Origin of the sequence: Janthinobacterium sp. SUN118, assembly GCF_030397695.1 — a bacterium.
Lineage (GTDB): Bacteria > Pseudomonadota > Gammaproteobacteria > Burkholderiales > Burkholderiaceae_D > Janthinobacterium.
The window spans coordinates 2,698,058-2,807,587 of record NZ_JAPUBV010000001.1; the positions used below are offsets into that span (position 1 = coordinate 2,698,058).

Sequence of the window (109,530 nt, forward strand, 5' to 3'; positions counted from 1 at the left end):
GGACTGGGACCACTCGACTCGCCTCGAGCTGATCATCTGGGGCGCGCCCCTGCTGATCATCATCGTGCTGGGCCTGCTGACCTGGATCAGCACCCACACCCTCGATCCCTATCGTCCGCTGAGCCGTATCGACGCCAACCGTCCGATTCCTGCCAGCCACAAGCCGATGATCGTCGAAGTCGTGGCGCTGGACTGGAAATGGCTGTTCATCTACCCTGAGCAAGGCATCGCTTCGGTCAATGAGCTGTACGCGCCCGTCGACCGCCCGATCCGCTTCAAGATCACCGCCTCGTCCGTCATGAACTCGTTCTTCATCCCCGCACTGGCAGGTCAGATCTACGCCATGCCGGGCATGGAAACGCAGTTGAATGCCGTCATCAACAAGCCAGGCGTGTATAAAGGCTTTTCCGCCAACTACAGCGGTGCCGGTTTCTCGGGCATGCGCTTCAAGTTCCATGGCGTGAACGATGCGGACTTCGACAAATGGGTGGAATCGGCACGTGCCGGTGGCGGCGCGCTGAACCGCGACGACTACCTGACGCTGGCCCAGCCGAGCGAGCGCGATCCCGTGCGCCGCTACAGCGCTGTACCTAGCGATCTGTACAAGGCAATTTTGAACCGCACCATCGTTTCCGACGCCCTGTGCGTGACGCCGGTCGAGCCATACAAACTGGCGGTGGCAAATAGCCCGGTAGCGGCCGTAACGGCAGTAGTCGCTAGCGATGCAGTGCTTGAAAAGGGCGTTCAAGCCAAGTAACGACTGCATGAATCCCGCAGCGCATAAGTACTTAGCGCTGCAGATACTGGCGCCGCTTGCCTGGCGCCTCCCTTTTTTCTCTGAGAGTAACAATGCTAGACCATATTGATCTGACGAAGCTTATATTCGGCCGTCTGACTTGGGATGCAATTCCATTTCACGAACCTATCCTGCTGGTGACCTTTGCCATGGTTGCCCTGGGCGGTATCGCACTCGTTGCGGCACTGACGTATTTCCGCGTCTGGGGTACCCTGTGGCGCGACTGGATCACCAGTATCGACCATAAAAAAATCGGTATCATGTACATGATCCTGGGCCTCGTCATGCTGCTGCGCGGTTTTGCCGACGCGCTCATGATGCGTACCCAGCAGGCCGTCGCCTTTGGCGACAATGCCGGCTTCCTGCCACCGCATCACTACGACCAGATCTTCACCGCCCACGGCGTGATCATGATCTTCTTCGTCGCGATGCCTTTCGTGACGGGTCTGATGAACTACGTGGTGCCGCTGCAAATCGGCGCGCGCGACGTGGCTTTCCCTTTCCTCAACAACTTCAGCTTCTGGATGACCACCATGGGCGCCGCCCTGGTCATGGCTTCGCTGTTCGTCGGCGAATTCGCCCGCACGGGCTGGCTGGCGTATCCACCGCTGTCGGGCATCGTCGGCAGTCCGGACGTGGGGGTAGACTATTACATCTGGTCCCTGCAGATTGCCGGGGTCGGGACGCTATTGTCCGGTGTCAACCTGATCGCCACCATCGTCAAGATGCGCGCGCCCGGCATGACCTGGATGAAAATGCCCGTCTTCACCTGGACCGCACTGTGCACCAACATCCTGATCGTCGCCGCCTTCCCGGTGCTGACGGCCGTGTTGGCCATGCTGTCGCTGGACCGCGTTGCCGGCTTTAACTTCTTCACGACGGAACTGGGCGGCAACGCCATGATGTACGTCAACCTGATCTGGATCTGGGGTCACCCGGAAGTCTACATTCTGATCCTGCCGCTGTTCGGCGTGTTCTCGGAAGTGGTCGCCACGTTCAGCAGCAAGCGCCTGTTCGGCTACGCCTCGATGGTGTACGCCACCTGCGTCATCATGATCCTGTCCTACCTGGTCTGGCTGCATCACTTCTTCACCATGGGTTCGGGCGCCAGCGTCAACTCCTTCTTCGGCATCACGACGATGATCATTTCGATCCCGACGGGCGCGAAGATCTTCAACTGGCTGTTTACCATGTACCGCGGCCGTATCCGTTTCGAACTGCCCATGCTGTGGACGATCGGCTTCATGGTCACCTTCACCATCGGCGGCATGACCGGCGTGCTGCTGGCCGTACCACCAGCCGACTTCGTGCTGCATAACAGCCTGTTCCTGATTGCCCACTTCCATAACGTGATTATCGGCGGCGTGGTCTTCGGCGTCTTCGCTGCGATCAACTACTGGTACCCGAAAGCCTTCGGCTACAAGCTCGACGCGTTCTGGGGCAAGTGCTCTTTCTGGTTCTGGTTCGTCGGCTTCTACCTGGCCTTCATGCCGCTGTACGTGCTGGGCCTGATGGGCGTGACCCGTCGCGTCAACCACTTTGAAGATCCATCGCTGCAAATCTGGACCATCATCGCCTGGTTCGGCGCCGTCTCGATCGCGCTGGGCATCGCTTCCATGCTGATCCAGTTCTATGTCAGCTACCGCAACCGTCACGCCCTGCGCGACGTTACCGGCGACCCATGGGGCGGCCGTACGCTGGAATGGTCGACGTCGTCGCCACCGCCAGACTATAATTTCGCCTTCACGCCACAAGTGCACGAACTCGATGCATGGACCGACATGAAGAAACACGGTTACCAGCGTCCGACGTCCGGTTTCACGAAGATCCACATGCCGAAGAACACCTGGGCTGGTTTCGTGATCGCCGCGCTGAGCGCACTGGTCGGTTTTGGCCTGATCTGGCAAATGTGGCTCGTCGCCAGCATCGGCTTCGTGATCATGATGGTCACCATCATCGTCCATACCTTTAACTACAAGCGCGATTACTACATTCCTGCGGAAGAAGTGGTCCGTACCGAAGACGCTTATACTAAATTGCTGAGCAGCCATGTCTGATACCATCGCCCATAACACCGGCGCCGCTGGCGCCGCACCAAGCACGCGCAGCTACTTTGTGCGCGAGCACCACCCGGAAAACGGCAGCCTGCTGGGTTTCTGGCTCTACCTGATGAGCGATTGCCTGATCTTCGCCTGTCTGTTCGCCACGTACGCCGTGGTCGGCCGCAGCTACGCGGACGGCCCGACGGGCGCCGCGCTGTTCGACCTGCCGCTGGTGGCCGTCAACACGGCCATGCTGCTGCTGTCGTCGATCACCTACGGCTTCGCCATGCTGGCCATGCAGCGCAAGAATTTGCGCAGCACCCTGGTCTGGCTGGGCATCACGGGCCTGTTCGGCCTGGCCTTCCTGTCGCTGGAAATGTATGAATTCATGCATCTGATCCACGAAGGCGCAGGTCCGCAGCGCAGCGCGTTCCTGTCCTCGTTCTTCGCCCTGGTCGGTACCCACGGCTTGCACGTGACGTTCGGCGTGATCTGGCTCGTGACCTTGATGTTCCAGTTGAACAAGCATGGCCTGACGCCGGAAAACGGCCGTCGCATGATGTGCCTGTCGCTGTTCTGGCACTTCCTGGACGTCATCTGGATCGGCGTCTTCACCTTTGTCTACCTGATGGGAGTGCTGCCATGAGCGACCACCACACACACGGCGATAGCCACCACCATGACCACCACGATCATGGCAGCCTGAAAAGCTACGCCATCGGCTTCATCCTGTCGGTGATCCTGACGGCCATTCCTTTCTGGCTGGTGATGACGAAAGCCATCACCAACTCGGGCACCATGGGCCTGGTCCTGCTGGCGTTCGCGGCTGTTCAAGTAGTGGTGCACATGGTGTACTTCCTGCACATGAACACCAAGTCCGAAGGCGGCTGGAACATGATGGCGCTGATCTTCACCATCATGATCGTGGGTATTGCCATGGCCGGTTCGCTGTGGGTCATGTACCACATGAACCACAACATGATGCCGGATCTGATGCCTGAGTACATGCATACGAAAACGGCTCCATGATGAGTCAAACGCGCCCAAGCAGCACCGGGCGCGCCCCTGGCGCCGCATCGCAAGATGCCGCGCCAGGCCCACGCGGCATGGCGGTGCGCTACGCACTGGCCTTGCTGACGGGGATCGTTTTTGCCAGTTTCTGTGCCCTGGGCACCTGGCAAGTCAAGCGCCTGTTCTGGAAGCTTGACCTGATCGAGCGCGTCGAACAACGCGTACATGCGCCCGCAACGGACGCACCTGGACCCGCAGCCTGGGCCAAGGTCACGCAGCAAACGGATGAATACCGCCATGTGCGACTCTCCGGTACTTATCTCCCCATTTTCAATACCCTGGTGCAGGCAACGACGGCACTGGGCAGCGGCTATTGGCTGGTGACGCCCTTGCGCCTGGCCGATGGCAGCACCGTGCTGGTCAACCGCGGCTTCGTGCCCAGGCGCGAAGGCATCGGCGCCAGCACGCCGGCCGGCATCGTCCACGTCGATGGCTTGCTGCGCATCAGCGAGACGGGCGGCGGTTTCTTGCGCGAAAACAGTCCTGTCACGCAGCACTGGTATTCGCGCGACGTGGCCGCCATCGGCGCCTCGCACATGTTGAGCAACGTGGCGCCATACTTCGTCGATGCGAAGGCAAAGTCGGAAACGGCCGCGGACGCGCCCGTCGGCGGCCTGACCGTGATTTCCTTCCACAACAACCACCTCGTGTACGCCTTGACGTGGTTCGCGCTGGCCTTGATGGTGGCGGGCATCACGTGGTGGATCGTGCGCGAAGACAGGCGCCGCCGCGCGCGCCGTGCCGGTGGTAACAGCAGTCAAGAAAGCGACCATGCCGGGCAGGATTGAGATCCTGCCCAACCGCGAAGTGCTGGAGCGCGGTGCGGTAGCGGCCGAGATGGAACATCCGGCCGGCCACCAGAACATGAAGCTGCTGATCCAGCTGCGCTGGCTGGCCGTGATCGGCCAGATCAGCACGATTTTCGGCGTCGGCGTGGGACTGGGCATCGCCTTGCCCGTGCCCTACATGCTCGAAGTGCTGTCCTGCCTCATCGCCTTCAACCTGGCCAGCCTCTTGCGCTGGCACGAACGCCAGCCCGTCTCGAACACGGCGCTGTTCCTCGCCTTGCTGGTCGACGTCACCGTGCTGACGGCCCAGCTCTACCTGAGCGGCGGCATCAGCAACCCGTTCGCCTTCCTGTATCTGCTGCAAGTCATCCTCAGCGCCGTGCTGCTGGAAGTGTGGTCGACCTGGATCATGGTGGCCATCACCAGCCTGTGCCTGGCCGGCCTGGCCTTGCTGCCCGGCCCCCTGATCCTGCCGATCGACCCCGAGCGGGGCTTTTCCAGCCTCTACGTGCAAGGCTTGCTGATCTGTTTCATCCTCAACGCCGCCTTGCTGGTGGTGTTCATCACGCGCATCAACCGCAACCAGCGCGCCGGCGACGCCAAGGTGGCGGACTTGCGCCAGCGCGCGGCGGAAGAAGAGCACATCATCCGCATGGGCTTGCTGGCCTCGGGCGCCGCGCACGAGCTGGGCACGCCGCTGGCGACCCTGTCCGTCATCCTTGGCGACTGGCGCCGCATGCCGGAATTGAGCAAGAACGGCGAATTGCTGGAAGAAATCACGGAAATGCAGGCGCAGCTGCAGCGCTGCAAGAGCATCGTCAGCGGCATCCTGTTGTCGGCAGGCGAGGCGCGCGGCGAATCGTCCGTGAAGACGACGATCAACACCTTCCTCAACGACCTCGTGGAAGAATGGCGCACGAGCCGGCCCATCCACGATTTCGAGTACGATAACCGCATCGAGCACGACGTGCCCGTCGTCTTCGATTCGACCCTGAAACAAACCATCTGCAATGTGCTCGACAATGCGCTGGAAGCGTCGCCCGACTGGCTGCGCTTCGAAGCGACGCGCGAAGCGGACGCCTTGCACCTGGTGATCACCGATGCGGGCCCCGGCTTCGAGCCGTCGATGCTGACGCACCTGGGCAAACCGTATCAAAGCAGCAAGGGCAAGCCCGGCGGCGGCCTCGGCCTGTTCCTGGTGGTCAACGTTGCGCGGACTTTGGGCGGCACGGTGACGGCGCGCAACCGCGTGCAGGGCGGGGCGGTGGTGCACCTGGCCCTGCCGCTGGCAGCCATCAAACTGGAAAGAGAAAGCGACCACCATGCAGGATGACCGTCTGTTACTGATCGTGGAAGACGATGCCGCGTTTGCCCGCACCTTGGGCCGCTCGTTCGAGCGGCGCGGCTACCAGGTCATCCTGGCCACCAATTTCGATGAAGCGAGCGCCTTGCTCGAGCAGCATTGCCCCGATTACGCCGTCGTCGATTTGAAGTTGAATGGCAATACCTCGGGCCTGGCCTGCGTGCAGATGCTGCACCAGCACGATCCGGACATGCTGATCGTCGTGCTGACGGGCTACGCCAGCATCGGCACGGCCGTCGAAGCGATCAAGCTGGGCGCCTGCCAGTACCTGGCGAAACCGTCGAACACGGACGATATCGAAGCGGCCTTCGGCCACGTGGCCGGCAACGCCGACATCGAACTGACGAGCCGCGCCACCAACATCAAGACCCTGGAATGGGAACGCATCCATGAAATGCTGGCCGAGACGGATTTCAACATCTCGGAAACGGCACGTCGCCTGGGCATGCACCGCAGGACCCTGGCGCGCAAGCTGGAGAAGCAGCGCGTCAAATAGGCTGGCGTTTAGCCGTTGATGTTATAGCCCGACACTTTCCAACTGGCATCTTTTTCCAGCACGGTCGTGATGGTTTCGCGCACGTCGGCCTTGTTTTCATACTGGCTCACGTAGTCGATGACGACCTTGTCCGGGCCCGGCTTGCCGGCCGGCGCCTTTTGCAGGGCGGCCGACTTCAGCTTGCGCGACTTGAACTCGCCCAGCGGCCAGTGCACGGCCGTGATCAGCATCTTCCAGCCCGACTTCGACATTTCGCTGCGCAGCGAGGCCGCGCTGCTGTCCCACGTGCCCGCATCGTCGCCCGCATCCATGCGCTTGAGCCAGCTGTTCGCGGCGACCTTGGCGGCCGCCACTTCCGAGGATTCCTGCGCCATGGCGGGCTGGGCGCCAAACAGGGCGGCGGCGACGAACATCGATGTGATGATTTTCATGGTGGTTCCGCAAGAGATTGAACAGGCACCAAGATTAGCGCCAAAGCCGGGCCCGGCATAGCGTTTTCTAAGGGGCGGTGCGGGCGCGCAACATCAGGCCGGCGCCAGCCACGCCATCTTCTGCACCTGGATATGCGGGTGGCTCTCCAGCGCTTCCCATTCCGGCAGGAAGACAAAACCCTGCTTCTGGTAAAACGCCGCCGCGCGCGCGTTTTCCGGCGCCACATCGAGCACCAGCCGCGCATGGCCAGTGGCCACGGCCTGCCGTTTCACGGCATCGACCAGGCCCTGCGCCACGGCCATGCCGCGGTATTCTCGCTGCACCCACATGGCGATCAGGTTGCACTCGCCATTGCCGGCGACCACTTGCGCGGCGATGCCGATGGCGTGTTCGCCGTCAAAGGCGAGGAAAAACGTCCGCTGCGCCGTGCTGACGGCGCGCTGCCGCCAGTCCGCGTCGGCATAGGCGGCCGCGCTGGCATGGCTGACGCCAAAGGCGGTCGGCGCGTCGAGCAGCGAAGTGAGGCGCGTGGCTTTCAGGGCGGGCCAATCGGCCGGGGTGGTGGGGCGGATGTGGATAGCGTTCAAACCAGGGAATTCCTTGTTGTGCGGCGTGGTCGTGGATTATTTGCCTATATTAACAGCGCCGCTGCCGCGTTCGCCCATTTCCGCACGGTAGGTGCGCGCCGACAGATCGAGCAGCGCCTTGGCCTGGGCCGCCACCAGCAAGCCAGCACGGTAAAAGGCGTTGGCCGAGGAGCTGACGTCGTCGATGATGACTTCATTGATCCACACGCTGCCGCTTGCCAGATAGCCGGGGAAACAGTCATTCAAGCCATCGCGCAAGCCGTGCAGAATGGCGTCCCGGTATTCGTCCGGGCACGCCACCTTCCAGTGGATGCCCCTGTCCTGATTGTCATGGAACTGGATGCGCAGTCCCGCCGTGCGAAAGCGCCCGCCCAGGTGCTGGCTGAACCAGGCGAGGTGTTCTATTTGCTGTGGTACCTTGTCGTGACGGGAGTGCATGGTCTGTTTGGCCTGCTCAGCTCTTGGCATCGAAGGCCGGATGATAGGCGACATTCCCCGATGGCAGCGCCGAATCGAAAGCCAGCGCCTGGAAATATTCGGCCGGCACGCCCGGCAACACCAGCGCGCCGTGTGCCTGGAAGCCGAAGCGCCCGTAGTAGGCAGGCTCGCCCAGCACCACGCAGCCCGCCGCGCCCCGCTGGCGCAAGTCGTCCAGCAACTGCTTGATGAGCTCGCTGCCCACCCCTTGCTGCTGATGGCTGGGGGCCACTGAAACGGGCCCCAGGCCAAACCAGTGCGGCGCGCCGTCGCCGATGGCGACGGGCGAGGCGGCCGCGTGGCCGATCAGTTCTCCGTCCTGTTCGGCCACCAGCGAGACGCTCAGGGCGCCCGCGTCGCGCAAGGCTTTCACGATGAACTGTTCCGTGTGGTCCGTGTGCGCGGCGTGCAGGAAAGCATCGCGCGTCAGCTGGTCGATGGCCCCGATGTCGGCCGCGGTTTCCTTGCGTATGATCAATGTACTGTTCCTCATGACTGGTCCCACACTTCAATGGTCAGGAGCTGGCCTGGCGCGCAGGCGGCGATGCGGTCCCCGTGGACGGTGATGCAGCCGGGCCAGCCCGTGGGCTGGTCGCGGGGAAAAACGCCATCCTGCGCGACGGCGATGCCGTTTTCCAGCAGGGGCAGGATGTCGCCCGCCAGCGCCGTGTAGCGGTTGGGAAAGCCGTTCGACGACAGCTGGGTCGCCTTGCCTTGTGCACACAGTTGCGCGATCCAGTCGGCGCCGAACAGGCCCGCTTCCCACGTGGCCAGGAACGCTTCCTTGTTGACTTTCGTCATATCGGCCATGCGTTGCGGCGTGTCTGTCGAAATGATGGTCCACCAGCCTGACATAAATGATTCCCTGTAATAAATAAGTGCTTCAGCGCGTCATGGCCCGGCGCAGCACATAGCTGAGGCCATCGACGGCCGCCACCATCAGCAGCATGGCGATGATGACGGTGGCGGCGCTCTGCATCTGGAACAGCGACAGATGGTACTTCAGCATCTGCCCCAGGCCGCCCGCGCCGACGACGCCGAGGATGGCGGCGGCGCGGATATTGTTTTCCCAGCGATACAGGGTGTAGGACATCATCTGCGGCCCGCACTGGGGCAGGGTGGCGTACAGGAAGGCCACGGCCGGGCGCGCCCCGTTGATGCGCAGGGTGGCGGCCGGCAGCGGCGGGCAATTCTCGAAGGCGTCGGCAAACAGACGTCCCAGCACGCCCACCGTGTGCAGGGCCAGCGCCAGGGTGCCGGCGAACGGGCCCAGGCCGGCGGCGATCAGCAGGATCGAGGCCCACACGAGTTCGGGAATCGAGCGCAGCACATTCAGGACGCCCCGTGTCGCGTTGCGCGCCACATTGCCGAAGCGGCCGCTGGCAGGCAGGGCCAGCAGTGCACCGAGCACGGCGGCAATCACCGTGCCGATGGCCGACATGGCCAGGGTTTCGAAAGTGGCCACGCCCACTTTCACGAGGAAGGCGCCGGCCAGCTCGGGCGGGGCGAAGCCGTGCAGGAAGTCGGCCGTCGTGCGCAGCGCGTCCGCGCTGAAGAACTCGCCCCATTTCAGGGGCAGGGTGGCGAAGCTGGCAATGACGAGCAGCAACAAGCCGGCCAGCAAGGCCCAGGTCGACCAGCGCACGGGCGTGGAAACAGGCAGCATGGACGTGTCGTTCTTCATGCCAGCCTCCGGCGCAGCATGGCGGAGACGGCGTCGGCGCCCGCCACCAGCAGCACGAATACCATCAGCATGGTGGCCAGTTCATTGCCCGCCATCATCTTCATCGATTCATCCATGCGCTGGCCCAGGCCGCCGGCGCCGACGAAGCCCATGACGACGGAACCGCGGATCGCGCATTCCCAGCGGTAGATCGTGTACGACACGAGTTCGGCGGCCGACTCGGGCAGGGCGCCGTACAGCAGGGCCTTCAGCCTGCCGCTGCCGTTGTGCAGCAGGGCGTTGCAGGCGGCGGCATCCGACGATTCGAGGATTTCCGCGTAGACCTTGCCCAGCATGCCGCAATAGGTGAGGGCGATGGCGATCACGCCTGCCGTCGGCCCCAGGCCGACGATGCGCACCAAGAGCAATGCCCACACCAGTTCTGGCACGCTGCGCAGCAGCACCAGCACGGCGCGCACGCCGTGGCGCAGGGCGGCGGCCGGCGGCGACACGTGGCCGGAACCGATGCGCGAAATCGACAGCCGTTCCGTCACCAATAAGGTCAAGGGGATGGCGCCCAGCATGGCCAGTGCCATGCCGGCCGTCGCCATGGCGATGGTTTCCCAGCTGGACACAGCCACCAGGTGCAGGAATTCCAGCGAGTGCGCGGGCGGCACGAAGCTGGCGATGAAATTCCACGTCGCTTCCAGGCTTTGCGCGTCGAACAGGATCCACGGCTTGAATTCGGCCTGCACCAGCATCGGCCACAGCACGAGCAGCACGATGGCGGCGGCGCTCAGGCGACCGCGCCAGGCGGGGTCGCGCGGCAGGGCGGCGTCGGCGGCCTTCAGCAAAGGGGCCTCGCGGCGTCCAGCCGCGCTTCCACGGCCTCGAATGCGGGCGCGGGGTCGGCCTGGTTGCGGTACAGCGCTTCGATCATGGCGTCGCTGACGTCGGCGCTGGCCGCATCGAACACCACCTTGCCGTCGCGCAAGGCGATGATGCGCGGGAAGCAGGCGCGCGCGATTTCCACCTGGTGCAGGCTGCAGATCAGCGTGGCATGACGCGCTTGCGCTTCCGCCTGCAGCACGGCGATCGTCTGCAGGGCCAGCGTGGGGTCGAGCGCGGACAGCGGCTCGTCGACGAGGAAGACCTCGGCGTTCGAGACGAGCGCGCGGGCCATGCCGCAGCGCTGGCGTTCGCCGCCGGACAGGCGGTCGACGCGCGCATACAGCTTGTCCTGCAGGTTGAACTTGCCCAGCGCGACCCAGGCGGCGCGCGGGTCGACGGGCGCCAGCAGCGAACGGATGGCCGTCCACAAGCTCCATTGCGGCAGCCGGCCCGCCAGCACGGCGTTGACGACGCGCTGGCGCGGCGGCAGCGGCGGCGTCTGCGGCGCCAGGAACAGGCGCGCGCGCAGGGCGTGGCGCTGCGCGCTGCCGATTTCCCACGGCGCGCTGCCAAGTATATTCAAGGTGCCCGCTGCGGGACGCAGCGCGCAGGCCAGCGTGTGCAGCAGGCTGGTCTTGCCGGCGCCGGAAGGGCCGATCAGGGCGATCTGTTCACCCGGCGCCACGTCCAGGCTAAGCTCGAGCAGGGCCAGCGCATTGCCGGCGGCGCCCGCGTGGTGGACGCTGACCTTGTGAAGTTGGAATGTCATGCGATGTTCGGTCTTGGGGAGGGGGGGTGTCGGATTACGCGGCTGGGCCGCTAATCCGACCTGCGCCATGCAATAGCAGCGCAGGTCGGATCAGTCCGCAGGACGTGATCCGACAGGTTTCAGCAGTTACTTCAACAGCTTCGCATCGCGCGCGGCCGCTTCGATATCCTTGTAGTTCTCGGCCTTGGTCGGGATGAACCGGGTGGCGCGCTGCAGTTCGAGGATTTCCTTGCCTTCAGGCGTGGACGGGTCCAGCGCCAGGAAGGCGTCCGTCAGCTTCTTGCGCACGACGGGATTCATGTCGGCGCGCACGCTCCAGTTGTAGTCGTAGTAGCCGGGCGTCGTGTAGAACACGCGCACCTTGGCCGGGTCGACCTTTTTCGCTTCCACCAGCTTTTCCCACACGGAGATGTTCAGGGTGCCCGCATCGACCTTGCCGCCGGCCACGGCCGCCACGGTGGCGTCATGCGCGCCCGAGAACGCGATGCGCTTCATGTCCGTATCCGGGTTGATCTTGGCGGCCAGCAAGTAGTAGCGCGGCATCAAATGACCGGACGTCGACGATTCCGAGCCGAACGTGAAATTCTTGCCCTTCAGGTCGGACAACTGGTTGATGTCCTTGCTGGTGGTCACGAACACGGAGCGGAACTTCGTGTCTTCCTCGCGCTGCACCAGCGGCACGATCTTGCCGCCGCTGCGCACGTTCGCCTGCACGAAGGTGAAGCCGCCGAACCAGACCATGTCGAGCTTGTTATTGATCAAGCCTTCCACGGACGCCGCGTAGTCGGTCACGGGCGTAAATTCCACCTTCATGCCCAGCTTTTTCTCCAGGTAGCTGCCCAGCGGCTTGAACTTGCGCTGCAATTCCGTCGGCGCTTCGTCGGGAATGGCGGACACGCGCAGCACTTGCTGCGCCTGCGCCAGGCCGCTGTGGATGGCCAGGGTGGCGGCGACGGTGGCCAGGATGGCGGGGAATTTAGAGAACGTGGTCATGGGACTGCCTTTGCAAAAAATATTCATTAAAATACGGAAACCCCGATGTTGCCTTCCTGCATCTCGCCGATCACGGTTGCCTCGGCAAAACCTTCGGCACGGAAAATCGCCAGCACCTGTTCGACGGCTTCCGGCGCGCATGCCACCAGCAGGGGACCGGCCGTCTGCGGATCCGTCAGGATGGCCTTGTCGATGGCGCTGAGGCCATCGTCGAGCTGCACCTGCGCGCCATAACCTTGCCAGTTGCGGCCCGAGGCGCCCGTGATGTTGCCGTTTTGCGCCAGTTGCTGCACTTGCGGCAGCAGCGGCACGTCGCGCATGGCGATGCGCGCCTGCAATTTGGCGCCGCGCGCCAGTTCCAGCGAGTGGCCAAGCAAGCCGAAGCCCGTCACGTCCGTCAGTGCATGCACGCCGTCCAGCAGGGCCAGCTTCTTGCCCGGGGTATTCAATTTGGTGGTGTTGTCGATCAGCGAGGCATAGCCGCCCGCGTCGAGCGCATTCTTCTTCAGCGCGGCCGACAGGATGCCCACGCCGATCGGCTTGCCCAGCACCAGCTTGTCGCCGGCGCGCGCGCCCGCGTTGCGCTTCACCTGCGAGGGGTGCACGAGGCCCAGCACGACGAGGCCGTAGATCGGCTCGACGGAATCGATGGTGTGGCCGCCCGCGATGGGGATGCCGGCCTGGGCGCAGATGGTTTCGCCGCCTTTTAATATCAGGCCGATGGTTTCCACCGGCAGCTTGTTGATCGGCATGCCGACCAGGGCCAATGCCATGATGGGCGTGCCGCCCATGGCGTAGACGTCGGAAATGGCGTTGGTGGCGGCGATGCGGCCGAAGTCGAACGGGTCGTCGACGATGGGCATGAAGAAATCCGTCGTGGCGATCAGCGCCTGCTCGTCGTTGAGCTGGTAGACGGCCGCGTCGTCCGAGGTTTCTATGCCGACCAGCAATTCCTTCGGCAGGGGGAAGCCGCCGCTGCCTTTCAGGATGTCGGCCAGCACGCCTGGCGCAATTTTGCAGCCGCAGCCGCCGCCATGGGCAAATTCGGTCAATCGGATGGGGCTTGGAACGCTATCGGACATGGTCTTCATCCTGCTGAAATAAGTAATTAGATGGCAAGCCAGGCATCACGCGGCGCTGGCGGTACGTTGTTCGCCGACGATAGCACATAATGCGCGCGCGGCTTGCTCAAAGGCATGTTCTGAAATATCGGGCAAGACCAGCGGCGTCGCCTGCGCGTAGCGGCTGAAATTGCGCGCGATCGATTGCCGGTACACGGGGTCGTAATGCTGGACCAGCAATTCCTCCACCAGCTCGGCCATGCGGCCCGCCGTCGCCAGTTGCTGCCAATGGGCGATTTTCTCGCGGCCATGCAGCTGCGTCAACAGGGCCAGCTGCACGTTCAGGCGCGCCGGGTCGCCGACGAAATGCGCGTAATCGTCCATCAGCAGGCGCACGCGCTCGCCGATATCGAGCCGCACGTCGGTGCAGGCGGCCGCGCGCATCTTTTCCATCAGCGCGTCGGGCACGCGCAAGCGGCCCACTTTCTTGCTTTCGGATTCGATGAACACGGGGAGTGCCGGGTCGAAATGGCGCAACTGCTGCCACAGCGCGCTTTCAAACGCCTTTTGCGATGGCTGCTCTTCTTCCGGCAAGCCGCCCAGCACGGAGCCGCGGTGGGCGGCCAGGTCTTCCAGGTCGATCACTTGCGCGCCCTGGCGGTCCAGCACCTGCAGCAAGCGGCTCTTGCCGCTGCCCGTGGGGCCGCACAGCACGTTGATGAAATCGAAACGCTCGGGCAGGGTGGCCAGCTCGGCGTTTACGTGGCGCCGGTATTCCTTGTAGCCACCGTCGAGCTGGGTCACGGGCCAGCCGATGCGCGCCAGGATATGCACCATGGCGCCGCTGCGGTTGCCGCCGCGCCAGCAATACACGAGCGGCTTCCACTGTTGCGGATGGCCGAGGAAGCCGTTTTCGATATGCCGCGCGATATTCTGCGCGATCAGCGCTGCGCCCAGTTTCTTCGCTTCGAAGGCGCTCGTCTGCTTGTACAGGGTACCCACGCGCACGCGCTGTTCGTCGTCCAGCACGGGCAGGTTGATCGCGCCCGGCAAGTGGTCTTCCGCGAACTCGGACGGGCTGCGCACGTCGATGATGGCATCGAATTCGGTCAGGCGGGGCAGGATATCGCTGAAAGGCAGGACTGCGGGGTATTTCATCGTGGCGAGGGCGCTGGCAAGGGGAAACGCATATTATCCCCGATAAACGCCCGTGCCGTCGGTGTTTGCGCCGCCTAGCCTGGTTCTTGCTGCTCCGCAAAGAAATTGAGCAGGCTGTGCGGCGCGTCCTCGCCAAAACACAGGCTGAAGACGCGCCCGGACTCCGCCGCCGCCGCGCTGCTGCGCGCAAACAGCGCCGTTTCATACGCTTGCAGGGCCGCTTCCACGTCGCCGGGATGGGCCGCCAGCGCCTGCGCCAGCTCGGCGCCGTCGAGCATGGCGAGGTTGGCGCCTTCGCCGGCGGGCGCCATCAGGTGGGCCGCGTCGCCCAGCAAGGTCACGCCCGGCACGCGCCGCCAGGCATGGTCGGGCGGCAAGGTATGCACGGGACGGGGCACGGGCGGCGTCTCGCCATCCGTGATCAGCGCCGTCAGCGCCGGCGCCCAGCCGGCAAATTCCGCGGCGACGCGGGCGCGGGCGGCCGCGGGATCGCCAAAGTCGATGCCGGCCAGCCATGCCTCCGGTTTCTGCAAGGCCACATAGGTATGCAGCACGCCATCGGGCTCGCGGTGGGCCTGGATGCCCTTGCCGGGCGCCAAGGCAAACAGGGCGCCGGCGCCCACGGCTTGCGCGCTGGCCCGGTGCTGGCGGTCGCTATCGAGCAGATATGTTTCAATGAAGGAGACGCCCGAGTACACGGGCTGCGCGCCGGACAGCAGGGGGCGGACCCGGGACCAGGCGCCGTCCGCGCCCACCAGCAGGTCGGTTGTTGCCGTCGCGCCATCGGCAAAGGTCAGCCGGTGCCTGCCTCCGCCCAGCGCGGTGGCGGCCGCAAGCCTGTGGCCCCAGCGCACGGTGCCGGCCGGCAGCGAGTCGAGCAGGATGCGGCGCAGCGCGCCGCGCGGCACTTCCGGACGCCCGCCCGTGCCATCGTCGCCCTCGTCGAGCAAGACCGTGCCATGCATGTCCAGCACCCGGCTCGCTTCGCCGCCCGCGTGGATGATGGCGCGGAACGCGTCGTACAGGCCGGCCGCCCTCAGTGCGCGCTGGCCATTCTCTTCATGAATGTCGAGCATGCCGCCCTGGCCGCGCGCCTGCGGCGACGCATCCGCTTCATGGATGGTGGCGGCGATGCCGTGGACATGCAGCACGCGGGCGAGCATCAGCCCGCCCAGGCCCGCGCCGATGATGGTGATGTGTGGATGCATGGGGATTCCTTAAGGGGAGGGGCGGTAGCGTTCAACCATATGAATGGAACGGCGTTCCACAAGAATTTTGCGGCATCGCATCATCTGTGTCAAGATAAGCGATGCTGAAAAATGTAACGCAACCACCACGGCGCGACGCCTCGCTGACGCGCGACACCATCATCGACGCCGCCATCAGCCTGCTGGACACGGCCGGCGAGAGCGGCCTGACATTCCGCGCCCTGGCCGCGCGCCTGGCCACGGGCGCGGGCGCGATTTACTGGCACATTGCCAACAAGGACGAGCTGTTCACGGCGGCCAGCGACAGCGTCGTCATGCGCGCCATGGAGGCTGTCTTGCCGGGCGCCACGCCGCCAGCCTGCATCCGGGCCGTGGCGCTGGCCGTGTTCGAGGCGATGGATGCACATCCGTGGCTGGGCTCGGCGCTGGCGCGCGCGCCGGGCCAGTTGCCCACCGTGCGCATCCTCGAGCGCCTGGGCCGGCAAGTGGACGCGCTGGGCGTGCCGGCAGAGCGGCAATGGCTGGCCGCCTGCACGCTGCTCAATTATCTGCTGGGCGTGAGCGGGCAGAATGCGGCCAACGCCGCCATCGGCCGCGCCAACGGCCTGGACAGGTCTCATTTCCTCGACAGCCTATCAGCCGCGTGGTCGCGCCTCGATGCGCAGGCGTTTCCATTTGCCCGCAAGGTGGCGGGGCAGCTGCGCACGCACGACGACCGCGAGGATTTTTTGGCGGGCATCGACCTGATCGTGCATGGCTTGCAGGCGCTGCAGGCGGGCCGCTAGCCCAGCAGGCGTCCCAGCAGCGGCGCCAGCAAGACCGTCACGACGCCGGAAAAAATCATCGTCAGGCTGGCCACGGCGCCTTCTTCCGTGCCCACGCGGCGCGCCACGGACAGGCCGAAGCCGTGCGCGGCCGCGCCATACGGGGCGCCGCGGGCGATGCGCATGCGCAGGGGCAGCAGTTTCAGCAGCGGTTTACCCAGCATCAATCCAAACAGGCCCGTCATCACGACAAAGATGCCCGTCAGCTGGGCCGAGCCGCCCATGTGGCGCGACGCTTCCAGCGCGAACGGCGTCGACACGGAACGCGCCAGCAGGCTGCGCGCCATGTCGCCGTGCACGCCCAGCAAGCGGTCCAGCAGCAGGGTGGCGGCGACCGATGCCACGATGCCGGCGCAGCTACCCAGCGACAAGGCCAGCCAGTGCTTGCGGATCAGTTTGCGCTCCTGGAAGATGGGCAGCGCGAACGCCACGGTGGCAGGCCCCAGCAGCCACGGCAGCCAGCGCGTCTCGCCGAAGTACGTGGAGAACGGCGTCGCCGTCGCCTGCACGATGACGATCAGGATGGCCGAGGTGCAGATGGCCGGCGTCAGCAGGAAGTGCGGGTGGCGCTTGTGCACGGCCTGGTTGGCATAGAACAGCACCAGGGTCAGCAGCAAAAAAAGCAGGGACAAGACGAGGGTGCTCATGCTGCTGCCCTGGCATTGCGCTGGCGCCGCAGTGTTTGCAGGCGCAGCCGGCGTTCATAGCGGCACACCCATTCCACGGTCAGGGCCGTGGCCAGCATCACGCAGGCAAAGCCCAGGCCGATGTTCACGAACAGCATCAAGCCCTGTGACTTCAACAGCTGCGTAAATTGCACCACCGATACCACCAGCGGGATGAAGAACAGCAGCATGTTGGCCAGCAGCCAGTTGGCGCCCAGTTCGATGGCGGCCGGCCGCACCCAGCCCGCCAGCAGCAGGGCTACCAGCACGAACAGGCCGACGACGCCGCCGGAAAACGGCAAGTGCAGGGCGGCGGCGGCCTGGTCGGCCAGCCACCAGGCGGCGATCAGCACGCCCACTTGCCACAGCGTCTGCGCCGGCTGGCGCCAGGCGGGCATGGAGGGCAGGGCGGCGACAGGATGGGGGACGGCTTTCACGGCGGGCTTTCAAGTTGCAGGGGGAAGTTTTCATTGTAGGGATTGCACATCAAAAGATAAAATGACTTAAACTCATGATCATCATTCGATATTGGAATGCATTATGGATATCCGCTCCCTGCGCTACTTCGTCGAAGTGGTCGAGCAGAACAGTTTTACGCGCGCGGCCGCCCGGCTGCACGTGACGCAGCCCACCGTCAGCAAGATGATCCAGCAGCTCGAACAGTCGCTGGACCTGGCCCTGCTGGACCGCGCCGGCAAGCGCTTTACCCTGACGGATGCGGGCCAGGTGGTGCTGTCGCGCGCGCATGAGCTGCTGGCCCTGCATGCGGAACTGAAGGTGGAATTGCGCGACCTGCAGCAGATGGAGCGGGGCGAGCTGCGCGTGGGCGTGTCGCCGCAGACCCATTCCACGCTGGCGCCGTGGCTGGCCGAATACCACCAGCGCTATCCGGGCATCGAGCTGAAGATGTATGAAAGCGGCACGCAAGCCATCGAGCGCGACTTGCGCACGGGCACGGTGGAGCTGGGCACCATGCTCGACTACCCGGGCAATGCGGCCACCTGGCAGGATTTCGACGCATTGCCCCTCGTGCGCTCGCCCCTGTGCCTGCTGGCACCGGCCGACAGCGCCTGGCGCGGCCGCGCCTCGGTGGCCCTGGCCGAGCTGGCCGGCAGTCCCTTCGTGTTCTACGGCGCCTCGTTCGCCCTGAACGACATCGTGCTCGACGCCTGCCAGCGCGCCGGTTTCGTGCCGCGCATCGCCGGCCGCAGCGGCCAGTGGGATTTCATCGCCTCGCTGGTGCGCCTGGGCGTGGGCGTCTGCCTGCTGCCGAAGATGTATTGCGACACGCTCGACGCCGCGCATTTTGCCGTCATCCCGCTCGACGGCCCGCCCGTGGAGTGGAATTTGATGCTGGCCTGGCGCCGCGGCGGCCGGCTGTCGTTCGCCGCGCGCGCCTGGCTCGATCTCGTCAGGGCGCACATGGCGCCGCCCGGGCGATTACAATAGGCGCTCGCCAACCACCGCCAAACACATGAAGAACATCGGTAACGCCAAACTCAAGCGCACGGCAGGCTCATTGCTGCTGGGATTGCTGTGCACTGTGGGCCTGATGAGCGAGATGGGCCATGCCCAGGCCGCCATTCCCGTTTATGGCTACTTCGTCAAGAATAGCTATCCGCACGATCCGCGCGCCTTCACGCAGGGCCTGCTGTTCAAGGATGGCCACCTGTATGAAAGCACGGGCCAGAATGGCCAGTCGTCGTTGCGCAAGGTGGACCTGGCGACGGGCAGGGTGCTGCAGCGGGCCATGCTGGACAAGAACGTGTTCGGTGAAGGCATCACGGCCGTGGGCGACGAGATCCTCGGCCTGACGTGGACCTCGCAGACCGGCTATGTGTTCGACCAGAAAACCTTCCAGCTGAAGCGCACTTTCAGCTACAAGGGCGAAGGCTGGGGCCTGGCCAGCGACGGCAAGGCCGTTTACATGAGCGACGGCACGTCCGCCATCCGCGTGCTGAATCCGAAGACCCTGGCCGAGGTGCGCCGTGTCGAGGTGAAGGCCGAAGGCCGTCCCATCGAGCGCCTGAACGAGCTGGAAATGGTCAATGGCGAGCTGTTCGCCAATGTGTGGGGCGCCGACGTGATCGCCCGCATCGACCCGGCCAGCGGCAAGGTGGTGGGCTGGATCGACCTGACGGGCCTGCTGCCGCCCGAACAGCGGGGCACGGCCAATCCCGACGCCGTGCTCAATGGCATCGCCTGGGATGCGCGCGGCAAGCGCCTGTTTGTCACGGGGAAATTGTGGCCGAAGCTGTTCGAGATCGAGCTGATCGAGATCCAGCGCCATTGATGTTTCCTGCGGGACAGTGTTGCTGGGGATGAATCGTTTATGATGTTCATCCTTCGCCCGGTGCGACCTTTACAGGATGCCATGCTGTCCCTACCTTTATGCCGCCTGACGGTCGCCGCCGTCCTGGCCGCCGTCATCCTGCCCGCCGTGCAGGCGCAAACGCCGTACGTGCCGGTGAGCAAACAATATGGCGACTTCGTCGTCACCAACGACCGCCACGACCCGCTCGTCACCTTGACTTTCCGCAAGCAGGGCTATTGGCCAGGCGGCGCGCGCGAAGTGGTGGAAGTGCGGCCCCTGCCGGCCACGCGCGAAGGCCAGCCCATGCTGCTGGCGTTTACCAAGGGTTATACGGGCCAGGGCACCATCCTCATCGGCGTGCAGAACGGCGAACCGCTGATGCGTCCCGTCAGCCCCCTGCAGCGCGACAGCATGGTGCGCACGGAGCGCGACCCGGAATGGGGTGTGCCGCAGCGGGGGCGCGACAGCCTGCTGCTGTTTGCCCGCGACGGACGCGCGCTCGATACGCGCACGGGCGAGCTGCTGTGGTTTGACGTGCAGGGCGTCGTCACCGGCGATTATCCGAATGCCATGCTGGTGTCCGTCTCGCCCGACAGGCAGCGCGCCGCCTACCTGTCGAATGCGCTGACCAAGGTGAAGATCATCGTTGCCACGCGCGACGACGGCATCGCCGGCGCCCTGGCCTTGCCGCCGGATACCTACCAGCGCTGGCTGAAACCGTTGTCGGACAAGGCCTCCGAGCAGGCGCACGTCGCCATCAAGGCGGGCAAGGGCCGCACGGATTCGAACCGCATCCGGCGCGAACTGGAACTGGCCTGGTTTGGCGAGCAATTTCAATGGAAACAGGGCCAGCACGGCTGGCAGGTGACGGGCCTGGGCTTGACGACCACGCCTGTCGCCGCACAAGGAGCACAGCCATGAAAATCCATCACCTCCTCGGCGCCTGCCTTGCCGCGGGCTTGCTGGCCGGCTGCGTGCATGGCGAAATGTTTCCCAGGGATTATCTGGCGCAAGACATCGACAGGCAGCAGGCGTTGCTGGAACTGGACGTCGCCTTCGAACAGGCGCCCGACTACAAGCTGACGTCGCGCAGCTCGGCCCGCGCCGACGGCAGCCTCGAGTACTCGGGGGCGCCGCACATCGTCGTGCCGTTCTACCAGAAGGGCCTCGGCTTCGACCAGGGTTTTGCCGGCACCTACATCTTTGCCGTCGTGTATCCGGTTGCCAAGGTCGAGACGGCCACGGCCAGCAGCCGCGTCTTCGGCCAGCAAGTCGATGCATCGCAGCAGGGCGGCCAGCGCTACCGCTTCCGCGTGCCGGGCAAGGCGCAGTGGAACAGCAATGAAACCTTCATGCTGAGCTTTGCGCGCAAGGATCGCCGCGAGGAAATCACTTTCCGTTTCAGCAATGAAAAAAGCTGTCCATCCGCCTTCAAGGCCATCACGCCACGCTATGGTTTTCCGATCAGCGTCAGCGCCACCTTCAAGGATGGCAAGGGTTGCCTGAAAGTGTGCGACAGCCGCGACCAGTATCCGGGCTTCTGCGCCTTCCAGCCGCCGCCAGCCGCCTGACTATCATCATGCAAGCCACGCGCCGGCGCTTGCCGGCGCGGCGCTTATACACGTGCGCCTGGCCGGCAATCTCTCCAATTGTCATCGAATTGCGCATAAACCCCGCCTTTTGCCAGGCTAGCCTGGCTGGAAATTGACGCAGATCAATTCCCGCATCGGCATGCAACTCTTGCCGCAAAAACATCTTTCCTAAGCGTATTATATTCTTGCCGTTTTCAGCGCACCTTGCATGGCGCGGCGACGGCCTGACATCCGAAACGCCTCATCCCGTGGAGAGACCAGAATGAAAATGCCCGTGTTAGGAAGTACGCAAGCCGCCATTACCAACCGCCCACTCGACATGCTGGCCACCGACACGGCGGCCGTGCGCGCCATTGCCCAGGCGGCCGTCAGCGTCGAGCTGTTCACCATTCCCCTGTACATGGCTACCATGTATTCGATCCAGGGCACGCACCAGATCAATTCGCAGGGCATCACCTATTACGAAGGCCGCCAATGGCCGGGCATGGGCACCACGGCGCGACCAGAACTGGCGGAACAGAAAGCCTTCAACATCATCTTCAGCGTCTTCATCCAGGAGATGCTGCACCTGCAGATGGCCGCCAACCTGGCCACGGCCATCGGCGCGGCGCCGTGCTTCACGGGCTCGGAACTGCAATCGCAGGAGCATGGCTGGACCTGCTATGGCAAGGACTGCACGGTGATTCCGCACATCGTCGACTTGCAGGACACGTCCGGCTACCGCCATGTGCGTGTCAACCTCGAGGAATTGAACGGCAACCAGTGCGACCTGTTCCTTGCCATCGAGCAGCCGGAAGAACAGGCGCGCGAACAGTTGCGCGCGTTCGACCGCCAGGATCACACGAAATACTTCCCCGACGTGCCGCTGGCCGGCTGGACGCCGGGCAAGCATGTGCACGACCTGCCCCTGTTCGGCACCATCGGCTATATGTACGAGTGCTATGCGCGCTATATCAGCATCGAATACACGGACGGCGAGGCGCTGTGGCAAAAGCTGTTCGTCAACGGCTCCGTGCAGCAAGACATGTTCAACAAGAAGGTCGATGGGCATGAACAGGCCGAGTTTCCCCGTTTCGACACCTGTTTCGGTCCGCAAGAGCAGGATGGCGGCCTGACCGGCTCGTTCAACAAGGCCATCGACATGATGGCGGCCATCACCGACCAGGGCGAGGGCAGCGAGACGGCCATCAAGCGCTACCGGCGCGACGCGGCCGTGCGGCTGATGGCCGTGCAGCCCGACTACCGCGAAGACCTGGCGGCCCTGAAAGTCGATTACCCCTCGTACTCGAACGATGGCAAGGAGGCGGCATCGCGCGATGCGGCCGCGCGCCACGACAGCGCGCCGTTCGACCATTACGAGCGCTTTGGCCAGGTGAAGGAGATGCTGCCCGTGAAAACCTGGGCCCAGTGGCACAAGGAGGGCCACCGCTGGGACGAAGCCATGCTGACCAACGAGCGCTATCACAAGGCAACGGCGCCGAAGAATATTCCCGCGCCGGGCGACGTGGCGGGCGCGCTCAACCGCCTGAAGGACACGGCCGGCACCTTGAAGATGCTGAGCACGGTGGCGACGGGCGCCATCTATGGCATCACGTCGGTGCTCGACACCTACTGGCAAAAGCAAGGCACGGAGTTCCCTTACCCGTCGATGGTGGGCGCGGGCGACCGCATGGCCATCTGCTGGGCCGTGCTGGGCCAGGCGCCGAACCTGGCGACGGGCGTGCCGGTGGCCGAGAAGGGCGTGCTGTACCACGCCTGCCAGGGCATGCACCTGGCAGGCGAGGCGTCGTCCACCTGCGCCGCGCTGGCCGTCTACCATACCTGCCGCGGCTCCAATGGCTGCCATGCGCAGGGCGGTTGCGGCTTTGCCCAGCCGGACACGGGCGGCTCGTCCTGCGGCCATTCGGTGAAAGCCGTCGCGGCAGCGGGCAATCTGTGCGGCACGCCCAAGCCGGTTCCGCCAGGCAAGCAAATCTATAGCGCGCCCAGCGACAACAAATGCGCGACATTCGGCGGCTGCGCCGTGCCGATCTCGGCCTCGCAGCTGTATCCGAACACCACCAAGACGCAACCGCCCGAGTCCGCCACCATGGTGCTGTACGATTTCGGTCCCGCGCCCGACCACCACCCCCAGCCGCTGCAGCAGACCCTGACGTTTTCGCTGGGCGACAATGTCTATGACAAGGCCTGGGAAGCCTACGGCAAGGTGATGGCGGCGCGCGGCACGCCCGTGGGCGCGGCGCCGGCGCCCACCGACCTGCGCCTGGCCTTGCCGCCGTCGACCTGATGCCGGCCGCCACGACCGGCGCGCCACCGCGCCTGGGCCTGCCGAACCTGGGTCTGGGCGTGGGGCTGCGGCCGCAGCACTATGAGCACATCCTGCGCCACGGGCCGCAGGTGGACTGGTTCGAGATCATCAGCGAGAACTTCATCGACAACCACGGCTATGCGCGCCATGTGCTCGAGCGCGTGGCGGCGCAGGTGCCCATCGTCATGCATGGCGTGTCGCTGTCGATCGGCAGCAGCGCGCCCCTGGACCTCGCGTATCTGCGCCAGCTGCGCCAGCTGGCGGCCGAGGTCCGGCCCGCGTGGATTTCCGATCACCTGTGCTGGACGGGCGCCGCCACCCTCAACAGCCACGACTTGCTGCCGCTGCCGCTCGATGACGCCAGCCTGCGCCATGTGGCCGCGCGCGTGCGCCAGGTGCAGGAATTCCTCGGACGGCCATTGATCCTGGAAAACCCCAGCACCTATGTGGAATTTTCCCGCTCCAGCATGCCGGAATGGGAATTCCTGGGGCGCCTGGCCGAGGACACGGGGTGCGGGCTCTTGCTTGACGTCAACAATGTCCACGTGTCCGCGCATAACCATGGCTTTGACGCGGCGGCCTATATCCGCCAGTTGCCGCACGACCGCATCGTGCAGCTGCACCTGGCCGGGCCCACCGATTGCGGCGACGTGCTGGTCGACACGCACGACGCGCCCGTGCCGGCCGCCGTCTGGCGCCTGTATGCGCTGGCGCAGCAGTTGACGGGCGGCGTGTCGGCCTTGCTGGAGTGGGATGCGAAGATTCCGCCGTATCCGCAGCTGCTGGCCGAACTGGACAAGGCGCGCGCGGCCGAACGGGGCGTGTTCGCGCAGGACGCCATGGCGGCCCCCACGGGCGGCGCCACCTCGACGCCGCTGGGCTTTCACCTGGAGGCCATCCATGCCTGAACCAGTGGTCCTTGCCCTGTCCGCGGCCGAGCCGCCGCCGGTGCCGCTGGCGCAATTGCAAGCCTGGTTCCTGACGGCCATGACGGCGCCGGGCGGGGCGGCGCGCGGCGTGGCACTGGCGCAGCAGCGCCACGGCCTGGCGCCGGGGCACGTGCTCAAGGGCGGCGAACAGGGCGTGGCGCGGCTGCGCATCCATGCCGACGGCTATGTGCAGCGCCTGCTCGAATGCCTGCAAGCCGACTATCCCGTCTTGCGCAAGGTGATGGGCGAGGAACTGTTCGATTTCTTTGCCCGCGCCTATATCTGGCGCCACCCGTCCACGTCCACGACCTTGCATGACCTGGGCGCCGGCTTTGCCGGCTTCCTCGCCGCCACCCAGTCTGGCGCCGGCGCGCGCGCCGAAGCGCTGCGTTTCCCCATTGAACTGGCGCAGCTGGAGCGGGCGCGCAGCGAGGCGGCGCGGGCGCCGGGACTGGAAAATCAGCCCCAGCCGCTACTGCCGCCGGGACTGGAGTTGCTGCTGGGAGGGGCGCAAGCGTGGCGCGTGGCGCCGTGCACGCGGCTGCTGGCCGTGACGTTTCCCGTTTGTGCCTTCTGGGAACAGTTGCAGGTGGCGCCAGAAGGCGAGGCGCCGCCCGAGCCTGCGGCGGCGCCCGGGTTTGTCGCGATAAGCCGCCTGCATTATCGAATTGTCATGCATGCGGTGCAGCCATGGCAATGGTACTGGCTGCAGGCGCTGGCGGACGGCGCGTCGCTTGCGCAGTGCGCCCGGCGGGCCGCCGTGGCCAGCGGCAGGCCACAGGACGAGGTGCTAGCGGACGCCATGTTGTGGCTGCCAATGGCGGCCGCGGCCGGCCTGATCGCGTGTGACGCCTGAGCAGGAGGCGCGCGCGGCAGGCGCAAAAAAGGCCGATAAATATCGGCCTCGATGGGAGTGCGGTGCTTAGCGGTAAATTAGCGGTAAAACGCTTCGACTTTGCCCTTCAGCTTGATCTGCAGCGGACGGCCGCGGCGATCGAGGGACTTGGTGGAAGCGACCTTGATCCAGCGTTCGCTGATGCAATATTCTTCCACGTCAAGGCGCTCCTTGTCGTTGAAGCGGATGCCGACGTCGTTTTCGAACACGGCTGCAACGTGGTAAGGGCTGCTAGGGTCGATCGACAGGCGATCGGGCAATGGGGGTAAGGTGGTGGTATCGTTCATGGCCGCAATTATCGCCCAGAATGCCAATCCAGACAACGGGGTTTCGCATGCCCGCCCGCCGCGGCGTCACGCCAGGCGGGACGCCGCCGCCTGCCGCGCACTATAATGGCGCCTGCCCTAGCGAGAGGAGTCAGCATATGGAAATGGCAGTAAGCGACAGCCTGCGGCGGCAGGCATATGCGCTGGCCGAGGCCTTCGTGCAGGCGCTCGACCGGCGCGATCCCGTTGCGCTGCAGGACGGCTGGGCCATGTCGCCCGCGCTGGCCGGGGAAATCGTCGACATGGTGGACGGTTATTTTGCGCCGCGCCAGCGCCTGTCCCTGGCGCCCCAGGCAGATGCCTTCATGGCGGGCAGGGGCGGGCGTCCGCCCGTCGATGTGTATGCCACAGATGCCGGCCCGCTGGGCATGGAATGCCTGCTGCTTGCCGACGGCAAGCCGGACGAAGCGGTCCTGCACCTGGAAGTGTCCGGCCACGATGGCGCCTTGCAGTTATCTTATAAATACATCGGTTCTTGATAGAAATGAACGACATGGTCAGCGAAAGACAGCAGCGCATCTGCGATAAATTTGATTTGCCGGCGCAGGCGCCCGAACCCATGGTGGCCCTGGCCATCGGCAGCCTGGCGCAGTCGCCCATCTACGGCACGCGCGTCGCGTTGCCCGAGAATGGCACCATCAGCTGGTTCATCCATTGCGGCGAGCACGACGACGCCCTGGACTTTTACCAGCCCCTGCATGCGGAACACTTGCACGAGATGCTGCCGCAAGTGCTCGATTACCTGGCCTTGCCCAGCGGCGCCAAGTTCATCCTCGACCGGGAAGGGTACGAGGATGTGTGGCTGGAAGTATAGGTTTCTAAGTAGCAAGATTCTCGTTGACGTTGGTAAATAGGTATGTGATGCTGCGCGGTCCGTTTCTTTACCTTCGTCCTCGAGAAAGAACCACCATGCCCGTACGTTTCCCCGCCGCCATCTTCGTCATGGCGCTCGCCGCCGTCCCTGTTGGCGCCATGGCAGCCAAGGCTGCGCCGTCCAGCCAGCAGCAGTCCGCCCGCACGGAACACGATATCGCCGCCTTCCTGCGCAGCGAAATGCAGGAACGCCAGATTCCCGGGCTGCAACTGGCGGTCATACAGCGGGGCAAGGTTGTCCTGGCGCGCAATTTTGGCGTGGCCAGCTTGCAGTACCAGGTGCCGGTGACGGACGCCAGCCTGTTTTCCATCAATTCGGCCACGAAGGCGTTTGCGGGCGTGGCCGTGATGCAGCTGGTGCAGCAGGGCAAGATCGACCTCGCCGCGCCGATCGGCAGCTACCTGCCGCACTTGCCCCCTGCGTGGCAAGCCGTGACGGTGACGCAGCTGCTCAACCATACATCGGGCTTGCCCGACGTGCTCGATCAGCGCAGCGGCAAGCTGGTGGGACCGCAGCCGGACGATGCCGATGCGGCGTGGACAGCCGTGCAGGCGCTGCCGATGGATTTCCAGCCGGGCACGCGCTACCGCTATAACCAGAGCAATTATGTGCTGCTGGCGCAATTGATCGAGCGCCAGGGCGGCCAGCCCTTCGTCGACTTCGTCCAGCGCCACCAGTTCGACGTGGCCGGCATGCGGCACAGCGGCTTTGGCGATGCGAAGGACGTGGTCGCCAACAAGGCCAGTTCCTATGTGCTGGCCCGGGGCGGCAAGGGGTACCGCAACGTCATCGAGGATTTCCCCGTCTTCATGCGGGCCGGCGCCGGCATCAACAGCACGGCGGGCGAACTGGCCAACTGGCTCATCGCGCTGCAGTCGGGGCGCCTGCTGGCGCCCGCCAGCGTGGAGCGGCTGTGGCAGCCGACCACTTTCAGCGATGGCAAGCCGGCGCCGTGGGCGCTGGGCTGGCCCACCATCCGCCGCGACAGCCACCGCGCCGTGGCCGGCATCGGCGGCGCCCGCTCGGCATTCTATGTATATCCGGACGATGGCCTGGCCATCATTATCCTGAGCAACCTGGCCGGCGGCCAGCCGGAACAGCTGATCGACAGCGTGGCCGGCTTTTACATCCCGGCACTGCGCCAGCAGAGCGGCGGCGCCTATGCCGCGCACCTGTTGCGGCAAGGCCTGGGCAATGGCGCGTATGCGGACCTCGGGCAGAAGCTGTCGGCCATCCGGCAACAGCACGCCTTGCCGAATCCGCCGGAAGACGACTTGAATGCCTGGGGCTACCGCCTGCTGGCCCGCCAGCAGCCGAAGCAGGCCGTGGCCGTGCTGCAACTGGGCGTCCAGCTGTATCCGGACAGCGCGAATGGCCACGACAGCCTGGCCGAAGCATTCGAGGCGGACGGCGCCACGGCGCCAGCCATCGCGCACTACCGCCGCTCGCTGGAACTCGATGCGGGCAATGCGCACGCCGTGGCGCGCCTGAAAAGCCTGGCCGCCAACTAGCCGCGCGGGTCGGGGGCGTCAGCCCTGCTTGCCGTGTTCGGCCCCGTGCATGGCCAGGTAGGCTTGCAGGTTGTCGTCGTCTATGCCCAGGGTGCGCAGGATTTGCGCCGTGAAGGTGACGGGCGCCGTGCCCGGCGCCGTGATGATGCGCTGGTCGGCCACGGCCCACGGCACGTCCTGGTACAGGGCGGCGCCCGCATAGCCGACGGCCGTCAGGTTCTCGGCGGAATTGGAAGTGTGGCGCACGTTGTCGAGCACGCCAGCTTGCGCCAGCACGCGGGTGCCGTCGCAAATGCCGGCCAGCACGATGTTTTTGTCGCGCGCGGCGCGCAGCAGGGCGCCCAGCTCGGGTGCCTGCGGCGTCTGCCAGCTGCTGCCGCCGCAAACGATGAGCAAGTCCAGTTCCTCGAGTGAAATGGCTTCCAGCGCCAGCTGGGGCGTGACCAGCATGCCGCCCGACGAGGTGACGGCATGGCCGCCCGGCGTGGCAAACTGGGTATAGAAGCCGTAGTACAGGCGCGCCGTGGAGTTGATCAGGGCGGTTTCCCAGTCGGCGAAGTTTTCGGTAAGGATGGTGATGGCGCGTGTCATTGCAAGATCCTGTCTCAGGTGGTGTCGGCATGGTACGGGCCGGCTGGCCCGTTGGTGGCGAAATCATAATAAAAGACACTGACAGTTTCTGTCAGGAGCGCGGCCATGGCCCCGGGCTTGCTGCCTTGGGCCGCAGATGCTATCGGCAAGAAATGATGATACAAACCGCAACAAGCTGCGCTACAATCGCGCACCCGTCCACGCGGACGGTGCCGTGTCGCCCGTAGTCATTCCTGCAATCTATCTCTAGCCAGCCATCGCCGCCATGCTGATCCTGTTTTGCCGTGTCCTGCTCAGCATTGCTGGCCTGTTCGTGTTCTTCCTCCTCGATCAGTTAAGCGCGAACGAATTCGCCAAGCTGGGCGTCCTGCTGGCCGCGCTGCTGCTGGGCGTGGGTGGCGCGCTGAACGCATGGGGCTGCAGCGACGGCGCCATCACGCTGCTGTTGCGCATTGCGCTGCCCGTGTTTTATCTGGATGCCGCCATCAAGGGCTTTTTACGTGGCTATTTTGGCATGCGCCCCAATCCGAATGCGGTTTTGCAGGCAATGTTTGCGACAGATCAAGCGGAAACGGCGGAATTCTTCCAGCATAACAGCCTGGCCCTGCTGCAGGCGGCCGGCTGGTTTGGTGCGGTGACGGCGGCCGTCATGCTGGCCGACCACTGCCTGCAGCGCCGGCAGCGGATGCGCGCCATGGTGCCGGGCCCATGGCAGCGGGGCTTTGCCGCCTTCATGTGCGTGTTCCTGGTGCTGCTGCACGTGAATACCACCATGCGCCGCGAAAACCCGCTCCTGTTCTGGCCGCTGCGCTACCAGCAGTACGATGCCCAGCTCGAAGCTATGCAAGCCATGCAGCGCGCGCTGGCAACGAAGATGGCGTCGCCGCCGGACTGGCAGGTGCGCTACGCGGGCGAGGATGCGCACACGGTGATCCTGGTGATCGGCGAAAGCACGAACCGCGCCTCGATGTCGCTGTATGGCTACCCGCGTGCCACCACGCCGCAGCTCGACGCCATGCGCTCGCAGTTGCTGGTATTCAATGACGTGATTTCACCGGCCTCGAGCACGGTGGAATCGATGATGACGATGCTCACGCCGGCCGACATCGGCAATCCGACCGCATGGATGGCCAAGCCGAACCTGCTGATGCTGGCCGAGGCGGCCGGCTACAAGACATTCTGGGTGTCCAACCAGGCGCGCAACGATGGCTGGATAGGCTTGCTGGCTGGCGAGGCCGACGAAAGCGACTTCATCAACTTCGGCACCGGGCGTGGCGAAAACAATTTCGATGGCAACCTGTTCCAGCCATTTGGCCATGCCTTGCGCGACGAGGCGCCGAAAAAGCTGATCGTCGTGCACTTGCTGGGCGCCCATCCCAGCTACGACATGCGCTATCCCAGCCGTTTTTCGCATTTCGACAAGCAACGCGACACCGTCAGCGCGCAGATGGCCAGCCAGGGCCGCTCCGCGTGGATACGCAACCAGCGCGACGAATACGACAACGCCATCCGCTATGGCGACTATGTGCTGGGCAATCTGATCGCCATGACGGACCTGGCCAAGTCCGACCGCGCCGCCTCGCTGCTGTTCGTCTCCGACCACGGCCAGGAAGTCGGTCACAGCCGCAATCACGCCGGCCATTCCGCGTCGGACAAGAGCGGCTATGAAATTCCGATGCTGATGTGGAGCAACCGGCAGCTGGGCCAGTCGAACGTGGCGCGCGCCGTGCTGGAAAGCCGGCCGTACCAGACGGACAAGCTCGATGCGACCGTGCTGGGCTTGCTGAAGATCGAGACGCGCTACTATGCGGCGCACGACGATATCCTCAGCAACGCCTTCACGCCCGTGCCGCGCTTCATGAACGGCGTGCGCTACCAGCGCGGCGCGGTGCCGCCGCAGGCGGCGGGCCGGCAAGCCATCCTGCGTTGAGGGTGCGCTGAAACGACAAGGGCCCGGCGCCGCCGCGCAGTGCGGCGGGGCCGGGCCCCAAGGGTAATGCTTGATTACTTTTCGGCGAATGCGCGCTCGACAACAAAGTCGCCTGGCGTCGAGGTGTTGCCTTCCTTGAAACCACGCTCTTCCAGCATGTCTTTCAGGTCGCGCAGCATGTCCGAGCTGCCGCAGATCATCACGCGGTCTTCGGCGGGATTGAGCGCAGGCACGCCCAGGTCTTCGAACAGCTTGCCGGTTTCGATCAGTTCGGTGATGCGGCCCATGTTGCGGAAGTCTTCGCGTGTCACGGTCGGGTAGTAGCGCAGCTTGTCGCTGACCATTTCGCCGAGGAACTCGTGGTTCGGCAGGTGCTCGACCAGCAGGTCGTGGTAAGCCAGCTCATCGACCTGGCGCACGCCGTGCACGAGGATCAGCTGGTCGAAGCGCTCGTAGATGTCCGGATCGCGCACGATGCTGAGGAAAGGCGCCAGGCCGGTGCCCGTCGACAGCATGTACAGGCGCTTGCCTGGCAGCAGGTAATCGGAGACCAGGGTGCCCGTCGGCTTGCGGCCGACGATGACGGTGTCGCCCACTTGCAAGTGCTGCAGGCGCGACGTCAATGGACCGCCCGGGACCTTGATGCTGAAAAATTCCAGGTGGTCTTCGTAATTGGCGCTGGCGATACTGTAGGCGCGCAGCAATGGCTTACCGTCGACGCGCAGGCCGATCATGGTGAAATGGCCATTCGAGAAACGCAGCGATGGGTCGCGCGTGGTGGTAAAGGAGAACAGGGTATCCGTCCAGTGGTGCACGCTTAATACGCGCTCTTCATTCATCGAACTCATAGTGTTTGTTGGCTGGTCAAAAAAATGGTTAGTTGCTGGCAACTGCTGGCAAAAGTGAAACCCTGTGTAGGCCCAGACGCTATTGTACTGGCGTCCACACGAAATTGTTACCGTCTATCGCCGCCATTGCTGCCGCACGCGGTGCCGACATTATAGTGCGAATGGCAAGGCGGGGCTGGAATTCGCCCGGAAACACGCGGCCGGCATGCGCTCTCTTGACCTGGCTCACTTTTTCGCCTGGCCAGGTATCGCCGGGCCGGGCCGTCAGGCGCCGCGTGCCTGCAGTGCCGCCGCGGCCACGTCGCGCATCTGTTGCAGGGCGGCCGCCAGCGCGCTCAGGCTGGGGCTGTCCTCGTCAAACCGCTCGTCCAGGCAGCCAGCCAGCGCGTCCAGGCTGCTCAGTGCCTCGTCCAGCCGCGCCTGCAGATCCAGATAGAACGCCGCAGGCGTGGCGGCCACGGCAGCGGCGAGCCCGGCAAGGTCCGGCCCCGCATCCACAGCCACTTGCTCGCCGCCATGCTGCCGCAGCTGTTCCTGGCGCCGCGCCCGCTCCCAATCGGCAAGGGCAAAGGCGGGCTCGCCGGAAGTGAGCGGCAGCAGGCGCAAGTCTGGCAGCAGCTTTTCATTGAGCCTGCGGAAGATGGTCGCGCGGTGCTCGTCGTCGGCCGGGTACAGCGCCTGCCAGTACCGCGCGCACAATTGCTGCAGCAGGCTGAAGCCGGGGGCGAGGGCGTCGACACCCGTGCGATGGACTTGCGCCTGCAGCAGCCATGCCGCCAGTTGCAGATCCTTGCTGTCGTGCGCCAGCGCGTGCGCGGCCAGCCCGGCCACGCGCTGCCAGTCGGCCTGCCTGAGCTGATGCTCCCAGGCGCCCATCGGCAAGCTGGCATCATCGTGCCGGCGCGCCTGTTCGATGGCGTGGTACACGGGACCGCCGCGCAGCGGGGCGCCGGCGGGAGCGGCGGCCGCAGTGGACGCATCGAGGGGAGCGATCAATTGTTCGAAGGAAAAGCCCGTGTTCGCCTCGAAATAGGCGTGCGCGCGGCTGGTGTGTGCTGGAGTCATGGCGTCCTGGCCTGGATGGCAAAAAGCATAGTTTGCCATTGCCACAAGGCAAAGTGCTATGTTTTTATGCCGCAGCGCCGGCAGATGCAGGCCTTGCCCCGTTGTTCGGGTGGCACGCGGGCGCGCGCGGCCGCGTCAATGGGCTGCGCCTGGCACCAGCAGGGCGTGGCAAAGCTGCCCGACCGGGCCGGTGCGCAGCCGTTCGGGCCGCCGCACAGGGGGCAACGGTGCTCCGGGGCGGGAACGCCTTTTAAAGGGGCCTGCATCGCCTATGGTACGCAGGAAGGCGCGGCCGTGGCGCTGCGCCGGAAGCGCCGGCGGATGGCGGCGTTGGCCGGCTCGGACAGGTAGCGGGCGACGAGGGCCGCCGCCAGCGCCGTTGCGGCGAGGAACACCAGCAGCCATGGCAGGCGCTCCGCATAAGCGAGGCCCGCCTTGTCGACGACGTTGCGCATGCCGGCCAGCACGATGATATGGAATAAATACAGTTCATAGCTGTGGCGTCCCAGCCACTGCAGCGGCGCGAACCGGGGCGGGCGGGCCGCCTGTGCGGTCGTGCCGCCCAGGATGAAGGCGGCGCTGGCCACGGCGATCCAGGTAAAGCCAAACACTTCGTGGCCGCCGATGCCGCGCACATACAGCGCCGCCAGGGCAAGGCCGGACAGCAGGCGCAACAGCTGGCCCTGGCGTGGTCGCAGGCGCACGGATTGCGCCAGCAGGGCCGTCAGGCAGCCGATGGCGATGGCGTCGAAACAGGCGAAATAGCCGTACATGAAGTAAATTTCATTGTCGGCGTGCAGGCTGCGGTAGGTGGGTCCGGCCACGATGGCGGCGCCGCACAGCAGCAGGATCCAGTGCCGCTTGCGCAAGAGCCGGCACGACAGCGGCAGCAGCAAGTAAAACATTTCCTCGACCGATAGCGACCAGTACACGTTCAGGCAGTAATTGAAATAGCCGGCGCTCTGCATCAGCACGTTGTGCCAGAAGGTCAGCACGGAAGCGATGGCGATGACGAAATAGCTGGCCGGCAAGTCCTTGCCGCCGTCCGAGTTGGCGAAGAAGGGCACGTCCAGCGTGCCCAGCATGACGATGATGGACAGGGCCAGCAGCAGCGACGGCAGCAGGCGGGCGATGCGGTAGACATAGAAGGCGGCCAGGTCGATGCGCGCCAGGTCGCCCCAGCGGCGCAGCGACGTCGACGTGATCAGGTAGCCGGAAATGACGAAGAACATCGTCACGCCATAATTGCCCTGATAGGCGGCGCGCAGCAGCCAGCCGGGCAAGGCTTCGAGCGGGCTGTTCTTCAGGCCGTAAGCCAGCGCGAAGTGCAGCACCAGCACGCACAGGATGGCGGCGCCGCGCAGGGCGTCGATATGGCTGTTCCGGGTATTCAATGTGCATCCTTGTCGCAAGAGGGTGGCGGGTACGCGCGCGGCCAGCGGCCTATGCCGGCTGGCGACTGAGGGGGCAATTATGCGACACGTGTCGCTCACAGGTCAACGATTTTCAAGATAGTGGGCAGGCAATGGCGCTACAGAGCAAGGGGCGGTGAAGTCTTGCGTGTATGATATTGCCGAACAGAATTGTTGGGCATCTGTCATCTTCAAAGGCGCGTTTTTCCCGCGCGTCCGCCCGAGACTCTGCGCGCACGATGCCGCTTGCCAGGATGCCTGACCCACAGTGAAAGGTAACGATGATGTATAAGACAGTGCGCGACATGTTCCTGCATTTCAAGGAAGCCGTCCCATTCCGGCTCGTCCCGGCCCTGATTTGCACTGCCTTGCTGGTTGGCATGTTATTGCTGCCGGCGCCGGAAGGCTTGACGCCGAAGGCCTGGGGCCTGGTGGCGATCTTCCTCACCACCATCCTGGCGATCATTTTAAAAGTCATGCCCATCGGCGTGATGGCGATGATGGCCATCGTCATCGTTTCGCTGTCGCAGGTGACGTCGACCTCGTCCAAGGGCGCCATCACGGATGCGCTCAGCAGTTTTTCGAATCCCCTGATCTGGCTGATCGTCGTGGCCATCCTGATTTCGCGCGGCCTGAAAAAGACGGGGCTGGGCAGCCGCATCGGCCTGCTGTTCATCTCGCTGCTGGGCAAGCGCACCATGGGCATCGGTTATGGCCTGGCCATCTGCGAACTGGTGCTGGCGCCTTTTACGCCGAGTAACACGGCGCGCGGCGGCGGCATCGTCCACCCCGTCATGAAATCGATCGCCAACGCCTTCGACTCGGATCCGGCCAAGGGCACGGAAAAGAAGGTCGGCACCTACCTGGCCCTCGTCAACTACCACGCCAACCCGATAACCTCGGCCATGTTCCTGACGGCCACGGCGCCGAACCCGCTGGTGGTCGACTTCGTCGCCAAGGCCAGCGGCCAGACCTTTCACCTGAGCTGGACCACCTGGGCCCTGTGCATGCTGCTGCCGGGCCTCGCGTGCCTGCTGGTGATGCCGCTGGTCATTTACTGGCTGTCGCCGCCGGAACTGAAGGCGACGCCGGACGCCGTCACCTATGCAAAGGCGGAATTGAAAAGCATGGGCCCGCTGTCGCCGTCGGAAAAAGTCATGCTGGGCACCTTCGGTTTGCTGCTGCTGTTGTGGGCCAACGTGCCCGCCATGCTGTTCGGTCCCGCGTTTTCGCTCGATGCGACGGTGGTCGCCTTCGTCGGCCTGTTCGTGCTGATTATTACCGGCACCATCGACTGGGACGACGTGCTGTCGGAAAAGAGCGCCTGGGACACCCTGGTGTGGTTCGGCGCCCTGGTGATGATGGCCGAGCAACTGAACAAGACGGGCGTGATCGCCTGGTTCTCGGCCGGCATGAAGGCGGCCATCGTCGCCAGCGGCATGGACTGGCTGCCGATCGCGGCCGTGCTCGTGCTGGTGTTTGTGTTTTCGCATTACTTCTTTGCCAGCACCACGGCCCACATCAGCGCCATGCTGCTGGCCTTCCTGACCGTCGGCCTGCACCTGATCCCGGCCGCATACCACGTGCCCTTCATGCTGATGATGACGGCCGGCTCGGCCATCATGATGACCCTGACCCACTATGCGACGGGTACGTCGCCCATCATCTTCGGCAGTGGTTTCGTGACGATGGGCAACTGGTGGCGCGTCGGCTTCATCATGTGCGTGCTGGAACTGCTGATCTTTGCCATCGTCGGCACCACGTGGTGGAAGCTGCTCGGCTACTGGTAAGGCGCAGCTACAGCTGGCGCGCCAGGCTCTGCATCGCAGCCAGGCAGTGCGCCAGCTCGCCGCCGACGGCGCGCTGCCACAGGACGGCCGTTTGCGACCAGGCTTTTTGCGCCAGCAAGCCACGGATTTCCTCTTGCAGCGCTGGTGGCAAGGCGCCGAACCGGCGCAGTTCCAGAGAACGGGGCTGGCCGTGGCGGCCCGCCGGGTCCAGCTCTTCCAGTGCGTCGTGCAGGCTGCCGGGCCGCTGCGGCGCGCCGGCGTCGGCCAGATACGCCAGCTGCAGGTCGGGCGCGTCCTCGACGTCGTAGCCGAGGTCGCGGCAAGGGTCGTCGATCAGCTGGGCCACATTGTAGATCGTCAACACCTGCGCGGAACGCACGACGTCCGTCAGGTCGTGCACATCGACACCGGCGTCCAGCAGGCGCTGCAGGGCCGGGGAGTTAATGAAGGGAAAGCCCGACTCGCCCAGGTCGCGCCAGCGCTCGAGCCACTGCGGCTGCGGCTGGCTTTCATCGACGACGTCGGACCACAGGCCGCGCAGCAGCAAGTGCCGCAGCAAGGGCCCATGGTCCTCGCGTTGCGCCGCCTGCGCCAGGGCGTGCGCCTGGCTGTCGCTATATCCCAGTTCCTGCAAGCGTTCAGAGATTGAGGTCATCGCCTTACTTTCCTGTCATAAAGATTCCGGCATGATAGCGGCTGCGGGCTACGGCGGTCCGTTCAGCCGTGCATGCGCGGCAGCCACATGCCGATCGCCGCCACGGCGATGCCCGCGCCCATCGCCACCGTCAGCAGCGCCAGCACGGCCGCCATGCCCAGGCGCAGCATCGGGCCGCCGCCATCGCGGCAGCGCAGATAGGCTTCCAGCACGGCCAGCGGCAGCAGATACTGGGCAAAGGCGAGGATGCCGAGGGCCGGTCCAGTGAAGGTGGCCGGGTCGAAACCGGCCGGGCCGCCGTTGACGGCCAGCCAGAACATCAGTCCCACGCGGAAAAACCACACGCCGCTCACCGCCAGGAACAGGCGCAGCGCCCAGCGGCGGTGCGCCGCGATGTCGCGCCGCACCGCGTTTTTCAGCGCGAGGCCCGCGAACAGCAGCACCAGCACGGCATTGAGGCTGATGCCGAGATGCTGCACCATGTCGCCCACGGCGCCGCGCCACCACAGCATGTACAGTCCCGACACGGCGGCCAGCACGGCGCCGGCCAGATATATGCGGCCGTTCCAGCGGTGCAGGCGGGGCGCGCGGCGGCGGACCTGCGGCACCAGCTGCAGCGCGCCGCCCAGCATGATGACGGCCGCCAGCAGCAGGTGCACGCCGGTGGCCAGGTTGCCGATGCCGTCGCCGGGTACGTGGCCATGCGTCATGACCGTGTTCCAGCCCTGGAAGTGGCCACGCGCGGCATGGCCGCCGTACAGGGCCACGATGTAGGCGGCAAACACCAGCTGGCCGATGACGGTGGCGAGGAACCAGAAGGCGGCGGAGGCGGACAGCGCCGTGGTGCTCCATGTTCCGGCCGTGGCCTGGAACGGCGAGGGGCAGGGCATGGCGGTGGAAGTTGCGGATGGCATGGGGTCTCTCCTGACAGGGTGTGCAGCCATCAGCATAGGCGGCCGCCTGCCTGGCGGGCGCGAACAGGCGGCGACGGTGCGACGAACGGCGGTTTTCAGGACTTGAATGGCGGCCGCTTCCCGCGTATCGTGGCGCCATGATGCCCGCGCCTGTCACCGTCCGCCGCGCCCCAGCGTTCCTGCCGACCGCGCGGCAGGCGCTCGTCGTGACGGTCTTCACCTTGCTGCTGTCGTGGCTGCTGCATCTGCTCAGCGGCACTTCGTACCTGGGCGTGTTTGGCCGCATCGGCTTTATCGGTGCGGTGCTGCTGCTGGCGTACTCGGCGGCGGGGGCCTTGCGTCCGCGCTGGCTGTCGCTGGCGGCCGCGCGCCTGGGCGCCGTGGTGCTGATGGCGCCCGTGGCCGCCCTGGTCACGGCGCTGGCCACGCAGCGGGGCCAGTTCTTTGCCTATCTTGCGCAAACGCAAACCCTCGTCGGCCACTTCCTGATGGTCTTGCTCGCTGTCGTCTTCGGCGTGCTGTTTTCCCTGCTGGCCATGCGCAGCGAACGGCGCGAGCGCGAACGGGCCGACCGCCTGCAGGTCGAACTGGAGAAAAACACCCTGGAGCGGGAACTGCTGGATGCGCGCCTGCGTCTCTTGCAGGCGCAGATCGAGCCGCATTTCCTGTTCAACACCCTGGCCAATGTGGAAGCGCTGGTGGCGTCCGGCTCGCCGAATGCGGGCCCCGTGCTGCGCCACCTGATCGCCTATCTGCGCGCCGCCATGCCGCGCCTGAACGACGCCGGCGCCACGCTGGAGCAGGAATTGCAGCTGGTGCGCGCCTACCTGGAACTGATGCGGGTGCGCATGCCGGACCGCCTGCAGTTCGACGTGGCCCACGTCGCGCAGGCGGCCAGCCTGCGCTTTCCGCCGATGGCGCTGCTGACCCTGGTGGAAAACGCCGTGCGCCACGGCATCGATCCCGGCGTGGCGGGCGGGCGCATCGCCGTCGGCGCGACGGTGGACGCGGCTGGCGGCGCGAGCTGCGTCTGGGTCAGCGATACGGGCGTGGGCATGGCGCCGACGGCGCAGCCCGGCACCGGCTTGAGCAATGTGCGCAGCCGCCTGCAGGCCGTGTACGGCGCCCATGCCCGGCTGGAACTGCACGCGGTCGCCCCGCATGGCGTGCGCGCCGAACTGCATTTTTCTGGAGGCAGGCATTGAACACTATTTCCGCGCTGATCGCCGACGATGAACCGCTGCTGCGCGAGCGCCTGCGCAGCCATCTGGCCGCCCTGTGGCCGGCCCTGACCGTGATCGGCGATGCGCGCAACGGCGCCGAAGCGCTCGAACTGTTTGAGCTGCATCAACCCGACATTGTCTTTCTCGACATCCGCATGCCTGGCCTGGACGGCATCGCTACGGCGCGCGCGCTGGCCCGCCGCGCCCAGCTGGTGTTCGTCACGGCGTACGACCAGTATGCGCTGCAGGCGTTCGAGCAGGGCGCCGTCGACTACCTGGTGAAGCCCGTCGACCCGGCGCGCCTGGCCGACACGGTGCAGCGGCTGCAAGGCCGGCTCGCCACCCGGCTGGCCGATGGCGGCGCACTGGACGCCATGCTGGACCAGCTGGCCAGCCGCCTGGGGCAGCGCGCCGCGGCGCCTGCCTGGCTGCACTGGATCCGGGCATCGGTGGGCAACAGCGTGCGCCTGATTCCCGTTGAGCAAGTGCGCTATCTGCGCGCCGAAGAGAAATACACGCTGGTGGCGTGGGAGGAGGGCGAAGCCCTGATACGCACCAGCATCAAGGAGCTGATGCAGCAGCTGGACCCAAACCGTTTCGTGCAGACGCACCGCGCCGTCATCGTCAACCTCGCGCATGTCGGTGCTGTCACGCGGGGCATGAATGAAACGGCGCAGCTGCACTTGCGCGGCAGCGACGAAACCCTGCCCGTCAGCCGCAGCTACCTGCAGCATTTCCGGCAGATGTGATTGCATTCACGGACAACTACCTATACAAGGAGCGGCAAATGGCAATTATTCCAGCGGCAATGACGGAACACCTGTTTTCCTACGGCACCTTGCAGCAGGCCGATGTGCAGCTGGCCACCTTCGGACGCCTGCTCGACAGCCAGCCCGACCAGCTGCCGGGCTACCGCCTGGCGCTGCTGGCCATCGACGATGCGCAGGTGGTGGCCACCAGCGGCAAGACGCATCATCCGATCGCCTCGCGCAGCGGCGAACCGACGGATTGCGTGCCCGGCGCCGTGCTGGCAGTTTCGCCGGAGGAATTGCGCCAGGCGGACGGCTACGAGGTGGCCGCCTACCGGCGCGCGCGCGTCACCCTGGCATCGGGCAGGCAAGCGTGGGCTTACGTGGATGCGCGCGACGCGCCGCCCTGACCGCTTCCTTCGCTCGCTATTTACGGTGTGACAATGCGTGTATTTTCATGCAGGGAATCCCGTTAACATGGCCGGCAAACCCTTTCCAGCCTGCATGGCGGACGTGCAATGCAGGCGGCTTCTCTTTCCCTATCGCATCGCTCAACGCCTACAAGGAAATATGTCGAACGCAACCATAGAGATTTTATCGGGCAACAATCAAAACCAGTACAGGCTGGTTACGGCAGCCGGCAATGCAGTCGCGACTTTCGCGCCGCTTTCCGTCCGGGTGTCTTCCGGCGGCGTGCCGCTTGCGGGCCGTCAGGTCAGCTGGAGCGCGTCCGGGCAGCCGGCGTCCATGGCCGTGCAGACAGAGCCGGGCGGGGGCGCTGGCAGCGTCACCGTCACGGGAGCCGATGGGGTGGCCGTCCTCGACAGAATGGGCGGGAACGCCGTCTTCGCCTACTATGCCGATGGCGGCTTCGGCGTCACAGCGGCATGCGATGGGGCGAGCGCCGCATTCAAGCAGACGGTCGCCGGGCTGGCGCCGCCCGCGCTCGCGCTGAGCGTGCTATCCGGCGATCACCAGAGCGTGGCGCGCGCGGGTTTCGCGGTGCCCGGCGGCAAAGCCGTCTTTGGCACGCTGCAAGTCAAGCTCACCGACGCGTCGGGGCAGCCGGTACCCAGGGCGAACGTCTATTTCAGGGGGGGCGTCAAGCCGGAGGGCATGGCCATTCAGATGAGCTCGAATTCGGAGGGGGCCCTGCTGACCACCGATGCGAATGGCATCGCCACCCTCGACAGGTCTGGCAGCCACGGCCTGGCTTGCTACTACGCGGAAGGGGCCTTCACGATCGTCGCCGGCGCCGATAATTCATCGACGGCAACTTTTTCGCTCACCGTGGCGCCGTCCGCGCCGCCGCCCGCGCCCATTGCCGGCGCAAGCCTGGCCGTGCACGCGGGAGATGGACAGACGCAGGCGCGCATCCATGGCGCCGGACGCAGCGCGGCGGCAAACTTCGCGGCGCTGACGGTGCAGCTCAAGGGGCCGGACGGCGTGCCCCTTGACGGACAGCAGATCAGCTGGTCGTCACCATCCCATCCGCGCGAGATGGCGCTGCAGACGGAGCCGGGTGGCGGCATGTCCTCCATCACCTTTACCGACGCCAACGGCATGAGCACCCTGAACCGGATGAGCGGCTTCAGCGTCAGGGCCTACTTTGCGGATGGCCCGTTCACGCTGCAAGCTTCCCACGGCTCTGCCACGGCGCTGTTCCACCTGACCGTGGGCTGAGGCCAGCTGCCGCTTCCGGCGCAGACCTTGGCGCGCGCGTCAGGCGCAGACCGGATTTTCAACGCCGGGAACAGGGCGTGAAAGCCAAGGGTAGACAGGCGCAGCAAACCATCGAGTCGAATGCGCCGGCGTTTCAAAGAACGCCGGCGGCATTTTCCCGCAGCCGCTTGATTTCTAAAAAGAAAATTCCGCCGACCACCAATAAATGATTGCGCACTGTGCTGTCCACTGTGCTGCCCATAAGCGGCGCCGTGCGCCGTTTTGCATGGCGACTGCTTATGTCCTTTGCGGTTTTGCAATAAGTTCTCGTGTATTGCTTAATTCTTCAGGCGGCAAAAGGACGTCGAGCGGTCCTGCGTGTAATAGTGCTCCACCAACTTGCGTTTTATCGCCGGGGTCTGCACCAGCAATACCGCGCGATGCGAATCCGCTTCGCCATCGCCGCCGATACCCATACGGTATTGCCCGGGCCACCCGCCACCGCGCGCGTCTTCGCGTCAAGAATGAATATCATTAAAATTTATAAAATATTACTATTCAATTGTCACGCGATGATAAATATCTGTCTATTGTCTATCGGTAAATTGAATGATGAGCTATCGCGGAGAATAAATATATTGCAGGGTTTCTGAAAAACACATGCAGACTTTTACATTCAAGTGACAATGTTTGAGTCTTTTGGATTTTCAATTCGCTATGCTGTATGGCAGTTACTGGCAGCCGGCGAGCCGGTAAAAACATGCCGTTCTCCCGATATTCTGTTGTTGGGTATATTCGATGCAGAATTAAGGATGACTTCATTGATTTAAATCAATTACTTCTGATAGGAATCTGCATGAGCCATGACCACCTCGGTTGCGCCTGCTGCAACCTGCCTCACCTGCCAACGCTGACCAGCGGCCTGCTGACGGAAAGCGCACTCAGCGGCGAACTGGATGCCGCGTTTCAACAAGCATATGCGCCGCACGGCGGGAAGCTGGGGCCGCAAGCCGTGATCTTTTATAACGGCGTCATCCATACCTTGGCCACGGGCGGCAGCGAGCAGGTGGATGCCCTGGGCATCGCCGGCGGCACCATCATCGCTACAGGCACGCTGCACGAAGTGCGCCAGGCCATGCAGACGCACCAGCCGGACGAGACGGACCTGCATGGCCGTACCTTGCTGCCAGGCTTCGTCGAAGCCCACATGCACGTGCTGCCCAGCGCGCTGTACAAGAGTTGGCTGTCGCTGACGCCTTTCCAACAGGCACCCCGGCAACAGGAGTTGAATCCGGAATACAGTTTCCAGAGCATCCGCCAGCAGATACTCAGCGCGCTGGCGCAGCCGGAAAAGCTCCAGAAAGACAAGAAAGGCAATCCCTGGCTGCTCGGTTTTGGCGTCGATCCTTCGCTGATGCAGCCTTGGGAAGACATCACCGCCAGCCAGCTGGACCCGTTGAGCAGCACGGTGCCTATCCTGCTGATGAACTCTTCCGGCCACCTTGCCTATCTGAATACCGCTGCGCTGAACGCGGCGAACATCCAGGACAACCCTTCCGGCGTGCTGACCGAGATCAAGATCGCCGAAGCGCTGCTGGCCGCGCCGCAGCCCAAGCTGCCGGAATTTATTGCTAGCCTGAAGCAGGTGCTGGAGAATGCCTCCGCCATGGGCTTTACCACCGTCTTCGACGCCGGCCTGGGCGCCACCGAGCAGCCGCAGCTGGAGATCGGCCTGCTCAAGCTGGCGGCCCATCTCGGTCCCGTGCGCATCGGCGCCGCGCTGTTTACCAAACCCGAAGCCGCAGCGCTGGACAAGTGGCTGCAGCATTACAAGCCGGACCTTGACAGCCACGGCGACCAGCGTTTCAGCATCAAGGCGATCAAGCTGATTGCCGATGGCTCCAACCAGGGCTTGACCGGTTACCAGAACCAGCCTTATGCCTGCTCGCATGAACATTCGATACCTGGCGTGCCCGACACCGGCTTGAGCAATTACCCCCAGACATCCTTGTTTACAAGCATGCTGGGCAAGGCGGTGGGGCAGGGCTGGCCCGTGCTGGTCCACGCCAACGGCGACAAGGCGGTGGAATATGTGCTGGACAGCTACCAGCAGGTATTGACGGCGCAGCCGGGCGGCATCAGCGAAGAGGAAGCGCAAAAGCGGCGCAAGCTGCGCCTGCGCGTCGAGCACGCATCGCTGCTGAATGATGTAGCCATCAATAAAATGGCGGAACTGCAATTGAACCCCAGTTTCCTCATCGGCCACGTCGGCTATTGGGGGTACTCGTTCCAGAGCACCATTTTTGGCCGGGAGGGGGCCCAGTTGCTGGACCGCTGCCATTCGGCGGTGCAAGCGGGTATGCACATCAGCTTGCACTCGGACCATTTCGTCTCGCCGCTGGGGCCCTTGCGCATGATGGAGCAGGCGGTGTTCCGCACCATGGAAGCGACGTCGGGGAAGGACGTGCTGAATCCGGGCGAGTGCCTGAGCCGCATGGCGGCCTTGCGCGCCGTCACGCTCGATGCCGCCTGGCATTGCCACATGGATCATCTGGTGGGTTCGCTGGAAGCCGGCAAGCGGGCTGACCTGGTGATCCTTGCGCAAGACCCGCTGGACGAGACGGTGCGCAAGCTGCGCGACATCGTGGTGGAGGAGACCTGGCTGGCAGGAGTCAGAGTGCATCGCCACGGCAATGCGCCAGGCAACATTGCGCGATAAGCCGCCGCAATGCAACAGCCCCCGATAGCTGCCGGCAGCTATCGGGGGCTGTTAGTTACCGCGGGACGTTACCGGCTCAGGCCAGCTTGTGCTTGCCTGCCGAGAAACGGTTCCAGCCATAGCCGGCGACGATGATGGCCAGGATGGCCGCTTGCGCCAGCAAGGTTTCCAGGGTCGGCAGGATGCCCAGCAGATCGACGCGGATGAAATCGACGGGGCTCACGCCGACCCAGCCCGCTTCCTGCAGCGCGGCCACGCCTTTGCCCATCAGGATCACGGCCAGCACGGCCACGAAGGCGGACGTCCACGAGAAGAATTTGCCGATAGGCATGCGCGCGCTGGTGCGCAGCAAGGCCCAGGCGATCACGACCAGCAGCACGATGGCCACCAGGAAGCCGCCCAGCAGGGCGCCGCCATTGCCGTCCGCCGCCAGGGCGGAATAGAACAGCACGGTTTCAAAGACTTCGCGGTAGACGGCGATGAAGGCCAGCGCGAACAGGCCCCAGGCGGAGCGCCGCGACATGGCTGCCGTGAGTTTCTCGTGCAGGTATTCCTGCCAGCGTCCGGCGCTACTCTTCTGGTGCATCCACAAGCCCACGCTGAGCAAGACCAGGGCCGCAAACACGGACCCGAGGCCTTCGCTCACTTCGCGGCTGGCGCCGCTGATGGTCACCAGATACGTTGCCGCCACCCACGTCAGGCCGCCCGCCACCAGCGCGCTGGCCCAGCCCGCATGCACGTAGGGCAGCACGTCGTTGCGCTTGGCCTTGCGCAGGAAGGCGATGATGCCGATCACGATCAGCAACGCTTCCACGCCTTCGCGCAGCAAGATCGTCAGGGCACCGACAAAGGTCGTCATCGGATCGGCCTTGGCGTCGCCCAGTTCCGCTTCCACGTGGGTAAACAGTTGCTGCAGCTTTTCGCCGGCCGCGTCGGCATCGGCCACCGTGCCCTTGGCCACGGCGGAGCGGTAAACCAGCATGGCGTTTTCCACGGCCAGCAGCAGCGATTTGTTGCGCGCGCCGACCATCGGTTCGATCGGCTCGAAGCCGTCCAGGTAGGCGGACAGGCCCAGGCGGGTGGCGCCCGCGCGGTCGCCCGCGTGCATGGCGGCCAGGCTTTCGGCCAGGCGCAAACGCGACAGGGCCAGGCCGGCCGGCTTGTGCGCCTCGGCCTTGTCCGGATGGCGGCGCAGATACGCCGTCAAGGCTTGCGCCTCGTCCGCGCCCAGCTTGGCGGCCGCCGCTTCCTGCGTCAGCGTCGTCACGGCGGCCAGGTCCGCGTACAGTTTTTTGCTGCGCGGATCGTCCTGCCACAGTGTTTCGCCGCGCGCGCCTGCCGCCGCATCGTGCGACATGCCGCCGATATAGAAGGCCAGGTCCCAGCGCTCGTCTTCGGACAGCTGGCCAAAGCTGGCCATCGAGGTGCCGGCCACGCCTTGCGAGATGACCTGGTACAGCGCCATCAGGCTGCGCGACTGCGCCCGTTCGCCATCCGTGAAGGCGATCGGTTTCGGCTCCAGGCTGGCCGCCAGCGGACCGTCGCCGCCGCCGGCCACGCCGTGGCAAGAGGCGCACTGGGCCGCATACAGGGCGGCGCCGCGCGCCAGGTTGGGCAGCACTTTCGGCGCCACGGGAATCGGATAGGCGGCGATCAGCAAGCCGTTCGCGTGGTGCGCCAGGCGCTTGACTTCCGCGCCATCCGCCTTGGCGACGACGGCTTTGCGCAGGTCGGCGATGGCGGCGGCAATGGTCGCTTTCGAGGCGTGGGCGGGCAGGGCGGCGATCTGCGTCGTCGCGTTGTCGGTAAAATCGAGCATTTCCGCGTACTCCGCCTCGCTCACCACCTTGCCGTGCTCGACGGCGCCGCTGTAATCGACGGCAACATAGTCGATCAATTGCCACAGCTGCTTGGCCCCCGTGTCCTGCCCGGTCGCTTGCGCCTGCGCGCCGCCAGCCAGCAGCAGGGCGGCTGCCATCAGGAGATGGCAAACGAGCCGTTTCTTCATTTTGATGAACATGATTCTCATTCTCATTTCTTGTTAACCCGGCGACTATAGGACAGCTACTGCGGGGTGTCAACGCGCGCACGGGGTTGGGGCGTCCGATTATTGACTTGAAAGAGCAGATTCTATTTGTCAATTAGGCCTGGCACGCATCAAGACAAGTCTCATACAGGACAAGTTGATGAGTTTTTTGTATCCTTTTTGAAAGATAATGTGCGCAATACGCAGGGGGATTTCTCCGTTATTCAAAAATACATACAGTATTTTGAATGACGCATTCTCAAGAAATGTCCCATTCAATATGGGATGTCATGATGAGAACGGCAATCGCTGGCATGGCGATTTCTATAGAGGCAAAGAAGCCACGCGCGCTTGTCGAGTCCTGATGAGAGTTGCGGCGGCAAAGATGTGGAACGCCTGTAGCCGTATCATCGCAGCAGGTGCGAGAGAGATATGCAAGCAGGAGGCGCGCCTGTAGCGGTGTTGGCCGACCGCGGCGGAAATGCTGCATCAAAGTGCCGCGTGTCCAGCGACCACGCCTGTTTAATGACGATATACAGCCGGTAATGATTATTTGGGCCATGAAAATGCATACGCCAATTCGGGTAATTGCCTTTGGCGTATCGCATCTGAAAACACCAACGCGGCGCTTGCTATTGAGGTAAGCCGCCTGCATGCAAAACGCGGTGCGCTAGCGCTTAAAGTCAGTACAGCCGCAAGCGGTCGAATGGTGCTATTGCTTGCATGGGTGCTTACTTTCCTGAGCCGAGGCGGCATCCAATAACGGAACAGATATCAGCTTTGCGCCTGCTTTTTTTCGTCGATGGCGACAATAACGTTTGGCATATTCTCTTTTCACGGCAATCCGGCGTGGACACTGGGTGGCGCAGATGGAAAAGTCGCCGCTACGGTGGTGCGCCAGCTTGCAACACCTGTTCAACGGCCAACGCCGCCCGATGTGGCAGCCGGCTGATGTCCTCTGAGCGATATTTTTCCAGAATCTGCTGCGCATCGACGGAGCCGACTATCTGCAACGCGGCCACTGTTTCAGCGGCCACCAGTGGTGCAAGCATGGCCTGTTGCAGCAGAGAGCCTAATTGCGCGACGATCGTCTGGCATAAAGATCGGCTCGACCGGTGCGTACGGCAAGGTGGGAATGAGGCTGATCGATGTCGGAAACTCCGATCACGTCGTGAATCTGACCTGAGTTCGGGTTTGGGGATAATGACAGCATCCACCTTGCCGGCAGTAGTGGAAAACGCGGGAAATCCCGGAGGCGGCCGACAATGATCTGGTCCACCGCCAGCACGGCAGCGTGAATGTCCATCAGTCCGGCATGCATGCCGTGTGCAAGCGTATCTTCCTGGCGTTTTCAAGGCAGCCAGATGGATGGCTGCTCCGCGTCGTGGGTTTGCCCGCGCCCGCGCTCGCGGTTGCGCGCCTGTCCGCTCAGGTGACCGGGGATGTTCACGCCGCCGGCCTTGGCCCAGCCCGGATACCCGAGCCACCAGCGCTTGAGCGGATTGCTGCCATGATGAATATAGGTATGCAGTGCCTGGCTGCTGTATTGTTGAGTGGCGAGTATGGGTTTCAGGTTCAAGGGGTGATTCTTGACTGCGTTCTCGATCGCATCCGGCAGCCACCGGTATTTGGTGCCGCGATGGAGGAAAACATGGTGCACCTGGGTGTACTTGGGCAACGGTGAAAAGCGGCTGTAATACTTGCCGTACCACTTGCGCGCCGCATTCCATGTCTGTGAATTGGCTTTGAATCCCAGCCGGAAGCCACCCTTGACCAGGCCCTTGCCGAGGGTGCTGACGAGGAACAGGTCGGACACGGCAAGCAAGCCGTTGAAAGTGCCCCAGCCATAATGGCCTTGCTGAAAATCATGAATGGCTTGCCTGCCGCTGCCCCAGACGGGAATCAGGCTTTCCCATGGACCCGGTTCGGCTACGCCCGTAGCGCTCGCGTGCGCCAGGGACTTGCCGGCATGGGCAGCCATGCCGTCGTGCTCGCGCAGCTGCGGCGCCCGTTCGTGCCGCTGCGTCCCCGGAGCCGCTTTGCCGTCCGCGCCGCGTTCGGGGCGCGGCATGAGGTTCTTCTCGGGCAGGCCGCCGGCCTTGGGCTTGTCGACCGTGGCGTGGGCGCGTCCGTGGCTGACGCTCTTTTCCGACCGCTGAAACGACAGCCTCCCCGGCGCCTCCACCGTCCGGGAGTCCCTTTCGCGGGTCCAGAATTCCATCTTGAAACTGCCATCAAAGCCTTTCAAACTTTCATGGCGAACGACATGGCCATGGAGCTCGGTTTTTTCGTAGCCGCTGATCCGTCCGCCATTCGAGGTGCGCGCCGAGGTGTGCACCCAGCCCCGGCCGTTCGACTCCGTCAAGACGGCGGAACGGCCGGTATCGTCGCTGTGGAAGACAAGCCGCAGGCTGTTGCCATGGGCCGATGTGCCATTGCTGGAGCGCACCTTGCCGCCGATGCGCTCCTGCACCGACTGGTCGGTGATCGACGGGTCCTTTGCCAGGCGTTCCAGCTCCAGCTGCTTTTGCCGCTCAGGATTGCTCGTCTCGCGCTGTTTTTTCGATTGTCCACCGGGACTGGACGACGCGCCGTGCTTTTCGGGCGTGGCAGCCGCGCGTTTTTCCGCCGGCCTGGCCGCTTTCGCATCGGCCGATTCCCTCGCCAGCCGTTGCGAGCCTGCGCCTTGCGCCTGGCCCGCGCGCGCAGCTTTATCCGAGGCGACGCGTGCCGACTGGCGCCGCTCGCTGCCGCGTTGCTGCGCCTCCTTGACGCTGCGTTCGTTGCGTGCGCGGTCCTGGCTGGCCCTGGAATCGCCCTTGCCCGGCTTGTCGTGCCGCTCGCCCGGGTCGACACGGTTCTTCTCGGCCTTCGGTTCCGCCTTTTTCCCGGGCGAGGGCGTTGCAGCGTCGCGATTCCCGTTTTTCCCGGTCATCACACACCACCGCGCATGCGTAACAGCTGGATCGCCATGTGATGCGGCAGGGGCGAACCGCCCACGGTTTCGGCGCCGCTACCGGGCGCCAGCACGGCATGAACCGGCGCGCTCAGGCTCCGGTTGACGCCGGCAGGCGCGTGCGGCATCGGGCATGACAGTTCCAGCCGATAGCGGATGCCGCTGTTGGCGGCCCAGTCGACGACGTTGCCTGTCTCCGCCGGGTTCTCGCTGATGGCCGCCGTATTGCCGCCGTCATCGCGCAGGATGCGCACTGTGATCGTCACGGCACGATCCGCGGCCAGCGCGCTCCAGTCCCAGTGGATGGACGTCGCGGAAAGCATGCCCGGCATGGGCACGACCACGGGAGCCGGCGGTTCGGGCAGGGTCGTGCTGGTGAGAAAGGCGGGCGCAGGGTCGGTGCTGGCCGCGCCGAGCAGGGCCGTGACCTGGAAAAGATAGCGTCGATTCGGCACCAGGCCGGTAAAGGCCGCGGCGGCTTCGACGCTGTTGAGCGTGTGCCTGCCCTCCGAACCTTCCAGTTCGCTGACATAGCCGCTGGCGTCCGCCACGGGATCCCAGCGGAAGGACAGCGCTTGCGGGTGCCGGTCCGCAACAGCGTCATGCACCACGACGGATGGAAACGGCGTTGCCATTACGGCCTGCCCAGGGCGATCTCGGTTTCGAAGCGGTCGAACTGCACGTTCAGCGGCAGGTGGATGGTTTCCACGCTGCCGTCCGGGTGCGACAGCTGCTGCCCCGAACAGTTCTCGATATCGATGATCAGATCCCATTCATCGTCATCGGCGTCATGCCCCCGTACCGACACGATGCTGCCAGCCATGCGCAGCTCATCGCCGCCTTCAAAAATATTGCGCACCTTGAGAGCCACCTGGTCGCCGACACCGACCAGGCCCTTGAACTGGATCAGGCCGACCAGCCGCAGCCGCTCGTCGCTTTCAATGCGCAGCACCGGTTCACCGGCCTGGACGAATTCGCCCACATCCTTGAAGATGGCCGTGATCCGGCCGGCGAACGGGGCTACCAGGAAGGTGTCGAGAAAGGCCAGCTGGCGCAGGCGCACGTCGAGCACCAGCGCTTCATCCTCGGCATCGACGATCGATTCGAAATGCAGCAGTTGCAGGCTTTCCACCTCGAGATCCTTGCGGCCCGCCGCCAGGTCGACCAGTGCCGAGCGCGAGCCGATGTCCTCGTCCGCGCTGGGGTAGGCGTGGCTGGGCATCTCGGTTGTCGTCAGCACGGGCTTTTGCAGCGTTTCGCTCACCTGGGTCAGCACGCCGCGGGTACCCGTGTAGCTGCCGCCGGCATTCATGTCGACGGCCAGCTCCTCGCTAATGGGCTGGAACGCGCCATTCTTGAATACCTTGGGGTTGGCGACCACCGGATCGACCGTATGCACCATCGCGGCGGGCAGGCCGCCGCCGCCGATCGTGATCTTGTAGCTCTCCGTCTGCACCTGCAGGGGTGCGGAATAGGTCTTGGTGACGGGCGCCACGTCACCGGCGTGCCGGCTTTCGGAGGTGGTCGACGTCACCACGGCGGCATGGCTGGCCGCATACGACTGGCGCAGCGCCTGGTAGCGTGTTTCCACCCGCTGCTGCAAATCGAGCGTGTCCTGCTGGCGCGCCGCATTGTTGGCGCGCAGGATAGGGCCGATGGCGGCGGAGTCCGCGAAATTTTGCAGGTACAGGGAGCGGTGCTTCGCGATCGCCTGGTCGATTTCCGCGCCCAGCTTGCCGTTGACCTGCACGAACAGCGCGGCGCACGCCAAATCCTGCTCAAGCGATTGCGCCGTTGCCACCAAGCTGCCTTTGCGGTCGCCGCCGGCAACGCGCTCGTGTAGCCGCTGCTGTATCGATTCGAGCAGCGCAGCGCTGGACGCGACCGCCGCGCCCAGCAATGTCTGGTTTCCTTGCCGCCCGAGAATGCCAGGCGTGGCAAAGGCGAGGTCGGCCGACTTGTAGGGCCGTACCGACAGCGAACGAATTTTTCCTGGCCTCATGTCAGCCTCGCGCAGAAGAAAGAATGGAGCAGTTCACGCTGCTGTCGCCGGTCTTGGCAGTCGCTGCCCTGACGCTCAGCACACGGTCCAGGTCGAGCGCATACACGTCGCCGGACCGCAGCCGCAGGCAGCGCCGCCGCACCCAGAAAAACCAGCTGCGCTCGAAGATGAGCAAGGTCACGTCCTCGCCGATTTCTTCCACCTGCACGCACAGGGTGGCGCTGCAGCCGCGATGAGCGTCGGGCGGCGAATCGGCAGCGCCCCAGATCGTCGTTTCACATGCCGCACGGATCTTCCTTCTGTAACTGAACATGGCTCGGCTCTTTCAGGGAGGGGTTAGGTGTGCTGCTCCGGTGCACCTTGCGCCAGTTGCTCTGACAGCAGCGGAAGAAGATGGGTGGGGACGAAGCGATGGATGAAACCGCATTCTGTGCAGATCGCGACGTCGAGATAGGCGGTCAGCATTTTTTTGCCGAGCAAGGCCAGCTCGGCCGGATGAGATTGCCTGTCAACGAGCAACTTGACGTTGCCGCAGCAGATGCACTTGGTTCCGGCGGGAAGGCTCATCGCATATTTCCATTTGTAATCGAAACCAGGGAAAGATCGGGCGACACGGATGGCAAAGACTGGATCAGGTCAGGCGCAACTGACACTTCGGCAGTGTAAAGATGAGCGCGCTTGAATGATTGTTGCAAAGTTCACAATGAAAGGCAATGACTTGCATCAACAGCCCCGCCCACCGGCGACGCAGCCTGCGCGCGCAACCGCGACTGCGCACAGGCTGGTGACACCGGGGATCGCGCGCAGGCCGCTACACTGCGAGGGGAGAAGCGGAGCCTATTTTTTCACCTTCGACATGCTGCCTATGCGCTGTCCCTGCAAGACGGAAATACAATCGAGCACGCCAGGTTGAAACAGCAGGATATTGAGCGATCCGCCATAAGCAAAATAACCGAGTTCCTCGCCTTTCTTGATCTTGACGGGGGTGCCGCCCGGACGCACGTAGGTGTCGCTCACCACCGATGGATGTATCGCGCTGATGGTGTTCAGTCCGACCGGCACCACTGCCACGTAGCCGTAATCCGTCGTTTCGATGATGAAATAGGCACGGTGGAAGTCTTCAAAAATGCTGAAGTCGGTATCGCTTTCGCCGATATTGCCTTCGCCGAACCAGTGCTCGCCATCCATGATGCCGTTGTAGATACCCGGAACTTCCATGCCTTCCACGATATTGCCGCTGACCGGCGCATGGTAATGGTGGTAACTGGTCGGCATCAATACGCAGGAAAGGGCGGTGCCGCCCACGAAATGCCTGGCAAATTTGGAATTATTCAGCAATTGCGTTACATTCAATTCCCGCGTCTTGACCGGCAGGGAAGTCTTGAGCGTGAGGTTCGATTCGATGAAGTTGATTTCGGTATCGCCTGAAGCCACCAGTATGGAATTATCCTCGGGATCGGAAACAGGACGGGGATTGTAGGCGGCACTGATATTCAGGCGACGGGTAAAGAATTCATTGAAAGTCTTGAAGCCGCCTGCAGGAATGATGAAGTCCCTGTTCGGAAACGTCGCCATCCATTCCTTCAGATAATCCTGATTGATGGAGGCAGGCGAGTCCATGAAATGGCCGCGCTCCTTGATGAATTTGACCGACCAGTTGAATATCTCCCTCGAGTATTCTTCCGCATGACCGCTTTTGCTTTGCAACCTGTTCATGAAATAGAATGCCTGTGGATTATTCACATAGAAAAAGGTCAATGGAACAATGAAACCCAGGCCGCTGTCTGGCTGCGGCAGGAAGGTAAACCATTTGTCGAAATAGCCGACGAAATCATCCACCGTGGTATTGGTCCAAGGGTTTTCCTGTTGCATGCCCAGTTCCATGATGAATGGATCCAGGTTGGCAATGGCGGTGTTGTAAGCCGCTTCGACCACTGGATTGCGTACGATCACCCGCAACTCATCCATGATCTTTTTCATTTCAGCTGTATGCGCCGGATATACGCCATCGGGAAACATTCCAACCAATGGGTTTTTTGATTTGGCGTCTTGATTTATCTGTTCCATAATTTCAATCATCTTTCAAGTGAGAAATTTACATATCGGTGAGCAGAGAAATACACATACACAGTCAATACAAGGTGATACAAGGACATACCGCACAACATTGCGCAGACAAACCCATCCGCACTCAAATTTTTCTGCACGACGATACCAAGCGATTCAAATCCGCTCATCGCCATCGCCATGCAAAACAGCATCAGCAAGCAATACGCCAGGCGCGGCAAGATCTGCGCCCGCATGCCGCGCCGGATGCGCAGCCACCATCCTGTGCCGGCCGCAACGGAGCCTTGCTCTGGTACTGCGACGGCATGAAAACCCAGGCATATCCACAGCAGCATCGCGACAGTCGTGATGGGGAACCATTGGAAATGAAATTCGATATGCCGCCATATGCCGGTGAGGAATGCTTCCTGCATGGCGCTACGGCACTGCGACAACAGGAAAACAGGCGACACGCGCCAAAAGTCGCCCAGGCTGGCAATACTGATCAAGGCGCTACACCCGAGCAGGGACCAGATGGCACTGCGCCGCCGATGCAGGTGAAAGAGCAGCCAGGATGTCGTTACCAGACACGCGCCACTGAGCGCTCCCCATAGCCACAGGGTCGGTACCTGGTGTGGCAGCAGCGGCAGCAAGGTTGCCAGCCAGGAAAAGCAAAATAGCAGGAGCAGATCGCGTGCAGGCCGGGGGGAACGCCAGCTTGCCGATCCGATAAGAGAGCGGGCACGTGCCGCCGCTCCAGGATGCCATGCGTGGGGGAGGGTCACTTTATCCTTCCGCATAATTTTCACCATGCTCCTGTTACCAGACAAAGAATTCTTTGCGGTAGGACAAATTGAAAGAGATACGTGGATCACGCAGGCTGAAAGAGCGCAATTCCATGTCTTTCAGCCTGCGTTGCTGTTGCTTATTTCAGGCTGACCCGCAAGGCCTTCCTGAGGGGCGCCGCAGTCGACGCCAGCGCCAGCGTATTCACGCCAGGATCGGCCTGGTGGCCGACAATTTCAGCACTGAAGGTCGTGTCGGAATTCGCTACCACACTCTGTGGCAGGTGATTCAAACTGAAGTGTGCCTTGACATTCAAATGCGTCTGGCAGTTGGCGCAACCCTGGATCGCATTCCGGCTCAGGACGGACTGGACGCCGACCAGGTGTTTCTGGCCATTCACCGTGGCATAGCCTGCGATCAGGAAGGAGCCGCGGACGGCCGCCTTGTTGGCGCCAGACACCGTCAATACCTGGCCGCTGTAACCTTCCGATACGTTCAGCATCTGTTGTCGGCACGCCCCGGTTTGCGGCCAGCTCGCCTGGTCAAGCGAGCCGATCGAATAGGTGTAATTCAACTGCTGCTCGATATTCACCACGTCGCTGGCGACTTGCACCTTGCCGTTCGCATCGACAAATGGCATCAGCGGCGAGTCCATCGACAGCCAGACATTGCCGGCCACCCCGGGCGTAGGTCCCTGATTATCGACAGAATTGGTGCCCGGATATTGGGGAATGATATCGAGTGTGTTGAGGTTGCCAGTTTTCTTTTGCCAGACCCAGAACATGCGGTCGACATTACAGTGATGGAAATAGAAAATCGGATCCAGGCCCGCCGTGTCATTTTCACCCATGTCGCCATTGGCGCCAACGATCGGCGATCCGTCAAAATTCTGCGTGGCGACCGTTGTAATATCGACGCCGCCGACCGCGACGTGCATATCGTTATGCGGCTGTTCAAGCGGCACTGCCAGAGTTTCACCGGTACTCAGTAAATCATTGTAATTCTGGGCAGACGTCGTATTCGAGAAAACCGTATAATTGGGCGCATTCAAGCAATTCTGGTAGGCAGTATGGATGCCGGCCGATATCGTTGTATTGTTATTGACGTTATCCGGTTGAATATTGATAACGGCAAGATTGAGCCAGTTAACCACGTTCTGGTTAAGCACGACAACCGCTTCGGCCGCGTTCCACTGGCTGTTGTGCAGCTTAGTCACGGCCAGATTGGCAGGCGTGCCCACCAGGCCGGAATAAGGGTAGCGAACCGTCGTGTAGCCTGCATTCTTGGTATACAAGCCTCCCGCGCCACCTTCCTGGTCCGTGGAGATATTATCCGTAATATTGACTGGAAACGTGAATGAGCGCAGCGGATTCGGAATCTTATTTCCATTGCTATAGGTGAAAAACTCGTCCGTCAGGCAGGATGGTATGCCTTGCGCCAGTGAGTATTCATCTGTTTCATCCCAATACGGCAACATCACGCTTTCACATCCTGGAATGCTTTGCAATGCCTTTTCCAGTTTCACCAGATACAATCTGTGCCAGGTTGGAAACAGGACGTTTCCGTGATTGCACCAGCCGCCCCACCATGCGCTGCTGCCATATCCAGCGCCGCGGAACGGTTCGCCGTGATAACCGCCAAGCACAAAAAATGAATTGAGGTTGGAGGAATCCAGCGCCTTGATGCCAGCCCAGGCAGTCATCAGGTTTTCCAGGGTTTCAGTATCCGTCTTGTTCTCGAAATTGGTCTGGATTTCCAAAATGGAACGACGAACGCCCATCGATATTTGTGCCATATTTTACCTTGTCGTGGTTTTGTACAAGAAAGAAATACCCTGAAAATCCAGTGATGCATACTGCGTTCGACGGTCGTACATTTCTTCTCATCATCATCTTTATTATTGAACGATAAAACAAGTAACATCTCGGCTCAAAAAGTTACATCCATTTGTTACTTGCATAAAAATAATAAGCAGCCACCCAAATTTTCTGTCAAATACTGCTCAACGCATGGCGCGGCCAGGCTTCGGGGCGATGCCGGCAAGATTGGCCTTGCGTATCAGTGCGCAGGGAGCGTGGCGCGGGCGCAGGCCCACGCGTACGGCGGGCGGGGAGGGGAGAACATCAGGAAACGGCACTGCGCCAATTCTCCGATTCCTGTGCCAGATCAAAAGAGCATTGACATTAACGTTGACTTTAGTCTTAGAGTAGAGCCACGGCTGGGCAGGCAGGGCGGGGGATCCGTCCTGAAAGCAAACGTTGCCAGGCCGTTCGAGTCGTTCCCGTCGTCTCGCCCAAACCGTAAAGGAGCAGGATTTTACCGAGTGACAGCAAGCAGCTCATACCTCACCAGGTGGCAACTCACACATTACATAGGAGTACGGACCATGGCATACGTCACAACGCAGGATGGAGTCGAGATATTCTACAAAGACTGGGGGCCGCGCGAGGCGCAGGTGATCTTCTTCCATCATGGCTGGCCGCTCAGCGCTGACGACTGGGATGCGCAGATGCTGTTTTTCCTGGCCAACGGTTTTCGGGTAGTGGCTCACGATCGGCGCGGCCATGGGCGCTCCAGCCAAGTCGGGGACGGCCATGACATGGACCATTATGCCGATGACGTGGCGGCGCTCGTGAACCACCTCGGCGTGCAGAAGGCCGTCCACATCGGCCATTCCACGGGCGGCGGCGAAGTCGTCCGCTATATTGCCCGTCACGGCGAGGATCGCGTATCCAGGGCGGTGCTCATCAGCGCGGTGCCGCCCTTAATGGTGAAGACCGATGGCAATCCGGGCGGCCTCCCCAAGGAGGTTTTCGACAACTTCCAGGTCCAGCTCGCGGCGAACCGGGCGCAGTTTTACCGCGACATTCCTGCCGGCCCTTTCTATGGCTACAACCGCCCCGACGCCAAGCCGTCGGAAGGCGTCATCCTGAATTGGTGGCGGCAGGGCATGATGGGTAGTGTCAAGGCCCATTACGACGGTATCGTGGCTTTCTCGCAGACCGACTTCACCGACGACTTGAAGAGCATCAGCATTCCCGTACTGGTCATGCATGGCGACGACGACCAGATCGTCCCTTATGAAAATTCCGCGCCCTTGTCGGCGAAGCTGCTGAGGAACGGCATCTTGAAAACCTATCCGGGATTCCCGCACGGCATGCCGACTTCCAACGCCGACACGATCAACGCCGACCTGCTGGCGTTTGTGCGAGGCTAACAGCCACGGGCGCCGGTGGATCACCCCCTGGCGCCCGCCGGCCCGCTGTTGGTGCGGGCCTGGCGAGATGCGCGCAAGATCATTTTTCGGCGTCGAGGGCTGCGAGTGGCTTCGGCGCATACAGTGCACTCTGGAATTCTGGCACGTATTCATATTTCATCATTTTCCCCAGCTTCAGTGTCTTGATGTAGGTGGAGAAGCTGCCGTCGCCCAGCCGTCAGGCATTGCGCGGTTTATCCATCCTGCGGCGATACTGCCAGTTCTTGACTTTGGTTTCCAATTGCTGAATCAGCAGCGCCAGGGCAGGGGCCACATCGGGCCTGGTACGCTTTCCGTGGCTGAGGCGTCGCAGTTGATACTTCACCATCGCCATATAGGCGATGGACGACAGCACCTTGTTTTTCCAGGTGATCGCTCTAAGCAACGGAATTGCTGATGTGTCAGAAGCCCATGCTTCAGGCAGGCGCGGATTGATTGCCAGCGCCGTGCCCATGCCCGCCATATCGATGCCGCTGCTCAGCACTTGCTCCACTACCTGATAACGGCGTATGCCGCCTGTCACCATGATGGGCATCCGGGCCACCGTTGCGATGTCTTTGGCAAATTCCAGAAAATAGGCCTCGCGGGCAAGCGTGCGGCCATCGCGGGTCTGGCCGTGCATGGCCGGCGCCTCATAACTGCCGCCGGACAATTCAATCAGGTCCACCCCCATGGGATTGAGCATGGAGACAACTTTCTTGGCGTCCTCCGAACTGAATCCACCCTTTTGGAAATCCGCCGAGTTGAGCTTCACCGCAACGGCAAAGCCTTTGCCCACCGCCTGTCGCACCTCCTGGACGATGTCGACCAGCAGCCGCGCGCGATTTTCAAGTGAACCGCCCCAGCGGTCAGTACGCTTGTTGGTGATGGGGGACAGGAATTGGCTGATCAGGTAGCCGTGTGCGGCATGCAGTTGCACGCCCGTAAAGCCGAACCTTTCGGCCAGCCGTGCGGTCCTGACAAAGCGCTGTCTGACGTCGGCAATGTCGGCCTCCGTCATTTCCCGCGGAGCCGAAAACTGCTTTGAAAAGTTCCCCAGGTCCATGGGCACGGGTGACGGTGCGATGGTTTCCTGTCCCATTGCAGCGGGCATCTGGCGTCCCGGGTGATTGATCTGCATCCAGATCTGCGCGCCTTGTGCGCGGGCGGTTCGGGACCATTGCTCAAAACGTTCGCCAAATTGTGCGGACTCGAGAACCACGCCTCCCGGTCCCGTCATGGCGCGGTGGTCGATCATCACATTTCCAGTGATCATCAGGCCAACGCCACCGTCAGCCCACGCACGGTACAGGCGAATCAGCTCCGCCGAAGGAGCATGATCTTTATCCGCCATATTCTCTTCCATGGCGGCCTTTGCCAGGCGGTTCGGAATGACTGCCCCATTGGGCAGCGTCAGTGCAGTGAAGGGTTTCATCGTTATTTTCCAAGGTTGCGATACGCTCACGATAAGCTTTAAGCTAACTTGAAGGTCAAGCCCTAAAACGAAAAATTTTGCGCATCTATCCCGGTCGAGACAAGCGTTTGCAGAACTGCCATCCTTTGAACAGAAAAAACCATCGGCTGCGCACTGGGCCCTTGACCTTGAAGTTGGCTTCAAGCTTATAGTTGATCGTGCCGTGTCAGCGGACATGGCCTGGTACTTTCAACCATGTGGAGGACAATCCAAAAAGTGCCCTAGCTGCTGCAAAGTGAGATGGAGAGCAAGGGGGCGCGCTATGCAAAGGGCTTTATCCCGTTTGGCAGCTTCGTGATTACAGATGGCCGCTTCGTCACGGGCCAGAGTCCCGGATCGGGCAAGGAAGTGGCACAAGCGCTACTCAAGGCGCTGCAGAATAACAAACCGCAATAATGACTAATACAATGTTGCAAACGATTGTACAACAGGAAAAACTATGAAAATTGGTGAATTGGCCAAGCGCAGTGGCCTTGCCGCATCGACGATTCGATTCTACGAATCGAAGGGCTTGCTGAAAGTCGTGAGCCGGCAATCGAACGGCTACCGTGACTATCCGCTTGAAGCCGTGGCGGTGCTATCCATTATCAGTGATGCGCAGCAGGCTGGCTTTTCCCTGGATGAAATCAGGCAAGTCCTGCCAGAGGATATATCCTCATGGCGACATGATGATTTGATGGTGGCCCTCAAAAAGAAGATTGCGGATATTGAATCACTCGAAGTCCGCCTAGCCCAGAACAAAGCCCATCTGCTGTCGCTGATTCAACTGATCGATGCAAAACCTGATGATCTGGCTTGCAAGGACAATGTCGCCAGAGTCATGGAAAGCATCGGCATAGCCAGTAAAAGTGAAATATAGAACACAAGACCGGTGATTTTTGGAAGCCCATGGATTCAATCGGGGCAAAACGCGCCGGGAGAGAAGGCCGCCGTGTCGTAATCGAGACCAGCATGCAGCGGAAACTGGCGTCGGCCCATGGGCAGTGGCCTGAGCCAGTATCCCAGCATCAGCGACGAAGAAGCAGGGCGAAGGTAGCGGGTTAACTGTTCCGGCTGCCAGCAGAAAACCACCTGCGCCACGGCTTGCAGCAACAGGCAGCGAATTCCCGGAACGTCAGGGTGAAGACCCGAAGCACCGACACCTAGAGCGACGGCGACTACAGTTGCAGGCAAAGTTGCGGCCGCAGCGGCAAGCCATGATGCAACGCAGGGAGAAACGATACGCTCAAATCATCGGGTGCCCGTTGGCTGCTGCGTTCTGACCGGCTGAAAAATCGCTGTACGACGAACAGGCAACAGGGCAATTTGGCGAACAGCTTGCGACCAGTCAACGTGCCGCGCGCCAGATGGAAGTAATGTGGGAACTCGTCACCAGGAACGAAAAGCCGCTAACCTCCATCATAAATTTGACATAATATAAATTATGCGAAGTATTGGATGTATATGGGAAAAACCCCATTTTGCTCGATCGCCAGTCGCATATGCGATTTTGTCATGTTTCGGCTTCGCCGTTCGTTTGTCATCGCTGCGCCGCCTGCCTGCTTCGGACCTGGCTACCGGCGCATATCACGCTGCCGGCAATGGCCACGTGCGCTCTCGGCTCATGCGTCGGTGCTGTATCCGCGCTAGTGAAACGTTTTGCTCTTCTTGGGATTGGGTATGCCCTTTGCCTGCGGCTTGTAAAACATGCCGCCGGTAATGACGCCGTTGCGCAAGTCCTGGGTCCAGTCGTCGATGATGACGCGTAGTTTTGCCCGGTTGCTGATCCAGCGCTGCCTGGCGCCATCGATCTTGTTGTAGAAATCCAGATTGGCGAGGTTCCTGGCCGTCAGCGAATCGAGCAATTCTATGTAGTGCTGGGTGCCGGCCGTCGTGCTTTGCGATTCGAGGATGCCGATATTGTCCATGTAGCGTTGCAGCTCCTGCGCGGCCAGCGAGCTGTCCGTGTTGGGCTTGGCAAGGTGCTGGAAGTTATCCAGTTCATATTGAATATGCTGTTGTTGCCTGACCAGCATGTCGCTATGGGCCGAATAACGGCGTTCGCGCTTGGCAACGCCACCGTAGGTCCACGATGTCTTCGCCGTCGCATCCGGCAAAAAATGGTTGGCCAGCGTCATGTTCGGCGTCGTATTGGTTTTCTGCGGCGTGACATCGGTAAATACGACCTTGCAATTCTGGAAAAAATTCAGCATGTGCGGGTCAATGGTCGTGTTGTTGTTGCTTTGATTTTCATTGGCCCAGCCAGCCCATAAATTCATCGGTTCCCAGATGCAGACCGTATCGAAATTGTGCAAGCCGCTGGCGTCCCAATGGGGTTTGATTCTCAGGGTTTTCAGGTCGGCTGCCTGGATGATATTCATGGGATCATCATAGGCGCCGCCGCCCAGGATCATCAGGTAAAACACGAGGATGGCGCGCTCGAATGTATTCGGCCCCTGGGCCTGGGCCAGTTCAAAGAGATCGAGCAGATCGGTCTGGCGCACCTTGTGCCGTTTGTTCAGTGCGCTGGCCATGCTGCCGAGCGCGTCAAATTCCCCCACCACGGCCACGGCCGTCGATTCCGCCAAAAACAATTCGAGTGCCAGTTTGTCCATCTGCGCGTCTCCACCTGCTCAAGAGCCATCCCTTTGCGGCAATGGCCAAGATAATCAATGTCGGGTCTATTTGCAACGTTATAACAAGCCATGGAACGGCGTACGTATCAGCCCGATACAAACAGGTAACAGCAGGCCAGCACCGCATGCACAACGCCCTTGCCTTGGCGCCACGCTGTCGCGTGTCAGATTGCTGCCCATGAGCGAGATATGCATGAAATCATTGCCTTGCAGAGTATTTTGAATCAAAAGTCTTAACATCTGACCTTGTCCCAGCCCTGCCTGCGCGCGACCATCGCGCTTGCCATCGCTGCTGATTTGTCCGCCTGCGCCAGCCAGCCTGCCTGGCCCCCGGCCATCGCACGCGCTGCCGTCCGGCATCGTCTTCCCTTCCCCGCCCTGCTCCCGGCGCCGTGTCAAGCCGCGCCGCTGGCGCCCATCCAGTCACCATACCAGCGGCCCGGAAAATCAGCACTGGTATGGCTCGGATTGCCCAGTCTATGGGGAGATGCCGCAACTGGTATTGTGATCTTGCGCAAAGAATAAAACCAGTTGACTACCACCTGTAATGCTTGCACTCTGGAAAATCGGACGGTGATGAACCGGACCGCCATGATAAAAAACACACAAGGAGATGCAAGTGAACCGGACAGTCATGAATACCCTCATCGTTACCCTCTTCGGGGGCACTTTGGCCGCGTGCGGCGGCGGCAGTGAAGGATCCGCCGCGGGCGCCAGCCAGCTGCTGGCCGGCACGACGGAAGCCGTCGCCTGCTACACGCCGTGGAACAGCAGCACCGCCTACAACGGCGGCGGCAAGGCCAGCTACAACAATGTCAATTACAACGCCAACTGGTGGACACAAGGCAATAACCCATCGACCAGCAGCGGCGGCGCCGGCAGCGGCCAGCCGTGGACGGCGGTGGGCGAATGCGGCACGCCAACGCCAACCCCGACACCTACCCCGACACCTACCCCGACTCCCACACCAACACCTACTCCGACACCAACGCCAACGCCAACCCCGACTCCGACGCCCACACCGACTCCAACTCCAACTCCAACGCCTACACCGACTCCAACGCCTACACCGACTCCGACTCCGACTCCGACGCCCACCGGCCTGGCGAAGCACGCGCTGATCGGCTACTGGCACAATTTCACCAATCCGAGCGGCGCCACCTACCCGATCAGCCAGGTCAGTGACGACTGGGATGTGATCGTCGTCTCGTTCGGCGACAACGCGGGCGGCGGCAATGTCAGCCTGACCATCGACCCGGGCGCCGGCACGGAAGCGCAATTCATCGCCGACGTGGCCGCCAAGCGGGCGAAAGGCAAGAAAGTCATCCTGTCGCTGGGCGGGCAAAACGGCTCCGTTTCCGTCGGCAACACGGCCGAAGCCACCAACTTCACCAACAGCCTGTACGCCATCATCACGAAATATGGCTTCGACGGCATCGACCTGGACCTGGAAAACGGCGTGGCGCAAGGCGCTGCCATCCAGACCTACCTGCCGATTGCCGTGAAAAACCTGAAAGCCAAGGTCGGCAACAGTTTTTACCTGTCGATGGCGCCCGAATGGGTGTACGTGGAAGGCGGCTATACGAGCTACGGCAGCATCTGGGGCGCCTATATTCCCATCATCAACGCCCTGCGCTCCGAGCTGACGGTGCTGCACCCGCAGTACTACAACAATGGCGACATCTACACGCCGTACGCCACGGGCGCCATCAAGGCCGGTTCGGCGGACCAGCTGGTGGCCACGGCGCGCATGCTGATCGAAGGCTTTAATTATGGCAGCAACACCTTCGCCGGCTTGCGTCCTGACCAGGTGGGCTTCGGCGTGCCGTCGGGCCGCAGCTCGGCCGGCTCGGGTTTTACCACCAACGCCGACGTCAGCAACGCCCTCAATTGCCTGACGCGCCTGCTCAACTGCGGCACCATCAAGCCCTTGCAGGCGTATCCGGACTTCCGCGGCGTGATGACGTGGTCGATCAACTGGGACCGCCACGACAACTATAACTTCTCCGTGCCGACGAAGAATGTGCTGAAAACCTTGCCATAAGGCGCCAGGCAGGCCGGAGAAGGACTCCCCTCCTCCGGCCTGCCGTTTCTGCACACACTATATATATAGTGTGGCGCGTTCAAGCCCCGGACTGGTACACCAGCCGCTCCTGGTCGCCAATCCGCCAGTCCAGCACACGGTCGCTCCAGCTCGGCTTGCCGTCATGGGCCAGCACGTGCCGCGCATACGCGCAAAACCGCACCGCGTCGATGTGCTCGGCGCGGGGAACACCGCCAAAACGCCGGTCCACCACAAAGAACCGCAGCCGCCACGTGATGTCCGTACCGCCAGGCACTAGACGTGGAGGCAGTTCTTCACGCCTGACGCGTACGAAAATCACCGCCGCATGGCGCTCGCTTAACTGGCTTAGCTGGCAAAACAGGTCCCAGGCCTGCATATCCGCCTGGTAATGGCAGGTCGACACGCCGCGCACGAGCGGATACCGGCCCGTCTGGCGCGCAATGCGGTCGCAGGCGAACCTGGCCAGCACCGTGCGGTGACTGCCGCCGCCGTCTGTATACCAGTGCGTGCCATCGATGGAGCTGAGCATGATGCCGTTATCGAGGTCGCCATTGAAATAGTAGTCGGGATGGCGCTCATACAGCTCAAAGACGCCGCGCATCTTGTCCTGCCGGTACTGCGGCGCCAGCGCCGCCTCGCGCCAGGATTGTCCCGCATAGTGTTCCGACTGGCCCACGACCGTCCGCATGTCGATGCGCGCATCGCGCCGCCGGCACTCGCGCACGACGAAATCTTCGAGGCTGGCGCCGTGCTGCGATGGAAATATATCGCGCCATTCGGCAATCATTTGCTGCGACCAGGGCTGGACCGTGGTCAGGATGTCATCAAACAGGGTATTCATTCGCTTCTCCGCATTCACCAGAACTACTGGCCTAACAAGGTGTAGCGAGTGGCTGCCCGGGCAAACGGGCAAACAGGGGCTAATTGAACGGAAATTGAAAAATATAATCAAAGAAGATTTATTGATAGTTTTCAATGATCAACTCGATTGAAATATTTTACTTCCTTTTGTAAATGAGAATCGTTACTATCTACTTCAAGGATAAGCGAATTCAACAGAAAAGGAGCGTCCCTTGTTTACAGCGATCAAAACATTCAGCCAGGTTCTCACGCACATGTCGATCGCCTTCGGTCTCGCCTACTTGCTGACGGGCTCGCTGGCTCTCGGTGGCCTGGCGGCGATTATCGAACCCGTCATCAATGTGGCCCTGCTGCCCTGGCATGAAAAGGCCTGGCATGCGATCCGCCGCCGCTACGCCGCCAGCCGCCTCGGCTTTGCCGCGCTGGCCGGCGAAAAGGTCAGCCAGACCTGCTTGCACATGAGCGTGGCCTTCGGCGTCATGTACTGGGCCACCGGTTCGATGGCCTTCGGCGGCTTGCTGGCCGTGGTCGAGCCCATCTGCAACGTCATCGTCCTGCCCTTCCATGACCGCCTGTGGGAACGTGTCCGTGCCCGCCAGGAAAGCCGTGGCGCGGCGCGCCTGGCGGCCCTGTAATCAACGTTATTCTCTGCCAGCCCACACGGGCGGCCGCCTTTGCACCCATGGCGCCGCCCGCTCCAGCTGCCCGGCAAGGCGCAGCAGCACGCCATCCTGGGCGTAACCCGCCATGAACTGCATGCCGATCGGCAAGCCGTCGGCTGACATCGCCAGCGGCACGGACATGGCCGGCAAGCCCGCCACGTTCGCCAGTGGCGTGTACGGCGAATGTTCGAACAGGCGCGCCGTCCAGCCCAGGCCGTCCAACGTGCCTTCATTTTCCCCGTAGCGGCCCAGCTGCCACGGCAAATCCGGCATGGTGGGTGTCAGCAGCACGTCATATTCCGTGAAGAAGGCGCCCGCGTGGCGCGTGACGGTGTTGCGCACGTCGAGCGCGGCGACGAATTCGACGGCAGAGACCGTCTTGCCATAGCGGTAGCACGCCAGGGTGGCTGCTTCCAGTGTCTCCAGCGATACGCTGCGCCCGCCTTCCTGCGCCAGGCCATCGATCCACGGCACCAGGTTGGCGCACCAGATGCGCGCATTCGCCTGCACGAACGCTTCCCACGACACGCCCAGCGCCGGCGTCACCTGTTCCACATGGTGGCCCAGCCCTTCGAGCAGGCGCACGGTTTCGTCCAGCGCGGCGTCCACGGCGGGCACCGGTTGCGCGCCATTGCTGGCCGCGCGCTGTACGCCGATGCGCAACTTGCCCGGCACCACGCTGACCTGCGACAGCCAGGTGAGGCGGGGCGCGCCCGTCACGTACGGCTCGCCCGCCATGCTTCCCTGCACACCATCGAGCAAGGCGGCGCTGTCGCGCACGGTGCGGCTCACGCCCAGCTGCACGCCCAGGCCGCTGAAGATCTCGTCCATGGTCGGGCCGTTCGAGACCCTGCCACGGCTCGGCTTCAGGCCGAACAGACCCGTCGAGGCGGCCGGCACGCGGATGGAACCGGCCGCATCCGTCGCATGGGCCAGCGGCACGATGCCGGCCGCCACGGCCGCCGCCGCGCCGCCGCTGGAGCCGCCCGCGCTCAGGGCCAGGTTCCACGGATTGCGCGTGGCGCCATACAGGACCGGTTCGGTGGTGGTGGCAAACGCCATTTCCGGCGTGCCCGTGCGGCCAAAGGTGGCCAGGCCAGCCTGGCGGAACTGCGCCATCAGGTGCGAATCGGCGGCCGCGACATGGCCGGCGCCCAAACGGCTGCCCGCCTCGCTGGCCTGGCCCGCCATGGTGACGGCCACATCCTTGATCAGGAAGGGCACGCCGGCGAACGGCGCGGCCTTGTCGATGCCGGCAAGGTCGGCCGGCCACAGCCCGACCACGGCGTTGATGTGCGGGTTGACGGCGGCGCAGGCGCGCATGGCAGCGTCGTGCAATTGCGCCGCGCTGACTTCGCCGTCGCGCAGCAGCCGGGCCAGTCCGAGGCCATCAAAGCTTGTATATTCATGGAGTTGCATCAGATTTCTCCTGTAATGGTTTAAAAGCGTAGATCACAGGAACAACTGTAGGGCTTGCGCTATCATTGTGGAAATGAATAGTTAATATACGAGGTATAGTCGTGAACAATCTACGCAAGCTGGACTTGAATCTGCTGCTGACCCTGGAAGCGCTCTTGATCGAATGCAACGTCACGCGGGCGGCCGCGCGGCTGCACCTGAGCCAGCCTTCCGTCAGCGTGCAGCTGGGCAAGCTACGCGCCGCCTTCGACGATCCGCTGCTGTTGCCGGGTCCGCGCGGCATGCTGCCCACGGCGCGGGCGCTGGCCCTGTTCGCGCCCTTGCAAGCCGTGCTGGCCCAGCTGGAGGAAGTCTTGCAGCCGGAACAGGCGTTCGACCCGGCCACGGCCGAGGTGCGCTGGAACCTGGCGGCGGCCGACGCCACCGAGTATGCGATTCTGCTCCCCATGCTGCCGGCGCTGCGCGCGCAGGCGCCGCTGTCGCGCATGGCCGTGTTCGAAGCTGTGCCGGCGCGCATGGCGCAGGAGCTGGAAAGCGGCCAGGTCGACCTGGGCTTTCTGGCGCAGGAAGAAGCGCCGCCCGGCTTGCGCCACCGCACCCTGTTTACGGAACACTATGTGCTGGCGGGCCGCCACGACCACCCGCTGCTGCAGGCCCCGCCCGACCTCGAGCGATTTTGCGCGCTGGAATTCATCGTCGTCTCGCCCAACGGCGGCGGCTTCCGCACGGCTGTCGACACGGCCCTGCAGCGGCTGGGCCGCCAGCGCAAGGTGGTGTTGTCCGTGCCGCATTTCCTCATCGTCCCGCCCTTGCTGGCGGCGTCCGACATGGTGGCCTTGTTGCCGTCGCGGCTGCTGAAGAACGCGCTGGGCGCACTGCGCACGTGGGAGCCGCCCGTCAGCCTGCCCGACTACGAGATGGCCATGGTCTGGCACGAACGCCTGCACCTGGACCCGGGCCACCGCTGGCTGCGCGAGCGCATCCTGGGATTTGTCGCGTAGTGATGCGGAAAGCGGGCTTGATGCGCCGCCTGGCCGCCCTGCCGCTGTTGACAAGGAGCGCGATCCCCTATATCGTCTAACTTTATCACTAACTAAGTTAGCTATTAATTAGAATGTCTACCGTTCCACTGCCTAGCTGGCCGATTTTACTTGCCATGATCGTTGCCGAGATCATGGACCTTGCCGCCTCAACCATCGTCAATGTCGGTGGACCTGCATTGATCAGTTCGCTTGGCGCCAGCCCGGCCCAGATGCAATGGGTCATTGGCGCTTATGCGCTCGCCCTGGGCGCCGGACTGGTGCTCGGCGGGCGCCTCGGCGATCGCTTCGGCCGGCGCAACATGTTTCTCATCGGCCTGGCCGCGTTTACCGTCGCGTCGCTCTTTTGCGCCGTGGCGCCGACCATCGCCATGCTGATCGCCTTTCGCCTGCTCCAGGGGCTGGCCGGCGCCATGCTGTTGCCGCAAGGCCTGGGCTTGCTGCGTGAAAACTACAGCGGTCCGGATCTGGCCAAGGTGTTCGGCATCTTCGGTCCCATCCTGGGCCTGGCGGGCATACTCGGCCCCGTGCTTGGCGGGATGCTGCTTGAACTGAACCTGTTCGGCCTGGGCTGGCGAGCCGTGTTCCTGATTAATATCCCGGCAGGCGTCGCCTGCTTCCTCGTGGCATGGCGTTACTTGCCGCATCGTGCGGGTGACCGCTCGGTCAACATCGACGTCGCCGGCGCCACCCTGCTGGTGCTGTCCTCGGTGCTGCTGGTCTTGCCGCTGGGCGAGGCTGGCGCCTGGCCGGGCTGGGGCTGGCCTTGCATCGTGCTGGCCGCGCTGGGCTTCGGCCTATTTGGCCTGCGGCAGTCGTCGGTGGTGCGCGCCGGGCAGGCGCCGCTGATCATGACGTCGATTTTCCAGCGGCCTGCGTACACGGCCGGGCTGGCCGGCATTGCCCTGTTCTTTTGTTCGCTCGTCGGCATGCAGCTGGTGCTGACGCTGTTTCTGCAGATCGGACATGGATTGACGGCGGGCGAAGCAAGTATTGCCAATCTGCCATTCGCTATCGGCACGGCATGCGGCGCCACCTTGAGCGGCGCCGTCCTGGCGGCGCGTTTCGGACGCCGGGTGCTGCAACTGGGCGCCGGCGTCCAGCTTGCCGGCGTGGCGCTGCTGCAATATGAACTGGGCAATACGGCGGCCTTTTCTGCATGGCATGTAGTGCCAGGCATGCTGGTCTGCGGTATCGGCGCCGGCCTGGTGATTGCCGCCCTCTTCAGCATCATCCTTGCGTCCCTGGACGACAGGCAGATAGGCTCGGGTTCCGGCGTTCTGTCTGCCGTGCAATCGATTGCCGCCTCGATCGGCGTGGCCGTGTTCAGCGGCGCATTCTTTGCCGCGCATCCCGCCGTGACGCCAGGCCGGGCTTTGAGCGCCGCGTTGGCGATCCAGGCCGTCATACTCGTCGCCTTTATGGGCGTGACCTTATTTTTTCCCCCTGCCGCAAAATCAGAACTCGAGGTAAACCATGCATGACCAGCAAGCAACAATTGAATCATTCGCCCCCGAAGACCCGCGCGGCATGCACATCGCCGGCGATGTCATCGGCCGCCAGCTGCAGGACATCGCGATCCTGACGCGCGAAACGGCGCAGCGCCTGAGCACCGCGCTCGGCATTAACCAGACCGATATGGCATTGATGGAGCAGCTGATCAGCAATGGTCCCCTCGCTCCGAATGAACTGGCCGCGCGCCTTGCCGTCACGACGGCCGGCGTCACCCTCGTCATCGACCGCCTGGAACGTGCCGGCCACGTGACGCGCGAACGCCAGCAGGACGACAAGCGCCGCGTGCTCGTGCATCCGGTGCAGGCATCGGTGGCGCAGACGTACCGGCATATCGCGCCGATGCTCGATGGACTGGACGCGGTGCTGAGCGCCTTGTCCGCGGGCGAGCGCACGACGATAGAGCATTTTCTCCAGCAAGTGATTACGGTTTACCAGACCACGTTGCCAACGGCAGCAGAAAAGAAGAATAAATGAAGAACAAGCGAAAAATCCTGATAACGGGTGCAAGTGTCGCCGGCCCCACGCTGGCTTTCTGGCTGGCGCGCCAGGGCATGGAGGTGACGGTCGTCGAACGCGCGCCCGAGTTTCGCGATGGCGGGCAAACGATCGACGTGCGCGGCGCCGGCAAGGTGGTGGCGCAGCGGATGGGACTCGAGAGCGCCATCCGCGCCAAAAGCACGCATGAGGATGGGATCCGGTTTGTCGATGAGCATGATCGCACCAGGGCGGAAATCGGCATCGGGGCGTTCGAGGGCAACGGGCCGGTGGCCGAGCTTGAAATCCTGCGCGGGGAACTGGCCAAGCTGCTGATCGAGCATGGTCGTCAGCAGGTGAACTACCGCTTTGGCGACAGTATCGCTGCGCTCGAGGAACTGCCCGACGGCGTCGAGGTGCGCTTCGAACACGGCGGCGAAGAGCGGTTCGACCTCGTCATCGCTGCCGAGGGCGTGGGCTCGCATACGCGCAAGCTCGTGTTCGGAGACGAAGTCACACGCCGGTCGTTCGACCTCTACACGGCCTACTTCACCATCGCGCGCGCGCCCGGCGACGAGCGCCAGATGCGATGGTTCAATGCGCCTGGCGGCTTGAGCGTATGCTTGCGTCCGGACAACCTGGGGACCACCCGCGCCCTGCTCTCGTTCCAGGAACCGCCCAGCGCCTACGAAAAGCTGTCGCCTGCCGAGCAAAAGACACTGCTGAAGCAAAAATTTGCCGGGCTGAACTGGGAAACGCCGCGCATACTTGCCGCCCTGGACGCGACTCCCGACCTGTATCTCGACCAGATTTCCCAGGTAAAAATGGCGCGCTGGTCCAAGGGCAGGATCGCGCTCGTCGGCGATGCCGCCTATTGCGCCTCGCCCATCAGCGGCATGGGGACCAGCCTGAGCCTGTGCGGCGCTTACATCCTGGCAGGGGAACTGGGACGCCACGCCGATCACACGCAGGCGTTTGCCGCGTATGAAGCGATCATGCGCCCCTATGTCGATCAGGCGCAGAGCGTGCCCACCTTCGCGCCCCGGCTTGCCTCGCCCCATTCCCGCGCCGGGATCGCCTTTGGCCATGCGATGCTGCGCATGAGCAATGTTCCAATTGTGAAGTCAATTCTGGCCAGGTTTTTGACTCCCAAGGCAGATGCCCTGGCGCTTCCCGATTATGCGCACATGACCTGACGCGGGCACGCCTTGACCGGCAGTCGGTCAAGGTGTGCGGAAGGTGTGCGGCACCTTCCGCCTGCCGCAGAGCATAATTGCCATACAGTAATTTGCGCCGGCATGCACTAGGCAAGATTACCTAGTCGACCGAAAGAAACTCCCAATTTTCGCCATGGCGGCGCATGCGTATGCTGGACCCGAATAATAGAGGGTCACCATGAACGCCAATGCCACTTCCACCTTGTATCCCGGTTCGCCGCACCGCTTTTCCTTTTCATCCGCACTGATGCAGGCGCTGCTGCTCCTGGCGAGCATCCTGCTGTGCGCCACTTCCGCCACAGCCGCCGCGCCGCCAGCCGCGGCGGCGCAAGCGGCGCCGTCCGCCGAACTCGTCAAGCGCGGCGAATATGTCGCGCGCCTGGGCGATTGCGTGGCCTGCCACACCAGCCCGAACGGCGCCGCCATGGCCGGCGGCCTGGAGCTGAAAACGCCTTTCGGCACCATTTACAGCACCAATATCACGCCCGACGCCAGGACGGGGCTGGGCGGCTACTCGTTCGCGCAGTTCGACCGCGCCATGCGCAAGGGCGTGGCGGCGGATGGCCACAATCTGTATCCGGCCATGCCCTACCCGTCCTATGCGAAGATCTCGCCCGACGACATGCAGGCCCTGTACGCGTATCTGCAGCGCGGCGTGGCGCCCGTGGCGCAGCAAAACCGCGAAACGGACATGAAGTGGCCGTTCAGCATGCGCTGGGGCTTGTCCTTGTGGAACGCCGTCTTCCTCGACGACGCGCCGTTCAAGCCCGACAGCGCCAAGTCGGCCGTGTGGAACCGGGGCAGCTATATCGCCCAGGGCCTCGGCCATTGCGGATCGTGCCACACGCCGCGCGGCGTGGCCTTCCAGGAAAAGGCCCTGGGCCAGGATGGCAGCGGCGGCAAGCATTACCTGTCCGGCTTCACCTTCGACGGCTGGCATGCCGTGAACTTGCGCAACTTATGGACGCCGGAGGAAATCGTGCGCCTGCTAAAAACGGGCCGCAACAGTTTCGGCACGGCAGCCGGCAGCATGACGGAGGTCATCACGCACAGCACGCAGTATTTCACCGATGGCGACCTCGATGCGCTGGCGCACTACCTGCACGACTTGCCGGCCAAACCGGGCGCGCCAGTGACGCAAAAGGCGCCGGCTCCCCTCGTGGCGGCCAGCGACGACGCCCTGTACAACACGCGCGGCGGCCTCGGCTACCTGCAGTTTTGCGCCACCTGCCACCGGCGCGATGGCCGCGGCGTCGAGAACATCTTCCCGCCGCTGGCGCAGAACGACTCGGTGCAGTCGAAGGATGCCACCTCCGTCATCCACATCGCATTGACCGGCTGGCAGTCAGCCGTCACGCAGCAATCGCCGCGCTCGTTCGGCATGCCTTCGTATGACCGCCTGTCGGATGCGGAACTGGCGGAAATCCTCACCTTTGTGCGCGGCAAGTGGGGCAACCACGGCGCGCCCGTCACGACGGCGCAGATCGCCAAGGTGCGCAAGGAACTCAAGCTCAAGGCGCCGGATTCGGGCGGCTTCGTCACGCCCCGCTTCGCCGCCCTGGCGGCCGATCCGAATGCCAGCCAGTTGATCCACGGCATGCAGCTGATGACGGAAACGCGCGCGCGCCTGCCGCGCAACGTGGGCAACGACCTCAATTGCAGCAGTTGCCACCTGAATGGCGGCACCGTGGCCAACGGTTCGCCCTTCCTCGGCATTTCCGCATTCTTTCCCTCGGAAGCGCCGCGCGCGGGCAAGGTCATCAGCCTGGGCGAGCGCATCAACGGCTGCTTCCGCCGCTCGATGCACGGCAAGCCGCTGCCCGTCGACGGCCCCGAGCTGCAGGCCATGGTCGCCTATATCGACTGGATGAAGGGCGCCACGCAAGCGAACGACAAGGTGCCGGGACGCGGCGTGGCGAAGATCGACCGCAACATCATGCCCGATCCCGTGCATGGTAAAAAAGTATATGCCGAGCAATGTGCCGTGTGCCACGGCGCGAATGGCAAAGGCATCCAGGGCGCCAATGGCGTGCCGGCCTTTCCACCGCTGTGGGGCGAGCGTTCGTTCAATATCGGCGCCGGCATGGCCCGCACCTACACGGCGGCCGGCTTCGTGAAAGCGAACATGGTGATGGGCCATGGCCAGAAGTTTCCGCTGGGGCAAGGTAACCTGTCCGACCAGGACGCCGTCGACGTGGCCGAGTATTTCACCCACATGCCGCGTCCGGACTTCCCGGACAAGGTGAAGGACTGGCCGAAAGGCGGCAAGCCCACGGATGCGCGCTACTGACGTCCGGATCCGCTATGCTCATGCCATGACCATCCTGGGAGCATTGCATGAGCGACAACATTCATCACGCGGCCGCCGACGGCTACGCCACGGCGGCCGCCAGCTACGTCAAGGGCCGGCCCGACTATCCACCGGAAGTGTCGGCCTGGCTGAAGGACGCGCTGGGCCTGCGGCCGGGCGTCACGGTGCTGGACCTGGGCGCCGGCACGGGCAAGTTCACGCCGCGCCTGCTTGATACGGGCGCCACGGTGATTGCCGTCGAGCCCGTACCCGCCATGCTGGCAAAATTATCCGCCGCCCTACCGAAAGTCACGGCCCTGGCGGGCGCGGCAACGGCCATTCCCCTGCCCGACGCGTCCGTCGACGCCGTCGTCTGCGCGCAGGCATTCCACTGGTTCGCCACGCCGGCGGCGCTCGATGAAATCCTGCGCGTGCTCAAGCCCGGAGGCAGGCTGGGCCTGGTGTGGAACCTGCGCGACGCCAGCGTGCCCTGGGTGGCGCGGCTGGACGCCATCGTCAACCGGGCCGAAGGCGATACGCCGCGCTATTACACGGGCGCCTGGCGCCAGGCGTTTCCCCATGCGGGATTGAGTCCCTTGCAGGAAACGCATTTTTCCCACGGGCATACAGGGTCGGCGGAAGACGTGCTGCTCAACAGGGTGCGCTCGACCAGTTTCATCGCCGCCCTGCCGCCGCAGGAACGCCAGCGCATCGACGACGACATCGGCCAGCTGATCGCTGCCGAACCGGCCTTGCGCGGCCAGGACGTCGTCACCGTACCCTACCGGACGGCCGCCTTCGTGGCGCACAAGCTGGGCTGAAGCATGGCCGGCCGGCGTTCAAGCCTGGCCTGGCCTGAGCATGTTTTCCACGATGCCCAGCACGGTTTCACGGGGCAACAAGCGCGGCAGCCAGGCCAGCAGGCGATTTTGCCGGCCCGCCACATGGCTGCTGCGGCCCTGGTCGAGTGCGCGCAAGGCTGCGTCGACGACGGCCTGCGGCGCCATGCGCCTGCCCACGGCCGCCTCGGGCGCGGCCACGACGTCGAAGAAGGCCGTATCCGTCGCGCCCGGGCACAGGGCCAGCACGCGCACGCCGCGGCGGCGGTTTTCCGCCCACAACGCTTCCGAAAATGCCAGCACGAAGGCCTTGCTGGCGCCGTACACGGCCATATAGGGATCGGGCTGCAGGGCGGCCGTGGACGCCACGTTGATGATGGCGCCCCGCCCTTGGGCCAGCATGTGCGGCAAGGCGCAGTGCGTCAACTCCATGAGCGCCGTGCAATTGACCGTCACCTCGCTGGCCTGGCGCGCCAGGTCGATGTTCTCGAAGCGGCCATGCGTGGCGAAGCCCGCATTATTGACCAGCACGTCCGGCGGCATGCCCAGCGCGCAGGCCTGCGCATGCGCGTCCCGGGCGGCGCCCGGCAGGCTCAGGTCGGCCACGAGGGCATGGGCACGGATACCGTGGCGCCGGGAGAGTTCGGCGGCCAGGCTGTCGAGCGCGGCGCCGGAGCGGGCCAGCAGCAGCAGGTGCGCGCCGCGCGCGGCCAGGGTTTGCGCGAAGACGCGGCCGATGCCGGACGAGGCGCCCGTGATCAGTACGGTCTGGTTTATATAGTTGATGGTGGTCATGGCAAGAGTGTCGTAATGGAAGGTGTTTTCACTGTAAACTGTGGTCTTTAGTCCACTGTCAACGAAAAAATCATGCGCATTGGTGAAATCACCCGCCTGACGGGCGTCACGAAGGATACGGTGCGCTTTTACGAGCGCCAGGGACTGCTCGATGCGGCGCCGCAGCCGGGCATGACGAATAACTACAAGGAATATTCGGCGCAAGCCTTGCGGCGCATCGAACTGATCGGCCACGCCAAGGCGCTGGGGTTCACACTGAAGGAAATCGCCGAAGTGATTGCCGTATGGCAGGAAAATACCCTCGATGCGCACAACAAGCGCGCCATGCTGGAAACCAAAATTGCCCAGATCGACGACAAGGCCCGCTCGATGGCCGTGCTGCGCGCCGGCCTCGTCGACGCGCTGGCCAAGGTGGAGACGGGCTGCGACGATGGTGCGCCGGACGCCACATTCAAGGATAAACAATGAGCAACTATTACACGCAATACCGCCACCTGGCGCTCGACGGCGCCAGGCCGGCGCCCACGGCGCAAGAGATCGCCGCCATCGAAGCCTTGCTGGAAGCGCCCTTGCCGCCCGCCTTCCTGGCTTTTTTGCAGGTCGCCAACGGCGCCTATTTCGACTACACGTGCGACGTGCCCGATGGCGAGGGCGGCGTGGAAAAAATGGGCTTCAACACCTTTTTCAGCGCTGACGAGGGCGATTTCTGCGATGAAACCCTGGTCGGCGAGATCCGCGCGGCGCGCAAGCACATGTCCATGCCCGCGCAAATCCTGCCGTTCGCCCGCGATGGCGGCAATTCCATGGTCTTTCTGGACTTGACGGCGGAAGGCGGCGGCCGCGTCATGAGCTATGTGCAGGAATTGCCGGGCTGGACGGGGCGCCGCGCCCACGGCTTCATCGAACTGGCGCCCTCGTTCGACGCCTGGCTGGACAGCCTGTACATCGACCGCGACACGGTGCTCGACGAACTCGAACACAGCGTCTCGGAGCCATCGCACCTGGAAGCGATGGCGCAGTGGCTCGATATCGGCATGCCGGCCTGGCGCCAGGATGCCGGCATCGCCGCCATGTTTACTCTTAAACAAGTCCAATTGTACGCTAGCGAACAGGAGTAGTCCTACGGGAAGGACCGTGTGCGTCCTATGGGTGTGCGCAGGCTGCGGGCTTAACATTGTCGCCAGCTTGCAGAAAACACCACTACGGAAAGGATATCCCATGCGTATTTCCACCACCAGTTCCCGCGCGCCCACCCTGAAGAGCGTGGCCATCGGCGCCGCCGTGGCGCTGCTGAGCGGCATCGCCATCAACAGCATCGCCGCCGCCGCGCCGGGCGCGTACGACAGGCAGTTCCTCAGCAAGGCAGCCGACGCGGGCAGCACGGAAATTGCCGCTAGTAAAGTAGCGCAAAGCAAGAGCAGCAATGCGGAAGTGAAGAAATTCGCCGACGCCATGGTTGCCGATCACACGAAGGTGGCCGAGGAATTGAAACAGCTGGCCAGCAGCAGGCAGATCGAGGTCAGCGACGAGCCGGGGGCGAAGCACAAGGCGCAGATCGCCAGGCTGAGCCGTCTGGACGGCAAGCCGTTCGACACGGAATATGCGGCCAGCATCGGCGTGGCGGCGCACCAGGACGCCGTCAAGCTGTTCACGGAAGCGAGCCAGAAGGCCAGCGATCCCGCCATCAAGGCCTTCGCGGCGAAGACCTTGCCGGCATTGCAACATCACCTGGCAATGGCCAACGCCCTGCACGCGGCGCTGGCCAGGCAGGCTTAGTCTGCGGGGATCGACTTGCTGTGCGTGCTGTACAGCAAGTATTTCTGCTCTTGACATACAATGCGGCAACTTTGTTTTCGGCTACGCGACGACCCCATGCAGCTACTCAAAAAGACCGGCCTGATTGCCGCCGCCCTCCTGTTCCTCATCCTGCTGGCAGGCTGGCTCTTCATCAAGGTGGCGGCCGCCCGCAATGCGACGGTGTACGCGCAGCAATGGAACGCCAGCGGCACCTGCGTGATCAAGACCTTCGTGCCCCACTATGGCGGCGGCGTGCCGCAGAACATCGTGCGCGCATTCAGCACGTCCACCTTCTTCCGCGTGTATCACAAGGATGGTACCTTGCTGGAAAGTACGGAATGGGTGCTCGACATGCACGAAGACGGCATCCTCGACCATGCCCGCTGGGGCCAGAACCGCGCCATCTATCCGACCGACATGGGTTACGAGGGCTGGACCCTGCCCGAATGCGCGTGAGCGGAGTAGCCTGATGCCAAAACACAAGGGATTGCGCGGCCCCTGGAGCGACGCCCTGTACGTCCCCACGCTCCACCATTTCCTCGGCCCCTTCGACGTGTATGACCGCGAAGAAACCCTGGGCGTGGAACTGGAGACCCACGACATGAACGATCCGGCCCAGCGCGCGGCGCTGATACGGCGCGACATCACGGGCCAGTACAAGGAGCTCAGCTACCGCCACCGCCATGCGCTGCTGGACGTGCTGGCGCGCGCCCTGCAGGAGCCCGGCTACGATTTCCAGGCCATCCTCGAACATGACCCCGAAAGCACGCACGCCCTGCCCGCCTTGTGGGACGAGATGGACGATCCGCGCGCCTTCTTCGCCGATATCTACCGGCTGGCGCGCGAAGACTGGCGCGATGACCTGGCCCGCGCGGCGGCGGAAGACCCTGCCGACTGGTGAGGCGGCGCACGCACGCGGTGCGCGCGCCACACTAGCGTGACGATAGCCGGCCGCCTCCCTTCCCCTCTGAAACCGCGATCGCGGCCATGTGCACGCGGCGTTGCAAAAATGCTCGCAATAAATATTTTTTACTGCTGAGCACATGCGTGCCGGCATCGCGCTAGTATGCGACGTCGGCGCTCCGATAAGCGCCCCCGGCGCGCCGGTTCCCCACCGGCGGCCGCCTGCCGCCATGAGAAGGAGACCGTCATGTCCAAGCTTGCCCCTGCCATTTGCCTGTCGCTCGCCGTCGTCTTCGGCACGCCGCCACTGGCCGCCAGCGCTGCCGAGGGCGGCGCCACGCGCGCCGATGCCGAAGCCATGGTCAAGAAAGGCGTGGCCCATATCAAGAGCGCCGGCGACGCCAGGGCGTATGGCGATATCACGGCCAAGTCGCCGCAATTCATCCTGCACGACCTGTATCTGGTGGTCTACAAGCTCGACGGCACGGTCGTCGCGCATGGCGCCAATCCGAAAATGGTGGGCAAGAACTTGATCGAGTTGAAGGATATCGACGGCAAGGCCTTCGTCAAGGAGCGCGTCGACCTGGCCAGGAGCAAGGGCAGCTTCTGGCAGGAATATAAATTCACGAATCCGGAAAACAAGAAGATCGAACCGAAGGTGATGTATTGCGAAAAGCTCGACGAGACCGTCGTTTGCGGCGGCATCTACCTGTAGCCCGCCGCCGCGCCGCCGGTGCCGGGATGGCAGACCACAGGGGCCAGCCGTGAAAATCGCGCACAAGATGCTGATCGTGCCGCTGGCCGCGCTGGCTTGCCTGTTGGCCATGGGAGCCTTGTCCTATGTCGGCATGCAGCAAAACGAGCAGCGCATGCGCGGCTTGAAGGATGTCACGCTGGCCGCCGAACGCCTTGCTAATAAGCAAGTTATTGCCCTGAGCCAGGTGCATGCGGACGCGTATGCGCGGATCGCCATCGCCGCCAGCCTGTCGGAAGCGCAATTCAAGCAATTCGGCGCGCACACGGACGGGCAGCTGAACGCCATCGCGCAAGGCTTGACGCAGTTGAAGACCTACCCGGGCGCCGCCACGGAAGCGGCCCAGGCCTTGCCGGCCGTCGAACGCTACCGGTCCAGCGTGGCGCAGGCGCTGGACCTGGCCTCGATGGATCCGAATACGGGCGTGGCCGCCATGCAGAATGCCGCCACGCACTACCAGCAAGTGCGGGCCCAGCTGCGCCAGGTGCTGCTGAACCTGGACAGGCGCACCGCCGACGCGCTGCAGGATACCCGGAGCGCGGGCCAGCGCGCCGCCTGGCTGCAGCTCGGCACGATGGCGCTGGGCTTTGCCGTGCTGGCACTGATCGCGGCATGGGTGGCGCGCTCCGTGCTGCGCCCCATCGCCGAAGCCTGCCGCGCCGCCGTATGCCTGGCCGCCGGCGACCTGACGACGCGCATCGAGGTGCGCAGCGACGATGAGGTGGGCAAGCTGTCGCGGGCGCTGGCCACCGTCTTGAACAATTGGAACACCTTGCTGGGCGATATACGCCAGGCCGGCGCCACCATCACCGTGGAAGCCGGTGAAATCGCCTTGGGCAATGCGGATTTGTCGGCCCGCACCGAGTCGCAAGCGCAATCGCTGCAAGAAACGGCATCGTCCATGCATGCCTTGACCGGCACCGTGCGCGAAAACGCCAGCCATGCGCACCAGGCCAACCAGATGGTGCTGTCGACATCGAACGTGGCGCTGGAAGGCGGTCGCGTGGTGGGCCAGGTGGTCGAGACGATGGGCTCGATCAAGGCCAGTTCCGGCCGCATCGTCGATATCATCGCCGTCATCGACGGCATCGCGTTCCAGACCAATATCCTTGCCCTGAACGCGGCCGTGGAAGCGGCCCGCGCGGGCGAACAGGGTCGCGGCTTCGCCGTCGTCGCCACCGAGGTGCGCGGCCTGGCGCAGCGTTCGGCCACGGCGGCGCGCGAAATCAAGCAGCTGATCGAGGATTCGGTGGACAGGATAGAAACGGGCAGCCGGCTGGCCGACAGCGCCGGGCGCACCATGGGCGAGATCGTCGCCGCCGTGCAGCAGGTGACGGCGATCATGAACGACATCACGGCGGCCAGCGAGCGCCAGAGCCAGGGCATCGAGCAAGTCAACAGTGCCATCACCGACATGGATGAACTGACCCAGCGCAATGCCGCGCTGGTCGAACAATCGGCCGCCGCCGCGCAAAACATGCAGGATCAGGCCCGCGACATGCTGAAGGTGGTCGACGCCTTCCGCCTCGGTGATGCGGCGCGGACGCTGCTGCCGCCTTAGCGCGGCGGCAGTACCGCCGCCGCGCAAGCCTGCATTTTCTGGCCCGCCGCCACCAGCGCGGGATCGGCCTCCCGCTGCAAGACCTTGCCCATGCTGTTTTGCTCATGGTAATCGCCCAGCATGGCGGCATACAGATAGATCTGGTCCTGCCTGCGCCAGGTGCCGCTGTTGCCGGGGCCGGGAGCGACAGGCGCGCCGGCACTGAAGAAACTGTACAGGCCGCCGACCTTCTTCTTGTGCAGCCATTCCATCAACTGCACGATGCGGTACTGTTCCAGCAGGCTCAAATCGCCGACCTTGCCGCCGGCCAGCGCGTAATACAGTTCCAGACGGGCCATCCAGTTGCCCTTCTCGCCTGCCGCCACCAGCGCATCCCAGGCGGGGCCGGCCCGCACCTTGCGCACGTCGCGCGGCGCCGCCATCCAGGCGGCGACGGCTGCCTGGTCCGGCACGGGGCCATAGTCATCGGGGGTGCGACAGACGAACTGGCGCACGTCGGGAACGCCCTCCTTGAATTCGTCGGCGATGTAACGGGCCACCTTGTCGCCGATGCCCAGCAGGCGCTTGCCATAGCCTTCCAGGGTCCAGCCGGCAGGCAGGCGGCCCAGCCAGGCCAGTTCATCGTCGTTGGCCCGCGCCGCCACCGCATAGGCGGCGATCTTCGCCTGCATCTGCACTTCCTTCTGCTGCTCGGCCAGCTTGAGCGCATCCTGCTCTTCGTCATAGCGGCTCGTGGTTTTCGCCAGTTGCACACAGTCGAGGAAGGCCGCCGGCGCGCCCTGCCAGCATTGCGCCGGGACCTTCAACTGCCAGCGCATGCTCACTGTTTTCAGGATATAGTTTTCTTCGCCCTCCTCCCAGCTGACATAGGCGCGTCCATCGGCCTTCGTCACGCCTTTGCTCAGCTGCTTGCCGCCGGCCGTGCTCCAGGTATACGGATCATCGTTTTGTGGCACGCCGGGCACGGCGTACAAGGTCAGGTAGTGGCCGGTTGCGGGAACGGCATCGGCGGCCTGGGACAGCGGCGACAACAGGGACAAGGTCAGCAGTGTACTTTTGGATAACAGTTTCGGCATGAATCAAGAGGGTCGATAAAGGAATCAATGGAGGTCGGTATGGCAGGCACAGTCGTGGCCGCTGGCCGCCTCGGACAGGTTTTGCAGGATGGCGCAGTCTTGCGACGGCTGCGGCTGGTCGCACTGGTGGCGCAGGGTCACCAGTTGCTGCTGCAGGGTTTGCAAATTGGCCATCTGTTCGGCGATGCGCAGTATATGGTGGTCGAGCAATTCATTAACGCTCTGACAACCTTCGGCCGGATTGTTCTTAAATTCCAGCAAGGCGCGGATATCGGTCAGGCCGATCTGCAGCGAGCGGCAATGGCGGATGAATTGCAGCCGCTCCTGGTGCTCTTCCCTGTATTCGCGATAGCCGGCGCTGTTGCGGCCGGGCTCCTGCAGCAAGCCAGCCTTTTCATAGTAACGCACGGTTTCCACGTCACAATCTGTCCGTTTGGCTAGTTCTCCGATACGCATGGCATCCTCTTTTCATTCCAATCTGCAAATTCCGCTTGACCCTGTAGCGGCTACAGGGTTTCTAATGGAAGCATACACGAAACCGGAAGGACGCTGCGATGCCGCACGATACACACGCTCACGACGATGCTCATAGTCACGACCACGCTCACGGCCACGGGCCTGCCCCTGTACCGCAGGCTGCCGGCGCAAGCTGCTGCTCGCATCAGCATGCCTGTTCGGCAACGCCCGCGGCCCAGGCCGCTCCCGCCTTGCCCAGCACAGCCATTGATGGCGCGCACACGGCCAAATACCGCATCGCGAATATGGATTGCCCGACGGAAGAACGCTTGATCCGCAACAAGCTGGGTGGCATGGCGGGCGTCGTCGGCCTCGATTTCAACCTGATGAACCGCGTGCTCGACGTGCACCACACCCTGCCCTCGCTGGCCACGGTGGAGGCGGCCCTGCACGGCATCGGCATGCAGGCCGTGCCGATGGAAGCCGGCACCGCCATCGTGCGCGCCCCGAACGAGGGCAGCCTGAGCGGCATGCAAAAAGGCTTGCTGGTGGTGTCCGGCCTGGCCGCGGCCGGCGCCGAGGCGCTGGCGTGGACGACGCACGAAGACAGTTCGCCGCTGGTGATCGCCCTGGCCCTGCTGTCGATCGCCACGGGCGGCTGGCCGACCCTGAAAAAGGGCTGGATCGCCCTGAAAACGTTCACCCTGAATATCAATTTCCTGATGAGCCTAGCCGTGATCGGCGCCATCGCCATCGGCCAGTGGCCGGAAGCGGCCATGGTCATCTTCCTGTTCGCCATCGCCGAGCTGATCGAAGGCTTGTCCTTGAACCGCGCGCGCAACGCCGTGCAGAGCCTGATGCAGCTGGCGCCCGACGTGGCCACGGTGGCCGATGCCAGCGGTGCCTGGCAACAGGTGCCCGTGGCCACGGTCGCCATCGGCGCGGCCATGCGCGTGAAGCCGGGCGAGCGCATCGCCCTCGATGGCGTGGTGGCCAGCGGCGAGTCGTCCGTCAACCAGGCGCCGATCACGGGCGAAAGCATGCCGGTCGACAAGGCCGTGGGCGACGTCGTGTATGCGGGCACCATCAATGAACGGGGCGTGCTCGACGTCACGGTGACGGCCAACAGCGGCAACAGCACGCTGGCGCGCATCGTCAAGGTGATCGAGGAAACGCAGGGCAAGCAGGCGCCCACGCAGCGCTTCGTCGACCAGTTCGCCCGCTATTACACGCCGGCCGTGGTGGTGTTTGCCGTGCTGGTGGCCATCGTGCCGCCGTTGCTGCTGGGCCAGCCCTTCATGGCCTGGGTCTACAAGGCGCTGGTGATGCTGGTCATCGCCTGCCCGTGCGCGCTGGTCATTTCCACGCCGGTGACAGTGGTCAGCGGCCTGACGGCGGCCGCGCGGCGCGGCATCCTCGTGAAAGGCGGGCAATTCCTCGAGACCGGCTATCGCCTGAAGGCCATCGCCGTCGACAAGACGGGAACCTTGACCATGGGCAAACCGGCCGTCACGGACGTGGTGGCGCTGGCAGGCAGCAGCCGCGACGCAGTCTTGCTGCTGGCGGCCAGCCTGGACGCCCAGTCCGCGCACCCGCTGGCCGCCGCCATCGTCAAGGCCGGCCCGCCAGCCGGCAGCCACTTGCCGGTCAGCCAGTTTGCCGCCCTGAACGGACGCGGCGTGCAAGGCACGATGAACGGCCAGACGTATTACCTGGGCAATGCGCGCCTGATGACGGAACTCAAGGTGCTGACTCCTGAACTGCAAGCCATCCTGGCGCGTCTGGAACAGCAAGCCTACACGGCCATGGTGCTGGCGACGCCGGCCGGCGCGCTGGGCGTGATCGCCGTAGCCGATGTGCTGCGCCCGACGGCCGCGGCCGCCATCGCCCGCCTGAATGCGCTGGGCGTGACCACCGTCATGTTAACGGGCGATAATTTGCTGACGGCGCAGCGCATCGGTGCCGAGGTCGGCGTCAGCCTGGTGAAGGCGGAATTGCTGCCGGAAAACAAGCTCGATGAAATCAAGGCCTTGCAGCAGCAGTTTGGCGTCGTCGCCATGCTCGGCGACGGCGTCAACGATGCGCCGGCCCTGGCGCAGGCCGACATCGGCTTCGCCATGGGCGCGGCCGGCAGCGACACGGCCATCGAGACGGCCGACGTCGCCCTGATGGACGATGAACTGGGCAAATTGCCCGAATTCATCAGCCTGAGCCAGCGCACGAGCAGCATCCTCGTGCAAAACATCAGCTTTGCCATCGGCATCAAGGCCGTCTTCTTCGGCCTGGCGCTGGCCGGCATGGCGACCTTGTGGATGGCCGTGTTCGCCGACGTGGGCGCCAGCCTGCTGGTGGTGGCAAACGGCTTGCGCCTGCTGCGTGGCAGCAAGGCCAAATAAATCCACGTGGAAAACTTTCCATCTGGACAATTGGTGTAAAAAACGCTACTTTGGCGGCTGTTCTCCACCGCAGCCAAAGTAGCCGATGACCCCTCTGTACCGCCGCGCCATCCTGTCCGTCCTGCTGGCCGCGCCGCTGGCCGGCAAGGCAGCCCCCCTGCTTTTCACGCCCTGCTCCGACACGGCCGTCCCCGGCAGCCTGTGCTCGGGCTTGAACGTGCCCGGCAGCTATGACGAACAGGGCCGCGCCGTCGGCGACAACGATGCCATGCATGTATTCGTGCGCAAGATCGCCGCCGACGTGCCTGCCGGCAAGCCCGCCAGGGGCACGCTGTGGCTGGTGGCGGGCGGGCCCGGCGAGTCGGGCGCTTCGTTCTACAATTTGCTGCCCACCTTGCGCCGCGGCTTTCCCGGCTTTGAATTCCTGATCCCCGACCATCGCGGCACCGGCCATTCTTCGCGCCTGTGCAAGGTGGAGGAGTCCGAACGCAGTCCGGGCGGCCGCGCCCTGGCCGGCGCCGAATGGGCCAGCTGCTTTGCCGGCATCAAGCTGATGCCGGAGTACGCGCACCAGTTTTCCATCACCACGGCCGCGCGCGACCTGAAGGCCCTGCTCGAGGGCCAGCGTGCAGCCAAAGGCAAACAGCCGCCCGTGTATGTATACAGTGTGTCGTACGGCACGCAGCTGGTCTTGCGCGCCTTGCAGCTGGGACCATTGCCCGTCAACGGCGTCATCCTCGACTCGCTGGTGCCGCCGCAAACGGATGCGCGCTGGGACTTGAGCCAGCGCTCGCAGGTGGTCGATGCCGTGGGCAGGCAGGTGCTGGCCCGCTGCGATGCGGATCCCGCTTGCCACGCGGCACTGGGGGAGCCGGCCGAGACGCTGTACCGCCGCGTGCTGGACAAGGCGCAGGCCGATTCGGCCGTGCTGGCGCAGGTTCCCGGCAAGAACCTGAAAAACTTCCTGGGCGGCATGCTCGACGTGCCGGCCGCGCGCGCCCGCATTCCCTACCTGTTGCGTGACCTCGACCAGGGCGGCGACCCGGAACTGGCGGCCGTGCGCGCCACCCTGAACGTGGCGGCGGCCAGCCTGGGCAGCTATCCGCAGTCGCCGCTGTCGATTCCGCTGGTGAGCATCATCAGCAATTCGGAAAACAATCTGCAGCCCTCGCTGCGGCCCACCCTGGCAGCCGTCGACATCGACCGCGAAGACGCCGATTTGTTGTTTACCAGCCCGCTGCCGCGCATCCTGCTCGCTGGCGGCCTGCCCACCTATCCGCGCGACCGCTATTTCGGCGCCTTGCCGGAAAACATGCCGCCAACCCTGGTGCTGCACGGCACCCTGGATCCGAAGACGCCCTATGCGGGCGCGCAGGCGCAGGTGAGCGCCCTGACGCAGCGCAAGGCCGGCAAGGTGGCCTTGTCCACGATCAGGAATGCGCCGCATTTCATCCTGTGGACGGCGCCCGCCTGCTTCGAGCAGGCGAGCCTGCGCTTTATCGCTGGCAAGCCGGCACACGATTGCACGCTGTAGTTTCCTGCCTTCACACCATATAAAGGTCCATATGCGCAAGACTTGCCTGGCATTCCTGCTGTTTTCCTCTCTCGGCCTGGCGCACGCGGCGCCGGCCCCCGCGTGCCCCTCGCCCGCGCAGCCTGTGCGCGAGCAAGGCTATGTGCCGATCAATGGCATCGAGCAATGGATCACGATCACGGGCGCGCGCTGCGGCAATCCCGTGATCCTGTTCATCCATGGCGGCCCCGGCAACCCGCTGAGCCCGTTCGCGGACGCCATCTATGGCAGCTGGCAACAGGATTACACCCTGGTGCAGTGGGACCAGCGCGGCGCGGGCATGACCTATACGCAGCAGCGGCCGACGGAGGATACGCCCCTGAGCCTGGAGCAGATGCGCGACGACGGCATTGCCGTGGCCCGTTATCTGCAGCAGCACCTGGGCCAGCAAAAGGTCATCCTGATGGGCAGTTCCTGGGGCTCCATCCTCGGCACCTACATGGCCAAGGCGCGACCGGAGCTGTTCCATGCCTATGTCGGCACGGCGCAGGTGGTCGATGCGCAGCAGAACATGGCCGATATGTATGGCCGCGTCCTTGCGCTGGCGCAGGCGGCAAACGATGGCCCGACGGTGGACAAACTGGCGGCGCTGGGCCTGCCGCCGTGGCGCGATCCGCGCAATTTCGGCATCCTGCGCCGCTTCGACCGCAAGTACGAGGCGCTGGTGACGGATGCGCCGCCGAAACACTGGTGGCAGCCGGCCCCGTTCTACGCCACGCCGCAGGCGCTGGCCGACGCCGAGGCGGCCGACGATTATTCCTACATCCAGTTCATCGGCATGCGCGGCGACGGCATGTTTTCCAAGGTGGCCCTGCCCGCGCTGGGCACGCGTTTTGAGCTGCCCGTCTTCCTCGTGATGGGCGAGGAAGACTTGCTGACCTCCGCCCCCATTGCGCGCGCGTATTTCGACAGCATCACGGCGCCGCACAAGAGTTTTACATTGGTGAAACGGGCCGGACACGACCCCAACCAGGCCGTGCTCGACGCCCAGTGGCGCATCTTGCGCGAGCAGGTGGCGCCGCTGCTGCGCTAAGCCTACTGCTAGCCCGGATGGCAACCGGCCCGCCGTTTGCGCGGCGGGCCGGTATGGATGGCGGTCGCTCCGACCCTGCCAGATCAAGCCATGGCGCGGGTGGCGCGACGCGCCTTCAGGTGCAGGTAGCGGATGGTCGCGGCGGCCGCGATCAGGATGGCCGAGGCCGTGGCCAGCACGACGATGAACGCCTTGTCGAAGGCCGAGCGGGCCAGTTCCGACACTTGCAAGCCCAGTTCGGCCGGCAATTGCTCGGCGGCCAGCAGTGCCGCATCGAGGGTGTCATGGGCGTTCGGCAGCAGGCCCGCGCTTTCCGGGATCACCAGGGTGGCGCTGTAGACGGCCGACAGGATGGTGCCCAGCACCGTCACGCCGATCACGGCGCCCAGCTCGTACGATACTTCCTCGATCGAGGCGGCCATGCCGGCCTGTTGCGGCGCCACGTTCAGCATCACGGCGCTCGAGGCGGCCGTCATCACGGCACCGAGGCCCAGGCCCAGGATCACCAGGCTGGCCACCTGGGCCGAAACGGCGGCGTCATGCAGCAGCAGATAGCTGGCCATGCCGATGCCGGACAGCAGCAGCGAACCCCACAAGACCTTGGCCTTGTCGGCGCGCGGCAGCATGAAACCCGTCAAGGGACCGGCAAACACGGACGCCAGCGGCAGCGGCAACAGCAGCAAGCCCGCTTCCAGCGGCGACAGTTCGCGCACCAGCTGCATGTGCTGGCTCAGCGCCAGTTCCATGCCGATCAGGGCGGCGGACGCCACCATGGCGGCGGCCACGGCGCTCGAGAACGGCAGTTCGCGGAACAGGGCGAAGTCGATCAGCGGCTTGGACTGGCGCTCCTGGCGACGCACGAACTTCAGCATGAAGAAGGCGCCCACGGCGAACGAGGCGGCGGCCAGCGCATACGACGGCTGCGACTTGCCCAGCTCCTTGATCGCGTACACGCCACCAAGCAGACCCATCATGATTTGCAGGGAGCCGACCAGGTCCCACGGCTTGTCGCGGTTACCGGCCCGTTTCGGCAGGATGACGGCGGCCAGCACCAGGGTCAGCACGACGATGGGCACGTTGATCAGAAAGACCGAACCCCACCAGAAATGCTCCATCAGGAAGCCGCCGAGCACGGGGCCGAACGCGGCGCCGCCCGAGGCGATGGCGGCCCACACGCCGATGGCGAACGAGCGCTCGCGGTTATCGGTAAACGTCAGGCGGATGATGGACAAAGTGGCCGGCATCATCAATGCGGCGCCGATGGCCAGCAGCACGCGGGCAAAGATCAGCCATTCGGCCGCCGGCGAAAACGCGGCGCTCAGCGAGGCGATGCCGAACACGGCCAGGCCGGCGAGGAAGACGGGTTTGTGGCCCAGGCGATCGCCAAGGGTGCCGAGGCCGGGCAACAGACCGGAGACGACCAGCGCGTACACGTTGATGATCCACAGTTTTTGCGAGGAAGTGGCCTGCAAGTCGCGCGTCAGCGCGGGCAAGGCGGTGTAGAGCACGGTCATGTCGACCACGATCAGGAACAGGGCGCTGGAGACGATGGCCAGCGTCAGCCATTTTTTCATTGAATGCATGGGTAACTCATTGCTTTATAGTTTAACTTTTAACAACTGTCTGTTTGGATGAATTTGGTGCTGCGCAAATATTTGCGTTCCAGGCTGCCACGGGCCTGGGCTGGTCGGGGGCGGCGGGCGTCAGCCACGGTCGCCATCCTTGTCATCCACGGCGGCCGAAACCGCGACGGCATCGAGTTCGCGCAGCATGACGACGGACACCTGCTTGAAGCCGCGGCCCTGGAAGAATTGTTGCGCCGTCAGGTTGTGCGCGCCGCATTCGAGGAACAGGCGGGCGATGCCGTGGCTGCGCAGTTCGGTCGCCACCCATTCCACCAGCAGGCTGCCGATGCCGCTGCCGCGCACGGAGGGCAGCAAGACCAGGTCGTCCAGCGCGGCGAACGATTTCGAGGCGCGCTGGCGCGTGTCGATGGAGACGAGCGCCATGCCGACGATGGCCTCGCCCGCCGTGGCGACGGCCAGCAGGGTCGAATCGCCATGCTCCCAGTCGTGCGACAGGGCGGCGCGGATTTCGCCGCGTATGACCTCGGGCAAGTCCGCGCGCCAGTTGCCGGGCGCATCGGCGCGCTCGCCCTGCAGCTCCGAATGGGAGATATAGTCGGCGCTGACGTTGTCAAGGTAGAGCTTGCACAGCGCGTCTTCGGCGGTGGCGTCGTGACACCAGCTGAAGCTGATGGCTGGGGTACTGGCTTGAGCGTTTTTCATGGCGGATCTCGTGTTATTGAATGTAAAACACATTTTATGTCGCCCCTGAATGGCATTCAAGTTAAAATCCATCTGTAAAACAGATAGGTTGATGCCATGCAATGGACTTTGGAACAAATGCGCTACTTCGAAGCGGCCGTCGCGGCCGGCTCTTTCTCGGGCGCGGCACGCCGGCTGGGCCGCGCGCAATCGGTGGTGAGCACCTCGATCGGCTTGCTGGAAGCGGAATTCGGCGTGGAACTGTTCGACCGCTCGCGCCGCAGCGCCGTGCTGACGGAGGCGGGCAAGGTGATGCACCTGGAAGCATGCGAACTGCTGCGCCAGGCCGAACGGCTGCAGCTGCGGGCCCAGCTGCTGAGTGCGGCGCCCGAAGCGCAGCTGACCCTGGCGCTGGACGAAGCCCTGCCCTACCTGGCCATCGGCACCCTGGTCAAGGAACTGGCGGCGCGCTACCCGGCGCTGGAGCTGGTGATGCTCAACGCCACGGCGTCCGAGGTGGCGCAATACGTGGAGCAGCAGCAAGCCGACGTGGCCTTCCACTTCGACCGCGGTCCCATCTCGCCCGTGCTGGAGCAGCAGCACATCGGCAGCGTGGCGCAAGGCGTGTTCGTGGCAAAAGGCCACCCGATGGCGCACGGCCAGGAAGTGAGCCGCAACGAGCTGACCCGCTACCGCCAGCTGATCATGGATTCCGAGCTGAACCGCGAACACGCGTTCAGCCCCGCCGTCTGGTTTTCCGACAGTTTTTATAGCATCGCGGAAATGGTCGCGGACGAGCTAGGCTGGGCCATCCTGCCCCTGAACATCGCCAACTACGACAATTACAAGGGCTACTTGCAGGAAGTGCCCTGCCCCGCCCTGGCCCTGTCGCGCCTGCCAGTGCGGCGGCTCTCGATCCATGGGAAGAAGCTGAGTGAGACGAGCTTGTGGCTGACGACGCGGCTGGCGGAATTGCTGCTCGACGGGCCGCGCGGATGATATTTTTTGGCAATAATGACGGCAGGACGGAGAATGCGCCGCGCATTGCCTGTTCCATGACCGATTCAATGACCTATTGATATGAAAGGATTTGCATGATTAGCAGCATGGTCGTCGGCAAGTGGTTCGACATGGCGAAAGACGATGCCGTGGAAATTGATGCTGCCGACATCAATCACGAAGCGATGAGCAATATGTGGCGCTTTTCGCCCACGGACGAGGAAACGCCGGAGATCACCGCGGCGGATATGCGCGCGTTCATCAGCAAGCTGGTGGCGGCGCGCAGCAGCGCGCTCGCTGGCGAGGAGATGCTGTTCTATTGCTGGCACGATGCGCAATGCCGGCAGCTGCGCTTCAGCCTGGTCTCGCGCGCGCATGGCCGGCTGCCGTTTCGCTGCGAAGTGCGCGAAACGCAGGATCTGGCGCTGATCGTCGACCGCGTGGTGGACGGGGACTGGCACAACGAAGACTATATGCAGGCCCCGCAGGAGGACGGCGACGCGCAGGAGCCAGCGCCGTTCATCCTGCCCGTATTTGTCGTGCCGGTGCCCTAGGAATCAGCGCGGCACAGGGTCTTTACGTCATTTACGCCAGGAAACGCGCAGGCCGGCAGGCGCTCAACGCTGCCGCTGGCTGGCCATCGACGATTTCCTCGCTGACAAGTTGCCCCACGATCGCCGCCAGCACGACGCCCGGATGCATGGCGCACACATACGCGCCGTCCATTTGCGGCAGGTAGCCGATGACGGGAATGCCGTCGGCGGGCATGGGCCGCAGGCCGATGGAGGCCAGTTCCGGCTCGATCGCATCGGCGCCCGCCAGTTCATCGCGGATGGCGCCGGCCGTGCGCTGCGCCATGGCCGCGGGCTGGTTTTCCGGCGTGTCGTCCAGATAGTCTTCCGCCGCCAGCAAGCCGCCATCGGCGCCCTGCCGCACTTCCATGGCATGGCTGGAGATGATGCTGCGCACCAGCCCGGGCGGCGCCTTGTAGCGCATGAAGATGGCGGGCGAGGCGTGTATCGGCAGGTTCACGTTCAATTTTTCCGCCAGGCTGGCCGTGGCCGCGCCGGCCGCCAGCACCACCACATCGGCGGCGAGGAGGCCGCTGCCCGTGTCCACGCCCGTCACCCGCCCATCCTGGACGGTAAAACCCAGCACCGGCGTGTGCGTGCGGAGCGTCGCGCCATGGGATACGGCCGCCGCCAGCAAGGCATGCGTGGCGGCCACCGCATCGAGGGCGCCATGCCCGGCTTCGTACACGGCCTGCGGCGGCGGCTTCTTCAGATGTGGTTCCAGCCGCGCAATCTGCGCGCTGTCCAGCAGCATGGACGAGGACGACGGTGCCCTGCCCTCGTCCGTGCCATACGACAAGGCGCCCGTCCAGCGCACTTGCAGCCCGGGCACCTGGGTTTCCAGGCGACGGTAAGCGGCAATGGCCGCGCCGCGCAAGGCGGCAATCGGATCCGGTCCCGAATACGCGGTGTTAATCCAGGCGAATGAGGTAGCCGTCACGCCCGAAGCGATGCCGCCCGCCTCGACGACCGTGACCTGCGCGCCCTTGCTGGACAGGTGATACGCGAGCGACGCCCCGACGATGCCGGCGCCGATGACGATGATATTTTTAGGGCCCTCATGACGCATATACGCTTGCCTTTATTGATTGTTGGATGCTTTGCCGGGTACCGTCCCGAGCGCGGATTATAGCGTTGGCTGGTGGCAAGCTCGTTCGCTGAACACCTATAAATTGTCGCGGATCAATTCGCCACCGATGGCCAGGCCGATGGCGGCACCGAACGATGGCGCTCCAGCGGGTCGAGGTCGCCGAAATGGATGCAACGGCCAGCTGGATACGGCGACGCGCGCTAGTCGGGCAGGAAACCATGGGGCCGCCGTCCCAGCCGATGGCCACGACCTGGCGTCCCAGATAGCGCTCGATATGCATTCCATCTCTCTCAATGTGTGACACGATATTCTGCCCGCCTCGTGTTGACATATTTCACTTGTTTTATTACGCATACGTAGTAGTATACTCCGCATGCGTACCAATATCCCCACCCCATCCGACAGCACCGAAAACGTCGATGCTGCTGCCTGCCCGCTGGGCGAGCGCTCGCCGCGCCTGTTCAACCTGCTCAACCTGGCGCGCCAGAACCTGTTTCGCTCGGCCGATGCCGTATTCACCAGCGAACTCGGTTACTCCGGCACGCAAGTGGTGGCCCTGTTCGCCCTGAAGGGCGAGGAAGGCTGCCAGCTGAAGGACCTGGGGCGGGCGTTGCAACTGAAAAACTCGGCCGTCACGGGGCTGGTGGCGCGCATGGAAGAAAACGGCCTCATCGTGCGCGGCCAGTCGGCGCTCGACGCCCGTGCCGGCACTTTGCACATGTCGCCCAAGGGCGGCGCCGTGCTGGCCGACGCCCTGCCCCTGCTCGACAGCCTGAACGAACAACTGAAAGCGGGTTTCAGCGAAGCGGAACTGGCCATCGTCGCCCGCTTCCTGCTGCATGCCTCGCGCCTGCGTTTCGCGCAGGATATCTGAATTTCCATCCGTCACCACCCACAGGAGTCACCCATGCATCCGAACGACATGACAGGCTTGCAACTCATGCAAGCTTTCGCCCAGGGCCTGTTTCCCCGTCCCGGCATTTCCAAGACCATGCCCATGGACGCGCAAACGGTCGAGCACGGCCGCGTCATCTTCACGGCCACGGCAAATGACAACCACACCAATCCCATGGGCGGCGTGCACGGCGGTTTCGCCGCCACCGTGCTCGACACGGTCACGGGTTGCGCCACGCACACCGTCTTGCCGGCCGGCGAAAGCTACGGCACGACGGACCTGAACATCAAGATGTGCCGTCCCCTGCCCTTCAACGTGACGCTCTATGCCGAGGGCAAGGTCATCAATGCGGGCCGCAACCTGGTCATTTCCGAAGGCGCCATCCGCGACGAGGCCGGCAAACTCTATGCGCACGCGACGGCCACCTGCATGATCATCCGCCCGCGGGAGCAAGCCGCCGCATGATACGGCCAGGCACCATCGAGGAAGCCTGGCAGGTGCTGCGGGCGATCCCCGAATTCGAGCAGCCGCGCACCGTGGCGCAGCTGCGGCAGCGGCTGCCCGCCGATGCGCTGATCCTCATCGCCGAGGAAGACACCGGGCCCGCCGGCTGCAAGCTGGCCTACCGCGCCGACGACGGCTCCTTATATAGCTGGCTCGGCGGCGTGTTGCCCGCGCATCGCAAGACGGGGCTGGCGCAGCGCCTGCTGGAATACCAGGAAGCATGGGCCGGCGCGCATGGTTATCCGGCCGTCACGGTGAAATCGATGAACCGCTATCCCGCCATGCTGCGCCTGCTGATCCGCAACGGCTATCGGATATGCGCCGTCGAGGACTTTGGCGACGTGGCCAGGGAGCGTATCCATCTCATCAAGCCGTTGTCTTAGTGATCCATGGTTCTTGAAAAAGAAGCGGTGGAGCATGGTGGGGCCCTGGGTGGCTTGCCCGACGCCTGGTGTGCGATTTCGTCATTGCCTGATCCAGCGACGGCATCGGGTTTGCCCCGTCTGTCTCCCTGTCCTGCAGAGTCTGCTGCTGAGCTCAAGCTGGCCTTGCATCTCCATAACGGACGTCACAGGATGACATGTCCCTGGCGGCATCACGCCAAATAGATGCATGCCCCGAGCGCCTAGTGAATCGCCACCCGTCGCTTAAGCGCGGCAAGCATCCCTACTTTGTCGACCGTCGTCGTTCGGCCACATCATTCTCCATACCTTAATATGTCAATTTGACGCCCAGTTCACCTTGGACACCCAGGAGGCAACATGACAGTTAAGCGAATGGACAACGTCGGCATCGTGGTCGAGGACATCGATGCCACCATTGAGTTCTTCACCGAACTTGGGCTCGTTCTCGAAGGGCGCGCCCCGGTTGAGGGAAACTGGGCAGATGGCGTCACCGGACTGCACGGCATGCGCGTCGAGATTGCCATGATGCGTACGCCGGACGGTCACAGCCGTCTCGAGTTATCGCGTTTCCTCGCGCCACCCGTGGTCGCCGATCACCGCAACGCGCCAGTGAACGCGCTCGGTTACCTGCGCGTCATGTTTACCGTCGAGGATATCGACGATACGCTCGACCGGCTCGTCAAACGCGGCGCAAAGCTAGTGGGCGAAGTCGTCCAGTATGAAAACATGTATCGGCTCTGCTATATCCGTGGGCCCGAAGGGATCCTCCTCGGGCTTGCCGAACAGCTGCAGCAGACGATGTCCTGAGGCAATCCCGCAGGACGAAGAGCACCAAAGGAGGGGCGTCCAAGCCGTTAATGCCGCAGGCCGGCGCGAAAAGCCGCGCAGGTACGATGACTTATGCGTTGCAGGCGTCTGCTTTGGGGCGAAGAAACAAGTAGACATCCATGGCGCGAACAGTCGGCTACTCGCCCTGTTCGCCGCCTGACTGATGCAATCGTGGGGCGTTGACCGATCTCCTGGGTGACTGCGCCGATTTCGCAGACCGCGCATCCGCCATGAGCGAGGAGCCGGTTTTCATCAAGCGCTCCCCAACTCCTTCCTCTGCCGGAGCTGCGCCGCCAGGTTTTGCTGGGCGTCCTCAAGCGGCCGGCTTCTTCTTCGCCTTCAACAAACTGCCGGCCGCATTGTCTTCGAAGCGCCCCGCCTCTTCTATATAGCCATGCACGGTGCCGTCGTGGCGCCAGCCGCCCTGGCGCTTGATGGACTGGAAGTCGGCGCCGGCCCGGTGCGCGCTGGTGGCCATGCCGCGACGCAGGCTGTGGCTCGACAGTTCCGGTACGTAATCGAGTCCCGCCAGCTTCGCGCAGCCATCGAGTATCGTATTGATGCTGCCCGCGTGCAGCCCTTGCGCACTCACGTGGCCCCATTGATTGACGGGGCGCAAGAGCGGCCCCGTGCGGATGTGCGCGGCCGCCAGCCAGGCGCGCAAGGCCGTGGCCGGGCAGCAGACGCCGTCGCCAAACGGAATCGCCTTGACGATGCCCTCGCCCAATTGATCCGTCTTCGAGCGCGGCAAGGTGATCACCATGCCCTGCGGCTCCCAGCCGACATCTGCCAGCTGCAATCCCGCCAGTTCGCTGCGCCGGAAGCCGCCAAAAAATCCCAGTTGCAGCAAGGCGCTGTCGCGCAGGGCCTTGACGCTGCCCAATGCGTGCAACTGCGCCACGATCCGTTCCAGGTCTTCCAGCGGCAAGGCCTTGGCCTTCCTTTTCGGCTTGCCGTGCAGGCGCGCGATGCCGGCCAGGGTCTTGCGCACGGTCGGCGTGGACGCGGGGTCGGCAAAGCCCTGGTACGCATGCCATTGCGACAGGGCCGTCAGGCGCAAGGCCAGGGTGCGCGCGTTCAGACTGTCCGCATACGCCATGAGGTAGCGGATGACGGCGGACTCATCGGCGGGCAGCGCCCCGCCCCACGTCTGGAAGTGGCGAATGGCCGAGCGGTAGCTGCGGCGCGTGTTGTCCGAGGTCGCGGCGGCGAGAAACGCCTGGTGGCGTGCGGCCAGCTCGGCATCGACCAAAGCGCCATGTGCCGGGGCCATGGCGGTGACAGCGGGCGCCAGGGGCTCCGGCGCGGTTTTCGGCAAGGCGGCACGGCGTTTCGGGAGGGGCAGATCGGGCATGGATGGGCTGAAATCACGCTGTTGTACTGGAAGGATCACAGAATACCATGCGCAACACCCCCATAACACGCGATAAGCAATCTTATCGCGACTTATTCCTTATAAAAATTCGTAAAATTTATATCGTAATATTATTCGATATTACGTATCATGTAATACGTTACTAAATTTAGCTCATAGGTGATTTCATGGCCCGCACCGGCATTCTGTACTCTGATGTTATGAAAGCAGCCCAGATCGTCGCTGCCGATGGGCGTAATCCCACGGTCGACAACGTGCGCGAAGCGCTGGGCAGCACGGGCAGCAAGAGCACCATCGCGCCCCTGCTCAAGCGCTGGAAGGAAGAGTTTCAGGGTGCGGGCGCCGTGAAGACGGAGTCAGGCTTGCCGGCCGAACTGATGGAAGCGATGCGCGGCGTGTATGACAAGCAGCAGCGCGACGTGGCGCAGCAGCTGGAAACGGGCATGCGGCAAAACCGCGCCGAACTCGACGCGGCCACGGAGAAATTGAAAAAGACGGAACACGAACGGCTGAAATTGACGGAGGCGCGCGCCGCCCTCACCCAGGAACTGCGCGCCACGCAGCACGCGCTGGCGCAGCTGAAGGAAGAGCACCATTTCCGCGCCGTTACCCTGGCGACCCTGCATAGTGATAATGCGGGCTTGACGCAGCGCCTGGCCGACCGCAACGAGGATATCGCCGCCCTGCACCGCCAGCTGGCGCAGGTGCGTTCGCAGTTCGACCATTATCAGGAAGCGTCGGCCACGCAGCGCAGCGAGGAACGGGCCCAGGCACAGCAGCGCGAAAACCGGCTGGAGCAGGAAAACGCCCAGCTGCAGCAGCGCCTGCAAGGCCAGCAAGCCACCCTGGTGCAGCAGGACATGCGCCTGAGCCAGCTGCAGACGGAACAGGCACGACTCGCCAGCGAGGCGGCCGCCGACCGCGAGGCGCTGGCCAGCGTGCGTCCCGAGCGCGACCAGTTCGAGTTCCAGTACCTGCAGGCGGCGGCGTCCGCCGACGCCCTGCTGGCCAAGCTCGATACGGCCTTGCAGGCGCTGAACGACGCCAGGGTGGCGCTGTCCGCGCAGGACCGCCAGCTCGAGATGCTGGCGCAAAACGCGCAGGCGTCGCAGCAAAAGGCCGAGGCGCTGGCGCTGGAGCGCGACAGCTTGCTGCGCGAACATGCGGGCATGGCGGCGCAATTGGCGCAGATCTCGCTGCATGCGCGGGAGAAACGCGATAGTTGAGCAGGTTTACATGGTTTGGGCGATGTATGACGGCACGCGCACGGGCATCGCCAACTGCCGGGGCAAGCGCATTATTTCACCCGTCCGATGACGGACGACGGCGAAGACTATGCGCAGCAGACGCTCCCTGCCGAGATGCGCTACAGGGCGTTTTCTTTATTCACCTTGCGGTGGCTGGCAGCGGATGCGTATCCACGCGCCGATGGCGTCCACGCCGCAGTCGCCGTGATCTTCCACCCAGCCGGCGCGCGCATAAAAGCGCCGCGCTCGCGTATTGGCCAGTTGCGTTTTCAGGCTCAGAGGCGGGCCGAAGCGCGCCACCACGGCCGCCAGCAGCCGCGCGCCGACGCCTTGCCCGCCATGCGCCGGATGCACGTACAGATGATGCAGGAAATGCTCGGGAGCATCGCCCGTGTGCACGGCGGCAAAACCGACGACCTTGCCGCCGCATTCGGCGACAAGGATCTGCTCGTCCTGCGTGGCGCGCCGGAACACGCCGCTATCGGCCACCGGCCCGAAGCTGTCGCGCCCGGCCAGCGCCAGGATGGTGGCGCATGACGCCGTATCCACGCTGGTGCAGGGACGGATCAGGCACATGGCTGGCGCACCGCTTGCCGGCATGTCATTGCTGGCATCACAGGCGGCGGTTCAGCACGCTGTCGATATCGTGCGTCCGCACTTCCGCCTGCACGACGCCCTGCCGCAGCCAGTAGCCGGCATCGCCCTGCTGCAAGCCCTGCATGTCGAGCGTTCCCAGCGCGGCGGGCACGATGCCGGCAAGCAGCTGCGCCACATCGTCCCATGCGCTGTAAAACAGTTTCAGATACCAGCCGTCATCGTGGGCGTAGGCAAGAAAGCGGTTGCCGAGGCCAGGAATCCGCGGGCGGCGCAGCGGCCGCCCCCGATGCGCGAAGAACAGCGCCTCGGCCACGTCCATGTCGCCCAGCGGCGGCAGCGCGGCATCCTGGTAATCGGCCCAGGCATGGCTGCCCCAGGACGCCATGTCCTCGCGCGCCAGCGCCGCCAACTGCGTCTGCGGCACGTGCTGCAGCCCCGATGGCGCGTCGTACTGCACCGCGGCGGCATCGCCTTTCAGCAGCAGTACGCCGCCCGCTTCGCCGAGCGCCGGCAAAAAATCGCCGAATTCGATGCCCGAAGCGACGAGCATCTGCTGGTCCGGGTCGTGCCATATATACAGATAATTTCTCAAGTGCTGGTCCGTTTGGTTTTCGGCGCCGTGTTCAAGGCCACGGCGGCCCATAGCAGCGCGCACGCCCTGGCCAGCATGGCGCCGCGCCAGTCGCCGAGCTGCGCGATCTCCGCATCGATCTGGTGCGAAGGGAATTCCTGTTCTTTCTGCATGGCTGGCACTCCTTCCTCCATGATATGCCAGGCTGCATGGCCGCCTGCCGCAGTACTGGACCGGCCACAGCGACGCTAGCGCGTCAGCAGCATGGACGCCAGATACACGAGCGATGCAAAGACCACGCCTATCCCCACCCAGGCCGACAGCACCATGAAGCGGCCTTCCCGGCAGCCCTGCTTGCTCAGCTTTGAGTAATAGGCCCATTCATCGCCCGGCGCATAGGCCTTGCGCTTGCGGTGTTTGGCATCGATGCGTCGGTTGACGATGCCAAAGGTCAGCGCGAAGAGCCCGGCGAGTATTTTTATGAATAGCATGAGTGAGCCGCATGAAGGAATCGGATGTTTGCGTCCTGTGCGCAGTGCATGGCGCGGCAGCCACTGTACTCCATTTGAGAAAGATTGTCATTTAAGTATGTGCATCCGGCGTGCCGGCGTCCTTAATATGAAATTCACCTTGCCTGCGTAGCATACAAATTGGCAAGGCCTTCATGGAGCAAGGTCTGCCATTGACGGATACAACCATGCAAACCTTTTTTATGTACCAGCACGCCAACCCACGCCTCGCGGCGTGCCTGCCATGAACACCGCGGTCCTGGCTGCTTCGCCCGCCTTGTCGCAACGGCCTGCGAGCGGGCACCGCCTGAAAGCGGCCTTGGGCGCCCTGTTCTTTCCGCGCCAGCGCACGCGCTGGCAGGCGTTTCTCAGCAGCACGCCCGGCATGGCCGCGCTGGCGCAGCTGCATCCCTGCCTGCGCTTCAAGATTTTCCGCCCTTACGCCTCGCGCCAGCTGGGCTGTTCGGCGCGCCTGACCTTGCTCGAAGGACACTACCGCTTCCTGTGGCAGGCGGGCGCGCGGCCGCTGGTGGAACAGGCGGCGCGCCATCCCGTGCTGTTGGCGGCCTTCGCCGGCAAGGATGAGGCCTTGTACCGGCTGCAGCTGACGGCCATCCACGACAGCCACCGCGAAGGCGAGCTGTGCCTGCGGCTGACGCGCAACGGCCTGCCCCTGTACCTGGCCAGCTTCCTGTTTACGCCGCGCGCCGATGGCGTGTCGATCCAGCTGGGCGCGCTGCAGGGGCTGCGCTCGGAAGCGGGCGCGCAAGCCGTCAAGGCGGCCACGCGGGCCCTGCACGGCTGCCGGCCGAAAAACCTGATGGTGGCCGCCCTGCGCGACTTCGGCGATTTTTTTGCCTGCACCAACCTGTTCCTGGTCAGCAATCACAACCGCATCGCCCTGAATGCGCGGCGCCGCCGCCATATCGCCGCCGATTATGACCAGGCGTGGCAGGAATTGCGCGCCTTGCCCATGCGCGACGGCAATTATCACTTGCCGTGCGCGGCCTACCGGCCAGCGGACCTGGCCGACGTACCGTCGAAAAAGCGCGCCGATGCGCGCCGGCGCGGCGAATTATTGCTCGGCATGACGGCGGACATGCGCGCCCAACTGGCCTTCCTGCTGGACGCGCCTGCGGCAATGGCGGTCGAAGCACCTTGCCAGCAAAGCGATACCCTCGATAGCAGTGTTTTACCTTCCCACCATTAACAATTAACGGACGGAGTTGACCATGCCACCACGCCTGCCCACCCTGTTATTGCCCATCGTATCGCTGTCTGCCGCCGGCGCCATGGCCGCCCCCACTCTCGATGCAAGCGTGCGCGAGCGCGCGGAAACGCTGGTACGCGAGGGCAAGCATGCGAGCCTCGTCATCGCCGTGATCGACGGCAGGGATAGCGCCGTGTATGGCTTTGGCCGCGCGCGGCCTGGCGATGCGGCTGAGCCCGATGCCGACACCGTCTACGAAATCGGCTCCGTGACGAAAACCATGACGGGCCTGCTGCTGGCCGACGCCGTCGTGGCCGGCAATGCCGGGCTGGACCAGGCCGTCGCCGAGCTATTGCCCGCCTATACGATTCCTGCCCATGCCGGCCAGCAAATAACACTGGCCCAGCTGGCCACGCATTTTTCCGGCTTGCCGCGCCTGCCCGGCAACCTGGCGCCGGCGGACATCAACGATCCCTACGCCGACTATGCGGAAGCGCAGCTGCGCAGCTTCTTGGCAGGCCACACCCTGTCGCGTCCGCCGGACGCCTCCTACGAGTACTCGAACCTCGGCTATGGGCTGCTGGGCACGGCATTGGCCGAACGGGCGCAGCTGCCATATGAAGAACTGCTGCAGGCGCGCATCTTCCGCCCGCTGGGCATGCTTTCCAGCTCGACGCAGACCACGCCCGCCCTGCGGGCCCGCCTGGCGCCTGGTCATCTGGAGGATGGCCAGCCCACATCGAACTGGCATTTCCAGGCCATCGCGGCGGCCGGCGCCGTGCGCTCCAGCGCGAGCGACATGATTGCCTATGTGCAGTCATACATGCGCGCACCCGGCGCGGCACAGCGGCTGGCCGTGCAGCCGCGCCAGATACTGGCCGGCGAAGGCGACGGCGACGGCGTCAAGAAAGTGGGCCTGGCATGGGTGCTCGACCAGGTCGATGGCCAGCCTTTCGCCTGGCATAACGGACAGACGGGCGGCTACGCCAGCTTTGTCGGCTATACCCTCGACGGCAAGCGGGGCGTGGTGGTGCTGAGCAATACTGCGCGCGACGTCGACGGGCTGGGCGTCGGCGTGCTGGTGCCTGGCAGCCTGCCGCCCCTGGAAAAGGATGGCGCGCCGCCGAAGGAAATCGCCATCGACCCGGCCCGGCTGGCGCAATACGCGGGCCAGTATACGCTGGCGCCCACGTTTGTGCTCAGCGTGCGCCAGGGGCCGGACGGTTTGCTGGTGGGCGCCACGGGCCAGGGCGAAGCGCCCGTGTTCGCCAGCGCGCAAGACACGTTCTTTTACAAGGCGGTCGAGGCGCAGCTGGTGTTCCAGCGCGACGCCCAGGGCGCCATCACTGGCGTGATCCTGCACCAGAACGGCATGGCCATGCCGGGCAAGCGCAAACCTTGATTTTTCAGCAATAATGGAATAAAACTCAGGCAACCTTCATGTAGCCAGCCTATGCTCGGCGTTCATTCCAGCCACTTTACCCAGGGGCTGGCGTGAACTTGCCGTTCAGACCAACTCTAGACAGGTTCCCATGACACCCACTTTCGCCCTCCTCCCCCTCTGCCTGCTCGGTTCCGCCGCGCTGGCCGCCCCCGTGCTGGACGACGCCGTGCGCCAGCGCGCCGAGGAACTGACGCGCACGGGCTTGCATTCCAGCATCGTCATCGCCGTCATCGACGGCAAGCACAGCGCCGTATACGGTTTCGGCCATGCGCAGGCGGGCAAACCCGCCAAGCCCGGCGCCGACACCGTCTACCAGATCGGTTCCGTGACCAAGACCATGACGGCCCTGCTGCTGGCCGACGCCGTCGTGGCCGGCAAGGTGGCGCTTGACGAGCCCGTGGCGAAACTCTTGCCCGGCTACACGCTCCCCAGCTTTGACGGCAAGCCGATCACCGTGCTCGACCTGGCCACGCATTATTCATCGCTGCCGCGCCTGCCCGGCAATTTCGCGCCGAAGGACCCGGCCAACCCTTACGCCGACTACACGGAACAGTTGCAGCGGCAATTCCTCGCCGCCTACCGCCTGCCGCGCGCGCCAGGCAGCGCCTTCGACTATTCGAACATCGGCTATGCGGTGCTGGGCACGGCATTGGCGGCCCAGGCCGGCACCAGCTATGAGGCGCTGCTGCAGTCGCGCATCGCCGTGCCGCTGGGCATGCGCTCGACGTCGAACACGGCCTCGGCCGGCATGCTGGCGCGCCTGGCGCCCGGCCACCTGGGCACGGGCCAGCCCACGCCGGCCTGGGATTTGAACGTGGTGGCGCCGGCCGGCGGCGTGTATTCGAGCGCGCGCGACATGGTGGCCTACCTGCAAGCCTATATGCTCCGGCCGTTGCGCCCGTATGCGCTGGCCGTCAAGCCGCAGCGCGCGCTAGCGCCGGACAGCGACACGAAAATCGGCCTGGCCTGGCTGCTGGAGCAGAAGCAGGGACAAGGCTATGCCTGGCATAGCGGCCAGACGGGCGGCTACTCGAGCTATGTGGCGTTCACGACGGATGGCAAGCGCGGCGTGGTGGTGCTGACGAATACGGCGCGCACCATCGACGAGCTGGGACTGTCAGCCTTGCTGCCGGGCACACCGTTGCCAGCCATCAAAAAGCTGCCAGCAGCCATCGACCTGCCGCGCGCGGCGCTGGCCGAGTATGTAGGCGAGTATCCGCTTGGCAAGGAATTCACCTTGACGGTGAGCCTGGGCAAGGATGGGCTGGAAGCGGCCGGCACGGGCGTCGGTTCGGCGCCCGTGTTTGCCAGCGCGAAAGACCGCTTCTTCGTCCGCGCCATCGACGCGGAACTGGCGTTTACGCGCGATGCCCAGGGCCGTATCGACAGCGTCCTGCTCAAGCAAGGCGGGCAGGACGTGGTCTTGCCGCGCAAGCCCTAGCGCTCATGCGCCCGGGTCGCGCATGAATTGCTCGACCCGGGCGACAAATGCCGCCTTGCTGCGCGTGCGGAATTCGCCGAGGAAGGCATCGCTGCCCTTGACGACGTTGCCGTGGCGGTCGTAGGCCACCTTGCCCATCTCCAGCACGAATTCGCCGGCGGGATCGTCTTCCGGCTCGAAATGCGAGTTGAAGCAGTAGCCCGTGTCGCGGCAGCTGCCCCACAGCAGCAATGCGCTGCTGAACCACTGCATGGTCTCGGGACCCGGTTCCACTTCGAACAGGGTGTTGACGGTGATGCTCCAGCCGCCAGGAACGCGCAGCGGCTGCAAGGGATAGGGAAAGCGCGGTGTGCTCATGGCGTCGATGGTGTCAGCGGTGGGCGGCGGGTTTCGTAAAAGGCGAGAAATTCGGCGGCCGGCAACGCTTTCGCAAACAGCCAGCCCTGGCCGAATTCCACCTGGCGTTCCGCCAGGTAGTCGGCCTGCGCCTGCGTTTCGATGCCTTCGGCCACGATCAGCATCTTCAGGCTGCGCGCCATGGCGATGATGTGCGGCGTCACGCTGCTGGTGGCCGCGTCCGTGCCGATGGTGTCGACGAAGGACTTGTCGATCTTCAAGGCATCGAGCGGCAGGTTTTGCAGGCTCGACAGGCTGGAATAGCCGGTGCCGAAATCGTCGATGGCCACCGCGTGGCCGCGCGCTCTGGCTTTCTCGATGGTGGCGCGGGCCGCCTCCACATTGATGAAGCCCCGCTCCGTCGCTTCCAGCCAGATCTGCTGCGCCTCGATGCCGGTGCCGGCCAGGGCCCGCTCGAGCACGTCGAGCACCCTGCCCGTCTCGATATCGCTGGCGCACAGGTTGATGGCGATATGCAGCTCGCGGTCGGCCACCAGCGCGGCGCGCAGGTCGGCGATGACGCAGTCGATGACCTGGTCCGTGATCGGCAGGATCAAGTCGCTCTCCTCGGCCACGGGGATGAACAGGTCGGGCCGTATCATGCTGCCATCGGGACGGCGCCAGCGTATCAGCGCCTCGGCGCCCACGCAGGCGCCCGTGTCGAGCGCGATGATGGGTTGATAATGGACAAAGAACTCGCGCCGGTCGATGGCGATGCGCAACTCGCCCATCAGCGACAGGCGGCGGCGCGACAGCCAGACGACGATGCCGACGATGAAGGCGGCCATCAGCAAGCCCATCGGCAGGAGCAGCAACTGTTCGCGGCGCAGCCTGTCGTTCAGCTTGCTGCGCGGTTCGATCATGACGGCCGTCAAGCCATCGCGGTACAGCGTTGCATGAATGCTGCCATCGTGCGCGATGTCGCCCGCCGTGGGTGTGCCGGCAAGCAAGGCTTGCACCTGCGCAGGATCCGGATGGTGCAAGGTGTCGAGCACGCCTTCCTTGCCGATGGCGACGGCCATCTGGATGTCGCTGTCGACGATGACGTCGGAAAAGCGCACGGGATCGATCAGCACCTTGTAGGCGCGGTACGTCAGTCCCACCATGCGCTTGCCGCCGCTGACGACGGGACGCAGGTTGAAATCGAGGCCCATGCCATTGTCCAGCATGAAATCGGGCGGCGTCACGGTAATGCGCGCCTCCTCGATGCCGGTGGAGGTGCATTTCAGCAAGCCGTTCTCGACATAGCCGATATCGTCGATGCTGCGCGTGGTAATGGTGATGCGGCGCAACTGCTGGATATGCGCTTCCGAGCATGGCACGAGGTCCAGCGCGTCGGCGCTGCGCAACGCCGCGCTGGCCGAGGCGATCGAGCGGTGCGCGCGTTCGAGCGCGTAGCCGGCCAGCAGGCGCAAACGGTCCTGCTCGCCCTGCACGGCGCGCACGGACGACAGGTAAAAAGCCAGGCTCAGGGGGGCCGCCACGCCGATGACTGCCACCAGCACGCTCGTTACAATAATGCGTTTTCTGCGCATGCTACCCCTCCGATGAACCGCTGTTATTTGAATGCTATGTATTGCTCGATGGCATCATATTACAAGCGGGACCGGCGCACATGGATCCTACCGATTAGTTACACTTTTATTTGACCGTCACGGCCGCCGGAGCCGGCCGCGCCAGCACGAATACCAGCGCCGCCACGACGGCTGCCAAGGCGCCGGCCAGGTACAGCACGCTGGCGAAGCCGTCGACGAAGGCGTGGCGCGCCGCTTCCTGCGCCAGCGCCTGCATGGCTGGCGGCAGCTGGCCGAAGGCTTCGGCCGCGTTGCCGGCGACGATGCGCCCTATCATCTCGGGCGTCGCCTTCAAGCCGTGCAGCCAGGCCAGGCGCTCGAACGACGCCGCCGTACGCATGGCCAGCACGGCGCCCAGGCCGCCGACGGCCAGCACGATGCCGACGAAGCGCGTGGTGGTGCTGATGCCCGAGCCCATGCCTGTCCGTTCGCGCGGGATGCAGGCGAGGATAGCTTTTTGCGTGGTGCCGTTGAGCAGCCCGGCGCCGGCGCCCGTGACCACCATGCCGGCCGCTACCCATGCATATTGCAGGCTGGCGGCCGCGAATGCCGTGGCCACATTGCCCACGGCGACGATCAGCAAGCCCGTCACCAGGATGCCGCGGTCGTCGAGCCGGCGCATGGCGCGCGGCGCCAGGCGCGACAGCACCACCATGGCGACGGCGAATGGCAGCATGGCGCAGCCGGCGATGACGGCGGAAAAGTCGAAGGCGTTCTGCAGGTACAGCGGCAAGAATGTCATCATCACCTGCGCCGCGATGGCGTAGCCGAACATGCCCAGCACGGCGCCGACGAAGACGCGGCGGCCAAACAGCGCCAGGTCGATCATCGGCGCGCGCTGGCGGCGCTCGGCCACGACAAACACGCACAGCAGCACCGCCCCGGCCAGAAAGCGCAGCATGGTGGCGCGGCTGTCCCAGCCCGCCACGCTGGCGTCGATCAAGCCCCAGATGATGCAGAACAGGCCGGCGGAAAACAGCAGCGCGCCGAGCGGGTCGAAGCTGGCGTTCGACGCATCCTTCGATTCGTCCACGTGGCGCTGCACCAGCCACATCAATATGGCGACGACGGGCAGGTTCAGGTAAAAGATCCAGCGCCAGTTGATGGCGCTCGTGACGAGGCCGCCCAGCAGCGGCGCCACCGTCATGGCCACGCCCATGGCCGCGCCCCACACGGACCAGGCGCGCGCCCTCTCCTTTTCTGCATGAAAAGTGTGGCCGATGACGGCCAGCGCGGAAGTGAGCAGCAGCGCGGCCCCCAGGCCCTTCACGGCGCGCGCCACGTTGAGCACGAACGGCGTCCAGGCCAGGCCGCACAGCAGCGAGGCCAGCGCGAACACGGCCAGGCCGGACAGCATGACCCTGCGCCGCCCCAGGCGGTCGGCGATGCTGCCGGCCGGCAAGAGGAACGAGGCGAACGCCAGCATGTAGGCGCTGACCACCCACTCCACGTCGACGAAGCTGGCGTTCAGCGAGCGGGCGATCGAGGGCAGCGAGACGGCCACGACGTTGGTGTCGAGCATGATCAGGGCGCAGACGCCCGAGCACGTATACAAAGTCCAGTTGGTATTTTTCATGCCTGGATTGTAAGCAGGCCGGTATTATTTCTTGTTATAAGTCAATCGACTTATAATTCACTCATGGTGAATACAGAAAAATCGCTGGAGCTGCGGCACTTCCGCTGCGTGCTGGCCGTCGCGCACAGCCTGCATTTCGCGCGGGCCGCCGCCGAGCTGGGCATTTCGCCGCCCGCGCTGACCAAGCAGGTGCAGGAAACGGAAAGCCTGCTCGGCACGCGGCTGTTCCAGCGCAGCAAGCGCGCCGTGACCCTGACGGCCGCCGGCGAGCTGTTCGTGCCGGAAGCGGCGCGCGCGCTGGAACAGCTGGAACAGGCGCAGGACGTGGCCCGGCGCGCGGGCCGGGGCGAACTGGGGCGGCTGGAAATCGGCTACGTGGCGTCGGCGGCCTATGCCGGCGTGCTGCAGGCGCAGTTTGCCCGCTTCCGGGCGGCGCACCCGGGCATCCGCATCGGCGCGCGCGAATATGCGATGGAAACGCTGCCCGAACTGCTCGACCAGGGCCGCCTCGACCTGGCCTTCGTGCGTCCGCCCCTGCGCCTGCCCGATGGCGTCGCCAGCGTGGTCTTGCTGCGCGACCGCTTCGTGCTGGCCGTGCAAGCCGACAGCCCGCTGGCCCGGCTGGGCGTGGTGGCGCCGGCGAACCTGGCGCAGCAGGCATTCATCGTGCCGGAACAGGAATTGGGCACAGTCGAGTTCAGCCGGCGTGGCGGTTATGCGCCGCAGGTGATGTCGCGCCCGGGCAGCCTGCTGGCCGTGCTGACGGAAGTGTCGCTGGGCGTCGGCTGCGCCATCGTGCCGCACTCGGTGATGGCCAGCGTGCGGCTGCCGGGCGTGGAATTTCGCGAACTGGCGCAGCCCGCGATCAGCTCGGAAATCGCCGTCGCCTTCCGCCGCCACGAACAGGCGCCGGCCGCGCGCGCCTTCATCGCCCAGCTGCGCGCGGCGGCGCTGGCCTGACATCGCCGCTCAGGCGCTTTTCAGGACGGCCACGGCGTAGGTGCAATCGGTCGCCGTTTCATTGCTGAACACGCAGTCGGCCGGCGGCCCCAGCTCCAGGCAGTCGCCTTCGTCCAGCGCATGCCGCGTGTCGCCTTCGATGAAGACGAGGCTGCCGGATAGCGCCCAGATGAGCTGGCGCCGCGACACATAGGCGGCCGCCGGCATGGGCACGGCCGCGCCCGGCGGTAAGGTGATGTGCACGAGATCGAGCGGCATGTCGGACGCCGGCGATACGTGCCGCCGCACGTAGCCGCTCTGCGGGTCGACCCACACGGGCTGGCCCGCCTTGCGCAGCAGGCGCCCCTCGCGCATCTCGGCGCGGGCGATGAGCTCGGACATGCTCAGCTCGAAGGCGCCCGACAGCCGGGCCAGCAAGGTGGCCGTGGGGCTGCAATCGCCGCGCTCCACCTTGTGCACCATCGCGCGCGACACGCCGGACCGGGCCGCCAGGTCCGTCAGCGACCAGCCCAGCCGCTCGCGCTCGATGCGCACCCTGGCCCCTATGCGCTGGTTCAATTCGTCTGGTTTAGTGGACATACTCAGGATTTATTGGACAAAAGTGTGGGCGGCAATCTATGATTTGTCCATTATAGTAGACGCCCAGCGAGGAAACAACCATGCAGATACGCGACGCCCATGCGGGCGACATCGAGGGAATCACGGCCATCTACAACGATGCCGTCAGCAATACCCTGGCCATCTGGAACGAGCAGACGGTCGATGCGGCCAACCGCGCCGCCTGGCTGGCCGACCGCCTGCGGGCCGGCTATCCCGTGCTCGTCGCCATCGACGCGCAGCAAAACGTGGCCGGCTACGCCTCGTTCGGCGACTGGCGCGCCTTCGACGGCTTCCGCCATACGGTCGAGCATTCCGTGTATGTGCGCGCCGATTGCCGCGGCAGCGGCACGGGCAGGGCGCTGATGGTGGAGCTGATCGCGCGCGCGCGCGGCATCGGCAAGCATGTCATGGTGGCGGGCATCGAAGCGGGCAATGCCGGTTCGATCGCCCTGCACAAGAAGCTCGGTTTCGAGGAGGTGGGATTGCTGCCGCAGGTGGGCACCAAGTTCGGCGCCTGGCTGGACCTGGCGTTCCTGCAGCTGACGCTCGATGCGCGCAGCGATCCGGACGGCATCACGCCGTCCAGCTAACTTCAGGCAAGACTCAGGGATCGATGTCCGGCGGCGGACGGCGCAGGGCCAGATGTTCCCACACGGCCACCAACACCAGCACGCAGCTGGTGATGCAGGCCAGGGTCAGCGGCGCATACAGGCGGCCGTACGCCATCGGGATCAGCGCCAGGATGATCAAGATGCCCAGCAGATGCGACAGCGGCGGCGTGGCGCGGTCGTTGCTGACCCATTTGAACAGGGCGTTGCCCAGCAAATACAGGATCGGGCCGCCCAGCAAGGCGCTGATGCCGGCGAAGCTGGCCTCGTCAGGGTGCACGAGGGCCAGCTCGTCGGCCACGGCGCTGACGATCACGCCGCCCACGATCAGCATGTGGATGTAGGTGTAAGCCTTGCGCGCGATGCGGCCCGGATCTTTCGAATGGGCGATGCGGTGATGACCCGCTTCGGCTCCGGTGTCGAAATAAATCCACCACATGGCGATGCTGCCGACCAGGGCCGACAGGAAACCCAGCCAGTTGGCGGCCGTCCATTCCAGGCCCGCGAACGTGGCGCCCGTTACCAGCAGCGATTCGCCCAGCGCGATGATGACGAACAGCGCGCAGCGCTCGGCCATGTGGCCCCCATCGACGTCCCAGTCGGCCGTCGACGAGCGGCCCAGGCCGGGCACGCCGAACTGCATCCACGGTCCCGCCAGGTCGATCAGCAGGGCCGCGGCCCACCAGAAGATGCGCTGCGAAGGGTCGGCCAGGCCGCCGGCGATCCAGAAGGCGCCGGACAGCACGGCCCACAGGGCGATGCGCTGGAAATTGCGGCGGCGCGACAGTGCTTCGTGGCGCACGGCCCACCAGGCAAACAGGGGCCGCCCCACCTGCATGGCGACATACGCGCCCGCAAAGGCCAGGCCCCGCGTGCCGAACGCTTCGGGAATCGAGGCAGACATGATGAGGCCGCCCAACATCAGGGCGAACAGGCTGATGCGTACGGGAATGCGCTCGGGGTCGAGCCAGTTGGTGATCCACGACGTGAAGATCCAGACCCACCAGACGGCCATCAGCAGCAGCCCCGTCTGCAGCCAGCCCGTGGCGCTCAGGTGCGCCAGCAAGCCATGCGACAGTTGCGTGACGGCAAACACGAACACGAGGTCGAAGAACAGCTCGATCATGCCCACCTTGCCGCTGTCCTGCCCGCCGCGCTTGCGCAACAGCGATTTTGTCAATTCCATACATACTCTTTCATCGTCAATCCTGGCCGCGCTGGCGGTGCTGCCCATGGGCTGGCGGCTCAGGCGCGTTGTAAACGCCACCACAAAAAACCGGCCAGCAAGGCTGGCACGGCAAAAATTACTGCAAAAATCGGTAGTTCCTCGGCCACGGAATAGCCAGCCCCGAGCACGCCCACGGCCATGTTGATGCCCGCGCCCACCAGCCACAGGGGAATGAAGGCCAGGGCCGCATGCGCCATCGCGCCCCTGCCCCGTCCAATCAGCAGGCACAGTGCCAGCAGCGCGAAACCCGCGCCCATCACCACTATCGTATGCATCGCCGTCCCTTCATTAAAACATCGTATGGAAAACTATGTATAGGATGCTAACGCATTTCGCGGGTGCCGGGAGCAATTTGCTGTGCGCGGCAGGCGGATGGCTTTAAACCGGCGTGGGCAAGGGCAAGCCGGCGAAGTGCGCTGCCAGGTTGTCCACCACCAATTGCCCCATCGCATGGCGCGTTTCCACGGTGAGGCTGCCCACGTGCGGCGTCAGCACCACGTTGGGCAAGGCGCGCAAGGCGGCGGGCACGTGCGGTTCGTCCGTAAATACGTCGAGACCGGCCGCGCCCAGGTGGCCATCCTGCAGGGCGGCGATCATGGCGTCTTCGTCGATCAGGGCGCCACGGGCGATATTGATCAGGGTGCCTTGCGGACCCAGCGCGTCGAGCACCTGGCGGTCGACGATCTTGCGCGTGGCCGGCGTGCCCGGCGCGCAGACGATCAGGTAATCGCTTTCCTGCGCCAGGGCCAGCAAGGATTCCGCGCGCGGCACGGGCGTGCCAGGAATGGCGCGCGGCTGGTAATAGCGTACGTTGACGCCGAAGGCGGCCAGGCGCAGCGCGATCGCTTGTCCGATCTGCCCGAAACCGAAGATGCCGGCCGTTTTGCCGCGCAGGCTGGATGCGGGAGTGATCGCTTCGCGGCGTTCCCAGCCGCCATCGCGCACGAAACGGTCGAGCGCGGCAATATGCCGGGCGCTGGCCAGCAGCAGGCCCAGCGCCACGTCGGCGACGTCATCGGTCAGCACGTTCGGCGTGGTGGTGACGGCGATGCCGCGCTGGCGCGCCACGTCGAGCGCCACGCCATCGAGGCCGACGCCGTTGACGGCGATGATTTCCAGCGCGGGCAGCAAGCCCATGTCCGTGGCGTTCAAGCCCAGCGCGCCCGTCGTGACGACGG

At 64.0% G+C, this 109,530-nt stretch carries 115 protein-coding genes (2 of these 115 only partly in view); 59 read left to right on the forward strand and 56 right to left on the reverse strand.

Going from position 1 to position 109,530, the window contains the following annotated elements:
- From cyoA to O0880_RS12200, 7 genes are all read left to right on the forward strand, one after another.
- Positions 1-757 carry the 3' portion of a ubiquinol oxidase subunit II gene (gene cyoA / locus O0880_RS12170; RefSeq protein WP_289886678.1) on the forward strand. Its footprint begins 227 nt before the window's first position, so only the last 757 of its 984 coding nucleotides appear in the window; its start codon lies off the left edge, out of view; its stop codon occupies positions 755-757.
- Positions 758-849: 92 nt separating this feature from the next.
- Positions 850-2,853: a cytochrome o ubiquinol oxidase subunit I gene (gene cyoB, locus O0880_RS12175; protein ID WP_070253477.1), complete on the forward strand. Its 2,004-nt coding sequence runs from the start codon at positions 850-852 to the stop codon at positions 2,851-2,853.
- Entirely contained in the window at positions 2,846-3,484 is a 639-nt protein-coding gene (cyoC, locus tag O0880_RS12180) for a cytochrome o ubiquinol oxidase subunit III (protein ID WP_071323578.1), read from the forward strand. The genes cyoB and cyoC overlap by 8 nt, the downstream gene beginning before the upstream one ends.
- Complete coding sequence (gene cyoD, locus O0880_RS12185) at positions 3,481-3,867, forward strand: cytochrome o ubiquinol oxidase subunit IV (RefSeq protein WP_071323579.1); 387 nt, start codon at positions 3,481-3,483, stop codon at positions 3,865-3,867. The genes cyoC and cyoD overlap by 4 nt, the downstream gene beginning before the upstream one ends.
- A gap of 77 nt (positions 3,868-3,944) precedes the next feature.
- Complete coding sequence (locus O0880_RS12190; protein ID WP_289886680.1) at positions 3,945-4,697, forward strand: SURF1 family protein; 753 nt, start codon at positions 3,945-3,947, stop codon at positions 4,695-4,697.
- The gene (locus O0880_RS12195; RefSeq protein WP_071323581.1) at positions 4,681-6,030 is read left to right on the forward strand and encodes an ATP-binding protein; all 1,350 of its coding nucleotides are present in this window, start codon (positions 4,681-4,683) and stop codon (positions 6,028-6,030) included. The genes O0880_RS12190 and O0880_RS12195 overlap by 17 nt, the downstream gene beginning before the upstream one ends.
- Positions 6,020-6,556, forward strand: coding sequence for a response regulator transcription factor (locus tag O0880_RS12200; RefSeq protein ID WP_071323582.1), 537 nt, complete (start codon positions 6,020-6,022; stop codon positions 6,554-6,556). The genes O0880_RS12195 and O0880_RS12200 overlap by 11 nt, the downstream gene beginning before the upstream one ends.
- A gap of 8 nt (positions 6,557-6,564) precedes the next feature.
- Here the strand turns inward: O0880_RS12200 and O0880_RS12205 are convergent, their stop codons facing one another.
- The 12 genes from O0880_RS12205 to O0880_RS12260 form a co-directional block, all read right to left on the reverse strand.
- Positions 6,565-6,987, reverse strand: a complete 423-nt coding sequence (locus O0880_RS12205) for a DUF4019 domain-containing protein (protein ID WP_083411787.1) — start codon at positions 6,985-6,987, stop codon at positions 6,565-6,567.
- A 93-nt stretch (positions 6,988-7,080) separates the two neighbouring features.
- Positions 7,081-7,575 carry a GNAT family N-acetyltransferase gene (locus O0880_RS12210; RefSeq protein ID WP_289886681.1) on the reverse strand — a complete coding sequence of 165 codons (495 nt, stop codon included), beginning with the start codon at positions 7,573-7,575 and terminating at the stop codon, positions 7,081-7,083.
- Between the two features lie 36 nt (positions 7,576-7,611).
- Entirely contained in the window at positions 7,612-8,013 is a 402-nt protein-coding gene (locus O0880_RS12215; protein ID WP_289886682.1) for a hypothetical protein, read from the reverse strand.
- Between the two features lie 16 nt (positions 8,014-8,029).
- On the reverse strand, positions 8,030-8,545 hold the full coding sequence (locus O0880_RS12220; protein WP_289886683.1) for an N-acetyltransferase: 516 nt from the start codon (positions 8,543-8,545) through the stop codon (positions 8,030-8,032).
- Positions 8,542-8,907 (reverse strand): hypothetical protein, encoded by a 366-nt coding sequence (locus O0880_RS12225; protein WP_289886684.1) that lies wholly within the window; start codon positions 8,905-8,907, stop codon positions 8,542-8,544. The genes O0880_RS12220 and O0880_RS12225 overlap by 4 nt, the downstream gene beginning before the upstream one ends.
- Positions 8,908-8,935: 28 nt before the next feature.
- On the reverse strand, positions 8,936-9,736 hold the full coding sequence (gene phnE, locus O0880_RS12230) for a phosphonate ABC transporter, permease protein PhnE (protein ID WP_289886685.1): 801 nt from the start codon (positions 9,734-9,736) through the stop codon (positions 8,936-8,938).
- Positions 9,733-10,569, reverse strand: coding sequence for an ABC transporter permease (locus O0880_RS12235; protein ID WP_289886686.1), 837 nt, complete (start codon positions 10,567-10,569; stop codon positions 9,733-9,735). Before O0880_RS12235 ends, phnE begins: the two co-directional genes overlap by 4 nt.
- The gene (locus tag O0880_RS12240) at positions 10,563-11,375 is read right to left on the reverse strand and encodes an ATP-binding cassette domain-containing protein (protein ID WP_289886687.1); all 813 of its coding nucleotides are present in this window, start codon (positions 11,373-11,375) and stop codon (positions 10,563-10,565) included. Before O0880_RS12240 ends, O0880_RS12235 begins: the two co-directional genes overlap by 7 nt.
- A 126-nt stretch (positions 11,376-11,501) precedes the next feature.
- A complete protein-coding gene (locus O0880_RS12245; protein ID WP_071323588.1) occupies positions 11,502-12,368 on the reverse strand; it encodes a putative selenate ABC transporter substrate-binding protein in 867 nt (288 codons plus the stop codon).
- Positions 12,369-12,394: 26 nt separating this feature from the next.
- On the reverse strand, positions 12,395-13,450 hold the full coding sequence (gene selD, locus O0880_RS12250) for a selenide, water dikinase SelD (RefSeq protein ID WP_289886688.1): 1,056 nt from the start codon (positions 13,448-13,450) through the stop codon (positions 12,395-12,397).
- Positions 13,451-13,495: 45 nt separating this feature from the next.
- Positions 13,496-14,587 (reverse strand): tRNA 2-selenouridine(34) synthase MnmH, encoded by a 1,092-nt coding sequence (mnmH, locus tag O0880_RS12255; RefSeq protein ID WP_289886689.1) that lies wholly within the window; start codon positions 14,585-14,587, stop codon positions 13,496-13,498.
- A gap of 74 nt (positions 14,588-14,661) precedes the next feature.
- Complete coding sequence (locus O0880_RS12260) at positions 14,662-15,795, reverse strand: NAD(P)/FAD-dependent oxidoreductase (protein WP_289886690.1); 1,134 nt, start codon at positions 15,793-15,795, stop codon at positions 14,662-14,664.
- 101 nt (positions 15,796-15,896) lie between these two features.
- Here O0880_RS12260 and O0880_RS12265 point away from each other — a divergent pair, with 101 nt between their 5' ends.
- Positions 15,897-16,580 (forward strand): TetR family transcriptional regulator, encoded by a 684-nt coding sequence (locus O0880_RS12265; protein ID WP_289886691.1) that lies wholly within the window; start codon positions 15,897-15,899, stop codon positions 16,578-16,580.
- On the opposite strand, the gene O0880_RS12270 is transcribed toward O0880_RS12265, so the two are convergent.
- Together O0880_RS12270 and O0880_RS12275 are read right to left on the reverse strand one after the other, a co-directional pair.
- Positions 16,577-17,266, reverse strand: a complete 690-nt coding sequence (locus tag O0880_RS12270; protein WP_289886692.1) for an LrgB family protein — start codon at positions 17,264-17,266, stop codon at positions 16,577-16,579. The two genes, O0880_RS12265 and O0880_RS12270, sit on opposite strands and share 4 nt — an antisense overlap.
- Positions 17,263-17,721 (reverse strand): CidA/LrgA family protein, encoded by a 459-nt coding sequence (locus O0880_RS12275; protein ID WP_289886693.1) that lies wholly within the window; start codon positions 17,719-17,721, stop codon positions 17,263-17,265. The genes O0880_RS12270 and O0880_RS12275 overlap by 4 nt, the downstream gene beginning before the upstream one ends.
- 103 nt (positions 17,722-17,824) lie before the next feature.
- Between O0880_RS12275 and O0880_RS12280 the strand changes: the two genes are divergently transcribed.
- The 7 genes from O0880_RS12280 to O0880_RS12310 all read left to right on the forward strand — a co-directional run bounded on the left by O0880_RS12280 (position 17,825) and on the right by O0880_RS12310 (position 25,283).
- Positions 17,825-18,733, forward strand: coding sequence for a LysR family transcriptional regulator (locus tag O0880_RS12280; protein WP_289886694.1), 909 nt, complete (start codon positions 17,825-17,827; stop codon positions 18,731-18,733).
- 25 nt (positions 18,734-18,758) lie between these two features.
- Positions 18,759-19,577, forward strand: a complete 819-nt coding sequence (locus O0880_RS12285; protein ID WP_071323595.1) for a glutaminyl-peptide cyclotransferase — start codon at positions 18,759-18,761, stop codon at positions 19,575-19,577.
- 81 nt (positions 19,578-19,658) lie between these two features.
- A complete protein-coding gene (locus O0880_RS12290) occupies positions 19,659-20,519 on the forward strand; it encodes a hypothetical protein (protein ID WP_289886695.1) in 861 nt (286 codons plus the stop codon).
- Positions 20,516-21,169 carry a hypothetical protein gene (locus O0880_RS12295; RefSeq protein WP_289886696.1) on the forward strand — a complete coding sequence of 218 codons (654 nt, stop codon included), beginning with the start codon at positions 20,516-20,518 and terminating at the stop codon, positions 21,167-21,169. Before O0880_RS12290 ends, O0880_RS12295 begins: the two co-directional genes overlap by 4 nt.
- A 295-nt stretch (positions 21,170-21,464) precedes the next feature.
- Positions 21,465-23,477, forward strand: coding sequence for a ferritin-like domain-containing protein (locus O0880_RS12300; protein ID WP_289886697.1), 2,013 nt, complete (start codon positions 21,465-21,467; stop codon positions 23,475-23,477).
- A complete protein-coding gene (locus tag O0880_RS12305; protein ID WP_289886698.1) occupies positions 23,477-24,406 on the forward strand; it encodes a DUF692 domain-containing protein in 930 nt (309 codons plus the stop codon). The genes O0880_RS12300 and O0880_RS12305 overlap by 1 nt, the downstream gene beginning before the upstream one ends.
- Positions 24,399-25,283 (forward strand): DNA-binding domain-containing protein, encoded by an 885-nt coding sequence (locus tag O0880_RS12310; RefSeq protein WP_289886699.1) that lies wholly within the window; start codon positions 24,399-24,401, stop codon positions 25,281-25,283. The genes O0880_RS12305 and O0880_RS12310 overlap by 8 nt, the downstream gene beginning before the upstream one ends.
- Positions 25,284-25,360: 77 nt before the next feature.
- On the opposite strand, the gene O0880_RS12315 is transcribed toward O0880_RS12310, so the two are convergent.
- Positions 25,361-25,609, reverse strand: coding sequence for a DUF3297 family protein (locus O0880_RS12315; protein WP_010398340.1), 249 nt, complete (start codon positions 25,607-25,609; stop codon positions 25,361-25,363).
- A gap of 137 nt (positions 25,610-25,746) precedes the next feature.
- On the opposite strand from O0880_RS12315, the gene O0880_RS12320 reads away from it, so the two are divergent.
- The 3 genes from O0880_RS12320 (at position 25,747) to O0880_RS12330 (ending at position 28,033) form a co-directional block, all read left to right on the forward strand.
- Positions 25,747-26,127 carry a hypothetical protein gene (locus O0880_RS12320; protein WP_289886702.1) on the forward strand — a complete coding sequence of 127 codons (381 nt, stop codon included), beginning with the start codon at positions 25,747-25,749 and terminating at the stop codon, positions 26,125-26,127.
- 14 nt (positions 26,128-26,141) lie between these two features.
- The gene (locus O0880_RS12325; RefSeq protein WP_232251266.1) at positions 26,142-26,462 is read left to right on the forward strand and encodes a hypothetical protein; all 321 of its coding nucleotides are present in this window, start codon (positions 26,142-26,144) and stop codon (positions 26,460-26,462) included.
- A gap of 95 nt (positions 26,463-26,557) precedes the next feature.
- Positions 26,558-28,033, forward strand: a complete 1,476-nt coding sequence (locus tag O0880_RS12330) for a serine hydrolase (RefSeq protein ID WP_289886703.1) — start codon at positions 26,558-26,560, stop codon at positions 28,031-28,033.
- A gap of 18 nt (positions 28,034-28,051) precedes the next feature.
- Here O0880_RS12330 and O0880_RS12335 read toward each other — a convergent pair whose 3' ends face one another.
- Positions 28,052-28,624: a type 1 glutamine amidotransferase family protein gene (locus O0880_RS12335; protein ID WP_289886704.1), complete on the reverse strand. Its 573-nt coding sequence runs from the start codon at positions 28,622-28,624 to the stop codon at positions 28,052-28,054.
- A 265-nt stretch (positions 28,625-28,889) separates the two neighbouring features.
- On the opposite strand from O0880_RS12335, the gene O0880_RS12340 reads away from it, so the two are divergent.
- The gene (locus O0880_RS12340; protein ID WP_289886705.1) at positions 28,890-30,554 is read left to right on the forward strand and encodes a phosphoethanolamine transferase; all 1,665 of its coding nucleotides are present in this window, start codon (positions 28,890-28,892) and stop codon (positions 30,552-30,554) included.
- A gap of 74 nt (positions 30,555-30,628) precedes the next feature.
- Here the strand turns inward: O0880_RS12340 and O0880_RS12345 are convergent, their stop codons facing one another.
- From O0880_RS12345 to O0880_RS12360, 4 genes are all read right to left on the reverse strand, one after another.
- A complete protein-coding gene (locus O0880_RS12345; RefSeq protein WP_071323603.1) occupies positions 30,629-31,402 on the reverse strand; it encodes a ferredoxin--NADP reductase in 774 nt (257 codons plus the stop codon).
- Positions 31,403-31,666: 264 nt separating this feature from the next.
- Positions 31,667-32,467, reverse strand: coding sequence for a type VI secretion system protein TssA (gene tssA, locus O0880_RS12350; protein ID WP_289886706.1), 801 nt, complete (start codon positions 32,465-32,467; stop codon positions 31,667-31,669).
- 56 nt (positions 32,468-32,523) lie between these two features.
- Positions 32,524-32,733 carry a cysteine-rich CWC family protein gene (locus O0880_RS12355; protein ID WP_083411792.1) on the reverse strand — a complete coding sequence of 70 codons (210 nt, stop codon included), beginning with the start codon at positions 32,731-32,733 and terminating at the stop codon, positions 32,524-32,526.
- A gap of 3 nt (positions 32,734-32,736) precedes the next feature.
- Positions 32,737-33,861: an acyltransferase gene (locus tag O0880_RS12360; protein ID WP_289886707.1), complete on the reverse strand. Its 1,125-nt coding sequence runs from the start codon at positions 33,859-33,861 to the stop codon at positions 32,737-32,739.
- A gap of 302 nt (positions 33,862-34,163) precedes the next feature.
- Here O0880_RS12360 and O0880_RS12365 point away from each other — a divergent pair, with 302 nt between their 5' ends.
- A complete protein-coding gene (locus O0880_RS12365; RefSeq protein WP_289887353.1) occupies positions 34,164-35,669 on the forward strand; it encodes an anion permease in 1,506 nt (501 codons plus the stop codon).
- Between the two features lie 7 nt (positions 35,670-35,676).
- Here O0880_RS12365 and O0880_RS12370 read toward each other — a convergent pair whose 3' ends face one another.
- Together O0880_RS12370 and O0880_RS12375 are read right to left on the reverse strand one after the other, a co-directional pair.
- A complete protein-coding gene (locus O0880_RS12370; RefSeq protein WP_289886708.1) occupies positions 35,677-36,324 on the reverse strand; it encodes a hypothetical protein in 648 nt (215 codons plus the stop codon).
- 62 nt (positions 36,325-36,386) lie between these two features.
- Positions 36,387-37,238: a DUF2306 domain-containing protein gene (locus O0880_RS12375; RefSeq protein WP_289886709.1), complete on the reverse strand. Its 852-nt coding sequence runs from the start codon at positions 37,236-37,238 to the stop codon at positions 36,387-36,389.
- 137 nt (positions 37,239-37,375) lie between these two features.
- Here O0880_RS12375 and O0880_RS12380 point away from each other — a divergent pair, with 137 nt between their 5' ends.
- The 5 genes from O0880_RS12380 to O0880_RS12400 all read left to right on the forward strand — a co-directional run bounded on the left by O0880_RS12380 (position 37,376) and on the right by O0880_RS12400 (position 41,102).
- The gene (locus O0880_RS12380) at positions 37,376-38,443 is read left to right on the forward strand and encodes a histidine kinase (protein WP_289886710.1); all 1,068 of its coding nucleotides are present in this window, start codon (positions 37,376-37,378) and stop codon (positions 38,441-38,443) included.
- Complete coding sequence (locus O0880_RS12385; RefSeq protein WP_289886711.1) at positions 38,440-39,210, forward strand: LytTR family DNA-binding domain-containing protein; 771 nt, start codon at positions 38,440-38,442, stop codon at positions 39,208-39,210. Before O0880_RS12380 ends, O0880_RS12385 begins: the two co-directional genes overlap by 4 nt.
- Before the next feature lie 38 nt (positions 39,211-39,248).
- Positions 39,249-39,620, forward strand: coding sequence for a gamma-glutamylcyclotransferase family protein (locus tag O0880_RS12390; RefSeq protein WP_071323610.1), 372 nt, complete (start codon positions 39,249-39,251; stop codon positions 39,618-39,620).
- Between the two features lie 67 nt (positions 39,621-39,687).
- Positions 39,688-40,893 (forward strand): hypothetical protein, encoded by a 1,206-nt coding sequence (locus O0880_RS12395; protein ID WP_289886712.1) that lies wholly within the window; start codon positions 39,688-39,690, stop codon positions 40,891-40,893.
- Between the two features lie 77 nt (positions 40,894-40,970).
- Positions 40,971-41,102 carry a hypothetical protein gene (locus O0880_RS12400; RefSeq protein ID WP_289886713.1) on the forward strand — a complete coding sequence of 44 codons (132 nt, stop codon included), beginning with the start codon at positions 40,971-40,973 and terminating at the stop codon, positions 41,100-41,102.
- 108 nt (positions 41,103-41,210) lie between these two features.
- Here the strand turns inward: O0880_RS12400 and O0880_RS12405 are convergent, their stop codons facing one another.
- Complete coding sequence (locus O0880_RS12405; RefSeq protein ID WP_289886714.1) at positions 41,211-41,348, reverse strand: hypothetical protein; 138 nt, start codon at positions 41,346-41,348, stop codon at positions 41,211-41,213.
- A gap of 380 nt (positions 41,349-41,728) precedes the next feature.
- On the opposite strand from O0880_RS12405, the gene O0880_RS12410 reads away from it, so the two are divergent.
- A complete protein-coding gene (locus O0880_RS12410; protein ID WP_289886715.1) occupies positions 41,729-43,591 on the forward strand; it encodes an amidohydrolase in 1,863 nt (620 codons plus the stop codon).
- Between the two features lie 76 nt (positions 43,592-43,667).
- Here O0880_RS12410 and O0880_RS12415 read toward each other — a convergent pair whose 3' ends face one another.
- The 10 genes from O0880_RS12415 to O0880_RS12460 all read right to left on the reverse strand — a co-directional run bounded on the left by O0880_RS12415 (position 43,668) and on the right by O0880_RS12460 (position 55,202).
- The gene (locus tag O0880_RS12415) at positions 43,668-45,611 is read right to left on the reverse strand and encodes a cytochrome c/FTR1 family iron permease (RefSeq protein ID WP_289886716.1); all 1,944 of its coding nucleotides are present in this window, start codon (positions 45,609-45,611) and stop codon (positions 43,668-43,670) included.
- A gap of 890 nt (positions 45,612-46,501) precedes the next feature.
- Positions 46,502-46,669, reverse strand: coding sequence for a hypothetical protein (locus O0880_RS12420; RefSeq protein ID WP_289886717.1), 168 nt, complete (start codon positions 46,667-46,669; stop codon positions 46,502-46,504).
- 299 nt (positions 46,670-46,968) lie between these two features.
- Positions 46,969-48,552, reverse strand: a complete 1,584-nt coding sequence (locus O0880_RS12425; protein ID WP_289886718.1) for a hypothetical protein — start codon at positions 48,550-48,552, stop codon at positions 46,969-46,971.
- The gene (locus O0880_RS12430; RefSeq protein WP_289886719.1) at positions 48,552-49,181 is read right to left on the reverse strand and encodes a hypothetical protein; all 630 of its coding nucleotides are present in this window, start codon (positions 49,179-49,181) and stop codon (positions 48,552-48,554) included. The genes O0880_RS12425 and O0880_RS12430 overlap by 1 nt, the downstream gene beginning before the upstream one ends.
- 26 nt (positions 49,182-49,207) lie before the next feature.
- Complete coding sequence (locus tag O0880_RS12435; protein WP_289886720.1) at positions 49,208-50,575, reverse strand: HlyD family secretion protein; 1,368 nt, start codon at positions 50,573-50,575, stop codon at positions 49,208-49,210.
- Position 50,576: 1 nt separating this feature from the next.
- The gene (locus O0880_RS12440) at positions 50,577-50,888 is read right to left on the reverse strand and encodes a hypothetical protein (RefSeq protein WP_289886721.1); all 312 of its coding nucleotides are present in this window, start codon (positions 50,886-50,888) and stop codon (positions 50,577-50,579) included.
- Positions 50,889-50,911: 23 nt separating this feature from the next.
- On the reverse strand, positions 50,912-51,142 hold the full coding sequence (locus O0880_RS12445; RefSeq protein ID WP_289886722.1) for a hypothetical protein: 231 nt from the start codon (positions 51,140-51,142) through the stop codon (positions 50,912-50,914).
- Positions 51,143-51,412: 270 nt separating this feature from the next.
- The gene (locus tag O0880_RS12450) at positions 51,413-52,654 is read right to left on the reverse strand and encodes a phosphatidylserine decarboxylase (protein ID WP_289886723.1); all 1,242 of its coding nucleotides are present in this window, start codon (positions 52,652-52,654) and stop codon (positions 51,413-51,415) included.
- Positions 52,651-53,406 carry a hypothetical protein gene (locus O0880_RS12455; RefSeq protein ID WP_289886724.1) on the reverse strand — a complete coding sequence of 252 codons (756 nt, stop codon included), beginning with the start codon at positions 53,404-53,406 and terminating at the stop codon, positions 52,651-52,653. Before O0880_RS12455 ends, O0880_RS12450 begins: the two co-directional genes overlap by 4 nt.
- Positions 53,407-53,546: 140 nt before the next feature.
- Positions 53,547-55,202, reverse strand: a complete 1,656-nt coding sequence (locus O0880_RS12460; protein ID WP_156894809.1) for a tyrosinase family protein — start codon at positions 55,200-55,202, stop codon at positions 53,547-53,549.
- 591 nt (positions 55,203-55,793) lie between these two features.
- Here O0880_RS12460 and O0880_RS12465 point away from each other — a divergent pair.
- Entirely contained in the window at positions 55,794-56,624 is an 831-nt protein-coding gene (locus tag O0880_RS12465) for an alpha/beta hydrolase (RefSeq protein WP_289886725.1), read from the forward strand.
- A gap of 217 nt (positions 56,625-56,841) precedes the next feature.
- On the opposite strand, the gene O0880_RS12470 is transcribed toward O0880_RS12465, so the two are convergent.
- Complete coding sequence (locus tag O0880_RS12470; RefSeq protein WP_289886726.1) at positions 56,842-58,077, reverse strand: NADH:flavin oxidoreductase/NADH oxidase family protein; 1,236 nt, start codon at positions 58,075-58,077, stop codon at positions 56,842-56,844.
- A gap of 279 nt (positions 58,078-58,356) precedes the next feature.
- Between O0880_RS12470 and O0880_RS12475 the strand changes: the two genes are divergently transcribed.
- Together O0880_RS12475 and O0880_RS12480 are read left to right on the forward strand one after the other, a co-directional pair.
- Positions 58,357-58,512: a hypothetical protein gene (locus tag O0880_RS12475; RefSeq protein WP_289886727.1), complete on the forward strand. Its 156-nt coding sequence runs from the start codon at positions 58,357-58,359 to the stop codon at positions 58,510-58,512.
- Between the two features lie 43 nt (positions 58,513-58,555).
- Positions 58,556-58,975 (forward strand): MerR family transcriptional regulator, encoded by a 420-nt coding sequence (locus tag O0880_RS12480; RefSeq protein ID WP_071323617.1) that lies wholly within the window; start codon positions 58,556-58,558, stop codon positions 58,973-58,975.
- Between the two features lie 766 nt (positions 58,976-59,741).
- On the opposite strand, the gene O0880_RS12485 is transcribed toward O0880_RS12480, so the two are convergent.
- Complete coding sequence (locus O0880_RS12485) at positions 59,742-60,710, reverse strand: hypothetical protein (RefSeq protein ID WP_289886728.1); 969 nt, start codon at positions 60,708-60,710, stop codon at positions 59,742-59,744.
- A gap of 78 nt (positions 60,711-60,788) precedes the next feature.
- Positions 60,789-61,091, reverse strand: a complete 303-nt coding sequence (locus tag O0880_RS12490; protein WP_289886729.1) for a hypothetical protein — start codon at positions 61,089-61,091, stop codon at positions 60,789-60,791.
- Between the two features lie 274 nt (positions 61,092-61,365).
- Here O0880_RS12490 and O0880_RS12495 point away from each other — a divergent pair, with 274 nt between their 5' ends.
- On the forward strand, positions 61,366-62,775 hold the full coding sequence (locus O0880_RS12495) for a glycosyl hydrolase family 18 protein (RefSeq protein ID WP_289886730.1): 1,410 nt from the start codon (positions 61,366-61,368) through the stop codon (positions 62,773-62,775).
- Positions 62,776-62,854: 79 nt separating this feature from the next.
- Here O0880_RS12495 and O0880_RS12500 read toward each other — a convergent pair whose 3' ends face one another.
- Positions 62,855-63,637: a hypothetical protein gene (locus O0880_RS12500; protein WP_289886731.1), complete on the reverse strand. Its 783-nt coding sequence runs from the start codon at positions 63,635-63,637 to the stop codon at positions 62,855-62,857.
- 232 nt (positions 63,638-63,869) lie between these two features.
- On the opposite strand from O0880_RS12500, the gene O0880_RS12505 reads away from it, so the two are divergent.
- Positions 63,870-64,292 (forward strand): DUF2061 domain-containing protein, encoded by a 423-nt coding sequence (locus O0880_RS12505; RefSeq protein ID WP_071323622.1) that lies wholly within the window; start codon positions 63,870-63,872, stop codon positions 64,290-64,292.
- A 6-nt stretch (positions 64,293-64,298) separates the two neighbouring features.
- On the opposite strand, the gene O0880_RS12510 is transcribed toward O0880_RS12505, so the two are convergent.
- A complete protein-coding gene (locus O0880_RS12510) occupies positions 64,299-65,738 on the reverse strand; it encodes an amidase (RefSeq protein WP_289886732.1) in 1,440 nt (479 codons plus the stop codon).
- Positions 65,739-65,839: 101 nt separating this feature from the next.
- Here O0880_RS12510 and O0880_RS12515 point away from each other — a divergent pair, with 101 nt between their 5' ends.
- The 6 genes from O0880_RS12515 (at position 65,840) to O0880_RS12540 (ending at position 73,095) form a co-directional block, all read left to right on the forward strand.
- Entirely contained in the window at positions 65,840-66,739 is a 900-nt protein-coding gene (locus tag O0880_RS12515; RefSeq protein WP_289886733.1) for a LysR family transcriptional regulator, read from the forward strand.
- Positions 66,740-66,852: 113 nt separating this feature from the next.
- Positions 66,853-68,262: an MFS transporter gene (locus tag O0880_RS12520; protein WP_289886734.1), complete on the forward strand. Its 1,410-nt coding sequence runs from the start codon at positions 66,853-66,855 to the stop codon at positions 68,260-68,262.
- The gene (locus O0880_RS12525) at positions 68,255-68,767 is read left to right on the forward strand and encodes a MarR family transcriptional regulator (RefSeq protein ID WP_083411795.1); all 513 of its coding nucleotides are present in this window, start codon (positions 68,255-68,257) and stop codon (positions 68,765-68,767) included. The genes O0880_RS12520 and O0880_RS12525 overlap by 8 nt, the downstream gene beginning before the upstream one ends.
- Positions 68,764-69,963: an FAD-dependent monooxygenase gene (locus O0880_RS12530; protein ID WP_289886735.1), complete on the forward strand. Its 1,200-nt coding sequence runs from the start codon at positions 68,764-68,766 to the stop codon at positions 69,961-69,963. Before O0880_RS12525 ends, O0880_RS12530 begins: the two co-directional genes overlap by 4 nt.
- 199 nt (positions 69,964-70,162) lie before the next feature.
- On the forward strand, positions 70,163-72,274 hold the full coding sequence (locus O0880_RS12535; RefSeq protein ID WP_289886736.1) for a c-type cytochrome: 2,112 nt from the start codon (positions 70,163-70,165) through the stop codon (positions 72,272-72,274).
- Between the two features lie 47 nt (positions 72,275-72,321).
- A complete protein-coding gene (locus tag O0880_RS12540) occupies positions 72,322-73,095 on the forward strand; it encodes a class I SAM-dependent methyltransferase (protein WP_289886737.1) in 774 nt (257 codons plus the stop codon).
- An 18-nt stretch (positions 73,096-73,113) separates the two neighbouring features.
- On the opposite strand, the gene O0880_RS12545 is transcribed toward O0880_RS12540, so the two are convergent.
- Positions 73,114-73,908, reverse strand: coding sequence for an SDR family oxidoreductase (locus tag O0880_RS12545; protein WP_289886738.1), 795 nt, complete (start codon positions 73,906-73,908; stop codon positions 73,114-73,116).
- Between the two features lie 72 nt (positions 73,909-73,980).
- Here O0880_RS12545 and O0880_RS12550 point away from each other — a divergent pair, with 72 nt between their 5' ends.
- From O0880_RS12550 to O0880_RS12580, 7 genes are all read left to right on the forward strand, one after another.
- Positions 73,981-74,376 carry a MerR family transcriptional regulator gene (locus O0880_RS12550; RefSeq protein WP_289886739.1) on the forward strand — a complete coding sequence of 132 codons (396 nt, stop codon included), beginning with the start codon at positions 73,981-73,983 and terminating at the stop codon, positions 74,374-74,376.
- Positions 74,373-75,026, forward strand: coding sequence for an SMI1/KNR4 family protein (locus tag O0880_RS12555; protein ID WP_289886740.1), 654 nt, complete (start codon positions 74,373-74,375; stop codon positions 75,024-75,026). The genes O0880_RS12550 and O0880_RS12555 overlap by 4 nt, the downstream gene beginning before the upstream one ends.
- A gap of 100 nt (positions 75,027-75,126) precedes the next feature.
- The gene (locus tag O0880_RS12560; protein ID WP_289886741.1) at positions 75,127-75,684 is read left to right on the forward strand and encodes a DUF4142 domain-containing protein; all 558 of its coding nucleotides are present in this window, start codon (positions 75,127-75,129) and stop codon (positions 75,682-75,684) included.
- Between the two features lie 96 nt (positions 75,685-75,780).
- Complete coding sequence (locus O0880_RS12565; protein ID WP_289886742.1) at positions 75,781-76,161, forward strand: hypothetical protein; 381 nt, start codon at positions 75,781-75,783, stop codon at positions 76,159-76,161.
- A gap of 13 nt (positions 76,162-76,174) precedes the next feature.
- Positions 76,175-76,606: a hypothetical protein gene (locus O0880_RS12570; protein ID WP_289886743.1), complete on the forward strand. Its 432-nt coding sequence runs from the start codon at positions 76,175-76,177 to the stop codon at positions 76,604-76,606.
- Between the two features lie 249 nt (positions 76,607-76,855).
- Positions 76,856-77,323, forward strand: coding sequence for a cache domain-containing protein (locus tag O0880_RS12575; protein ID WP_289886744.1), 468 nt, complete (start codon positions 76,856-76,858; stop codon positions 77,321-77,323).
- A gap of 67 nt (positions 77,324-77,390) precedes the next feature.
- Positions 77,391-78,923, forward strand: coding sequence for a methyl-accepting chemotaxis protein (locus O0880_RS12580; RefSeq protein WP_289887354.1), 1,533 nt, complete (start codon positions 77,391-77,393; stop codon positions 78,921-78,923).
- On the opposite strand, the gene O0880_RS12585 is transcribed toward O0880_RS12580, so the two are convergent.
- Positions 78,920-79,999, reverse strand: coding sequence for a hypothetical protein (locus O0880_RS12585; RefSeq protein ID WP_289886745.1), 1,080 nt, complete (start codon positions 79,997-79,999; stop codon positions 78,920-78,922). The two genes, O0880_RS12580 and O0880_RS12585, sit on opposite strands and share 4 nt — an antisense overlap.
- A 24-nt stretch (positions 80,000-80,023) precedes the next feature.
- Positions 80,024-80,455, reverse strand: a complete 432-nt coding sequence (gene cadR / locus O0880_RS12590) for a Cd(II)/Pb(II)-responsive transcriptional regulator (protein ID WP_071323636.1) — start codon at positions 80,453-80,455, stop codon at positions 80,024-80,026.
- A gap of 98 nt (positions 80,456-80,553) precedes the next feature.
- Between cadR and O0880_RS12595 the strand changes: the two genes are divergently transcribed.
- From O0880_RS12595 to O0880_RS12605, 3 genes are all read left to right on the forward strand, one after another.
- Positions 80,554-82,851: a heavy metal translocating P-type ATPase gene (locus O0880_RS12595; RefSeq protein ID WP_289886746.1), complete on the forward strand. Its 2,298-nt coding sequence runs from the start codon at positions 80,554-80,556 to the stop codon at positions 82,849-82,851.
- An 85-nt stretch (positions 82,852-82,936) separates the two neighbouring features.
- The gene (locus tag O0880_RS12600; protein WP_289886747.1) at positions 82,937-84,385 is read left to right on the forward strand and encodes an alpha/beta hydrolase; all 1,449 of its coding nucleotides are present in this window, start codon (positions 82,937-82,939) and stop codon (positions 84,383-84,385) included.
- A gap of 31 nt (positions 84,386-84,416) precedes the next feature.
- Positions 84,417-85,457 (forward strand): alpha/beta hydrolase, encoded by a 1,041-nt coding sequence (locus O0880_RS12605; RefSeq protein ID WP_289886748.1) that lies wholly within the window; start codon positions 84,417-84,419, stop codon positions 85,455-85,457.
- 83 nt (positions 85,458-85,540) lie between these two features.
- On the opposite strand, the gene O0880_RS12610 is transcribed toward O0880_RS12605, so the two are convergent.
- Together O0880_RS12610 and O0880_RS12615 are read right to left on the reverse strand one after the other, a co-directional pair.
- On the reverse strand, positions 85,541-87,031 hold the full coding sequence (locus O0880_RS12610) for an MFS transporter (protein ID WP_289887355.1): 1,491 nt from the start codon (positions 87,029-87,031) through the stop codon (positions 85,541-85,543).
- A 129-nt stretch (positions 87,032-87,160) separates the two neighbouring features.
- Positions 87,161-87,745 (reverse strand): GNAT family N-acetyltransferase, encoded by a 585-nt coding sequence (locus tag O0880_RS12615; RefSeq protein ID WP_289886749.1) that lies wholly within the window; start codon positions 87,743-87,745, stop codon positions 87,161-87,163.
- Between the two features lie 96 nt (positions 87,746-87,841).
- On the opposite strand from O0880_RS12615, the gene O0880_RS12620 reads away from it, so the two are divergent.
- On the forward strand, positions 87,842-88,723 hold the full coding sequence (locus O0880_RS12620; RefSeq protein WP_071323640.1) for a LysR family transcriptional regulator: 882 nt from the start codon (positions 87,842-87,844) through the stop codon (positions 88,721-88,723).
- A 95-nt stretch (positions 88,724-88,818) separates the two neighbouring features.
- Entirely contained in the window at positions 88,819-89,277 is a 459-nt protein-coding gene (locus O0880_RS12625; RefSeq protein WP_289886750.1) for a hypothetical protein, read from the forward strand.
- A gap of 31 nt (positions 89,278-89,308) precedes the next feature.
- On the opposite strand, the gene O0880_RS12630 is transcribed toward O0880_RS12625, so the two are convergent.
- A complete protein-coding gene (locus O0880_RS12630; protein WP_289886751.1) occupies positions 89,309-90,364 on the reverse strand; it encodes an FAD-binding oxidoreductase in 1,056 nt (351 codons plus the stop codon).
- A 394-nt stretch (positions 90,365-90,758) separates the two neighbouring features.
- On the opposite strand from O0880_RS12630, the gene O0880_RS12635 reads away from it, so the two are divergent.
- The 4 genes from O0880_RS12635 (at position 90,759) to O0880_RS12650 (ending at position 92,995) form a co-directional block, all read left to right on the forward strand.
- Positions 90,759-91,259, forward strand: a complete 501-nt coding sequence (locus tag O0880_RS12635; RefSeq protein ID WP_083411801.1) for a MarR family winged helix-turn-helix transcriptional regulator — start codon at positions 90,759-90,761, stop codon at positions 91,257-91,259.
- Between the two features lie 33 nt (positions 91,260-91,292).
- Entirely contained in the window at positions 91,293-91,745 is a 453-nt protein-coding gene (locus O0880_RS12640) for a PaaI family thioesterase (RefSeq protein WP_289886753.1), read from the forward strand.
- On the forward strand, positions 91,742-92,167 hold the full coding sequence (locus O0880_RS12645; protein ID WP_289886754.1) for a GNAT family N-acetyltransferase: 426 nt from the start codon (positions 91,742-91,744) through the stop codon (positions 92,165-92,167). Before O0880_RS12640 ends, O0880_RS12645 begins: the two co-directional genes overlap by 4 nt.
- 378 nt (positions 92,168-92,545) lie before the next feature.
- Positions 92,546-92,995 (forward strand): VOC family protein, encoded by a 450-nt coding sequence (locus O0880_RS12650; protein ID WP_289886755.1) that lies wholly within the window; start codon positions 92,546-92,548, stop codon positions 92,993-92,995.
- 334 nt (positions 92,996-93,329) lie between these two features.
- On the opposite strand, the gene O0880_RS12655 is transcribed toward O0880_RS12650, so the two are convergent.
- On the reverse strand, positions 93,330-94,370 hold the full coding sequence (locus O0880_RS12655) for a tyrosine-type recombinase/integrase (protein WP_289886756.1): 1,041 nt from the start codon (positions 94,368-94,370) through the stop codon (positions 93,330-93,332).
- Positions 94,371-94,591: 221 nt separating this feature from the next.
- Between O0880_RS12655 and O0880_RS12660 the strand changes: the two genes are divergently transcribed.
- Positions 94,592-95,617 carry a DNA-binding protein gene (locus O0880_RS12660; protein ID WP_289886757.1) on the forward strand — a complete coding sequence of 342 codons (1,026 nt, stop codon included), beginning with the start codon at positions 94,592-94,594 and terminating at the stop codon, positions 95,615-95,617.
- Between the two features lie 156 nt (positions 95,618-95,773).
- Here the strand turns inward: O0880_RS12660 and O0880_RS12665 are convergent, their stop codons facing one another.
- The 4 genes from O0880_RS12665 to O0880_RS12680 form a co-directional block, all read right to left on the reverse strand.
- Positions 95,774-96,238: a GNAT family N-acetyltransferase gene (locus O0880_RS12665; protein WP_289886758.1), complete on the reverse strand. Its 465-nt coding sequence runs from the start codon at positions 96,236-96,238 to the stop codon at positions 95,774-95,776.
- Positions 96,239-96,251: 13 nt separating this feature from the next.
- A complete protein-coding gene (locus tag O0880_RS12670) occupies positions 96,252-96,827 on the reverse strand; it encodes a hypothetical protein (RefSeq protein ID WP_289886759.1) in 576 nt (191 codons plus the stop codon).
- Positions 96,824-96,979: a hypothetical protein gene (locus O0880_RS12675; protein WP_289886760.1), complete on the reverse strand. Its 156-nt coding sequence runs from the start codon at positions 96,977-96,979 to the stop codon at positions 96,824-96,826. Before O0880_RS12675 ends, O0880_RS12670 begins: the two co-directional genes overlap by 4 nt.
- A gap of 75 nt (positions 96,980-97,054) precedes the next feature.
- Entirely contained in the window at positions 97,055-97,297 is a 243-nt protein-coding gene (locus O0880_RS12680) for a hypothetical protein (protein WP_289886761.1), read from the reverse strand.
- A 262-nt stretch (positions 97,298-97,559) separates the two neighbouring features.
- Here O0880_RS12680 and O0880_RS12685 point away from each other — a divergent pair, with 262 nt between their 5' ends.
- The 3 genes from O0880_RS12685 to O0880_RS12695 all read left to right on the forward strand — a co-directional run bounded on the left by O0880_RS12685 (position 97,560) and on the right by O0880_RS12695 (position 101,410).
- Entirely contained in the window at positions 97,560-98,525 is a 966-nt protein-coding gene (locus O0880_RS12685) for a DUF535 family protein (RefSeq protein WP_289886762.1), read from the forward strand.
- Positions 98,526-98,547: 22 nt separating this feature from the next.
- Complete coding sequence (locus O0880_RS12690; protein ID WP_289886763.1) at positions 98,548-99,927, forward strand: serine hydrolase; 1,380 nt, start codon at positions 98,548-98,550, stop codon at positions 99,925-99,927.
- 130 nt (positions 99,928-100,057) lie between these two features.
- Positions 100,058-101,410, forward strand: a complete 1,353-nt coding sequence (locus tag O0880_RS12695; RefSeq protein WP_289886764.1) for a serine hydrolase — start codon at positions 100,058-100,060, stop codon at positions 101,408-101,410.
- A gap of 3 nt (positions 101,411-101,413) precedes the next feature.
- Here the strand turns inward: O0880_RS12695 and O0880_RS12700 are convergent, their stop codons facing one another.
- From O0880_RS12700 to O0880_RS12710, 3 genes are all read right to left on the reverse strand, one after another.
- Positions 101,414-101,767 (reverse strand): hypothetical protein, encoded by a 354-nt coding sequence (locus O0880_RS12700; protein WP_289886765.1) that lies wholly within the window; start codon positions 101,765-101,767, stop codon positions 101,414-101,416.
- Entirely contained in the window at positions 101,764-103,341 is a 1,578-nt protein-coding gene (locus tag O0880_RS12705; RefSeq protein ID WP_289886766.1) for an EAL domain-containing protein, read from the reverse strand. The genes O0880_RS12700 and O0880_RS12705 overlap by 4 nt, the downstream gene beginning before the upstream one ends.
- A 106-nt stretch (positions 103,342-103,447) precedes the next feature.
- Positions 103,448-104,956: an MFS transporter gene (locus O0880_RS12710; RefSeq protein ID WP_289886767.1), complete on the reverse strand. Its 1,509-nt coding sequence runs from the start codon at positions 104,954-104,956 to the stop codon at positions 103,448-103,450.
- A gap of 63 nt (positions 104,957-105,019) precedes the next feature.
- Here O0880_RS12710 and O0880_RS12715 point away from each other — a divergent pair, with 63 nt between their 5' ends.
- Positions 105,020-105,916: a LysR family transcriptional regulator gene (locus tag O0880_RS12715; protein WP_289886768.1), complete on the forward strand. Its 897-nt coding sequence runs from the start codon at positions 105,020-105,022 to the stop codon at positions 105,914-105,916.
- 9 nt (positions 105,917-105,925) lie between these two features.
- Here O0880_RS12715 and O0880_RS12720 read toward each other — a convergent pair whose 3' ends face one another.
- Positions 105,926-106,495 carry an XRE family transcriptional regulator gene (locus O0880_RS12720; RefSeq protein WP_289886769.1) on the reverse strand — a complete coding sequence of 190 codons (570 nt, stop codon included), beginning with the start codon at positions 106,493-106,495 and terminating at the stop codon, positions 105,926-105,928.
- Between the two features lie 80 nt (positions 106,496-106,575).
- On the opposite strand from O0880_RS12720, the gene O0880_RS12725 reads away from it, so the two are divergent.
- Positions 106,576-107,106 carry a GNAT family N-acetyltransferase gene (locus tag O0880_RS12725; protein ID WP_289886770.1) on the forward strand — a complete coding sequence of 177 codons (531 nt, stop codon included), beginning with the start codon at positions 106,576-106,578 and terminating at the stop codon, positions 107,104-107,106.
- 13 nt (positions 107,107-107,119) lie between these two features.
- On the opposite strand, the gene O0880_RS12730 is transcribed toward O0880_RS12725, so the two are convergent.
- The 3 genes from O0880_RS12730 to O0880_RS12740 form a co-directional block, all read right to left on the reverse strand.
- Positions 107,120-108,310 (reverse strand): low temperature requirement protein A, encoded by a 1,191-nt coding sequence (locus tag O0880_RS12730; RefSeq protein WP_071323658.1) that lies wholly within the window; start codon positions 108,308-108,310, stop codon positions 107,120-107,122.
- A gap of 59 nt (positions 108,311-108,369) precedes the next feature.
- Positions 108,370-108,627: a hypothetical protein gene (locus O0880_RS12735; RefSeq protein WP_289886772.1), complete on the reverse strand. Its 258-nt coding sequence runs from the start codon at positions 108,625-108,627 to the stop codon at positions 108,370-108,372.
- Between the two features lie 103 nt (positions 108,628-108,730).
- Positions 108,731-109,530, reverse strand: the 3' portion of a protein-coding gene (locus O0880_RS12740) for a 2-hydroxyacid dehydrogenase (protein ID WP_289886773.1). It continues 148 nt past the right edge of the window; only the last 800 of its 948 coding nucleotides appear in the window; its start codon lies beyond the right edge, outside the window; the stop codon is at positions 108,731-108,733.

What these genes read in the sequence shown, in the direction of transcription:
- O0880_RS12530 (WP_289886735.1), top strand. Translation starts at nt 68,764, where the DNA reads ATGAAGAACAAGCGAAAAATCCTGATAACGGGTGCAAGTGTCGCCGGC.
- O0880_RS12285 (WP_071323595.1), top strand. Translation starts at nt 18,759, where the DNA reads ATGAAGAACATCGGTAACGCCAAACTCAAGCGCACGGCAGGCTCATTG.
- O0880_RS12615 (WP_289886749.1), bottom strand. Translation starts at nt 87,745, where the DNA reads ATGAAAAACGCTCAAGCCAGTACCCCAGCCATCAGCTTCAGCTGGTGT.
- O0880_RS12355 (WP_083411792.1), bottom strand. Translation starts at nt 32,733, where the DNA reads ATGCAGGCCCCTTTAAAAGGCGTTCCCGCCCCGGAGCACCGTTGCCCC.
- O0880_RS12460 (WP_156894809.1), bottom strand. Translation starts at nt 55,202, where the DNA reads ATGGCACAAATATCGATGGGCGTTCGTCGTTCCATTTTGGAAATCCAG.
- O0880_RS12700 (WP_289886765.1), bottom strand. Translation starts at nt 101,767, where the DNA reads ATGAGCACACCGCGCTTTCCCTATCCCTTGCAGCCGCTGCGCGTTCCT.
- O0880_RS12215 (WP_289886682.1), bottom strand. Translation starts at nt 8,013, where the DNA reads ATGCACTCCCGTCACGACAAGGTACCACAGCAAATAGAACACCTCGCC.
- O0880_RS12365 (WP_289887353.1), top strand. Translation starts at nt 34,164, where the DNA reads ATGTATAAGACAGTGCGCGACATGTTCCTGCATTTCAAGGAAGCCGTC.
- O0880_RS12305 (WP_289886698.1), top strand. Translation starts at nt 23,477, where the DNA reads ATGCCGGCCGCCACGACCGGCGCGCCACCGCGCCTGGGCCTGCCGAAC.
- phnE (WP_289886685.1), bottom strand. Translation starts at nt 9,736, where the DNA reads ATGAAGAACGACACGTCCATGCTGCCTGTTTCCACGCCCGTGCGCTGG.
- O0880_RS12485 (WP_289886728.1), bottom strand. Translation starts at nt 60,710, where the DNA reads ATGGACAAACTGGCACTCGAATTGTTTTTGGCGGAATCGACGGCCGTG.
- O0880_RS12630 (WP_289886751.1), bottom strand. Translation starts at nt 90,364, where the DNA reads ATGCGTCATGAGGGCCCTAAAAATATCATCGTCATCGGCGCCGGCATC.
- O0880_RS12710 (WP_289886767.1), bottom strand. Translation starts at nt 104,956, where the DNA reads ATGAAAAATACCAACTGGACTTTGTATACGTGCTCGGGCGTCTGCGCC.
- O0880_RS12655 (WP_289886756.1), bottom strand. Translation starts at nt 94,370, where the DNA reads ATGCCCGATCTGCCCCTCCCGAAACGCCGTGCCGCCTTGCCGAAAACC.
- O0880_RS12495 (WP_289886730.1), top strand. Translation starts at nt 61,366, where the DNA reads ATGAATACCCTCATCGTTACCCTCTTCGGGGGCACTTTGGCCGCGTGC.
- O0880_RS12545 (WP_289886738.1), bottom strand. Translation starts at nt 73,908, where the DNA reads ATGACCACCATCAACTATATAAACCAGACCGTACTGATCACGGGCGCC.
- O0880_RS12405 (WP_289886714.1), bottom strand. Translation starts at nt 41,348, where the DNA reads ATGGGTATCGGCGGCGATGGCGAAGCGGATTCGCATCGCGCGGTATTG.
- O0880_RS12440 (WP_289886721.1), bottom strand. Translation starts at nt 50,888, where the DNA reads ATGTTCAGTTACAGAAGGAAGATCCGTGCGGCATGTGAAACGACGATC.
- O0880_RS12295 (WP_289886696.1), top strand. Translation starts at nt 20,516, where the DNA reads ATGAAAATCCATCACCTCCTCGGCGCCTGCCTTGCCGCGGGCTTGCTG.
- O0880_RS12595 (WP_289886746.1), top strand. Translation starts at nt 80,554, where the DNA reads ATGCCGCACGATACACACGCTCACGACGATGCTCATAGTCACGACCAC.
- O0880_RS12735 (WP_289886772.1), bottom strand. Translation starts at nt 108,627, where the DNA reads ATGCATACGATAGTGGTGATGGGCGCGGGTTTCGCGCTGCTGGCACTG.
- O0880_RS12395 (WP_289886712.1), top strand. Translation starts at nt 39,688, where the DNA reads ATGGCCGGCAAACCCTTTCCAGCCTGCATGGCGGACGTGCAATGCAGG.
- O0880_RS12585 (WP_289886745.1), bottom strand. Translation starts at nt 79,999, where the DNA reads ATGCCGAAACTGTTATCCAAAAGTACACTGCTGACCTTGTCCCTGTTG.
- O0880_RS12470 (WP_289886726.1), bottom strand. Translation starts at nt 58,077, where the DNA reads ATGAAACCCTTCACTGCACTGACGCTGCCCAATGGGGCAGTCATTCCG.
- selD (WP_289886688.1), bottom strand. Translation starts at nt 13,450, where the DNA reads ATGTCCGATAGCGTTCCAAGCCCCATCCGATTGACCGAATTTGCCCAT.
- O0880_RS12600 (WP_289886747.1), top strand. Translation starts at nt 82,937, where the DNA reads ATGACCCCTCTGTACCGCCGCGCCATCCTGTCCGTCCTGCTGGCCGCG.
- O0880_RS12420 (WP_289886717.1), bottom strand. Translation starts at nt 46,669, where the DNA reads ATGCTTGCACCACTGGTGGCCGCTGAAACAGTGGCCGCGTTGCAGATA.
- O0880_RS12290 (WP_289886695.1), top strand. Translation starts at nt 19,659, where the DNA reads ATGCTGTCCCTACCTTTATGCCGCCTGACGGTCGCCGCCGTCCTGGCC.
- O0880_RS12190 (WP_289886680.1), top strand. Translation starts at nt 3,945, where the DNA reads ATGGCGGTGCGCTACGCACTGGCCTTGCTGACGGGGATCGTTTTTGCC.
- O0880_RS12475 (WP_289886727.1), top strand. Translation starts at nt 58,357, where the DNA reads ATGGAGAGCAAGGGGGCGCGCTATGCAAAGGGCTTTATCCCGTTTGGC.
- O0880_RS12535 (WP_289886736.1), top strand. Translation starts at nt 70,163, where the DNA reads ATGAACGCCAATGCCACTTCCACCTTGTATCCCGGTTCGCCGCACCGC.
- O0880_RS12660 (WP_289886757.1), top strand. Translation starts at nt 94,592, where the DNA reads ATGAAAGCAGCCCAGATCGTCGCTGCCGATGGGCGTAATCCCACGGTC.
- O0880_RS12730 (WP_071323658.1), bottom strand. Translation starts at nt 108,310, where the DNA reads ATGGAATTGACAAAATCGCTGTTGCGCAAGCGCGGCGGGCAGGACAGC.
- O0880_RS12555 (WP_289886740.1), top strand. Translation starts at nt 74,373, where the DNA reads ATGAGCAACTATTACACGCAATACCGCCACCTGGCGCTCGACGGCGCC.
- O0880_RS12195 (WP_071323581.1), top strand. Translation starts at nt 4,681, where the DNA reads ATGCCGGGCAGGATTGAGATCCTGCCCAACCGCGAAGTGCTGGAGCGC.
- O0880_RS12325 (WP_232251266.1), top strand. Translation starts at nt 26,142, where the DNA reads ATGGTCAGCGAAAGACAGCAGCGCATCTGCGATAAATTTGATTTGCCG.
- O0880_RS12370 (WP_289886708.1), bottom strand. Translation starts at nt 36,324, where the DNA reads ATGACCTCAATCTCTGAACGCTTGCAGGAACTGGGATATAGCGACAGC.
- O0880_RS12715 (WP_289886768.1), top strand. Translation starts at nt 105,020, where the DNA reads ATGGTGAATACAGAAAAATCGCTGGAGCTGCGGCACTTCCGCTGCGTG.
- O0880_RS12675 (WP_289886760.1), bottom strand. Translation starts at nt 96,979, where the DNA reads ATGCAGAAAGAACAGGAATTCCCTTCGCACCAGATCGATGCGGAGATC.
- O0880_RS12685 (WP_289886762.1), top strand. Translation starts at nt 97,560, where the DNA reads ATGAACACCGCGGTCCTGGCTGCTTCGCCCGCCTTGTCGCAACGGCCT.
- O0880_RS12265 (WP_289886691.1), top strand. Translation starts at nt 15,897, where the DNA reads ATGCTGAAAAATGTAACGCAACCACCACGGCGCGACGCCTCGCTGACG.
- O0880_RS12725 (WP_289886770.1), top strand. Translation starts at nt 106,576, where the DNA reads ATGCAGATACGCGACGCCCATGCGGGCGACATCGAGGGAATCACGGCC.
- O0880_RS12610 (WP_289887355.1), bottom strand. Translation starts at nt 87,031, where the DNA reads ATGAAAAAATGGCTGACGCTGGCCATCGTCTCCAGCGCCCTGTTCCTG.
- O0880_RS12570 (WP_289886743.1), top strand. Translation starts at nt 76,175, where the DNA reads ATGCCAAAACACAAGGGATTGCGCGGCCCCTGGAGCGACGCCCTGTAC.
- O0880_RS12435 (WP_289886720.1), bottom strand. Translation starts at nt 50,575, where the DNA reads ATGAGGCCAGGAAAAATTCGTTCGCTGTCGGTACGGCCCTACAAGTCG.
- O0880_RS12695 (WP_289886764.1), top strand. Translation starts at nt 100,058, where the DNA reads ATGACACCCACTTTCGCCCTCCTCCCCCTCTGCCTGCTCGGTTCCGCC.
- O0880_RS12580 (WP_289887354.1), top strand. Translation starts at nt 77,391, where the DNA reads ATGCTGATCGTGCCGCTGGCCGCGCTGGCTTGCCTGTTGGCCATGGGA.
- O0880_RS12480 (WP_071323617.1), top strand. Translation starts at nt 58,556, where the DNA reads ATGAAAATTGGTGAATTGGCCAAGCGCAGTGGCCTTGCCGCATCGACG.
- O0880_RS12335 (WP_289886704.1), bottom strand. Translation starts at nt 28,624, where the DNA reads ATGACACGCGCCATCACCATCCTTACCGAAAACTTCGCCGACTGGGAA.
- O0880_RS12565 (WP_289886742.1), top strand. Translation starts at nt 75,781, where the DNA reads ATGCAGCTACTCAAAAAGACCGGCCTGATTGCCGCCGCCCTCCTGTTC.
- O0880_RS12320 (WP_289886702.1), top strand. Translation starts at nt 25,747, where the DNA reads ATGGAAATGGCAGTAAGCGACAGCCTGCGGCGGCAGGCATATGCGCTG.
- O0880_RS12645 (WP_289886754.1), top strand. Translation starts at nt 91,742, where the DNA reads ATGATACGGCCAGGCACCATCGAGGAAGCCTGGCAGGTGCTGCGGGCG.
- O0880_RS12520 (WP_289886734.1), top strand. Translation starts at nt 66,853, where the DNA reads ATGTCTACCGTTCCACTGCCTAGCTGGCCGATTTTACTTGCCATGATC.
- O0880_RS12200 (WP_071323582.1), top strand. Translation starts at nt 6,020, where the DNA reads ATGCAGGATGACCGTCTGTTACTGATCGTGGAAGACGATGCCGCGTTT.
- O0880_RS12525 (WP_083411795.1), top strand. Translation starts at nt 68,255, where the DNA reads ATGCATGACCAGCAAGCAACAATTGAATCATTCGCCCCCGAAGACCCG.
- O0880_RS12680 (WP_289886761.1), bottom strand. Translation starts at nt 97,297, where the DNA reads ATGCTATTCATAAAAATACTCGCCGGGCTCTTCGCGCTGACCTTTGGC.
- O0880_RS12270 (WP_289886692.1), bottom strand. Translation starts at nt 17,266, where the DNA reads ATGAGCACCCTCGTCTTGTCCCTGCTTTTTTTGCTGCTGACCCTGGTG.
- O0880_RS12205 (WP_083411787.1), bottom strand. Translation starts at nt 6,987, where the DNA reads ATGAAAATCATCACATCGATGTTCGTCGCCGCCGCCCTGTTTGGCGCC.
- O0880_RS12625 (WP_289886750.1), top strand. Translation starts at nt 88,819, where the DNA reads ATGATTAGCAGCATGGTCGTCGGCAAGTGGTTCGACATGGCGAAAGAC.
- O0880_RS12635 (WP_083411801.1), top strand. Translation starts at nt 90,759, where the DNA reads ATGCGTACCAATATCCCCACCCCATCCGACAGCACCGAAAACGTCGAT.
- O0880_RS12415 (WP_289886716.1), bottom strand. Translation starts at nt 45,611, where the DNA reads ATGTTCATCAAAATGAAGAAACGGCTCGTTTGCCATCTCCTGATGGCA.
- O0880_RS12345 (WP_071323603.1), bottom strand. Translation starts at nt 31,402, where the DNA reads ATGAGTTCGATGAATGAAGAGCGCGTATTAAGCGTGCACCACTGGACG.
- O0880_RS12375 (WP_289886709.1), bottom strand. Translation starts at nt 37,238, where the DNA reads ATGCCATCCGCAACTTCCACCGCCATGCCCTGCCCCTCGCCGTTCCAG.
- O0880_RS12340 (WP_289886705.1), top strand. Translation starts at nt 28,890, where the DNA reads ATGCTGATCCTGTTTTGCCGTGTCCTGCTCAGCATTGCTGGCCTGTTC.
- O0880_RS12450 (WP_289886723.1), bottom strand. Translation starts at nt 52,654, where the DNA reads ATGATTGAAATTATGGAACAGATAAATCAAGACGCCAAATCAAAAAAC.
- O0880_RS12500 (WP_289886731.1), bottom strand. Translation starts at nt 63,637, where the DNA reads ATGAATACCCTGTTTGATGACATCCTGACCACGGTCCAGCCCTGGTCG.
- cyoD (WP_071323579.1), top strand. Translation starts at nt 3,481, where the DNA reads ATGAGCGACCACCACACACACGGCGATAGCCACCACCATGACCACCAC.
- O0880_RS12605 (WP_289886748.1), top strand. Translation starts at nt 84,417, where the DNA reads ATGCGCAAGACTTGCCTGGCATTCCTGCTGTTTTCCTCTCTCGGCCTG.
- O0880_RS12380 (WP_289886710.1), top strand. Translation starts at nt 37,376, where the DNA reads ATGATGCCCGCGCCTGTCACCGTCCGCCGCGCCCCAGCGTTCCTGCCG.
- O0880_RS12390 (WP_071323610.1), top strand. Translation starts at nt 39,249, where the DNA reads ATGGCAATTATTCCAGCGGCAATGACGGAACACCTGTTTTCCTACGGC.
- O0880_RS12510 (WP_289886732.1), bottom strand. Translation starts at nt 65,738, where the DNA reads ATGCAACTCCATGAATATACAAGCTTTGATGGCCTCGGACTGGCCCGG.
- O0880_RS12330 (WP_289886703.1), top strand. Translation starts at nt 26,558, where the DNA reads ATGCCCGTACGTTTCCCCGCCGCCATCTTCGTCATGGCGCTCGCCGCC.
- O0880_RS12705 (WP_289886766.1), bottom strand. Translation starts at nt 103,341, where the DNA reads ATGCGCAGAAAACGCATTATTGTAACGAGCGTGCTGGTGGCAGTCATC.
- tssA (WP_289886706.1), bottom strand. Translation starts at nt 32,467, where the DNA reads ATGACTCCAGCACACACCAGCCGCGCGCACGCCTATTTCGAGGCGAAC.
- O0880_RS12560 (WP_289886741.1), top strand. Translation starts at nt 75,127, where the DNA reads ATGCGTATTTCCACCACCAGTTCCCGCGCGCCCACCCTGAAGAGCGTG.
- O0880_RS12240 (WP_289886687.1), bottom strand. Translation starts at nt 11,375, where the DNA reads ATGACATTCCAACTTCACAAGGTCAGCGTCCACCACGCGGGCGCCGCC.
- cyoB (WP_070253477.1), top strand. Translation starts at nt 850, where the DNA reads ATGCTAGACCATATTGATCTGACGAAGCTTATATTCGGCCGTCTGACT.
- O0880_RS12245 (WP_071323588.1), bottom strand. Translation starts at nt 12,368, where the DNA reads ATGACCACGTTCTCTAAATTCCCCGCCATCCTGGCCACCGTCGCCGCC.
- O0880_RS12315 (WP_010398340.1), bottom strand. Translation starts at nt 25,609, where the DNA reads ATGAACGATACCACCACCTTACCCCCATTGCCCGATCGCCTGTCGATC.
- O0880_RS12690 (WP_289886763.1), top strand. Translation starts at nt 98,548, where the DNA reads ATGCCACCACGCCTGCCCACCCTGTTATTGCCCATCGTATCGCTGTCT.
- O0880_RS12465 (WP_289886725.1), top strand. Translation starts at nt 55,794, where the DNA reads ATGGCATACGTCACAACGCAGGATGGAGTCGAGATATTCTACAAAGAC.
- O0880_RS12280 (WP_289886694.1), top strand. Translation starts at nt 17,825, where the DNA reads ATGGATATCCGCTCCCTGCGCTACTTCGTCGAAGTGGTCGAGCAGAAC.
- O0880_RS12310 (WP_289886699.1), top strand. Translation starts at nt 24,399, where the DNA reads ATGCCTGAACCAGTGGTCCTTGCCCTGTCCGCGGCCGAGCCGCCGCCG.
- O0880_RS12650 (WP_289886755.1), top strand. Translation starts at nt 92,546, where the DNA reads ATGACAGTTAAGCGAATGGACAACGTCGGCATCGTGGTCGAGGACATC.
- O0880_RS12225 (WP_289886684.1), bottom strand. Translation starts at nt 8,907, where the DNA reads ATGTCAGGCTGGTGGACCATCATTTCGACAGACACGCCGCAACGCATG.
- O0880_RS12665 (WP_289886758.1), bottom strand. Translation starts at nt 96,238, where the DNA reads ATGCCGGCAAGCGGTGCGCCAGCCATGTGCCTGATCCGTCCCTGCACC.
- O0880_RS12540 (WP_289886737.1), top strand. Translation starts at nt 72,322, where the DNA reads ATGAGCGACAACATTCATCACGCGGCCGCCGACGGCTACGCCACGGCG.
- O0880_RS12425 (WP_289886718.1), bottom strand. Translation starts at nt 48,552, where the DNA reads ATGACCGGGAAAAACGGGAATCGCGACGCTGCAACGCCCTCGCCCGGG.
- mnmH (WP_289886689.1), bottom strand. Translation starts at nt 14,587, where the DNA reads ATGAAATACCCCGCAGTCCTGCCTTTCAGCGATATCCTGCCCCGCCTG.
- O0880_RS12550 (WP_289886739.1), top strand. Translation starts at nt 73,981, where the DNA reads ATGCGCATTGGTGAAATCACCCGCCTGACGGGCGTCACGAAGGATACG.
- O0880_RS12640 (WP_289886753.1), top strand. Translation starts at nt 91,293, where the DNA reads ATGCATCCGAACGACATGACAGGCTTGCAACTCATGCAAGCTTTCGCC.
- O0880_RS12445 (WP_289886722.1), bottom strand. Translation starts at nt 51,142, where the DNA reads ATGAGCCTTCCCGCCGGAACCAAGTGCATCTGCTGCGGCAACGTCAAG.
- O0880_RS12575 (WP_289886744.1), top strand. Translation starts at nt 76,856, where the DNA reads ATGTCCAAGCTTGCCCCTGCCATTTGCCTGTCGCTCGCCGTCGTCTTC.
- O0880_RS12220 (WP_289886683.1), bottom strand. Translation starts at nt 8,545, where the DNA reads ATGAGGAACAGTACATTGATCATACGCAAGGAAACCGCGGCCGACATC.
- O0880_RS12620 (WP_071323640.1), top strand. Translation starts at nt 87,842, where the DNA reads ATGCAATGGACTTTGGAACAAATGCGCTACTTCGAAGCGGCCGTCGCG.
- O0880_RS12410 (WP_289886715.1), top strand. Translation starts at nt 41,729, where the DNA reads ATGAGCCATGACCACCTCGGTTGCGCCTGCTGCAACCTGCCTCACCTG.
- O0880_RS12490 (WP_289886729.1), bottom strand. Translation starts at nt 61,091, where the DNA reads ATGCCGGACGGCAGCGCGTGCGATGGCCGGGGGCCAGGCAGGCTGGCT.
- cadR (WP_071323636.1), bottom strand. Translation starts at nt 80,455, where the DNA reads ATGCGTATCGGAGAACTAGCCAAACGGACAGATTGTGACGTGGAAACC.
- O0880_RS12260 (WP_289886690.1), bottom strand. Translation starts at nt 15,795, where the DNA reads ATGCATCCACACATCACCATCATCGGCGCGGGCCTGGGCGGGCTGATG.
- O0880_RS12720 (WP_289886769.1), bottom strand. Translation starts at nt 106,495, where the DNA reads ATGTCCACTAAACCAGACGAATTGAACCAGCGCATAGGGGCCAGGGTG.
- cyoC (WP_071323578.1), top strand. Translation starts at nt 2,846, where the DNA reads ATGTCTGATACCATCGCCCATAACACCGGCGCCGCTGGCGCCGCACCA.